This is a genomic window from Pseudomonas paraeruginosa PA7 (assembly GCF_000017205.1).
Lineage (GTDB): Bacteria > Pseudomonadota > Gammaproteobacteria > Pseudomonadales > Pseudomonadaceae > Pseudomonas > Pseudomonas paraeruginosa.
Window position 1 is genome coordinate 2,533,073 of record NC_009656.1, and the last position, 113,976, is coordinate 2,647,048.

Annotated in this window: 98 protein-coding genes, 2 tRNA genes and 1 pseudogene (2 of these 101 only partly in view); 41 read left to right on the forward strand and 60 right to left on the reverse strand. The window is 66.0% G+C overall.

The window, feature by feature from the left end; genetic code table 11:
* Both PSPA7_RS12060 and PSPA7_RS12065 read right to left on the reverse strand, forming a co-directional pair.
* On the reverse strand, window positions 1-1,642 hold the 5' portion of the coding sequence (locus PSPA7_RS12060) for a DEAD/DEAH box helicase family protein (RefSeq protein WP_012075407.1). 506 nt of this gene lie to the left of the window's left edge; 1,642 of the gene's 2,148 nt are visible here — the first part of the coding sequence; its start codon is at window positions 1,640-1,642; its stop codon lies beyond the left edge, outside the window.
* Window positions 1,643-1,662: 20 nt separating this feature from the next.
* On the reverse strand, window positions 1,663-3,048 hold the full coding sequence (locus PSPA7_RS12065) for a DNA cytosine methyltransferase (protein WP_041025332.1): 1,386 nt from the start codon (window positions 3,046-3,048) through the stop codon (window positions 1,663-1,665).
* A 416-nt stretch (window positions 3,049-3,464) separates the two neighbouring features.
* Between PSPA7_RS12065 and PSPA7_RS32415 the strand changes: the two genes are divergently transcribed.
* The 3 genes from PSPA7_RS32415 (at window position 3,465) to PSPA7_RS12080 (ending at window position 5,016) form a co-directional block, all read left to right on the forward strand.
* A complete protein-coding gene (locus PSPA7_RS32415) occupies window positions 3,465-3,797 on the forward strand; it encodes a hypothetical protein (RefSeq protein WP_171941862.1) in 333 nt (110 codons plus the stop codon).
* Complete coding sequence (locus tag PSPA7_RS12075; protein ID WP_041025333.1) at window positions 3,794-4,540, forward strand: hypothetical protein; 747 nt, start codon at window positions 3,794-3,796, stop codon at window positions 4,538-4,540. The genes PSPA7_RS32415 and PSPA7_RS12075 overlap by 4 nt, the downstream gene beginning before the upstream one ends.
* A 206-nt stretch (window positions 4,541-4,746) precedes the next feature.
* The gene (locus PSPA7_RS12080) at window positions 4,747-5,016 is read left to right on the forward strand and encodes a hypothetical protein (RefSeq protein ID WP_012075411.1); all 270 of its coding nucleotides are present in this window, start codon (window positions 4,747-4,749) and stop codon (window positions 5,014-5,016) included.
* Between the two features lie 299 nt (window positions 5,017-5,315).
* On the opposite strand, the gene PSPA7_RS12085 is transcribed toward PSPA7_RS12080, so the two are convergent.
* From PSPA7_RS12085 to PSPA7_RS12110, 5 genes and pseudogenes are all read right to left on the reverse strand, one after another.
* Window positions 5,316-6,478 (reverse strand): IS3-like element IS222 family transposase gene (locus PSPA7_RS12085; protein ID WP_086008389.1). Its coding sequence is split into 2 segments (ribosomal slippage): window positions 5,316-6,223 and window positions 6,223-6,478, totalling 1,164 coding nucleotides; the frame shifts between segments, so codons are not numbered across the junction.
* A gap of 104 nt (window positions 6,479-6,582) precedes the next feature.
* Window positions 6,583-7,932 carry a coiled-coil domain-containing protein gene (locus tag PSPA7_RS12095; RefSeq protein ID WP_012075412.1) on the reverse strand — a complete coding sequence of 450 codons (1,350 nt, stop codon included), beginning with the start codon at window positions 7,930-7,932 and terminating at the stop codon, window positions 6,583-6,585.
* Entirely contained in the window at window positions 7,929-14,225 is a 6,297-nt protein-coding gene (locus PSPA7_RS12100; protein WP_012075413.1) for an AAA domain-containing protein, read from the reverse strand. Before PSPA7_RS12100 ends, PSPA7_RS12095 begins: the two co-directional genes overlap by 4 nt.
* A gap of 14 nt (window positions 14,226-14,239) precedes the next feature.
* Window positions 14,240-14,878, reverse strand: a complete 639-nt coding sequence (locus PSPA7_RS12105; RefSeq protein WP_012075414.1) for a 4Fe-4S single cluster domain-containing protein — start codon at window positions 14,876-14,878, stop codon at window positions 14,240-14,242.
* 1 nt (window position 14,879) lies between these two features.
* A pseudogene (locus tag PSPA7_RS12110) lies at window positions 14,880-16,749 on the reverse strand (AAA family ATPase).
* A gap of 271 nt (window positions 16,750-17,020) precedes the next feature.
* On the opposite strand from PSPA7_RS12110, the gene PSPA7_RS12115 reads away from it, so the two are divergent.
* On the forward strand, window positions 17,021-17,317 hold the full coding sequence (locus PSPA7_RS12115; protein ID WP_033996709.1) for a VF_A0006 family four-cysteine protein: 297 nt from the start codon (window positions 17,021-17,023) through the stop codon (window positions 17,315-17,317).
* A gap of 70 nt (window positions 17,318-17,387) precedes the next feature.
* Here the strand turns inward: PSPA7_RS12115 and mvaU are convergent, their stop codons facing one another.
* The 3 genes from mvaU to norR form a co-directional block, all read right to left on the reverse strand.
* Entirely contained in the window at window positions 17,388-17,741 is a 354-nt protein-coding gene (mvaU, locus tag PSPA7_RS12120) for a histone-like nucleoid-structuring protein MvaU (protein ID WP_012075416.1), read from the reverse strand.
* Window positions 17,742-18,049: 308 nt separating this feature from the next.
* Window positions 18,050-18,406 (reverse strand): 6-carboxytetrahydropterin synthase QueD, encoded by a 357-nt coding sequence (gene queD, locus PSPA7_RS12125; RefSeq protein ID WP_003090505.1) that lies wholly within the window; start codon window positions 18,404-18,406, stop codon window positions 18,050-18,052.
* Window positions 18,407-18,506: 100 nt separating this feature from the next.
* Entirely contained in the window at window positions 18,507-20,060 is a 1,554-nt protein-coding gene (gene norR, locus PSPA7_RS12130; protein ID WP_012075417.1) for a nitric oxide reductase transcriptional regulator NorR, read from the reverse strand.
* 153 nt (window positions 20,061-20,213) lie between these two features.
* Between norR and hmpA the strand changes: the two genes are divergently transcribed.
* Genes hmpA through PSPA7_RS12145 form a run of 3 tightly spaced genes read left to right on the forward strand, consistent with a single transcriptional unit; the run spans window position 20,214 to window position 22,886 of the window.
* Window positions 20,214-21,395 (forward strand): NO-inducible flavohemoprotein, encoded by a 1,182-nt coding sequence (hmpA, locus tag PSPA7_RS12135; protein ID WP_012075418.1) that lies wholly within the window; start codon window positions 20,214-20,216, stop codon window positions 21,393-21,395.
* A gap of 53 nt (window positions 21,396-21,448) precedes the next feature.
* Window positions 21,449-21,706: a psl/pyoverdine operon transcriptional regulator PpyR gene (ppyR, locus tag PSPA7_RS12140; RefSeq protein ID WP_003157851.1), complete on the forward strand. Its 258-nt coding sequence runs from the start codon at window positions 21,449-21,451 to the stop codon at window positions 21,704-21,706.
* Window positions 21,693-22,886 carry an NnrS family protein gene (locus tag PSPA7_RS12145; RefSeq protein ID WP_033996698.1) on the forward strand — a complete coding sequence of 398 codons (1,194 nt, stop codon included), beginning with the start codon at window positions 21,693-21,695 and terminating at the stop codon, window positions 22,884-22,886. Before ppyR ends, PSPA7_RS12145 begins: the two co-directional genes overlap by 14 nt.
* Here PSPA7_RS12145 and PSPA7_RS12150 read toward each other — a convergent pair whose 3' ends face one another.
* From PSPA7_RS12150 to PSPA7_RS12160, 3 genes are read right to left on the reverse strand one after another with little or no spacing between them, the layout of a single operon-like run.
* Window positions 22,887-23,153, reverse strand: coding sequence for a DUF5329 family protein (locus PSPA7_RS12150; protein WP_012075420.1), 267 nt, complete (start codon window positions 23,151-23,153; stop codon window positions 22,887-22,889).
* The gene (locus PSPA7_RS12155; RefSeq protein ID WP_012075421.1) at window positions 23,137-24,030 is read right to left on the reverse strand and encodes a hypothetical protein; all 894 of its coding nucleotides are present in this window, start codon (window positions 24,028-24,030) and stop codon (window positions 23,137-23,139) included. The genes PSPA7_RS12150 and PSPA7_RS12155 overlap by 17 nt, the downstream gene beginning before the upstream one ends.
* A 26-nt stretch (window positions 24,031-24,056) precedes the next feature.
* Window positions 24,057-25,139, reverse strand: coding sequence for a patatin-like phospholipase domain-containing protein (locus PSPA7_RS12160; protein ID WP_012075422.1), 1,083 nt, complete (start codon window positions 25,137-25,139; stop codon window positions 24,057-24,059).
* A 198-nt stretch (window positions 25,140-25,337) separates the two neighbouring features.
* Between PSPA7_RS12160 and PSPA7_RS12165 the strand changes: the two genes are divergently transcribed.
* The 5 genes from PSPA7_RS12165 to PSPA7_RS12185 all read left to right on the forward strand — a co-directional run bounded on the left by PSPA7_RS12165 (window position 25,338) and on the right by PSPA7_RS12185 (window position 28,362).
* Entirely contained in the window at window positions 25,338-25,646 is a 309-nt protein-coding gene (locus tag PSPA7_RS12165) for a PepSY domain-containing protein (RefSeq protein WP_003090497.1), read from the forward strand.
* A complete protein-coding gene (locus PSPA7_RS12170) occupies window positions 25,646-25,960 on the forward strand; it encodes a PepSY domain-containing protein (protein WP_033996695.1) in 315 nt (104 codons plus the stop codon). The genes PSPA7_RS12165 and PSPA7_RS12170 overlap by 1 nt, the downstream gene beginning before the upstream one ends.
* Window positions 25,960-26,631 (forward strand): two-component system response regulator CarR, encoded by a 672-nt coding sequence (gene carR, locus PSPA7_RS12175; RefSeq protein ID WP_012075424.1) that lies wholly within the window; start codon window positions 25,960-25,962, stop codon window positions 26,629-26,631. Before PSPA7_RS12170 ends, carR begins: the two co-directional genes overlap by 1 nt.
* Entirely contained in the window at window positions 26,628-27,962 is a 1,335-nt protein-coding gene (gene carS, locus PSPA7_RS12180; RefSeq protein WP_012075425.1) for a two-component system sensor histidine kinase CarS, read from the forward strand. Before carR ends, carS begins: the two co-directional genes overlap by 4 nt.
* 91 nt (window positions 27,963-28,053) lie before the next feature.
* Window positions 28,054-28,362, forward strand: coding sequence for a hypothetical protein (locus PSPA7_RS12185; protein WP_012075426.1), 309 nt, complete (start codon window positions 28,054-28,056; stop codon window positions 28,360-28,362).
* Window positions 28,363-28,366: 4 nt separating this feature from the next.
* On the opposite strand, the gene tlpQ is transcribed toward PSPA7_RS12185, so the two are convergent.
* Window positions 28,367-30,511 (reverse strand): methyl-accepting chemotaxis protein TlpQ, encoded by a 2,145-nt coding sequence (gene tlpQ / locus PSPA7_RS33115; RefSeq protein WP_012075427.1) that lies wholly within the window; start codon window positions 30,509-30,511, stop codon window positions 28,367-28,369.
* Between the two features lie 258 nt (window positions 30,512-30,769).
* Between tlpQ and PSPA7_RS12195 the strand changes: the two genes are divergently transcribed.
* From PSPA7_RS12195 to PSPA7_RS12235, 9 genes are all read left to right on the forward strand, one after another.
* Window positions 30,770-32,095 (forward strand): Na+/H+ antiporter family protein, encoded by a 1,326-nt coding sequence (locus PSPA7_RS12195; protein ID WP_012075428.1) that lies wholly within the window; start codon window positions 30,770-30,772, stop codon window positions 32,093-32,095.
* A 113-nt stretch (window positions 32,096-32,208) separates the two neighbouring features.
* Entirely contained in the window at window positions 32,209-33,894 is a 1,686-nt protein-coding gene (ctpM, locus tag PSPA7_RS12200) for a methyl-accepting chemotaxis protein CtpM (protein ID WP_012075429.1), read from the forward strand.
* Window positions 33,895-34,051: 157 nt separating this feature from the next.
* On the forward strand, window positions 34,052-35,110 hold the full coding sequence (locus PSPA7_RS12205) for an AI-2E family transporter (RefSeq protein WP_012075430.1): 1,059 nt from the start codon (window positions 34,052-34,054) through the stop codon (window positions 35,108-35,110).
* 337 nt (window positions 35,111-35,447) lie between these two features.
* Window positions 35,448-36,032: a DUF4956 domain-containing protein gene (locus tag PSPA7_RS12210; protein WP_003154306.1), complete on the forward strand. Its 585-nt coding sequence runs from the start codon at window positions 35,448-35,450 to the stop codon at window positions 36,030-36,032.
* 11 nt (window positions 36,033-36,043) lie between these two features.
* On the forward strand, window positions 36,044-36,892 hold the full coding sequence (locus PSPA7_RS12215) for a polyphosphate polymerase domain-containing protein (RefSeq protein WP_012075431.1): 849 nt from the start codon (window positions 36,044-36,046) through the stop codon (window positions 36,890-36,892).
* 55 nt (window positions 36,893-36,947) lie between these two features.
* Window positions 36,948-37,904 carry an esterase-like activity of phytase family protein gene (locus PSPA7_RS12220; protein ID WP_012075432.1) on the forward strand — a complete coding sequence of 319 codons (957 nt, stop codon included), beginning with the start codon at window positions 36,948-36,950 and terminating at the stop codon, window positions 37,902-37,904.
* A 32-nt stretch (window positions 37,905-37,936) separates the two neighbouring features.
* A complete protein-coding gene (locus PSPA7_RS12225; protein ID WP_041025334.1) occupies window positions 37,937-39,070 on the forward strand; it encodes an OprO/OprP family phosphate-selective porin in 1,134 nt (377 codons plus the stop codon).
* A 28-nt stretch (window positions 39,071-39,098) separates the two neighbouring features.
* Complete coding sequence (locus tag PSPA7_RS12230; protein ID WP_012075434.1) at window positions 39,099-40,457, forward strand: sigma-54-dependent transcriptional regulator; 1,359 nt, start codon at window positions 39,099-39,101, stop codon at window positions 40,455-40,457.
* A 64-nt stretch (window positions 40,458-40,521) separates the two neighbouring features.
* Complete coding sequence (locus PSPA7_RS12235) at window positions 40,522-42,429, forward strand: sensor histidine kinase (protein ID WP_012075435.1); 1,908 nt, start codon at window positions 40,522-40,524, stop codon at window positions 42,427-42,429.
* 12 nt (window positions 42,430-42,441) lie between these two features.
* Here PSPA7_RS12235 and PSPA7_RS12240 read toward each other — a convergent pair whose 3' ends face one another.
* The 27 genes from PSPA7_RS12240 to PSPA7_RS12375 all read right to left on the reverse strand — a co-directional run bounded on the left by PSPA7_RS12240 (window position 42,442) and on the right by PSPA7_RS12375 (window position 73,920).
* Window positions 42,442-43,251: a class I SAM-dependent methyltransferase gene (locus PSPA7_RS12240; protein ID WP_012075436.1), complete on the reverse strand. Its 810-nt coding sequence runs from the start codon at window positions 43,249-43,251 to the stop codon at window positions 42,442-42,444.
* 115 nt (window positions 43,252-43,366) lie between these two features.
* Window positions 43,367-44,827, reverse strand: coding sequence for an NADH-quinone oxidoreductase subunit NuoN (gene nuoN, locus PSPA7_RS12245; protein ID WP_012075437.1), 1,461 nt, complete (start codon window positions 44,825-44,827; stop codon window positions 43,367-43,369).
* 7 nt (window positions 44,828-44,834) lie between these two features.
* A complete protein-coding gene (nuoM, locus tag PSPA7_RS12250; RefSeq protein WP_003152490.1) occupies window positions 44,835-46,364 on the reverse strand; it encodes an NADH-quinone oxidoreductase subunit M in 1,530 nt (509 codons plus the stop codon).
* A gap of 27 nt (window positions 46,365-46,391) precedes the next feature.
* A complete protein-coding gene (gene nuoL, locus PSPA7_RS12255) occupies window positions 46,392-48,239 on the reverse strand; it encodes an NADH-quinone oxidoreductase subunit L (protein WP_012075438.1) in 1,848 nt (615 codons plus the stop codon).
* Window positions 48,236-48,544 (reverse strand): NADH-quinone oxidoreductase subunit NuoK, encoded by a 309-nt coding sequence (gene nuoK, locus PSPA7_RS12260; protein WP_003090475.1) that lies wholly within the window; start codon window positions 48,542-48,544, stop codon window positions 48,236-48,238. The genes nuoL and nuoK overlap by 4 nt, the downstream gene beginning before the upstream one ends.
* Window positions 48,545-48,589: 45 nt before the next feature.
* A complete protein-coding gene (gene nuoJ / locus PSPA7_RS12265) occupies window positions 48,590-49,090 on the reverse strand; it encodes an NADH-quinone oxidoreductase subunit J (RefSeq protein WP_003090473.1) in 501 nt (166 codons plus the stop codon).
* Window positions 49,091-49,101: 11 nt separating this feature from the next.
* Window positions 49,102-49,650: an NADH-quinone oxidoreductase subunit NuoI gene (gene nuoI, locus PSPA7_RS12270; protein WP_003090467.1), complete on the reverse strand. Its 549-nt coding sequence runs from the start codon at window positions 49,648-49,650 to the stop codon at window positions 49,102-49,104.
* A gap of 11 nt (window positions 49,651-49,661) precedes the next feature.
* A complete protein-coding gene (gene nuoH, locus PSPA7_RS12275) occupies window positions 49,662-50,657 on the reverse strand; it encodes an NADH-quinone oxidoreductase subunit NuoH (RefSeq protein WP_003152492.1) in 996 nt (331 codons plus the stop codon).
* Window positions 50,654-53,371 (reverse strand): NADH-quinone oxidoreductase subunit NuoG, encoded by a 2,718-nt coding sequence (nuoG, locus tag PSPA7_RS12280; protein ID WP_012075439.1) that lies wholly within the window; start codon window positions 53,369-53,371, stop codon window positions 50,654-50,656. Before nuoG ends, nuoH begins: the two co-directional genes overlap by 4 nt.
* Before the next feature lie 131 nt (window positions 53,372-53,502).
* Window positions 53,503-54,849 (reverse strand): NADH-quinone oxidoreductase subunit NuoF, encoded by a 1,347-nt coding sequence (gene nuoF / locus PSPA7_RS12285; protein WP_003097674.1) that lies wholly within the window; start codon window positions 54,847-54,849, stop codon window positions 53,503-53,505.
* The gene (gene nuoE, locus PSPA7_RS12290; RefSeq protein ID WP_012075441.1) at window positions 54,846-55,346 is read right to left on the reverse strand and encodes an NADH-quinone oxidoreductase subunit NuoE; all 501 of its coding nucleotides are present in this window, start codon (window positions 55,344-55,346) and stop codon (window positions 54,846-54,848) included. Before nuoE ends, nuoF begins: the two co-directional genes overlap by 4 nt.
* 1 nt (window position 55,347) lies before the next feature.
* Window positions 55,348-57,129: an NADH-quinone oxidoreductase subunit C/D gene (nuoC, locus tag PSPA7_RS12295; protein WP_012075442.1), complete on the reverse strand. Its 1,782-nt coding sequence runs from the start codon at window positions 57,127-57,129 to the stop codon at window positions 55,348-55,350.
* A gap of 80 nt (window positions 57,130-57,209) precedes the next feature.
* Entirely contained in the window at window positions 57,210-57,887 is a 678-nt protein-coding gene (locus tag PSPA7_RS12300; RefSeq protein ID WP_012075443.1) for a NuoB/complex I 20 kDa subunit family protein, read from the reverse strand.
* Between the two features lie 10 nt (window positions 57,888-57,897).
* Window positions 57,898-58,311, reverse strand: a complete 414-nt coding sequence (locus tag PSPA7_RS12305; RefSeq protein WP_012075444.1) for an NADH-quinone oxidoreductase subunit A — start codon at window positions 58,309-58,311, stop codon at window positions 57,898-57,900.
* Between the two features lie 590 nt (window positions 58,312-58,901).
* Window positions 58,902-59,456: a DUF4442 domain-containing protein gene (locus PSPA7_RS12310; protein ID WP_074197412.1), complete on the reverse strand. Its 555-nt coding sequence runs from the start codon at window positions 59,454-59,456 to the stop codon at window positions 58,902-58,904.
* A gap of 78 nt (window positions 59,457-59,534) precedes the next feature.
* The gene (locus PSPA7_RS12315; RefSeq protein ID WP_012075446.1) at window positions 59,535-61,553 is read right to left on the reverse strand and encodes a PhoX family protein; all 2,019 of its coding nucleotides are present in this window, start codon (window positions 61,551-61,553) and stop codon (window positions 59,535-59,537) included.
* Between the two features lie 178 nt (window positions 61,554-61,731).
* A complete protein-coding gene (locus tag PSPA7_RS12320) occupies window positions 61,732-63,327 on the reverse strand; it encodes an isocitrate lyase (protein ID WP_003153232.1) in 1,596 nt (531 codons plus the stop codon).
* A gap of 591 nt (window positions 63,328-63,918) precedes the next feature.
* Window positions 63,919-64,740, reverse strand: a complete 822-nt coding sequence (locus PSPA7_RS12330) for a secretin N-terminal domain-containing protein (RefSeq protein WP_012075447.1) — start codon at window positions 64,738-64,740, stop codon at window positions 63,919-63,921.
* Window positions 64,737-65,360: a DUF7931 domain-containing protein gene (locus tag PSPA7_RS12335; protein ID WP_012075448.1), complete on the reverse strand. Its 624-nt coding sequence runs from the start codon at window positions 65,358-65,360 to the stop codon at window positions 64,737-64,739. The genes PSPA7_RS12330 and PSPA7_RS12335 overlap by 4 nt, the downstream gene beginning before the upstream one ends.
* A gap of 6 nt (window positions 65,361-65,366) precedes the next feature.
* Window positions 65,367-65,792, reverse strand: coding sequence for a GNAT family N-acetyltransferase (locus tag PSPA7_RS12340; RefSeq protein ID WP_003153225.1), 426 nt, complete (start codon window positions 65,790-65,792; stop codon window positions 65,367-65,369).
* Window positions 65,785-66,954 (reverse strand): ribosomal protein uL16 3-hydroxylase, encoded by a 1,170-nt coding sequence (locus PSPA7_RS12345; protein ID WP_012075449.1) that lies wholly within the window; start codon window positions 66,952-66,954, stop codon window positions 65,785-65,787. Before PSPA7_RS12345 ends, PSPA7_RS12340 begins: the two co-directional genes overlap by 8 nt.
* 59 nt (window positions 66,955-67,013) lie before the next feature.
* Window positions 67,014-68,384 carry an adenylosuccinate lyase gene (gene purB / locus PSPA7_RS12350; RefSeq protein WP_003153221.1) on the reverse strand — a complete coding sequence of 457 codons (1,371 nt, stop codon included), beginning with the start codon at window positions 68,382-68,384 and terminating at the stop codon, window positions 67,014-67,016.
* Window positions 68,385-68,459: 75 nt separating this feature from the next.
* Entirely contained in the window at window positions 68,460-69,344 is an 885-nt protein-coding gene (locus tag PSPA7_RS12355; RefSeq protein ID WP_012075450.1) for a DMT family transporter, read from the reverse strand.
* Between the two features lie 2 nt (window positions 69,345-69,346).
* The gene (gene hflD, locus PSPA7_RS12360; protein WP_012075451.1) at window positions 69,347-69,967 is read right to left on the reverse strand and encodes a high frequency lysogenization protein HflD; all 621 of its coding nucleotides are present in this window, start codon (window positions 69,965-69,967) and stop codon (window positions 69,347-69,349) included.
* Complete coding sequence (mnmA, locus tag PSPA7_RS12365) at window positions 69,964-71,091, reverse strand: tRNA 2-thiouridine(34) synthase MnmA (protein WP_012075452.1); 1,128 nt, start codon at window positions 71,089-71,091, stop codon at window positions 69,964-69,966. The genes hflD and mnmA overlap by 4 nt, the downstream gene beginning before the upstream one ends.
* A gap of 43 nt (window positions 71,092-71,134) precedes the next feature.
* Complete coding sequence (locus tag PSPA7_RS12370) at window positions 71,135-71,605, reverse strand: NUDIX hydrolase (RefSeq protein WP_003153215.1); 471 nt, start codon at window positions 71,603-71,605, stop codon at window positions 71,135-71,137.
* Between the two features lie 89 nt (window positions 71,606-71,694).
* Complete coding sequence (locus tag PSPA7_RS12375; protein ID WP_012075453.1) at window positions 71,695-73,920, reverse strand: NADP-dependent isocitrate dehydrogenase; 2,226 nt, start codon at window positions 73,918-73,920, stop codon at window positions 71,695-71,697.
* A 358-nt stretch (window positions 73,921-74,278) separates the two neighbouring features.
* On the opposite strand from PSPA7_RS12375, the gene icd reads away from it, so the two are divergent.
* Window positions 74,279-75,535, forward strand: a complete 1,257-nt coding sequence (icd, locus tag PSPA7_RS12380; RefSeq protein WP_012075454.1) for an NADP-dependent isocitrate dehydrogenase — start codon at window positions 74,279-74,281, stop codon at window positions 75,533-75,535.
* Between the two features lie 73 nt (window positions 75,536-75,608).
* Here the strand turns inward: icd and cspD are convergent, their stop codons facing one another.
* The gene (cspD, locus tag PSPA7_RS12385; protein WP_003153206.1) at window positions 75,609-75,881 is read right to left on the reverse strand and encodes a cold shock domain-containing protein CspD; all 273 of its coding nucleotides are present in this window, start codon (window positions 75,879-75,881) and stop codon (window positions 75,609-75,611) included.
* A gap of 225 nt (window positions 75,882-76,106) precedes the next feature.
* On the opposite strand from cspD, the gene clpS reads away from it, so the two are divergent.
* The gene (clpS, locus tag PSPA7_RS12390; protein WP_003097649.1) at window positions 76,107-76,475 is read left to right on the forward strand and encodes an ATP-dependent Clp protease adapter ClpS; all 369 of its coding nucleotides are present in this window, start codon (window positions 76,107-76,109) and stop codon (window positions 76,473-76,475) included.
* A 27-nt stretch (window positions 76,476-76,502) separates the two neighbouring features.
* A complete protein-coding gene (gene clpA, locus PSPA7_RS12395) occupies window positions 76,503-78,779 on the forward strand; it encodes an ATP-dependent Clp protease ATP-binding subunit ClpA (RefSeq protein ID WP_003090432.1) in 2,277 nt (758 codons plus the stop codon).
* 82 nt (window positions 78,780-78,861) lie between these two features.
* Here the strand turns inward: clpA and infA are convergent, their stop codons facing one another.
* From infA to trxB, 4 genes are all read right to left on the reverse strand, one after another.
* Window positions 78,862-79,080, reverse strand: coding sequence for a translation initiation factor IF-1 (gene infA, locus PSPA7_RS12400; protein WP_002553999.1), 219 nt, complete (start codon window positions 79,078-79,080; stop codon window positions 78,862-78,864).
* Window positions 79,081-79,184: 104 nt separating this feature from the next.
* Window positions 79,185-79,892, reverse strand: a complete 708-nt coding sequence (locus PSPA7_RS12405) for an arginyltransferase (protein WP_003097644.1) — start codon at window positions 79,890-79,892, stop codon at window positions 79,185-79,187.
* A 54-nt stretch (window positions 79,893-79,946) separates the two neighbouring features.
* Window positions 79,947-80,627, reverse strand: coding sequence for a leucyl/phenylalanyl-tRNA--protein transferase (aat, locus tag PSPA7_RS12410; RefSeq protein ID WP_012075455.1), 681 nt, complete (start codon window positions 80,625-80,627; stop codon window positions 79,947-79,949).
* Window positions 80,628-80,664: 37 nt separating this feature from the next.
* A complete protein-coding gene (trxB, locus tag PSPA7_RS12415; RefSeq protein ID WP_012075456.1) occupies window positions 80,665-81,615 on the reverse strand; it encodes a thioredoxin-disulfide reductase in 951 nt (316 codons plus the stop codon).
* Between the two features lie 226 nt (window positions 81,616-81,841).
* Between trxB and ftsK the strand changes: the two genes are divergently transcribed.
* The 5 genes from ftsK to cysG all read left to right on the forward strand — a co-directional run bounded on the left by ftsK (window position 81,842) and on the right by cysG (window position 89,056).
* Window positions 81,842-84,277, forward strand: coding sequence for a DNA translocase FtsK (gene ftsK, locus PSPA7_RS12420; RefSeq protein ID WP_079262172.1), 2,436 nt, complete (start codon window positions 81,842-81,844; stop codon window positions 84,275-84,277).
* A 24-nt stretch (window positions 84,278-84,301) separates the two neighbouring features.
* A complete protein-coding gene (gene lolA, locus PSPA7_RS12425) occupies window positions 84,302-84,928 on the forward strand; it encodes an outer membrane lipoprotein periplasmic chaperone LolA (protein ID WP_012075459.1) in 627 nt (208 codons plus the stop codon).
* Between the two features lie 9 nt (window positions 84,929-84,937).
* Window positions 84,938-86,263 (forward strand): replication-associated recombination protein A, encoded by a 1,326-nt coding sequence (locus PSPA7_RS12430; protein ID WP_012075460.1) that lies wholly within the window; start codon window positions 84,938-84,940, stop codon window positions 86,261-86,263.
* A gap of 113 nt (window positions 86,264-86,376) precedes the next feature.
* A complete protein-coding gene (gene serS, locus PSPA7_RS12435) occupies window positions 86,377-87,657 on the forward strand; it encodes a serine--tRNA ligase (RefSeq protein WP_012075461.1) in 1,281 nt (426 codons plus the stop codon).
* Between the two features lies 1 nt (window position 87,658).
* Window positions 87,659-89,056, forward strand: coding sequence for a siroheme synthase CysG (gene cysG / locus PSPA7_RS12440; RefSeq protein WP_012075462.1), 1,398 nt, complete (start codon window positions 87,659-87,661; stop codon window positions 89,054-89,056).
* 4 nt (window positions 89,057-89,060) lie between these two features.
* On the opposite strand, the gene PSPA7_RS12445 is transcribed toward cysG, so the two are convergent.
* The 7 genes from PSPA7_RS12445 to PSPA7_RS12475 all read right to left on the reverse strand — a co-directional run bounded on the left by PSPA7_RS12445 (window position 89,061) and on the right by PSPA7_RS12475 (window position 93,268).
* Window positions 89,061-90,035: a glutathione S-transferase family protein gene (locus tag PSPA7_RS12445; protein WP_012075463.1), complete on the reverse strand. Its 975-nt coding sequence runs from the start codon at window positions 90,033-90,035 to the stop codon at window positions 89,061-89,063.
* A gap of 85 nt (window positions 90,036-90,120) precedes the next feature.
* Window positions 90,121-91,104 carry a glycosyl transferase family protein gene (locus PSPA7_RS12450; protein ID WP_012075464.1) on the reverse strand — a complete coding sequence of 328 codons (984 nt, stop codon included), beginning with the start codon at window positions 91,102-91,104 and terminating at the stop codon, window positions 90,121-90,123.
* Window positions 91,101-91,436, reverse strand: coding sequence for a TusE/DsrC/DsvC family sulfur relay protein (locus PSPA7_RS12455; protein WP_003153616.1), 336 nt, complete (start codon window positions 91,434-91,436; stop codon window positions 91,101-91,103). Before PSPA7_RS12455 ends, PSPA7_RS12450 begins: the two co-directional genes overlap by 4 nt.
* The gene (tusB, locus tag PSPA7_RS12460) at window positions 91,433-91,738 is read right to left on the reverse strand and encodes a sulfurtransferase complex subunit TusB (protein WP_003153615.1); all 306 of its coding nucleotides are present in this window, start codon (window positions 91,736-91,738) and stop codon (window positions 91,433-91,435) included. Before tusB ends, PSPA7_RS12455 begins: the two co-directional genes overlap by 4 nt.
* Window positions 91,738-92,097, reverse strand: coding sequence for a sulfurtransferase complex subunit TusC (gene tusC, locus PSPA7_RS12465; RefSeq protein WP_012075465.1), 360 nt, complete (start codon window positions 92,095-92,097; stop codon window positions 91,738-91,740). The genes tusB and tusC overlap by 1 nt, the downstream gene beginning before the upstream one ends.
* Window positions 92,094-92,489, reverse strand: a complete 396-nt coding sequence (gene tusD, locus PSPA7_RS12470; protein WP_012075466.1) for a sulfurtransferase complex subunit TusD — start codon at window positions 92,487-92,489, stop codon at window positions 92,094-92,096. The genes tusC and tusD overlap by 4 nt, the downstream gene beginning before the upstream one ends.
* A gap of 110 nt (window positions 92,490-92,599) precedes the next feature.
* Window positions 92,600-93,268: a Bax inhibitor-1/YccA family protein gene (locus PSPA7_RS12475; RefSeq protein ID WP_003153609.1), complete on the reverse strand. Its 669-nt coding sequence runs from the start codon at window positions 93,266-93,268 to the stop codon at window positions 92,600-92,602.
* Between the two features lie 129 nt (window positions 93,269-93,397).
* Here PSPA7_RS12475 and PSPA7_RS12480 point away from each other — a divergent pair.
* A tRNA-Ser gene (locus tag PSPA7_RS12480) sits at window positions 93,398-93,487 on the forward strand.
* Window positions 93,488-93,657: 170 nt separating this feature from the next.
* On the opposite strand, the gene qteE is transcribed toward PSPA7_RS12480, so the two are convergent.
* Window positions 93,658-94,230 carry a quorum threshold expression protein QteE gene (qteE, locus tag PSPA7_RS12485; protein WP_012075467.1) on the reverse strand — a complete coding sequence of 191 codons (573 nt, stop codon included), beginning with the start codon at window positions 94,228-94,230 and terminating at the stop codon, window positions 93,658-93,660.
* 189 nt (window positions 94,231-94,419) lie between these two features.
* Entirely contained in the window at window positions 94,420-95,523 is a 1,104-nt protein-coding gene (locus tag PSPA7_RS12490; protein ID WP_012075468.1) for a polyamine ABC transporter substrate-binding protein, read from the reverse strand.
* A 153-nt stretch (window positions 95,524-95,676) separates the two neighbouring features.
* Between PSPA7_RS12490 and PSPA7_RS12495 the strand changes: the two genes are divergently transcribed.
* Window positions 95,677-96,486 carry a helix-turn-helix transcriptional regulator gene (locus PSPA7_RS12495; protein ID WP_012075469.1) on the forward strand — a complete coding sequence of 270 codons (810 nt, stop codon included), beginning with the start codon at window positions 95,677-95,679 and terminating at the stop codon, window positions 96,484-96,486.
* 30 nt (window positions 96,487-96,516) lie between these two features.
* Here PSPA7_RS12495 and PSPA7_RS12500 read toward each other — a convergent pair whose 3' ends face one another.
* Window positions 96,517-97,545 (reverse strand): AraC family transcriptional regulator, encoded by a 1,029-nt coding sequence (locus tag PSPA7_RS12500; RefSeq protein ID WP_012075470.1) that lies wholly within the window; start codon window positions 97,543-97,545, stop codon window positions 96,517-96,519.
* 631 nt (window positions 97,546-98,176) lie between these two features.
* Between PSPA7_RS12500 and PSPA7_RS12505 the strand changes: the two genes are divergently transcribed.
* From PSPA7_RS12505 to PSPA7_RS12525, 5 genes are all read left to right on the forward strand, one after another.
* Window positions 98,177-99,325: an FAD-dependent monooxygenase gene (locus tag PSPA7_RS12505; RefSeq protein WP_003153602.1), complete on the forward strand. Its 1,149-nt coding sequence runs from the start codon at window positions 98,177-98,179 to the stop codon at window positions 99,323-99,325.
* Between the two features lie 367 nt (window positions 99,326-99,692).
* Entirely contained in the window at window positions 99,693-100,337 is a 645-nt protein-coding gene (gacA, locus tag PSPA7_RS12510; RefSeq protein ID WP_003090351.1) for a response regulator transcription factor GacA, read from the forward strand.
* The gene (gene uvrC, locus PSPA7_RS12515; protein ID WP_012075473.1) at window positions 100,338-102,164 is read left to right on the forward strand and encodes an excinuclease ABC subunit UvrC; all 1,827 of its coding nucleotides are present in this window, start codon (window positions 100,338-100,340) and stop codon (window positions 102,162-102,164) included.
* A 33-nt stretch (window positions 102,165-102,197) separates the two neighbouring features.
* Window positions 102,198-102,758 carry a CDP-diacylglycerol--glycerol-3-phosphate 3-phosphatidyltransferase gene (gene pgsA, locus PSPA7_RS12520; RefSeq protein WP_003090349.1) on the forward strand — a complete coding sequence of 187 codons (561 nt, stop codon included), beginning with the start codon at window positions 102,198-102,200 and terminating at the stop codon, window positions 102,756-102,758.
* 68 nt (window positions 102,759-102,826) lie between these two features.
* Window positions 102,827-102,902, forward strand: a tRNA-Gly gene (locus tag PSPA7_RS12525).
* Window positions 102,903-103,408: 506 nt separating this feature from the next.
* On the opposite strand, the gene PSPA7_RS12530 is transcribed toward PSPA7_RS12525, so the two are convergent.
* Together PSPA7_RS12530 and PSPA7_RS12535 are read right to left on the reverse strand one after the other, a co-directional pair.
* On the reverse strand, window positions 103,409-104,809 hold the full coding sequence (locus PSPA7_RS12530) for an EAL domain-containing protein (protein ID WP_161440571.1): 1,401 nt from the start codon (window positions 104,807-104,809) through the stop codon (window positions 103,409-103,411).
* Between the two features lie 550 nt (window positions 104,810-105,359).
* Complete coding sequence (locus PSPA7_RS12535; RefSeq protein ID WP_012075475.1) at window positions 105,360-106,304, reverse strand: LysR family transcriptional regulator; 945 nt, start codon at window positions 106,302-106,304, stop codon at window positions 105,360-105,362.
* A 105-nt stretch (window positions 106,305-106,409) separates the two neighbouring features.
* On the opposite strand from PSPA7_RS12535, the gene PSPA7_RS12540 reads away from it, so the two are divergent.
* The 3 genes from PSPA7_RS12540 to PSPA7_RS12550 all read left to right on the forward strand — a co-directional run bounded on the left by PSPA7_RS12540 (window position 106,410) and on the right by PSPA7_RS12550 (window position 108,302).
* Window positions 106,410-106,856 carry a YybH family protein gene (locus PSPA7_RS12540; protein ID WP_012075476.1) on the forward strand — a complete coding sequence of 149 codons (447 nt, stop codon included), beginning with the start codon at window positions 106,410-106,412 and terminating at the stop codon, window positions 106,854-106,856.
* Between the two features lie 56 nt (window positions 106,857-106,912).
* Window positions 106,913-107,632 (forward strand): DsbA family protein, encoded by a 720-nt coding sequence (locus PSPA7_RS12545; protein ID WP_041025336.1) that lies wholly within the window; start codon window positions 106,913-106,915, stop codon window positions 107,630-107,632.
* Between the two features lie 127 nt (window positions 107,633-107,759).
* Complete coding sequence (locus PSPA7_RS12550; RefSeq protein ID WP_012075478.1) at window positions 107,760-108,302, forward strand: ProQ/FINO family protein; 543 nt, start codon at window positions 107,760-107,762, stop codon at window positions 108,300-108,302.
* Window positions 108,303-108,403: 101 nt separating this feature from the next.
* Here the strand turns inward: PSPA7_RS12550 and PSPA7_RS12555 are convergent, their stop codons facing one another.
* Complete coding sequence (locus PSPA7_RS12555) at window positions 108,404-109,825, reverse strand: MFS transporter (protein ID WP_023442616.1); 1,422 nt, start codon at window positions 109,823-109,825, stop codon at window positions 108,404-108,406.
* Window positions 109,826-110,166: 341 nt separating this feature from the next.
* Here PSPA7_RS12555 and PSPA7_RS12560 point away from each other — a divergent pair, with 341 nt between their 5' ends.
* Window positions 110,167-111,120, forward strand: a complete 954-nt coding sequence (locus PSPA7_RS12560; protein ID WP_012075480.1) for a formylglycine-generating enzyme family protein — start codon at window positions 110,167-110,169, stop codon at window positions 111,118-111,120.
* 66 nt (window positions 111,121-111,186) lie between these two features.
* Here PSPA7_RS12560 and PSPA7_RS12565 read toward each other — a convergent pair whose 3' ends face one another.
* Entirely contained in the window at window positions 111,187-112,812 is a 1,626-nt protein-coding gene (locus PSPA7_RS12565; protein ID WP_012075481.1) for an arylsulfatase, read from the reverse strand.
* Between the two features lie 413 nt (window positions 112,813-113,225).
* On the opposite strand from PSPA7_RS12565, the gene PSPA7_RS12570 reads away from it, so the two are divergent.
* Window positions 113,226-113,976 carry the 5' portion of a sulfatase-like hydrolase/transferase gene (locus tag PSPA7_RS12570; RefSeq protein ID WP_003149454.1) on the forward strand. Its footprint extends 1,166 nt past the window's final position, so the window shows 751 of its 1,917 coding nt (coding positions 1-751); its start codon is at window positions 113,226-113,228; the stop codon falls past the right edge of the window.

Here is a 113,976-nt window from a genome sequence, read left to right on the forward strand (position 1 = left end):
GGATCGAAAAGTCCGCCACGGCAGCTGTCCGGGTGCAAATGCTCCTGCGAACCAAGCGGCACGCAAAGTCGCGAAGGATATGTTGGACCCGGCTAGCAGCCGCGGGCTTCTTGCGCCGGACGATCGGCAGGGAAAGCATGGAATCTGCAACGGAAAGACGCTTGAGTATTTCCAGTTCGTTTGGTGAGAGCATCTGGTACTTGCGGATGAACTCGATACCGCCGGCAAGGGAGCGACTGAAGCGCATATCTAGGTCACCGAGCATGATCATGCTCCGGCCGCTCACAGCGACCTCGCTGTCCGGACTTGCGAAAGCGGGATCCAGCATGTTTACCAAACCTTCCAGCAAGGGGGCGATGGTCGCAGGAAGATAGTGGCCTTTGCGTTCCGCCAGGAAATGGGCAAGACCCATCAAGGTCCGAACTTCCTCCGTACCTAGCTCTTTCTCGAGTCCTAGCTCCTTGAGATCGGTGCGGAGGGAGCCAGCCGTGCTTCTGTCCCATCGGTGGAAGAGGGCGTGCTGGTAGCTCGATGTGGCCAGGTGGAAGATTGCGGTAAGCGACTGCTTGGTATGCCTTGAGGCCGAGTGGGCCTTTTGGTCCAGTTCGACAAGGTTTGCAGCCCATTGGCACGGGGTGGACTGGTGGGGATTCCCGGTGGGTGCATGGACTGCCGGATGGTGGCCAGCCAGCAAGTACGATGTCAGGGAGAAGAGGTCCCGGAAGCTCCATCTCTTGCCACTGGCTAGCTCATACCAGCGCAGTATCTGCAGAAGAGCTGTCCTGTGTTCGTCTCGTGAGAGTATTGCCTGGCTGGCGCAGAACGGGCATTTGTCGCCCGCAGGGCATGTTCCCTTTGCTGGCCACATATCCGATGCAGTGGCTTGTCCGATAAGTATCTCCGCGGGCGCCTTCGAGTCGTCGTCAGGCTCGACCAGAAGTGACTCTGCATCCATTGGCCACACTGCAACCGATGGAAAACCTTCGAGAGGCCAGCATGAAGGGGCATCGTGTGCCAGGCTAACGGCCCGGGTAATAGCCTCGAGCAGGGTGCACGCCTCGTCCAGATCGTTGTCTATTGCATGAATCAGGGCGTCATCAAGGACGCCGCGATTGACGCAGCAGAGATAAGCCTGGGAAGACGACTCGCTCAGAAGCTTGCTAAGTTCTTCTATTAGGAGGACTGGGGCGCTGCTTCCATCGTGTCCAGCCGTTGCGGAGGCATCCTGAACGATGTCCAGGCTCAGGTTGCTGGCAATACTGGCTAATTTCCCGGCGTCGGCTCTTGCTCTACGCGGTACTGCTAATCCAGCAGGGGGATGGAAGGACTGCGTGAGCTCGTCGATCAATCGGCCATCACAACCGAGGCTTTCATCTAGCCAGCGGATAGTGGACTCGATGGCCTCAGTCTTCCCGTTTCCAGGTCCCCCCACCAGTAGGATGATTTTTGGAGTGCTGGGATTACCGGTGGGGAGCTCGTTGGTCCAGGCTTGGAGTCGCGAGAGGAGGTTTGTACGTAGCAGTTGTTTGTTCGGCTGGCCGCTGTTCTTGTCGAGTAGTCGCTTCACTCCACCTGAGTGATGGCCGGCCCAGTCAACCAGTGCGGCAGGGTAGCGTGCGCCTTCGTGTTGGGAGCTCTCCATTCCCGTAGACTCCTATGTGTTCAAGCGATGGCTATCATTTCTTCTTCTTGCTCGAGTTCCGCCTGCTCTTTTGCTAGCGCCACGGTCTCTTTCAGCATTGCCTGGATCGCCATGCCAATGGCCCTGGCAAGATAGGGAGGCACAGCGTTGCCAACCTGGGTATAACGTGGACATTCCTTTGTACGCTGGCTGCCCCCAGTCGTGAACTTGCCGCGGAACCTGAACCAATCAGGGAACGACTGCAGTCGCGCAGACTCCCTGACGGTCAATATCCTAGGCTCGCTGTAATGTAGGACGTCATCCGGCAGGGTGGTGATCGTAGGGGCGGGCGTGTTTGCCTGCATTGGGTAGATGCGATGTTTCTTGAGCCCATATTTCTCACGAAGCTTGGCGCTCATGCGTACGCCCTTGGCGCATTCCTTGTCACTGATAATTGCTTGGAACCTATCCCTGACTTCGGCCCGGTGTCTCGCCAGTCGCAAACTGTCAACGTCGCCGACACAGTCCCGGTGCATCAATCGCTGGAAATGAGTTCGGGGGCCGGTATAGCGGATTTCCTCAAACCCTTTGGGGGAGTCGTCGTCACTGCAAGGTCTTGTACCGCGCCCCCTCATCTCTAGGTCCGAAATGGCATCTACGGCACGGACCTGATCGGGAAGGTCGAGGTCTTGCAACTGTTTGCGACGAGCTTCCTCGAGCAGGTCAAACGCTCTGTCCATGCCTCCGACGAGATGATTGGCCAGATCTTGGCGGAGGCCGATCACGATTAGGCGTGGGCGCTTTTGCGGAACCCCGAATAGAGAAGAATCGACAATCTTGCCAAGGACCTGATAACCGATCCTAGTCAGGCTTTCGACCAGCTTGTCATAGTAGGACTGTGGTTTGATCTGTAGTCCTCGCTCCTTCGAAATCTCCTTCACCAGCTCTCGTCCCTTAGTGGCGTGGGCCACCTTCATTCCTGGAACATTTTCCAGAACGAGCGCTGCTGGCTGGATGGCTCTAACCATCTCCACATACTTCTCGAACAGCTTGTTGCGAGGATCGGCCTCCTGTCGTCTCCCTGCGAAGCTGAATCCTTGGCAGGGGGGGCCGCCTGCAAGTACCTGTATTTTTCCTCGCAGGGATGCGAGCTCAGCACCGTGCTGGTCGAGGATGTCATCGATGCCCCAGGCTTGCTTCTCTAGCCAGGAAGGCCAGGCGAATGGAGTGATGGGAACATCCTTCCTCTCAATCAGGTTCGTAGACAACGTCGAGAACGCCATCTTGTCGCGTTCTACGGCGAACACTCCATTCAGCCCTGCGAGCGAAAGGCCCAAGGATAGCCCGCCGCAACCTGCAAATAGGTCGGCAAACTTTAGGGGCTGGTCCAGGGGGGGTAAGGGGGGGAAATTCTCGTTCTGCTTCATGGGCTCCTGCCCAGATGGATCTATGTGGGGGGGAAGGAGCGTCAGCTGTAGTCCAGGACCATTGCTTGTATAGCCTTCAAGGTGTGGGACCTTCGTCTCCATCGAGGCATACTCCGCGCCAATTTGGGCTACATCAGTCTGTTTCCCTTGGGACCGTCGCCTCGCCGGCATTCTCGACGGTTCCCGTCAGTGCGGATAATGGATGCCCAGACAGGCAAACGCAATGCTTTCATGCTTCAGGGACGAGGTGCAGGGCCGAATCTGACATGATTCTATGTTTTTGAATTTCGTCGTGATTCTTGAGATGCGCTGAAAAAACAGGGGCGCTAGCCTCCGCGCTGGGATTAGCCCGCGCTACTTGATTTGCGATCGTCTTGATCGCCCTGAATCTTTATTTAAAAAGGGTGTTTTTGAACATGAATGATGTAAACGCATGGGCTCCTTATCTGAACAATCCACTCACATTGGCGGCATTTGTCGTGCTGGTTGCGGGGCTCGTGCTTCTTGGTATGCCGAAGGCGCAGGCAAGAAATCGGATGCTGAACGCCGTCGCCTTAACCTTTATCGCTGCGGCGATTTCGTCACTGTTGCTGGCTGCTTTCAGTGAATACAAGCGCCACGAGGAACCCACGAAGGTCAATGCGAGCAAGTCGACGCCGCAGGCTCCAGCACCAACGAGCTCGACCAATATCCAGATGGTGCAAGGCTCGAACAATGTGTTGATCAACAAGTTGGAGAGCAGCAATTGACCTGGCCCATCCTGTCCCTGGCATTTGTCCTTGGTTCGGCGGCTGCGTTTGCGAACGAGCAGCCCCCTTTACAGAACTACCAGCTTGTCAGCGGCGACTGCAATGTATTGATCAACAACCCTCAGGGCGGGCCGGTTGAGATGCCCAATGCAACCATCTGCTCAAGCCCCTCTTCATCGAAGAGCTCCGCTGAATCGCTTAGAAAGCTGGAAAGGTTTTTCGAGGCCTCGAACCCGACCGAAGTACATGTTTCGCACGTCAGCATGATGCAGTGGCTTGGGGACTCGGAGAACCACCTGACCTTATCCTTGGACAACACGAGCAACCTGCCGGCCGAAAAGGTCAAAGTGAGAATCCTTGATGCCGTCAAAGCCAACGAGAAAGTATCAAGGACACTGCCCCTTTCACCGAGTCGAGCGATTCCCCAAAAGCTGCTTGATACCCTGACCGTCCCGAGACATGGCTCAATTCAGATCCCAATTGGGCCTGAGTCCGAGCTCGTCATATTGACCAAAAGGCGCGTGACCACTGGCTATGATTTCTTGGGCGTGAGCCTGTCCCCAAACGTACCGGACAGCATCAGGGCTGCATACTTGAGCCGTAAAGGCATAACGCACAACTACCAGCTGGCGATCGAGAGCGCGGGCCTCGGCGTCGAGCTGAAATATGACAACATCTTTGGTGGGAGCAGTACGGTCCTCACGGGACTTTACTTGTTCTACGGCCGCGTCATTGCACACTGACGCGGATCGAGGCGAACCCGGACCGAAGTTACCGACAGGCCAACCAGCATGATTGATAAGCCGGGCAGGTCGATCTTGCGGTTGAAGAATGCAATCTGCCGTTGGAACGGAGATGAGCCGTAGGAAGCGGCCACTATCAGATCCTCGCTTCAGTTCCAGCGCGGATTGCCGATATAGAGTGCTCGAACAACTCGGAGCACGACAGTATGGGCTGGCCGCACATTCGATATCTCATCGGTCTTTATCTCAAGCAGTTTCTTGGAGCGCTGGCGGCGCTGTTGAGCTTGATCTCGGGGATGTTCTGGCATATTTCCGCCAAGCAGCAGCTGGACGCGCTGACGGCTGCTCCAGAAATGGTGGAAAAACTCACCAGACTCTCCATTCAGTTCAACCTCTGGGCCGCTTACTGTGCAGTGTTTGTTGGACTATGCCTTGCTTGCGCCTTGTTCTTTGATGGGATGTCAGACCCTTCGTAAGACATCAAGCTGCCCCCGCCAACTAGGCTACTGCCGGCATGTCCGACATTGCGTCGGCTAATTAGTCGGTTGTCATCCCCGGGTAGGCTTCGATTAGCCGGTCGCGGAATTCCTTCAGGCTTAGTACCGAGACCAGCAGCTCGCGGATGCGGAGCGACGATCGCCAATCGGGGCATTGTTGGAGGCTTTCTGGACTCAGGGACTTTTGCGGGAAATTGTTGAAAGCCGTTAGGTATCGTAGGACATCGGTTGCAGCGAGCGCCCTAGATTGTTTTAGAAAAATCAGTGAGTTGTAGTGGTCAACCCATCCCGGACAGTGGGTTGAGTTTTTCTTCGGCCACCGCAGGCGGTAGCCCGTCGTTGAATTGATGCGGCCTGATCCAGTTGTAGCGGTGCATCAGGTAATGACTGATGTCCCGTTGGGCCTCCTGCGCCGTCAGGTAACCCGTTGACGGGACCCACTCCGACTTCAGACTGCGGAACAGGCGCTCCATCGGCGAGTTATCCCAGCAATTCCCCCGACGGCTCATGCTCTGCTGCATCCGATAGCGCCAGAGCCGTTGCCGAAACAGGCGGCTGGCGTACTGGCTGCCCTGGTCTGAATGAAACAGCACCTGCTGTGGCCTGCCGCGCTGTTCGTAGGCCATGTCCAGGGCCTTGATCACCAACTCGGCATCCGGCTTGGCCGAGAACGCCCAACCGATCACCCGCCGGGTATGCAGATCCAGCACCGCGGCCAGGTAGTGCCAACGGCCTTGCGCCCAGACGTAGGTGATGTCGCCACACCACACCTGATTGGGATGCTCGGTCGCGAATTCGCGGTTCAGCCGATTCGGGATATCCGGCCGCTCAACCGTGGCCTGTTTGTAGGCGTGCGAGCCCGGTTGCTTGCTAACCAGGCCCAGCTCACGCATCAACCGACGCACTCGGAAACGGCCGATGGTCACGCCCTCTTCGCGCAGCATGCCCAGAATGCTGCGGCTGCCGGCCGAGCCCCGACTCTGGCTGAACAACTGGTTGACCTGGCTGCGTAGCGCCACGCGGCGAGCATCGACACGCCGCCGTCGAAGACGGTGGACGTAGTAGCAAGACCGCGCCACATTGAAAGCTGAACAGACCACTTCCACCGACTCCTGCTCACTCAACTGGTCTATCAGCGCGTACGATCGAGTTCGTCCGACATCAAGAGAGCGGTAGCCTTTTTTAATATCGCTTTCTCCCGCTCCAGCCGGTTGATCCGGGCTTCCAGCTCCTGGATCTTTTGCTGCTCAGGCGTCAACGCCTTGCTCTTCGGGGTCACACCCTGGCGCTCCGCCTCGAGCTGCTTCACCCAACGGCGCAAGGCCGAGTCCACCACCCCCAGCGAACGGCAGGCGTCGATATGGCTGTAGCCTTGGTCCAGCACCAAGGCGGCAGCCTCTCGTTTGAACTCGGCGGAAAACGTACGTCGTTGCTTGCTCATCAGACACCTCTCTCACGGCGAGGATTCTCGCCTAAATCGGTGTCCGGGGTCAGTAGACCACTACAGGATGGCTACAAGCCGTAGGACATGCGCCTTGGCAATCCTCACAACCCCCTCTGCCGCACCACCCCCATCTCCTGCTGCTCCTCCTCGCCAATCTCCTTCAACGCCACTTCCCCCACGCCCAGCGCGCGTTCCACGCTGAGTTCGCCGCCCTGGGCGGCGAGCAGGGCCTGGAGGCGTTGGAATTCGCCGCACCAGAGGGTTTCGATGTCGCGGTCGCGCTGGCTGTCGCGGTTGGCGTTGAGGGCGACGGCGCGCAGTTGCAGGCGGCCGTTGTCGGCCTTGCCGCCGACTTCCAGGCCGTAGCCGGGGGTGGCGGGTTTGCGCAGGACGACCCTGCCGGTCTGCGCCCAGGCGGTGGCCATGCCTTCGCGGACTTCGTAGCCGAGGCTGGCGAGGCCCTGGAGCACGGCCTGGCGGCGGGCGAGGGCGGCCTGTTGCTGGAGGTGGGCGGTGAGGATGGCGTTGCATCGCTCGGTGAGTTCGGCGAGGTGCTGCGGATCGCTGTCGGGCTGGCAGGCGGCGGCGCGCCGGAGCAGTTCTTCGTGTTCGGCGGCGCCCAGGGCGGCGACTTCGCTGGCGAGGTCTTGCAGGTGTTCCAGGCGTTGGCGTTGCTGCCGGTGTTCGCGGGCGGCCTGGGCGAGGTCGAGGACCAGGCTGTCGAGCAGCAGGTTGCGGCGCTCCGGGTGCTGTTCGGCTTCGGCGCGTGCCAGTCGCTCGAGGAACGCTTGGGCGCTGGCCTCGCCTTGCAGCAGTTGCAGCTCGGCGATGTGCCGGTCGATGCCCGCCAGGCGCTGTTCGCGCGGGGCGTCCGGTTGCTGGCGGGCGCGCCACTGTTCCAGGGTGATGGGTGTTTCGTCGGTCTTCAGGCGCTGGGCGAGTTCGTGCTGGGCTTCGCTGAGGCGTTCTTCGGCGGGGGCGCTGGCGAGGGCGGCGAAGCCCTGGGCGAGCAGGGCTTCCGCGTCGTCGCGGAGGGCGCCGTCGGCCAGCGCTTGCAGCGTTTGCCGGAATGCCGCGCTGGCGGCATCGGGCCTGGCGTCGAGGGCCTGGAGCAGGGCGCTGGCGTTTTCCTGGAGGCGGCGGCGTTGCTGGCGGGTTTCCGCGGCCTGGCGGATGGCGCGCTCTTCGCGTTCGGCGAGGTCGCGCTTGAGGAATTCGCTTTCGATCTTCACCTGCAATTGCACGTCCAGCCAGCGCTCCTGTTCGAGCAGGGCATGCAGGCTGGCGCGGCGGGCGTGGGCGGCGGCGCGCTCGGCGTCGCTGAGCTGGGCGAGCCGGCGGGCCTGGTTTTCCCAGCGCGCGAGGGCCTTGTCCAGGCGTTGCAGGTCGCGCTCGCAGGTGGCGATGGCTTCTTCCCGGGTGACGATTCGTACGACTTTCGGTCCGCTCATTGGGAGGCCTCCGCTGCTGCCGTGGGATGGGTTTCCGCGCTGGGCGCCAGGGCTTTCTCGATGGCGGCGCGCAGCCGTGCGCGTTCGTTGTCGCCGTCGTGGTACCAGCCCTGGGAGGAAACCCGGTGGAGGTGCGGGATCGCCCGTCGCAGCACCGAGGGTCGCCAGATTTCCCGGGCGCGGGCGCGTTCCAGCAGCGGGTGGCAGGGGGCGTCGCATTCGATGCCGATGGCATAGAGGCCGGTGGCCGGGTTCTCGATGGCGAAGTCGAGGCCGAAGGCGTCGCCTTCGCTGGCGGGCGCGGCGGACCAGCCCAGCGAGCGGATGTACTCGCCGACGATCTCGCTGAAGCCGTCGTGCCGCTGGTAGTGCTGGCGGCGCTGGTCGCTGCGGTCGGTGTGCAGGCGCTCGAGCAGTTGGCCGGTGCCGGCGAATTCGCCGGCGGACAGTGCGCGGGCGTATTCCAGGTAGCCTTGCAGGTAGTCGCGCGGGCTGCTCGGCGAGCGCTGGGTGCCGAGCATGTCGGAGATGTCGCCGATCGGCATCGAGGTGATCATCACCACCTTGCGCCGCGCGCGGGTCACCGCCACGTTGAGACGGCGCTCGCCGCCGGTCTGCCCGAGCACGCCGAAGTTGCGCCGGAAGCTGCCCTGGCCGTTGCGACCGAAGGTGGAGGAGAAGACGATCACGTCGCGCTCGTCGCCCTGCACGTTCTCCACGTTCTTCACGAACACGCCCATGTCCTCGCCGTCTTCGCTGCGCTCGCGCTCCTCGCTGTAGGCGGCGCGGAACGTCTCGTCCTGCTCGGCGCGCAGTTCCAGGCGCTCCTCGATGAGGTCGGCCTGCTTGCGGTTGAAGGTGACCACGCCCACCGACGGCCGCGCCGCGTAGGGCTGGCGCCAGAGTTCGGCGAGGTAGTCGACGACTCGCTCGGCCTCGCGCTCGTTGCTCTGGTTCTGGTACAGGCCGTTCACCTGGATCAGTTCCAGCGGCTTGATGCGCAGGATGTTGGCCTGCGGATGGCGTACCGGCACGCTCAGGCGGTTGCCGTAGAACGAGGCGTTGGAGAAGCCGATCAGCTCGCGGTAGGCCGAGCGGTAGTGGATCTGCAGGGTGGTGCTGGGCAGGGCGTTGCGCGCCAGTTGCAGGAGGTCCGGGCAGTCCTTGATCTCGCGGCGGTTCCAGGTGTCCTCGTAGGCTTCGCGCTGCTCCTCGTCGGCGTCCTCGTCGGGTGCTTCGCCGTCGAACAGTTCGGCCTCGTCGCTTTCCACGCGGCTGGAGAAGAACGCGGTCGGCGGCATCTGCTTCTCGTCGCCGCTGACCACCGTGACCCGCCCGCGATAGAGGGTCGGCAGGGCGAACTCCACCGGCATCTGCGAGGCTTCGTCGTAGATCACCATGTCGAACAGCCCGGCCTTGAGCGGCAGCACGCGGCTGGCCAGGTCGGGGTTCATCAGCCAGACCGGGCGCAGGCTCATCAGACCGAGTTCGGCGCCCAGCTCGATGAACTCGCGCAGGCGCCGCGAGCGCTTGCCGGTCAGGCGGGTGACGTCTTCCCACTGCTTGCGGCTGCCCAGGCGCGCGACGTCGATGCCCTTGCCGAGCAGTTCGCGGTTCAGCGCGCGCATCTGCACGTCGGCTTCGGCGAGGCTGGCGACCCTGGCCCTGGCTTCGTCCTGGCTGAACAGCAGTTCCGGGTTGGCTTGTTCCAGGCGCTGCTTCCAGCCCAGCCGTGCTTCGCGGTTGAGCATGCGGCGCACCGTGGCTTCGAGTGCTTCGGCGGGAATCGCGTCGAGTCGTTCCTGGCGCTGGCGCAGCAGGGCCAGGAATTCCAGGTCGGTGACTTCGAGCTGGCCGGCGCGGCCACGGAAGCGCTGGTAGGCGACCAGTTGCGGCAGCGCCTCGCGCAGGCGGCCGAGGGCCGGCAGGTTGCTCTGGTTGCCGGCGATGGCGCGGTGCAGCTGTTCCTGCAGTTCGTCGCCGAGCCAGTCGGCGAGCACCTTCAGTTTGTCCAGGCTGAGCTGGCGTGCGGCCTGGCGGATCAGCGCGGCGTCGAGGTCGCCGAGCAGCGCTTCGAAGCGCTGTTTCTCGCCGGTGAGGATCACCGCGTCGAGCTGCTCGGCGCGCGGCGCCTGGGCCAGGCCGCGAGCCAGGGCCTGGATTTCGCGCAGCTGCTGGCTGGCGTGGCCGGCCAGGCTGGCCAGTTCCGGGCCGGCATCGGTGGCGACTGTCGCCAGCCCCAGGCTCTGGTGCAGCGCCCCCAGTTGCCGGCGCAGCGGCCGCCACTGGCGCTCCAGACCGCAGGCGCCGAGGAGGGCGGCCAGGCGGCTGTCGTCGTCGGCCTCGCCGTGCTCGCGCAGGAAGCGCCGCAGGCGGCCGCGCCGCAGCAGGCGCAGCGGGTTGAGCCGGGCCAGCCAGGTGCGTGCCTCGAGCACCTGGCGGGCGTGGACCTGGAAGCGTTCGAGGTTGTTCTCTTCGAGCATGGCGAGGGCCGGCGACAGCAGCGGCGCATGCCGTTCGAGGTCGAGCTGGCGCAGTTGCCGTTCGATCTGCTCGGCCTCCGCCAACAGGCCGTCGCCACGGCTCGGCTGTCCTGGCGCGGCGTCGCGGAACAGCGGCAGCCAGTGGGCCAGGCGCTGGCGTTGCTCCTCGCGCAAGTTCAGCAGGGTACCGACCTGGCTTGCCAGCCAGGCGCGGTAGGGCGTCGGGTCGTCGACCTCGAAGCTCGCCGGGTGTTCGTCGAGGGCTTTCTGCCGGGCGTTCTCCGCTTCGCCGAAGGCGCGCAGGCTGTCGGCGAAGGCTTGCAGGGTGGCCTGGTCGGTGGCGAAGGCGCGCAGTTGCGCCAGCGGGCTGCCTTCGTAGCGGGCCGGCAGCCAGAGGCGGACCAGCGGCGCGCAGTTTTCCTCCAGGCGCGCCAGGCTACCGATGTCCAGCGTCGCCAGGCGCTGGCGCAGGGCCGGGAAGTCCAGCGGCGGCGAACCTTTCTCCAGCTCGATCAGTTCGCCGAGCAGGCGCCGGTAGCTCAGCCCGGTGGCCTCGTCCACGCGGTGCAGGCTCTGGTGGTAGCGGTCCAGTTCGCCTTCCAGCGCCTCGATACGCGCCGCCAGGCGCTCGCGCTGGCGCTCCCAGCCCTGGGCGCCGCCGGCGTCGGCGAACAGCGCTTCGAGCTGCTCGCGGATGTTGCGGATCACCGGTTCGCGGTCGCGGTTGACGTCGTTGAGCATGACGATGCGCTGGCCCAGGCCCTCGGCCACCAGGCGCTTGTGCACCACTTCCAGGGCGGCGTGCTTCTGGCAGACGATCAGCAGGCTGCGCTGGCGGCCGATGGCGTCGGCGACCATGTTGACGATGGTCTGGCTCTTGCCGGTGCCGGGCGGGCCCTCCACCAGCAGCCCCGGGCTCTGCCGGGCCTGCAACACGGCGGCCTCCTGGGACGGGTCGCTGGCCACGGTGAAGTAGCGCTGCAACTCCGGCGGGCTCTCGCGGGCTTCCGGCTCGCCGTTCTCGCGCAGGCGCAGCGCGGTCTCCAGGCCGGTGCCGGAGGGCGGCAGGCTCTTCAGCTGGCGCAGGTCTTCGCCGATCGCCTGGCCCATGAAGGTGACGTGGAACAGCACCGCGGCGCAGGCCAGTTGGTCCTGGTAGGGCGTGACCTCGGTCGAACTCGGCGGCAATCCTTCCAGCACCCGCGCGCGCGGCGTGGCGAGCAGGCCGAAGGCATCCATCACGTCGGCGGCGCGCAGCGCGGAGCGGCCGAGCAGTTCGTCGGCGACCTTGCGCCAGCGCTTGCACGGCTCGGGGCCGAGCAGGCTTTCCAGGGCCGGGTTGAGGCGCACTTCCTCGCGCTCGCCGTCGAAGGCCAGCGCCACCTGGCCGCGGCTGCCGACTTCCAGTTGCAGCTTCAGCGGCCACAGCAGCAGCGGCACGATGCGCGTGCGGGTGGTGCCGCGCGGGTCGCGGTTGAGCAGGAAGGGGAAGCCCAGGTAGAGGCCGTCGATGCCGGTGTCGCGCTTGTACAGCGAGCTTTGCCGGGACAGCGCGTTGAGCCGCACTTCCAGTTGCGGGTTGGCGAGGAAGCTGTCCGGGTCGAGGCTCACCGCGCGGGCGTTGCGTTGCAGCAGGTGGTCGAGCAGGGCGGCGGCGGGGCGGCGCGCGCTGTGCAGTTCGTTGAGGTCGATGCGTGGAGTGCTCTTGCCGATGCTCATGCGCACCAGCGGCCCGCGCATCACCGCGGCGACCACTTTCTTCTCGAAGAAATCGAGGATCTGCGACACGTACTGCTGCTTCTGCGGTTCCAGCCACTGTTCCGGCGGGATCGCCAGCAGCACCAGAACCCTCGCCAACGGCATGCGCCGCTCCAGGCGGAACTGCTCGGCCCATTCGTCGACCCTGGGCACGCCGCTGCGGGCGAAGCCGCTGATGCGTTCGTCGACGCGGCGGTACAGCTCCTGCCGCGAGTGCTGCAACAGGCCGCGCGCGGTCTCCGCGTCGAACAGGTGCACATCGGTGTCCCGGGCCAGGCCGGCGGCTTCCTCGACGATCGCCTCGGCGGCACGGAACTGGCCGATGTTGGCGCCGAGCAGGACGATCAGGTCTTCCTCGGCGATCACCCGGCGCTCGGCCAGGGCCAGCAGGCCGGGGTGCTCGGTGTCCGGCAGGAGGCGCTGGCGCTCCTGCCACTGCGCGGCGAGGCGCGCCCGCGAGGTCGACAGCAGGTAGATGCGCAACTGTTCTTCGGCGAGTTCGATGTGCTGGTGCAGGGCGCGCTGGCGGACGTTCTCGGCGCGGGTCTTGAGCCTCGACAGCCAGCTTTCGGTGTGTAACTGTTCGAGCAGGTCGGGCACCGAGCCGCTGATCAGCCGGTAGCCCTCCAGCGGATGCTCCAGCAGCCAGCCGGGGGTGACGATCTCGCCGCGCTGGATCAGCGGGATTTCCGGGTTCAGCAGCTTGAGCGCCAGCATCAGCCGGAAGTCGTCCTCCAGCCCCTCGTGCTGGGCCACCTGGCGCAGGCCGGCGAGCAGCCTGGGCGACAGGCCGATGTGCTCGGCCCAGGTGACGATCGCCCCGCGCAGCAGGTGGTCGAGGGCCTCCGCCCAGTGCTCGGCTTGGGCCGCGGCCAGGGCGAAGACCGTCGGCTTACGGAAGCGCCGGGCGCCGAGGGCGATGCTGGCGCCTTCGGCGTCGTCCTTTTCGCTGTCCGCCGAGGCCGGCGCGTCCACCGCCTCGCCGTTCAGCCAGGCCTGTACCTGCGGCCACTGCCAGCGCTGGTGGCGGTCGCGCGCGAGCAGGCCGCGCAGCAGCAGGTGCAACTGCGGGTCGAGGTCGTCGGGCAGCGCCACGCCGTTGGCCAGCACGTGGATCAGGAAGGCGTTGGCGTTGACGCCTTCGAAGCAGGCGCCGCGGGTCAACTGCTCCAGCAGGATCATGCCCAGGCTCCACCAGTCGGAAGCCGCCGCCACGCCGCCGGCGATCGCCTCGGGGGCCATGTAGCGGCTGGTCTCCAGCGGCGAGACGATATCCAGGTCGAACTCCGACAGGCGCGCCGAGCCGAAGCCGCTGATCACCAGGTCCAGCGGCTCGTGGCTGCGCACCAGCAGGCTGGCCGGGCGCAGGTCGCGGTGGCGCAGGCCGGCCTCGTTGAACACGTGCAGGGCGTGGCCCAGCTCGCGGACCACGTGGCGCACCGCCTCGCGGTCCTCCAGCACGGTGCCGAGGTCGGCGAGGCTGCCGCCGGTGAGTTCCTCGACCACTTCGTAGGCGCGCTCGTCCCAGCGGCCGGTGGCGAGGATTTCCGGCACGTGTTCGCGCGGCAGGCGGCGGATCACGTCGTAGATCGCCGGGTCCGGCTCGGCACCCGGGCGATACAGGGTGAGCACCGCCTGGCGGGCGCTTTCCGCATGTTCGGCCAGGTAGCGCTCGCGCACGCCGTCGCTGCTGGCGATCTGCCGCAGCAGACGCCAGCCGTCGATCAGGGTTTCCGTGACGGCGGGCTGCGGCGTGGCCTCGGCCTGCATCGGCAGCGGGCCTTCGGCCGGCGCGGCGCCGCACTCCAGGCACATCAGGTCGCCGGGTTGCAGCGGGTGGCCGTTGGCGCAGAGCGGGGCGGACGCCGCTGGCGGCTCGCTGGCGGGCGGCGCGATGGCTTCCTGGGTCAGCACCGGCTGTGGTCGCCAGCCGGCGGGATGGATGGCTTCGGCGGAAAGGTCCCAGCCGCAGGGCTGGCCCTGGATCGAGCCTTCGCAGAAGATTTCCGAAAGCGAGCGTTCGCTCTGGCAGTTGGGGCAGAAACGTATCATCGGTATCGATCCATTCAGCGCGGCCGATGGGCGCTGACGCTAAGTTGGTGGCCCTGTTCGCGCAGCAGGTCCTGTAGCCGCAGCAGGTCGTCGCGGCGCGGGATGCCGGCCATCCACACGCTGCCGTCGTGGTCGAACATCAGGTCGAGGGCCTTGTCGTCTTCGCGCAGTGGCCGCTGGTAGCCGCCGAGGCGCGCGCGGCCGAGTTCGGTGAGCAGGCTCAGGCGCTGGTTGTCGCTGCCGCGCAGGGCCAGGCTCTGTCCGGCGTGCTGTTGGTAGGGGTCGCTGATCAGCGCGTCGATCAGCCCGGCGGCCTGTTCCAGTTGCGCGTGCAGATGCTCCAGCGGGTAGCCGCTGTAGACCAGGATGTCGGCGCGGCTGCGCTGGCGCAGTTCGCCGAGCAGGGCGAGGAGGGCGTCGAACTGCTCGAAGGGTTCGCCGCCGGAGACGGTGATGCCCTCGGCCTGCTCCAGCCATGGCTGGATGTCGGCGAGCAGGCGTGCCAGGGCGATGCGTCGCCTGCCCGGCCCCCAGGTATCGGCGGAGATGCAGCCGGGGCAGCGGATGCTACAGCCCTGGAACCAGATGCCCAGGCGCCGTCCCGGGCCCAGGGTGGTCACCGGGAAATGCACCCGCGACAGGCTCAGTTCCATCTCAGCGGCGTTCCAGGGTCAGGCCGTCGGCGTCCAGGGCGCTGATCAGGAAGCGCTCGCCCGGCTGCGCGTCCTGGTCGAACAGCGCCCGCGACAACGGGTTGAGCAGGCGTGCTTCGAGCTGGTTGCGGATGCCGCGGCCGCCGTTGGACAGGTCGCCCAGGCAGAGATCGTGCAGCGCTTGGCGCGGCGCCTCGGCCAGTTCGATGACGAGGCGCTGTTCGCGGAGGTCGGTGAAGGTGCCGTCGACCATCTGGGTGAAGATCTGCTCGGCGACGTCGGCGCGGATGAAGTCGAAGACGATGATGTTCTCGCCGATCCGGTTGAGGATTTCCGGGCGGTTGAGAACCAGCTTGAAGTAGCGCTCGATCTCGCCGTGGACCTTGCCCTGCACCGCCTCGAAGGGCTCGCCGGGGAGCACGTTGGCGACCCGTTCGCCGTTTTCACCCTGGCGGTAGATGCCCAGGTTCGAGGTGAACACGATCAGCGCCTCGGAGAAGTACACGCGATCGCCGCGCCCGGAAGTGAGCACGCCGTCGTCGAGGATCTGCAGGAACTTGTCGAGGATCCGCGGGTGGGCTTTCTCGATCTCGTCGAAGAGCACCACGCTGAACGGTTTTTCGCGGATCGCGTTGGTCAGTTCGCCGCCGACGTCGTAGCCGACGTAGCCGGGCGGCGCGCCGATCAGGCGCTGGTCGGCGTGCTCGGCGCTGAACTCGGACATGTCGAAGCGGATGTAGGCGCTCTCGTCGCCGAACAGCAGGCTGGTGACGGTCTTCGCCAGTTCGGTCTTGCCGACCCCGGTGGGCCCGGCGAGGAAGGCCACGCCGCGCGGGCGGTTGCCCTTGCGGCTGGCGCCGACCCCGGTCATCGCGCGCTTGACGATGTCCAGCAGGTGGGTCACCGCGTGCTGCTGGCCCTTGACCCGGCGGCGGACGAATTCATCGGCCTGGCGGATGCGCTGGCGGTCGATCTTCAGCCAAGGGTCTTCGGTGACGCCGACCTTGTAGCGCCGCACGGCGTCGGCGATGCGTTCCATGGCCAGGCCTTCCACGCGCGCCAGCTGGACGATGGCGTTGAGATCGAGGAGCAGCAGGCCTTCGGTGTTCTCGACGAAGGTTGCGGCGGCCTGTTGCAGGGCCTCCTCGGCGACGCCCGCGCCGCCGAGCCCGCGGAGCAGCGCCGGGGCCAGGGCCCGGCGCGCCGCCTGGTCGGGCTTCGACACCGGGATATGGCGCAGGCGCGGGTTGTCCACCAGCAGCCAGTCGGGCAGGTCGCCTTCCTTTTCCACCACCCACAGCACGCTGTTGAAGAACGGTTTGCGCTGTTCCCCGGCGGGACGGCTGCGGGCCTGGTGGGAGAGCACCAGGGCCTGGGTGAACAACTGATGCTCGGCGGCGCTCAGGGCGTCGTTGCGCACCGCCAGGCGCGAGGCGAAGTCGACGATCAGGGCGATCGGCTCGCCGCTACGGTTGACCAGGCGTTGCAGGGTCGCGCCGAGCAGGTCGATGCCGGCTGGCGCGGCGCCGTCCACCGGGGTCAGGCCGAGGTCGAGGAGAACCTGCGCAGTGGCGTCCGCCTCGCTGCCCGGCCGGCCGAGCACGCGGAACCCGGCCAGCGGGTCCCAGGCCAGCACCTGGGCGTAGCCGGCGTCCAGCAGGGCGTCGCAGAGGGTCTGGTTGAAGCTCTGCGCGGTGACCGTACCCGGCAGCACTTCGCAGGCTTGCAGGTCGCGGATGTTCCCGGAGAGGACGAATTGGCTCTTGAGGGGCAGGAAGCGCAGGAGGTCGCGCAACCAGCGTGGCTTTTCGAACAGTGCAGTCCCTGGCATCGGTAGTCGCTCACAGCGTGTGTCGTGGCGCACAGCATATTGCCCTGGAGGGGGTGTCTCCAAGCCTGTCGTCAGCGGCGGCGACGGAACCGGCCGGCCTGCCTTGCCCCGGGGCGAACGACGCGGCAAGCGTTGTCCGCCGATATACCGCGGTATCGGCGGATAACCGCGTGGCGGTTACTCACCTGTGTCCCGGCGCGACATCGGCAAGCCCACGGCGCTGGGCGCTGAAACAATTGCACGCGCAAATTCATCCTGGCACCGGCTTGGCACTCCGGGTGGCGTCGTTCATGCTGGAACGCAACTTTCCCATGGATACCGAACCCATGAAGTTCCTGCCGCCCCTGCTGTTGTTATTCCCGCTTTGCGCGCTCGCCGACGACAAGGACTACGACCAGTGCATTCTCGACAACCAGCGCATGGCGAAGAGTGGGGTGGCGGTGCACTTCATCACCCAGGCCTGTGACAAGTTGTATAACGACGGTTCCTTCCTGCTGTCGCGGGAGAAGGTTTATTACGAGTGTCTGCTGGAGAACCTGCCGGGGGTGGAGAACAATCTGGCGGCACAGAAGATCAGGAGCGCCTGCGAATCGAAGTCGCAGGATTGATGTAGCGGAGAAGAGAAGTGCTGCGTGGGGTTTCCGACGGCATCGGCGGGATGCCGTCGGGAAAACCGGCTTAGCGTTGCAGCCAGGATTCGACGGTATCGGAACCGTACTGTTCTTTCCAGGCTTTCAGGACCTTGTGGTTGCCGCCCTTGGTCTCGACGACTTCGCCGTTGTTCGGGTTCTTGTAGACCTTCAGGGCGCGGGCGCGGCGCTGCGGGGCGGCGCTGACGGCGACCGGGGTCTTGGGGTCGAGGATGGCGATGATGTTGTGCAGGGTCATGCCGTACTTGTCCATCAAAGCCTGCAACTTGTCCTTGAATTCCAGTTCCTGCTTCAGGCTGCTGTCGCTTTTCAGCTTTTCCAGCAGGGCCAGTTGCTCCTGAAGTTTGCGCTCTGCCTCGCGGAACTCGGCAAGTTTGGACATTCGTTTCACTCCCGTTCTAAAAATATGGTGCTGGGTTTTGGTGCGTTTATAGTGGTTTTACGGACTTTCCGTGTCCGCGGCAAAGGATAAGTCTTTAGCCACCGGAAGAACAATATAGGCAGGCGTTTTTATTGACTAACGGAGTATTCGACCGCGTTTCCGGATGTTTTCCGGGAACAATGTGAAACCTTTATGTCCGTGGGGATACTGCACGAAAAAAAGTGGCGCTGTGCGGCGAAGGTGGCCCCGGCTTGCGCGGGGCCTGTCATAGGGCGGGTGGCGGAAGAGCGGCGAAAGTGCCGGGCGAATCAGTCGCCGCGATATTCGCAACCGCTGGTACAAGTTTCGTGTACGCGGACCTTGGACAATTCCGGCAACAGCGGCTTGAGTTGTTGCCAGATCCAGCGGCAGAGGTTTTCGCTGGTGGGATTCTCCAGGCCGGGAATATCGTTCAGATAGTTGTGGTCGAGTTGCTCGTAGATCGGCTTGAAGATCGCCTTGATTTCCGCGAAGTCGCGGATCCAGCCGGTATGTGGGTCGACCTCGCCCTCGATATGGATGGCGACACGGAACGAGTGGCCGTGCAGGCGCCCGCACTTGTGGCCTTCGGGGACGTGCGGCAGGCGATGGGCGGATTCGAAGGTGAATTCTTTGAAGAGTTCCACTGTATTGCGCTCTGGATCGGGGTTGCCGGGCAACCGGAATGGGGTCGCCATGGTAACAGGTTTGCACGCCGGGCCCGGTCCGCTCCGACCGGGCGGTCGTTCACCTGAGTTGTAGGCGCCTGGCCAGGCGCGCCAGGTTGGCGCGGTCCAGGCCCAGTTCGCGCGCGGCCGAGGCCCAGTTGCCCTGGTGGTGGGCCAGGCAGTCCTGGATCAGGCGGCGCTGGTAGGCATCCGTGGCTTCGCGCAGGGTCTGCCCGGCGGGCGCCGGCGCGGTCTGCGGCGTGGCGGTTGGCGGCGCGCTCGCGGTAGCCTGCTCGGGCAGGTCGAGGTCGCGGCGCTGCAGGGTAATGATCCGCGCCCGCTCGGGGTTGTGGCCGAGGGCCTTGAGCGCGGCGCGGCCGACCAGGTGCTCCAGCTCGCGCACGTTGCCCGGCCAGCGGTAGTCGAGGAGGGCGGCCTGGGCCTCGTGGTCCAGACGCAGGCTGCGCAGGCCGAGGCGCGGTCGGTTTTCCTCGAGGAAGTAGCCGGCCAGCAGGAGGATGTCGCGGCCGCGCTCGCGCAGCGGCGGCACGCGCAATGGATAGACACTGAGGCGGTGGTAGAGGTCGGCGCGGAAGCGCCCGGCGCGCACTTCCTCGGCCAGGTCGCGGTTGGTGGCGGCGATCAGGCGCACGTCGACGCGGTGCTCGCGGTCGGAGCCGACCCGCTGCAACTGCCCGCTCTGCAATACCCGCAGCAGCTTGGCCTGGACCGCCAGCGGCAGTTCGCCGACCTCGTCGAGGAACAGGCTGCCGCCGTCGGCCAGTTCGAACTTGCCGCGCCGCTCGTTGACCGCGCCGGAGAAGGCGCCGCGCACGTGGCCGAACAGCTCGCTCTCCACCAGCGTCTCGGGCAGGGCGGCGCAGTTCAGGCTGATCATCGGCTTGCCGCTGCGCGGGGAATGGCGATGGATGGACTGCGCCACCAGTTCCTTGCCGACTCCGGTCTCGCCGGTGATCAGCACGCTGAGCTCGCTGTTGCCGACCAGGCGGATCTCTTCCAGCAACGCTTTGTGCGCCGCGCTCTGGCCGATCATTTCCCGCGGCCGTTCGCCGGCGGCCTCGAGGTAGGCCTCGGCGCGCTGGTGCTCGTCCTCGGCGCGGCGGGTCAGGTCGCGCATCCGCTCGCTGGCCTTGACCGTGGCGGCGGCGAGGCTGGCGAAGGCTTCCAGGGTGTCCAGGTCGGCGCTGGCGAAGCGCGACGGGTCGAGGGTGTCCAGGGTCAGCAGGCCCCAGGGCTGATCGTCGAGGTACAGTGGGCAGCCGAGGCAGTCGTGGATCTCCAGATGGCCGTGGAGGCCTTCCACCAGTCCGTCGTAGGGGTCGGGAAGGCCGCAGTCGGCGGGGAAGCGGGTCGGTCCGCGTCGTTCGAGCAGGGCCGCCAGGCGTGGGTGTTCACCGACCCGGAAGCGTCGCCCGAGGGTGTCCGGGCTGAGGCCGTCCACCGCCAGCGGGATCAGCTGTTCGCCATCCAGGCGCAGCAGCGCGGTGGCGTCGCAGGGCAGCAGGTCGCGCAGGGCGTGGAGCAGGCGGCGGTAGCGTTCGTCTTCCGGGAGGTCGCGGGACAGGTCGGCGACCAGCGGAATCAGCGTGGCAAGCAAGGGGTTGGTGGTCATTTCGACCTCGTGTAGTCCTAATGACTCTGAATGGTTGCGGTCATTATGACCCACGAGAGCCCGCCAGGCCCATGAAATCTGATAATCAGTGTTGGCACGCTTCCTGAAATGCTTCGAGGTGAAACAAAACCTTGCCTGCGTCAGGAGTCACCCATGCTGTCCAATGCCCAACGTGCAATCATCAAGGCCACCGTACCGCTGCTCGAGACTGGCGGCGAAGCGCTGATCACCCATTTCTACCGGACCATGCTCGGCGAGTATCCCGAGGTGCGCCCGCTGTTCAACCAGGCCCACCAGGCCAGCGGCGACCAGCCGCGGGCGCTGGCCAACGGCGTGCTGATGTACGCCAGGCACATCGACCAGTTGCAGGAGCTCGGGCCGCTGGTGGCCAAGGTGGTCAACAAGCATGTCTCGCTGCAGGTCCTGCCCGAGCACTATCCGATCGTCGGCAACTGCCTGTTGCGGGCGATCCGCGAGGTGCTCGGCGAGGAAGTCGCCACCGACGAGGTGATCGAAGCCTGGGGCGCGGCCTACCAGCAACTGGCCGACCTGCTGATCGAGGCAGAGGAGTCGGTCTACGCCGCCAGCGCCCAGGCCGAGGGCGGCTGGCGCGGCGTGCGGCGCTTCCGGGTGGCGCGCAAGCAGGCGGAAAGCGAGGAAATCACCTCGTTCTACCTGCAGCCGGTGGATGGCCAGCCGCTGCTGGCGTTCCAGCCGGGGCAGTACATCGGCCTGCGCCTGGACATCGACGGCGAGGAAGTGCGCCGCAACTACTCGCTGTCCGCCGCCAGCAACGGCCGCGAGTACCGCATCAGCGTCAAGCGCGAGCAGGGCGGGCGGGTGTCCAACTACCTGCATGACCGGGTCGCCGAGGGCGACGAGCTGGACCTGTTCCCGCCGGCCGGCGATTTCGTCCTGCGCGACAGCGACAAGCCGCTGGTGCTGATCACCGCCGGCGTCGGCATCACCCCGGCGCTGGCGATGCTCCAGGAGGCGCTGCCGAAGGCGCGGCCGATCCGCTTCATCCACTGCGCCCGGCATGGCGGCGTGCATGCCTTCCGCGACTGGGTCGAGGACGTGTCGGCGCGGCACGCGCAGGTCGAGCACTTCTTCTGCTACAGCGAGCCGCGCGCCGGCGACCGCGCCGACGCAGAAGGCCTGTTGAGCCGCGAGAAGCTGGCCGACTGGCTGCCGCAGGAGCGCGACCTGGATGCCTACTTCCTCGGGCCCAAGCCGTTCATGGCCCAGGTCAAGCGGCACCTGGCCGACCTCGGGGTACCCTCGCAGCAATGCCACTACGAGTTCTTCGGCCCGGCCGCCGCGCTGGATGCCTGAAGCGACAGGCCGGCGCAGCGGGCGCCGGCCCCTTTCGGAAAAAGGAGATCGAGATGAACGCTCTGTTCGATTGTCCGCGGCAGGTGCTGCGGATCGGTCACGGTCTGCTGGCGGCCGGCCTGGCGCTGCTCGTCGCCGGCGTGACCGCCGCCTATTTCCTCGACCATTACCTGAACCTGCCGGCGCTGGTGTTCTCCCATGCGCTGGTGATCCTCGGCCCGACCCTGCTGAAGATCGGCTACGTGATGCGCCTGACCGCCTTGTTCCGCATGCGGCGTCCCGGTTGGGAGGTTTGCTGTGCAAGTGCTTGAGCGTTCCCGGTTGATGGCCATCGCGCCGCTCTGGCGCCTGGGCTTCCGTCCGTTCTTCCTCGGCGGCGCGCTGTTCGCGGTGCTCGCCATCGCGCTCTGGCTGGCAGCGCTGGCCGGGCTCTGGAGCGGCTGGCAACCGGTCGGCGGCTGGCTGGCCTGGCACCGCCACGAAATGCTCTTCGGCTTCGGCGTGGCGATCATCGCCGGCTTTCTCCTGACCGCCGTGCAGACCTGGACCGGCGTGCCCGGCCTGCAAGGCAAACCCCTGGCCCTGCTCGCCGGGCTCTGGCTGGCGGCGCGCCTGGCCTGGCTATTCGATGCGCCGCTGGCGCTGCTGCTGGTGCTGCAACTGAGCTTCCTGCCGCTGCTGGCCTGGGCCATCGGCCGCAGCCTGTGGCGGGTGCGGCAGAAGCGCAATTACCCGGTGGTGGGCCTGTTGCTGCTGCTGACCCTGGCCGACGCGCTGGTCCTGTTCGGCCTGTTCGAGGGCAACGACGACTGGCAAAGGCGCGCCTCCATCGCCGCGCTGTGGCTGATCGCCGGGATGATGAACCTGATCGGCGGGCGGGTGATCCCGTTCTTCACCCAGCGCGGCCTTGGCCGCCCGCGGCAGGTGCCGGCGCTCGCCTGGCTGGACAACGGGATCCTGCTCGGCTGCGTGCTGGTCGCGCTGCTCACCGCCGCCGGCGCCACGGTCCGGCCGACGCCCTGGCTGGCGGCGCTGTTCGCCGCGCTCGGTGGCGCGCAGCTGTGGCGCCTGTGGCGCTGGCGCGACCGGGGCATCTGGCGGGTGCCGCTGCTCTGGTCGCTGCACCTGGCGTACTTCTGGATCGCCGTGGCGCCGCTCGGCCTCGCGCTCTGGAGCCTGGGCCTGGCACTGTCGCCGAGCCAGGCGCTGCACGCGCTGGCGGTAGGCGGCATGGGCGGGTTGATCCTGGCGATGCTGGCACGGGTCACTCTCGGCCATACCGGTCGCGCGCTGCAACCGCCGGCAGCGATGCCCTGGGCTTTCGCCCTGCTCAATCTCGGCTGCGCGGCGCGGGTGATCCTGCCCAGCCTGCTGCCGGCGAACTGGGCGCTGCCCTTGGCGGGCGGGCTGTGGGCGCTGGCGTTCCTGCTGTTCGCCTGGTTCTATGCGCCGATGCTGTGGCGGCCGCGGGTCGATGGCCATCCGGGTTGATCAGGGCGCCTGGCGCAGACGCCGTAGCTCCTGGTTCAGCCAGCCGGCGGAGTCGCGCGTTCGCCCGGCGCAGCGCACCTGGTAGGACTTGCCGCTGAGGCTGCTGCGGGTCGCGGCGCGTTCGATGAAGTCCTCGCTGCTGGCGACCAGGTCCTTGCGCTCCAGGTAGTCGAGTTTCTTCTGCAGGTGGGCGCGGGCTTCGCCGGCGGGGTATTCGCTGCCGTTGCGGATGAAGGTGCAGCCGCTGCCTTCAACAAAGCTCAGCAAGCGGCCGATCTCCCGGCTCGCCTGCGGGGAGGGCGTGGCCAGCGCCGGCAGGCTCGCGGCCAGCAAGCAGCAGGCGGCGCAGGTAGTCCGCCAGGCAATCGTGAAAGCGCGCATCGTTCCAGTACTCCATGTGGCTCAACGGGGTGTGCCGCTTGTACCAGGGGCCGACCGGCAGGGCGAGGTCCTGGTCGACCACCGTGGCGTAGTTCTGCAGCGGCCGCAGTGGATAGCCGAGTGGATCGGCCGGGGCATAGACGTTCAGCCAGCGCGCCTGCTGGCGCATGGCCGGGGTCAGGCAATGGCCGGGAAAGCGGATCGGACAGACTTTTTCGTAGGCGAAGGTGAACAGCGGGATGTTGCAGCCGAAGGTCACCAGCCCGGCCAGGGTCTCCAGACCGAGGAAGGGATCGATCGAACAGCTCGGCGTGCGGTTGAGCTTCTGCTGGTCCCAGATGAAGTTGGAGACGATGTGCCCGCCCAGCGAGTGGGCGAGGATCACCAGCGGCGTCTGCGGTCCGACCTTCGCGCGCAGGGCCATGATCCCGCTGCGCACGTGCTGGTGGACCTGCTGGTAGGTGGTGTCGTAGGCGGCGCTGACCTTGCGGTAGCCGCTGGCGTCGCCGAGGAACAGCGTCACCGCCCGGCGCAGCCAGCGCCAGCCCAGCGGTTCACGCTCTATGCGCTTGAGGTAGTCCAGTTCGCGGGCGTCCAGCACGCTGGCCCAGTACAGGCTCTGGAAGGCCACCTCGCCGGCCTCCGCGCCGAGACGTCGGCGCAGCGCCGCTACCAGTTCGCGGGCGTAGCTGTGCAGGCCGTCCTCGTCGCGGCTGTCGGGTTGGTCGCCGATGCCGTGGATCAGCGCTACGGCCAGTTTCATGCGGGATCCTTCTCGTCGGTGGCGGCTCAGACCAGCGCTTGCAGGCGTTCGCCGAGCCGGCCGCCGTCGACCAGTTCGAGGAATTCGTCGCCGAGCCTGCGGCTTTCCGCCATCGCCTGGCGCCAGTAGCGCTCGCGGCCGTCATCGTCGCCGAGGTAGCGGGTGAAATCCTTGCGGTCCGGCAGCTTGGCGTGCGGCAGGCGCGCCAGGTACTCGCGCGACGGCGCCAGCAGCAACACGTCCTGCAGGCGCCCGGCGTCGCCGCGGCGCCAGGGCAGGCCCTTGTCGAACCAGCCGGGGATCACCTTGTCGGTGAAGTGCGGGTAGAGCACCACGCCGCGGTCCTCGTAGGGCAGGTCGAGATGGTAGTCGAGCAGGCCGCCGTCGCGGTAGGTGCCGGGGCCGGCGCCGGGAAGGTCGCGGACGCCTTCCATGACCATCGGGATCGAGCCGGAGGCGAGCAGCGCCTGGCGCAGGTTGCCGCCGTCCAGGTGCAGGTAGCGCGAGGGGAAGTCGCTCAGTGCGGCCAGCGGCGGCGCCTGGCGGGCGTCGTGCAGGATGACCCGTTCGAAGTGCCGGTGCAGGTGGCGGCGGCCGATCAGGTTGTCGCGGATCACCGAGGACAGCCCCAGGCCGAGGCTGGCCTTGTGGTCGTGGGCGAGGCGTCCGTGGCTCTTCACCACCACCACGTTGAGGCGGTACAGCGGGTTGTCGAGGATCCGCGCGTCCTGGCCGGCGAGCAGGTCGTCGAGCATCGTCGCGCACTTGCGCGAGACCTCGGCGATGCTCACACCCTTCGGGAAGCGCTGCCGGGTGTACAGCTCGCCGAGGCGGGTGAGGCCGGCCACGGCGTCGGGCAGGCAGGCGCTGGCGAAGCGCCAGGAACCGATGGAGGCGCCGATCAGCGAGCGTTCGCGCGGCGCGCGCGGCAGCCACTCGCCGAAGATCGCCAGGTCCAGTCCCTGGATGCCCAGCGCCTTCGGCCCGCCGGCGGCGCCGGGGACGATGCCGACGTCGGCCGGCTGCAGGCCGCGCTCGCGGATGCGGGCGAGGGCGCGGCGTCCGGCCTTGAGGGTGAGGGCGGGGGACTTGATCTGGATGGCTGGCATGCTGGTCTTCTCCCGTGTGGACCGGCGATTATAGGACGAGTTGTCGCACGGCCAAGCGCTTTCGAGCCCCATCGCAGAGGCTTTCCGTTACCCTATGGCGCGCCTGGCCAGGTCCGCGCGGCAAATTCAGCTTCAATTAAGAGCGCCCGGTTAATCTGCAACCGTCGAAAGCAACACCTATCCCACGGAGAGATTCCCATGAAGAAACTGACTGCCCTGTTCGCCGCCACCGCCATCGCCCTGACTGCCGGCCTGGCCCAGGCCCGCGACCTCGGCCCGGACGAGGCGCTGAAGCTGCGTGACGCGGGGACCATCAAGTCCTTCGAAGAGCTGAACAAGAACGCCATCGCCAAGCACCCGGGCTCGAGCGTGCACGACACCGAGCTGGAAGAGGAATACGGCCGCTACATCTACCAGGTCGAGCTGCGCGATCCGCAGGGCGTGAAGTGGGACCTGGAGCTGGATGCCGCCACCGGCGCCGTGCTCAAGGACCACCAGGACGACTGATGAAGTGGCTCATGCGCTACGCCGGGATCGTCGCACTGGTCCTGGCGGTCGTCAGCCTCGAGGCGATGGCGCGCGACCTGGACCAGGACGAGGTCCTGCGCCTGCGCCAGGACGGTGTGATACAGCCGCTCGAATCGCTCATGCAGGAAGCCCTGGGGCGCTACCCCGGGGCGCGCCTGCTGGAGGTCGAGCTGGAAGAGGAAGACGACGTCTACGTCTACGAGGTGGAGCTGCTCACCCGCGACGGCGTCGTCCGTGAACTGGAACTGGATGCCCGCAACGGTCGCATCCTGAAGGACGAGGAAGACGACTGATGCGGTTGCTGCTGGTTGAGGATCACGTTCCGCTGGCCGACGAACTGCTGGCCAGCCTGGGCCGCCAGGGTTACGCGGTGGACTGGCTGGCCGACGGCCGCGACGCGGCGCTGCAGGGCGCCAGCGAACCCTACGACCTGATCATCCTCGACCTCGGCCTGCCTGGCCGCCCCGGCCTGGAGATCCTCCGGGAATGGCGCGGCCTGGGCCTCGCCACCCCGGTGCTGATCCTCACCGCGCGCGGTTCCTGGGCCGAGCGCATCGACGGGCTCAAGGCCGGCGCCGACGACTACCTGACCAAGCCGTTCCATCCGGAAGAACTGGCCCTGCGCATCCAGGCCCTGTTGCGCCGCGCCCACGGCCTGGCCAACCAGAGCCAGCTGGAGGCCGCCGGGCTCAGCCTCGACGAGCAGCGCCAGTGCGTGTGCCTGAACGGTGCCGACGTCGACCTGACCGCCGCCGAATTCCGCCTGCTGCGCTATTTCATGCTGCACCCCGGCCAGGTCCTGTCCAAGGGACACCTGGCCGAGCATCTGTACGATGGCGAGACCGAACGCGATTCCAACGTCATCGAGGTCCACGTCAACCACCTGCGGCGCAAGCTCGGTCGCGAGGTGATCGAGACCCGCCGTGGGCAGGGCTACCGCTACGCCGGGGTGGCCGGCGGATGAGGTCGATCCAGCGGCGCCTGAGCGTCGGCCTGTTCGCGGTGCTGCTGGTGGTCGGCCTGGCCCTCGCGCAGACCGGCCTGTGGCTGTTCGACCAGGGCCTGCGGCGTTACTTCGCCGGCAACCTGCGCGAAGAGGCGGAGAACCTGCTGGTGGCCATGGTGCGCGGACCGAACGGCATGCAACTGGACGAACGACGCCTCAACCCGGCGTTCCAGCGCCCGTATTCCGGGCGCTATTTCATCATCGAACTGGAAAAGGACACCTGGCGCTCACGCTCCCTGTGGGACAGCGAGCTGGAGGTGCCGCACAAGAAAGGGCTGGTGAAGGGCCTGGTCGATGGGCCCGAGTCGCAGCGACTGCTGGTGTTCCGCGGCCACTACAAGCGCATGGGGCAGAAACTGCGGATCGTCGTGGCGCAGGACTACACGCCGATCCTGCAAAGCTTCGCCCGCGTGCAGTGGCTGGGCTTGGGCGCCGGCGCGGTGGCGCTGCTGCTGGTATTGCTGTTGCAGCGCCTGACCGTGCGTCGTTCGCTGCGTCCGCTGGAGCAGGTGCGCCTGCAGATCGCCCAGCTGCAGCAGGGCCAGCGCAGCCAGCTGGACAGCCAGGTGCCCGAGGAGCTGGAGCCGCTGGTGGAGCAGATCAACCACCTGCTGAGCCACACCGAGGACACCCTGAAGCGCTCGCGCAACGCCCTGGGCAACCTCGGCCATGCCCTGAAGACGCCGCTGGCGGTGCTGGTCAGCCTCGCCGAGCGCGAGGAGATGGCGCGCCAGCCGGAGTTGCGGCAGGTCCTGCGCGAACAATTGGAGCAGATCCAGCAGCGCCTGGGGCGCGAGTTGGGCAAGGCGCGCCTGGTCGGCGAAGCGCTGCCCGGCGCTCACTTCGATTGCGCCGAGGAGTTGCCGTCGCTGTGCGACACCCTGCGCCTGATCCACGGCCCGCACCTGCGGGTGGCCTGGAGCGCGCCGCCGGGGTTGCGCCTGCCGTGGGACCGCGAGGATCTGCTGGAGATGCTCGGCAACCTGCTGGACAACGCCTGCAAATGGGCCGACAGCGAGGTGCGCCTGGCCATCGAGCAGGGCGATGGGATCGCCCGCTTGCGGGTCGACGACGACGGCCCCGGCATTCTTCCGGATCAGCGCCAGGCGGTGCTGGAGCGCGGCACCCGGCTCGACGAGCAGGTCAGCGGCCATGGCCTCGGCCTGGGCATCGCCCGCGATATCGCCGAGGCCTGCGGCGGCCGCCTGGGCCTCGAGGACAGCCCGCTGGGCGGTCTGCGGGTGAGCGTCGAGTTGCCGTTGCAGAAGGGCTCGCGTGCGCGGGCTTAACAGTTCTTCACCATTTGCCGACAGTCCCGGCAAGATTTCCCCACAGCGGCTTCACTAGCATCCCGGGCTTCCTGCAAGGAGGTGCTGGGCGATGAAAGGGTGTATGGGTAGGGGGCGCTGGCGCTGGGCGCTGATGCTGCCGGTGCTGGTGTTCCTGCTGGGCGAGTCTGGCGGGCCGCGGGACCAGCGGCGCGCCCCGGCGGGGCCCGCGCAGGCGCGCTACGAGCAGGCCCTGGAAGGCGCGCTGCGCGGCGAGCGTGGCGCCGCGCGGCAGGCCGAGGCGCCAGCGGCCGACGTCACCGAGGCGGGGCCCCCGGCACGCCTGCGCAACGGCCTGCGTTCGCTGGCGCGCCTGGCGTTCTGGGGCACCTACGGCCCCCCGGCGCTGTTCAGGCCGTGAGCGGTCAGGCCTTGAACTGCTCCATCAGGCCCTGCTGGTGGTTGGCCAGGCGGTTCAGCGATTGACTGACCTGGGCCGATTCCTCGGCCTGGCTCGACAGCGACTCGGTGACGTCGCGGATCGCCGCGACGTTGCGGTTGATCTCCTCGGCCACCGAGCTCTGTTCCTCGGCGGCGCTGGCGATCTGCAGGTTCATGTCGTTGATCACCGTCACCGCCTCGCCGATCCGCTGTAGCGCGGCCACCGCTTCTTCCACTTGCTCGACACTGCCCTGGGCCTGGCGATGGCTGCCGTGCATGGCGTCGACCACGTCGCGGGTGCCTTGCTGCAGGCCTTCGATGACCCCGCGGATCTGTTCCACCGAGTCCTGGGTGCGCCGGGCCAGGTTGCGCACCTCGTCGGCGACCACCGCGAAGCCGCGCCCGGCGTCGCCGGCGCGGGCCGCCTCGATGGCCGCGTTGAGCGCCAGCAGGTTGGTCTGCTCGGCGATGGCGCGGATCACTTCCAGCACCGAGCCGATTTCCTCGCTGCTGCTGGCCAGCTGCTCGACCTGGCCCATGGCGCCGGTCAGGTTGGCGGCCAGGCTGTCGATGCCCTGGGTGGTACGGTCGATCAGCGCCAGCCCGTCGCGGGTCGCCTGGTCGGCGCCGCGCGCGGCGTCGGCGGCCTGGGCGGCACTACGGGCGACGTCCTGGGCGGTGGCGGTCATTTCGTGGGAGGCGGTGGCGACCTGGTCGATCTCGCGGAACTGCTGCTGCATGCCGGCGCTGGTCTGGCTGGAGATCGCCGCCGACTGGTCGGCGGTGCTGCGCGCGTCGCGCACCGAGACCTTCACGTCACGGATGATCGGTTGCAGCTTGTCGAGGAAGCGGTTGAACCAGCCGGCCAGCTCGCCCAGCTCGTCGCGGCCGGTGTGCGGCAGGCGTTGGGTCAGGTCGCCTTCGCCGCTGGCGATGTCGCGCAGCATGTGGGCGACGCCGAGGATCGGCCGGGTCACGCCACGGGCGGTCAGCCACAGGACCAGCAGGCCGAGCACCGCCGCGCCGAGGCCGAGGCCCAGTTCGACCCAGGTGCCTTCGCGGCGCATGTCGTCCAGCTGTCGCTCCAGCGCCAGTGCCGGGCCGAGCAGGGCGCTCTTGGGTACTTCGAGGAGAACGCCCCAGGGTTTGGCGCCGGGAATCGGCTGCAACGGTTGCAGCACCTTGAGGTCGTCGCTCTCGTTGAACAGCTGGCTCTTGCCGGCGGCCAGCAGTTGCAGCAGCTCGCCGGCGTGCTGCGGATCGGCCTTGGCCAGGTTCTGCCCGAGCAGGCCGGCATCGTGGCTGTTGCCGGCGAACAGCCCGGCGGGACTGAGGATGCCGACCCGGCCAACGCCGTCGTAGAGTTCGCGATTGCCCTGTTCGCTGAGCGCCTGCAGGCTGCTCAGGTTGATGTCCAGGCCCATCACGCCGATCACCTTGCCATCCAGTTCGAGGGGGAAGGCGATGCTGGTCATCAGCAGTTGGCGCTCGCCCACCTTGTCGAAATAGGGATCGAGCACGCAGGGCTGCCCGCTTTCCTTCGGGCAGGTGTACCAGGCGTTGTAGGGGGCGCCGCTGGGCCCGGTGCTGGTGTCGGCGAGTTCGGACTCGACCATCGACTCGGATTCCAGCTGTCCCGGCGTGGCCTGCGCCCAGTACAGCGAGAAGCGACCCTTGTCGTTGCTGCCGAGGGCGGGCTGGTCGACGAACAGTTCGTCCTTGCCGTCCAGTGCGTTGGGCTCGAACACCACGTACAGGCCGAGCACCTCGGGATTGGCGGCCAGTGCGGTGCGCACCTGGCGGGTCAGGTCCTCGCGCAGGTCGTAGGCGTCGAGGAAACGCTTCTGCGCCTGGTCGCGGAGGAACAGGATCTGCCGCGAGAAGCCCTTGCCGTACTGGAAGGCGTCCATGAAGTAGCGCTGGATGCGCAGCGCCTGCAATTCCCCGCGGGCTGCCAGGCGCAGGCGCGCCGATTCGTCGAGCATCTGCGTGCTGGCGCTTTTCACCAGCACGGAGCTGTGCTGCATGCGGTAGACCGAAAGGCCGACCAGCAAGGCGACCACGCCGAGCAGGCAGAGCCCTGCCAGCAGGGTGATCTTCCATTGGATGGACAGGCGGCGAAGGAGCATGGGAGGGGTCCTTGTACGAAGAAACTGCGGGGGCCCAGGAGATATCGGCAGGGCGCTTCCATTCTTGACAGTGGCCTGTTGACTGGCGCCGGAATGCCGTCGTTCGGCGAATGGCAGGCAAGAAGCGTGCACAACGGATCACAGCCAGGCGACATTCGCCTATGCGCGGCTTTGACAGGGGCGGGCGGCTGTAGCAGAGTACGCCCCTTTTTTCGGCCGCAAACGGCCGGCTTCGTTTCATTCGCAAGGAGTTCAACGATGAACGCAGTGGTGCTGGCGGTAGGGCTGATGCTCGTCCTCAGCCTTTGCCGTGTGCATGTCGTGCTGGCGCTGATCATCGGCGCGGTGGTCGGCGGGCTGTTCGGCGGCCTCGGCCTGGAGGGCACCCTGAAGGCCTTCAACGGCGGCCTCGGCGGGGGCGCCACGGTGGCCCTGTCGTACGCCATGCTCGGCGCCTTCGCCGTGGCCATCGCCCGCTCCGGCGTGGCCCATGCGCTGGCCGACAGGGTCCTGGCGCTGCTCGGCCGGCACGACGCACAGGGCAAGGGCACCGGCGCGTTCAAGTGGATCCTGGTGGTCCTGCTGCTCTGCGTGGCGGTGTCCTCGCAGAACATCCTGCCGATCCACATCGCCTTCATCCCGCTGCTGGTGCCGCCGCTGCTCTATGTCTTGAGCAAGCTGCAGATCGATCGCCGGCTGATCGCCTGCGTCATCACCTTCGGCCTGATCACCCCGTACATGTTCCTGCCGGTAGGGTTCGGCAACATCTTCCTCAATGAAATCCTGCTGGCCAACGTGGCGCGCAATGGCGTCGACATCAGCGGGATCGACGTCACCCACGCCATGTTCATCCCGGCCCTGGGCATGCTCGCCGGACTGCTCGTCGCGGTGCTGTTCAGCTACCGGCGCAAGCGCGCCTACGACCTGCAGAAGATCGAGCGGGCCGAACGCGTCGATGTCGCCTACAACCCGAAGAGCCTGGCGGTGGCCGGGGTCTCCATCGTCGCCGCGTTCGTCGTGCAGCTGTGGCTGGACTCGATGATCATCGGCGCGCTGGTCGGTTTCGTGGTCTTCTCGCTGTCCGGCGTGGTGCGCTGGAAGGAGGCCGACGACCTGTTCACCGAAGGCATGAAGATGATGGCCACCATCGGCTTCATCATGATCGCCGCGGCCGGTTTCGCCGAGGTGATGAAGGCCACCGGCGAGGTGCAGAGCCTGGTCGACGCCTCGGTGGCCTGGATCGGCAACAGCAAGGCGGTCGGCGCCATGCTGATGCTGCTGGTCGGCCTGCTGGTGACCATGGGCATCGGCTCGTCGTTCTCCACCGTGCCGATCATCGCCGCGATCTTCGTCCCGCTGGCCGTGCAGCTGGGCTTCAGCCCGCTGGCCATCGTCAGCATCGTCGGTACCGCCGGCGCCCTGGGCGACGCCGGCTCGCCGGCCTCGGACTCCACCCTCGGGCCGACCTCCGGGCTCAACGTCGACGGCCAGCACAACCACATCTGGGACACCGTGGTGCCGACCTTCCTGCACTACAACCTGCCCTTGCTGGTGTTCGGCTGGGCCGCCGCGATGCTGCTCTGAGTTCCGTTCCAGGCGGTCGCCTGACGGAATGTCGGGCCGGCCGCTTAAGCTTCCGACGGGATTGCCGATGAATCGGGAATCCCGTTTTTTATTGGGCGTCATGCTAGGAGTTGATGATGCGTCTGACCCTGAAATCCAAAGTCCTCCTGCTGGCCATGGTGCCGGTGCTGCTCTTCGCCCTGGTGCTCAGCGGCGGCGCGGTGCTGATCCTGCACAACCAGGCCGATGCCGAAATAAAGGAAACCCGCGAGCGCCTGCTCGGCGACCGCCGCGCCGAACTCGAACACTACGTGCAGATCGCCATGGGCAGCATCCAGGCCGAGTACGACCGTTCGGCCAATGGCGACCTTGACGCCCGCGCCGAGGCCATCGCCCGCCTGTCGAAGATCAGGTACGGCAAGGACGGCTACATCTTCGGCTACGACTCCCAGGTGGTGCGCCTGTTTCGCGGCGACAGCCCGGTCGATGTCGGCAAGAGCTTCCGCGACCGCCGCGACCCCAGCGGCGTGTACCTCAACCGCGAGCTGGTGGAGGCGGGTCGCAACGGCAGCCACTACGTGACCTACACCTCGCCGCTGCCGGGCAACGAGAGCGTGATGGTGCCGAAGCTGTCGTACACCCTGTACCTGCCGAAGTGGGACATGGTGATCGGCTCGGCGATCAACCTCGACGGCGTCGAGGCGCAGCTGGGGGAGATCAAGCAGGCCATCGACGAGCGCATCGGCACCCTGATCGCCAGCATCGTCGGCATCGCCGGCGTGCTCCTGGTGGTGTTGCTGGTGGTCGGCCTGGCGCTGGCCAACGCGATGCTGCGGCCGCTGCACCAGATCCGCCAGAACCTCGACGACATCGCCGCCGGCGAGGGCGACCTGACCCGTCGCCTGCCGGTGACCAGCCACGACGAGCTGGGCGAACTGGCCGGATCCTTCAACCGCTTCGTCGAGAAGATCCACGGCCTGGTGCGGCAGATCGCCGGGATGACCGGCGACCTCAAGCAACTGGTCGAGCAGATGTCGGCCCAGGCCGAGCGCTCCGAGCAGGCCATGGAGCGCCAGCGCCACGAGACCGACCAGGTCGCCACCGCGATCAACGAGATGTCCGCCGCCGCCCATGAAGTGGCGCAGAGCGCCCAGCGCGCCGCCGAGGCCGCGCAGCAGACCGACCACGAAGGCCAGGCGGCGAAGCGCGTGGTGGACGGCAGCATCGAGCGCATCCATGCGCTGGTTGGCGAGATCCGCGACAGCGGCACTTCGCTGGACAGCCTGCAGCAGGACGTGCAGTCCATCGTCAGTGTGCTCGGGGTGATCCGCTCCATCGCCGAGCAGACCAACCTGCTGGCGCTCAACGCGGCCATCGAGGCGGCCCGCGCCGGCGAGGCCGGGCGCGGTTTCGCGGTGGTCGCCGACGAGGTGCGCGCGCTGGCCAGCCGCACCCAGCAGAGCACCCAGGAGATCCAGGGCATGATCGATCGCCTGCAGCAGGGCACCAACGCCGCGGTCGACGCCATGCGCCGCTCGGGCGAGGCCGGCGAGGGCACCAGCAGCCAGGCCAACCAGGCCGGCGACTCGCTGGACGCCATCGCCCAGCTGATCGCCACCATCAACGCGATGAACGCGCAGATCGCCAGCGCCGCCGAGGAACAGACCGCGGTGGCCGAGGAGATCAACCGCAGCGTGCACCAGATCGCCGGCGCCGTGGACAGCGTCGCCGACGAGGCCCAGCAGGGCGCGCAGACCGCCCGCAACCTGGCGCAGCTGGGCCAGGGCCTGGGCCGGCTGGTCGGGCAGTTCCGCATCTGAGCCTTCCCGCGTGACCGCTGCCGGCAAAAGAGCCAGCCGGCAGTGGTGCGCCACAGAGCCTTCCTGTCATTATTCGGCGAAGCCGACCGGCGCGCGTGAACGATCCGTGCCCGCCGGCTGACTAATGCTTTGCTTCCCACTGCCAGACGGATTGGACATGCTCGACACGAAACTGGAATCCCGGACCTTTCTCCTGTTGCTGGCGGTGGTCACGCTCGCCTTCGGCTGGCTGTTGCTGCCGTTCTACGGCGCGGTGTTCTGGGGCACCATCCTGGCGATCATCTTCGCCCCGGTGCAGCGCCGCCTGCAGGTGCGCCTGAAGGACCGGAAGAACCTCGCGGCGCTGATCACCCTGTCGATCTGCGTACTGATCGTGATCATCCCGGTGATCTTCATCGCCGGCTCGCTGGTGCAGGAAGGCGCGAGCGTCTACCAGCGGGTCAAGTCCGGCGAGCTGAACTTCGCCGCCTACCTGCAGCAGGCGGTGGCCGCCTTGCCGCCCTCGGTGCACCAGTGGCTGGAGCGCTTCGACCTGACCAACCTCGCCAGCCTTCAGGAGAAGCTTTCCTCGGTGGCCATGCAGGCCAGCCAGGTGGTGGCGACCAAGGCGTTCAGCATCGGCCAGAACACCTTCGACTTCGTCATCAGCTTCGGCATCATGCTCTACCTGCTGTTCTTCCTCCTGCGCGACGGTCGTGTGCTCGGCCGGCGGATCAAGCAGGCGGTGCCGCTGAGCCAGGAACACAAGCACCATCTGTTCGCCAAGTTCACCACGGTGATCCGCGCCACGGTGAAGGGCAACATCGCCGTGGCCGCCACCCAGGGCGCCCTCGGCGGCCTGATCTTCTGGCTGCTGGGCATCGAGGGCGCATTGCTCTGGGGCACCCTGATGGCCTTCCTGTCGCTGCTGCCGGCGATCGGCGCGGCGCTGATCTGGGCGCCGGTGGCGGCCTACTTCCTGCTCACCGGGGCGATCTGGCAGGGCGTGGTGCTGATCCTGTTCTGCGTGGTGGTGATCGGCCTGGTGGACAACATCCTGCGTCCGATCCTGGTCGGCAAGGACACCAAGATGCCGGACTACGTGGTGCTGATCTCCACCCTCGGCGGCATGGCCCTGTTCGGCCTCAACGGTTTCGTCATCGGTCCGCTGATCGCCGCGCTGTTCATGGCCAGTTGGGACCTGTTCACCGGGCGCGAGGAGGAACCGCTGGCCTGATCGCGGGCGCGCCGCGCGCCGAAGCAGAAGAAGCCGTGGCTCCAGCCACGGCTTTTTTCGTGGTGCGCTCCCCGCCGGAGGACGTTGCGCAGGCGCTGTCGGCACGGAGGAAGCGCCCGGTTTTATGAAATCCAGAATCCGGTCCGGATCCTGGAATCCCTCCCTCTCGGATGGCCGCAACGAGCGCTGCGAGGCGTGCCGAAGACCTCGGGTTTAATTTTTATCTTATTGATAATAAAAGACTTTTAATGAAGGCGTGAGGGCGCTTGCCTGGTTTGGCACGCGGCCTGCTATCTGGCTCCGAAACACGGCATTTCGCCCATATCGGAGTAGAACCTTGCTATCAGCTTTCCTTCACACCCCCCTGTTCGAACTACTGGCCCGCTTCTGTATCGACATCGTCGCGGCACTCGTGTTGATCTTCGGCATGTATTACCGGCGCCACCAGGACAAGGAACTGGTCACCGCCGCGGCGCTGTTCAACATCTTCGTGTTCGCCGTGCTGACCATCCTCTCCAGCGTCGAGTTCAGCGTCGCCGCCGGCTTCGGCCTGTTCGCCATCCTCGCGCTGTTCACCCTGCGCTCCGAGCCGATCAGCAAGATCGAGATCACCTATTTCTTCGGCAGCGTCGCCATCGCGGTCATCTGCTCGGTGCAGGGCACCACGCTGCCGCTGATCGCGGCGACGGTGCTGCTGGTGCTGCTGGGCGCCTACGTATTCGACCATCCACGGATCCTGCGCTCGGTGGAGAACATCAAGATCACCTTCGACCAGATCAACGTGCATGCGCTCTCCGACCCCGCGGCGATGAACGCCGACATCGCCGAGCGGCTCGGCGTGGAAGTGGTGTCCTACGAGGTCCGCTCCATCGATTACCTCAATGACACGGCCAGCATGCGGGTCTTCTACCGCAAACGTTGAGGACGACCGCCATGAACCTGCATACCGAGCCGCTCGCCTTCGCCCCGCGCCGCGCGGTGTCACGAGCCGACGAGGCTTGCCCGGCCCGTCCGGACCAGCTGTTCCGCGCCATCGGCCTCGAACGGCTCAATGCCACCGCCTCGATGCTGGTGCGCCGCGACAACAAGTACGTGGTTCGCGAGGAATGCCTGGCGCCGGCCTGGACGGAACTGGCCGAACGCTTCGACATGCTCGAGATCGACGGGACGCGCGACTTCACCTACGACACCTGCTATTTCGACGATCCCGCCCACACCAGCTACTTCGACCACCACCGTGGCCGCCGCCAGCGCTGCAAGATTCGCATGCGTCGCTACGTCGACGCCCGCCTGTGCTTCGCCGAGATCAAGCTCAAGGGCAAGCGCGGGCAGACCGAGAAACGCCGCGTGGCCTGCCCGCTGGAGCAATACGGGAGGCTGGACGAAGGCAGCGAGGCGCAGATCCGCGCGGCCTACCGCGAACTCTACGGTCGCGCGTTCGAGCAGGTGCTGGAGCCCGTCGTGTGGATGCGCTACCGCAGGACGACGCTGGTCGCCAGGGAGGGCGGCGAGCGCATGACCATCGACCGTGGCCTGGTGTTCATGGATGCCTCCGGCACCTGCCGGATAGACGACGACCTGGTCATCGTCGAGACCAAGTCGGGCAACGCCAACGGCATCGCCGACAAGATCCTCCGCGCCCTGCACCAGCATCCCACCAATGGCGCGTCCAAGTACTGCGTCAGCCTGGCCGCGCTGGGGAGGGTCGGCAAGTACAACAAGCTGCTGCCCGCGCTGCGCAAGCTCGACGCGCTTCCCGTCCGCGCCGCGTGGCCGGCGTGAGCCACGAACCGCATCCTGCCTCCTGCCAGGCTGTCCACCCACGCAAGGAAAACCCATGCATCGCAAACTACTGCCGACCGCCATCCTGGCCAGTCTCGCGCTATTGACGGCCTGCGACCGGGACGCCGATGTCGCCAGGACATCATCCGCACCGGCGCCATCCAGCGTGCGCTCCGATCCGACGCGCTTCGCCTTCCCCTCCACCGCGAGGGTGGACGGCGTCCTCCTGAGCGAGCTTTCCGGCCTGGCCTGGGACGCGGAGAAGAAACGCCTGTACGCCGTATCCGACACCGGCCACCTGTTCCACTTCCGCCTGCGCCTCGACGGTGACACGCTCGCCGAGCTCGAGCCGATCGCCGCCAGCGCCCTGCTGGATGCGCAAGGCGCTGGCGGCAACGCCGGGGAATTCAATGCGGAAGGCCTGGCGCTGCTCGATGCGGCGAACGGCCGGGCGGCTGGCGAACTCGTCGTCGCGCTGGAAGGCAAACCGTCCAGGCTCGCCCGCTTCAGCGTTGATGGCCGTCTGCTGGGCGAGTTGGAAGTACCGTCGCCAGCCGCCGACCTGAACCTCTATCGCAAGAAGGGCCGCGGCCTGGAGGCGGTGGCGATGCATCCCGCGCACGGCCTCCTGACCGCCCCCGAGTCGCCGCTGCTGGGACAGCCGGACGAGCGCCATGTGGTGTACGCCAGGGGGCGGCACTGGTCCTTCGCGCGGCAGTCGCCCGGCAGCCGGCTCAAGGCGATCGACGTGCTGCCGGATGGCAGCCTGATCGTCCTCGAGCGCAACAAGGCGGGCTCGAAGGACGCGCTGTCGGCCAGCGTGCGCCGCATCGATCTCGCCGCCTGTGGCGTGGACGGCCTGTGCGCCGCCGAGGTCCTGGCCATCCTTCCCGTCGGGCCGGACAACTTCGAGGGCATGACCCTGCTCGACTCCCGCCACATCCTGCTGGTCAGCGACAACGCCGGCCTGGTCAACCGGGACACGCTCTTCGTGCTGGTGGCCCGGCCATGAGCAGCCAACCACGGATTCCGGCGGAGCGCGGCATGAAGAAGACCCTGTTGCTCGCTTTGCCCATGGCATGCCTGGCGGCGGTGACGGACGCGGGCGCGTTCGAGATCAAGCTCGGCGGCCGCCTGCATCTCGACTACGCGGCGCACCGGGCCGACGTCAAGCCGCTGGACAATGGCTTCCTCGTGCGCCGTGCGAAGCTGGGTGTCGACGGCAGGCTCGTTGACGACTGGTCGTTCGAGCTTTCCTACGATTTTGCCGATCCCTATCAGGTCACCGATGACGGTTCCACCAAGGTGGGCAGGTTCAAGGATGGCTTCGACGACGTCGCGCTTCGCTACGAGGGTTGGAAGCCTGCCGATATAGACATCGGCCAGTTCAAGGTGCCGTTCGGGCTGGAGGAACTGACCAGCTCGAACAACATCGGCTTCATCGAACGGGCATTGCCGACCGCCGCCTTCGCTCCGGCGCGGCGGCTTGGCGCGGGGCTCGGCAGGAACCGCGAGCGCTACACCCTGTCGGCCATGGGCTTCGGCTCCTCCATCGATGGCGGCGACCAGGGCCGCGGTGCCGCGGCGCGGGCGACCTTCACCCCGGTCGACGGTGGCGCGGGCGGAACCCTGCTGCACCTGGGCCTCGCCGCGGTGGTCGAGCGCCCGAAGGGCGACGTCAAGTTCAATGCGCGGCCGGAATCCAGGGTCGCGGACGTGAAGCTGCTGAACACCGGCACGCTGCGCGATGTCGAGCGTATCGAGCGCGGCGGGCTCGAGGCCGCCTGGCGCTCCGGCCCGCTCTCGCTGCAGGCGGAATGGATGCGCGCCGCGCTGGAGCGCAGCCACGGCAGCCCCGATGCGCACCTGCGGGGCTGGTACGTGATGGGCAGCTGGTTGCTCACCGGTGAGTCTCGCCAGTACAGGAACGGTCGGTTCAGGGGCGTTCCGCTGCAGCGGCCGGGTGGCGCCTGGGAGCTGGTCGCGCGCTACAGCCATCTCGACCTCGACGATGGCAGGCTGCGGGGGGGCGAGGAGAGCAACCTGGCGCTGGGCGTCAACTACTACGCCACCAAGCACCTGCGTATCATGCTCGACTACATCGACGTGCGCAGTGAGCGCCGGGGCAGGAGGGACGACCCGGAGATCCTCGCGCTGCGCACGCAGCTGGCGTTTTAGGGGGCGCTGGCCCTCGTGGAGACCAATCTTGGCGAGAACCCGAATACTGATCGTCGACGACGAGGACAGCATCCGTTTCGGCATGCGCGAGTTCCTCGAGTCGCGAGGCTACGGCGTGGTCGATGCCGACAGCTGCCAGCGGGCCCGCGAGCTGTTCCAGGCGTCGCCGCCGGATGTCGCGGTCATCGACTATCGCCTGCATGACGGCAGCGCGCTGGACCTGTTGCGCGACTTCCGGCGAGTCGAGCCGGAGGTGCCGGTGATCGTTCTGACAGCCTACGGCTCGATCGACCTCGCCGTGCAGGCGATCAAGGAGGGCGCGGAGCAGTTCCTCACCAAGCCGATCGAGATGCCGGCGCTGCACGCCATCCTCACGCGCCTGCTGGACAACCGCCGGCTGCAGCGCCAGCAGCGGGTCGCCGCGACCCGCGAGAAGCGCGAGCGGATCGACCCGCTGTTCGGCGAGAGTCCCGCCATCCGCAAGCTGGCCGAGCAGGTCGAGAAGCTGATGGGCAGCGACAGCCCGATCCTCATCCTCGGAGAGACCGGCACCGGCAAGAGCCTGTTGGCCAAGTGGCTGCATCGGCACGGTCCGCGCGCCGACGAGCCTTTCGTCGACCTGAATTGCGCGGGCCTGTCGCCGGACTTCCTGGAAACCGAGCTGTTCGGCCACGAGAAGGGCGCCTTCACCGGAGCGAGCGCCAGCAAGCAGGGCATCCTCGAGATCGCCGATGGCGGCACGGTCTTCCTCGACGAGATCGGTGATGTCGATCCGCGCGTGCAGCCCAAGCTGCTCAAGGTGCTGGAGGAAAAGCGCTTTCGCCGCCTGGGCGCGGTACGCGAGCGTGAAGTCGACATCCGGCTGATCGCCGCCACCCACCAGGACCTCGCCGACAAGGTCAAGGCACGGACCTTCCGCAGCGACCTGTACTTCCGGATCAGCAGCATCCCGCTGACCATGCCCGCGCTGCGCGAGCGCCAGGAGGATATCCCCATGCTCGCGCGGATGCTGCTCGAGCGCCTGGCCGGCGATGCCGGCCGCAGCGCGCGGCTCAGCGAGGACGCCGAACAGGCGCTGCGTGGCTACGCCTGGCCGGGCAATATCCGCGAGCTGCGCAATGTGCTCGAACGCGCGGCGTTGCTGTGCGCTGGCGATACCATCAGCCGCCGCGACCTGCGCTTCGAGCCGGTCGCCCTCCAGGATGCGCCGGCCAGCGATACCAGCCTGACGCTGCAACAGGTCGAGCGGCAGCACATCAAGCGGGTGCTGCGCGAAGTGGGCGGCAAGGTCGAGCAGGCCTCGCTGCGCCTCGGCATTCCGCGCAGCACGCTCTACCAGAAGATCAAGATGCACGGGATCGTCGCAGCGCAGAACGAACCCGGCTGAGCCCGCATGCCGGCGCCTGGGCGCCGGCATGCGGAATTCACGGCGCGGCAGGGAGGAGCGCGACATGGTCAAGGCGAGGATCTACGCGGGCATCGCGATCATCGTGGTGTTCGGCGTGGTATCGATGCTCTACGTCTACCGCGGCCTGGAGGAGGTCGTCGGGCACCTGACCAGGCTCGAGCGCATCGGCGCGCCGTTCAGCATCGCCGCCCTCGAGATGGAGAAGAACGTCGGCGAGTACGCGTTCGGGGTATTGCAGTATCTGGCCCGGCCCGATCCGGAGATCCGCGCGGAGACCGTGAACGACAGCGACGACTTTGCCCGCTATCACGCCAGCTACATGCGGTTGAGCAGGAGCGGACGGGAAATCGAACTGGGGCGCCACCTCGCCAGCGACTTCGGCAAGCTCACCAGGATCGGCGCCACGCTGATGGATAGGAGGGACCGCCTCGACCGCGTCTTCGCGCGCGTGGCCGGCCAGTTGCAGCGGATCGAGGCGGTCGCCGGCCAGCCCCAGGCCTCGACGCAGCCGGGGCGGGAGCCGGACCGGAGGCGGGCGCTGGCCGCGCTGGCGAACCTGGAGGCGCAGGCGGCGAGCACGGCGTCCCGGCTTTCCGCCTTCGCGCACGGGCCGACGCCGCTGGCGACGCGCCAGGTGCTGGAGAGCCTCGACGCGCTCGAGCGGGCCGTCTCGGGTTATCGCCGCTTGCCGTTGGGGATAGCGGCGCGGCGGCGCGGGGACGAGGTCGAGGCGCTGCGCGTTCTGGTCAGGAATGGCGTCGAGGAATGGCTCGCCGGCGAGGACGCCCTGCATACCCTTGCCAGGGAATTCGCCAGGCTGCAGGAACACATCGACGATGTCTGCGACGAGGAGGTCGAGCCGCTGGCGGCGAAGGGGTTGACGGCTCCGCAGGAAGAGGCGGACCGAATCGCGCTGCGGGTGCTGGACATGCTGCGCTACGCGATTCCCCTCTACCTGCTGGTCGCGCTGGCCGTCGGCGCCTCGCTGGTGCTGGCGATCGTCCGGCCGTTGCGAACGCTGGCGTCGGGAACCCGGGCGATCGGTGCGGGCGACCTCGACTACCGCATCGCCGAGCGGGGCAGGGATGAGTTCGATGACCTCGCCCGGCAGTTCAACCGGATGGTGGCGCGGCTGCAGGAAAGCACGGTGTCCAGGGGACTGCTGGAGGACAGCGAGCGGAGGTTGCGGCTGACGGTCGCCGAGCTGCGCGAGGAGATCGCGGAACGCGAACGCTCCGAGCGCGAACGGGAAAAGCTGCAGGCGGAGCTACGCCGAAGCGAGGCGATGGCGGCCATGGGCAGCCTGGTGGCGGGCGTCGCCCACGAGGTGCGCAATCCGCTGTTCGGCATCTCCTCTACCCTGGATGCGCTGGAGGCGAGCGCCAACGGCGGCAGGGGCGGCGAGCGCCACCGGGAAGTGCTGCGCCGCGAGGTGGGACGGCTGAACAAGTTGATGACGGACCTGCTCGAATACGGCCGTCCACCGGGCGAGGCGTTCGCCAGCGGCCGCCTCGGCCAGGTCATCGCCGAGGCGGCGCGCATATGCGGCCCGGCCGCCGAAGCGGCGGGCGTGGACATCGTCCAGCGGGTGGACGGTTGCGACGGCGCACTGCTGATGAATCATGGCCGTTTGCTGCAAGTCTTCGTCAACCTGATCGAGAATGCGGTGCAGCACGCGCCGGCCGGCAGCCAGGTGACGGTGGCCGCCAGGATGCTCGCGGACAACGGCCAGCGCTTGGCCGAGTGCCGGGTGGAGGATTCCGGCGCCGGCTTTGCGCCGCAAGACCTGCCGTTCATCTTCGATCCTTTCTTCACCCGGCGACGCAAAGGCACCGGGCTTGGCCTGGCCATCGTCCAGCGCATCGTCGAAGAGCACAAGGGCTCGATCGAGGCTGGCAACGCCGCGCAAGGTGGCGCGGTCATGCGCCTGCGCCTGCCCATCCCGGACTGAGTGCCGGCGCGTTCATGCCGCGCTGGGGTACGGCTTGAGCGCGCAGGTGGCAAGGAAGGTCGGCATGAAGCGGTCGATGACGAAGCGCGGGTGCGGCTGCCAGTCTTCGTAGAAATCCTGCAGCAGCAGGCCGGCGGCGAGCTGGCCGGCGATCTGCTGGGTCAGGCTATGGCCGAACACCAGCGCTTCGCCTTTCTCGCGCTTCGCCGCGAGGGCTTCGGCGGAGAGGCTTTCCAGGTCGGAGTAGGGCAGGCGATGTCGCGGCCGGATCAGGCCCTGCTCTGCCAGTTCCGGCGAGCGGTCCTCGATGAACAGCGCCGGGTTGTAGAAGCTCGCCAGCAGCTTGCCGCCCGGCCGCAGCACCCGCGCGCATTCGCGCCAGACCGGCAGGACATCGTCGACGTAGAGATTGGAGATGGGATTGAAGACCAGGTCGAAGGAGGCATCGGCGAAGGTCGAGAGGTCGCGCATGTCGCCCTGCACGCAGGCCAGTTCGAGGCGATCGCGGGCGGCGACCTGGCGGTCCTTGTCCAACTGTCCCGCCGAGGCGTCGAACAGTGTGACCCGTGCGCCGGCGGCGGCGAGGATCGGCGCCTGCTGGCCGCCGGCCGAGGCCAGGCAGAGGATCTCGCGGCCGCGTATGTCGCCCAGCCAGTGAGCGGGTAACGCGCCCGGGGTCAGCTTCACCGCCCAGTCGCCGCGGCGTGCGGCGGCGACCTCCTCGGCGCCGACCGGGCGCGACCATTCGCAGTCACGGGCGGCCTGGGCGTCCCAACTGGCGCTGTTGTGTCGCAGGATGTCGATATCGTGGAAGGTGGGCATGAGGCCTCCGGGTTCATCCATGGAGCGCGGAGCATGCCATGGCAGCGGGGGAGGGGGCGTGGGACGGGCCAAAGAAAAACCCCGCCGAGGCGGGGTTTTTCGTGGAGCGGGCGACTCAGCCGGCGAGGGCCAGGCCGGAATGCTGGAGGATCTCCAGCAGCGGCTGCGGGTAGACGCCGAGGAAGAATGCCAGCAGGGCGATGGCCACCAGCATGATGCCGCCGGCGCGCTGGCCCCAGTTGAACGGCGCGTCGTGCTGGCGGATGCCCGGCTCGACCAGGAACAGGGTGACCATGACCCGCAGGTAGTAGTACAGGCCGATGGCGCTGCCCAGCACCAGGGCGCCGATCAGCCACCACAGGTGCGACTCGACGCCCACCGCGATCACGTAGAACTTGCCGATGAAGCCGGCGGTCAGCGGGATGCCCGCCAGCGACAGCATCATCACGGTCATCACCGCGGTCAGCACCGGCCGGCGCCAGAACAGGCCGCGGTACTCGAACAGCGCATCGGCGTCGCGACCGCTGTACGGGGTGGACATCAGGGTGATCACGCCGAACGCGCCGAGAGAGGTCAGCACATAGGTCGCCAGGTAGACACCGACCGCTTCCACCGCCATGCCCTTGCTGGCGATCAGGGCGACCAGCAGGTAGCCCAGGTGGGCGATCGACGAATAGCCGAGCAGGCGCTTGATGTTGCTCTGGGTCAGCGCCAGCAGGTTGCCGAAGAGGATCGAGGCGACCGCGATGACGCTCAGGGAGATGTTCAGCAGTTGGTTGTCCAGGGCCGCCGGGGCGATCTGGAACAGCCGCAGCAGCACGGCGAACACCGCGACCTTGCTGGCGGTGGCGAGGAACGCCGAGACCGGCGCCGGGGCGCCTTCGTAGACGTCCGGGGTCCACAGGTGGAAGGGCACCAGCGACAGCTTGAAGCCCAGGCCGACCAGCATCATGCCCACGCCTACGCCGACCAGCGGACCGCTCAGCACGTGCTCGGCGACCTTGGCGCCGAGACCGGCGAAGCCCAGGGTACCGGACTCGGCGTAGAGCAGGGCCATGCCGAACAGCAGGAACGCCGAACCGGCGGCCGACAGCACGGTGTACTTGATGCCGGCTTCCAGCGAGCGCTTGTTGAAGAAGGCGTAGGCGACCATCCCGTAGACCGGGACCGAGAGCAGCTCCAGGCCGATGAACAGGCTGGCCAGGTGCTGCGCGCTGACCAGCACCAGGCCGCCGGCGGTGGCCAGCAGCAGGAGCAGGTACAGCTCTTCGCGGTTACCCGGATAGCTTTCCATGTAGGCATGGGCGAGGGTCACGCAGGCCAGGGCGGAGACCAGCACCAGGGCCATGTAGAAGCAGGCGTAGTTGTCCACCAGCACCAGCGGGGTCACCTCGATCGGGGTGACGCCGAGGACCGGCAGGATCGACAGCAGGGCCAGGTTGAGGCCGATCACCGACAGGGTGGCGGTGAACGAGTGATTGCGTTTCCAGGCTACCGCGAGCATCACCACCACCAGGGTGGCGCTGGTGATCAGCAGTGGCAGGAGCGCGATGAAGTGTTGGATCGTAAAGGTCATTTCGCGACTACCGTCCTGCAAGGGTGGAAAGGGCTGCGCCCAGCCATTGCTGCACGCCGTGCATGCTGGCCGCGGAGATGTCCAGCACCGGCTGCGGGTAGACCCCGAGCAGGACCAGCAGCACCGCCAGGCCGAGCACCATGCTCAGTTCGCGGGCGTCGAGGCCGAGGATCGGCTCGTCGGACTGGCTGGGGCCGAAGTAGGCGCGATGGATCATGATCAGCGAATAGACCGAGGCGAAGACCAGGCCGAAGGTGGCGATCACGATGATCACCGGGACCACCTTGAAGGCGCCGATCAGGATCAGGAACTCGCCGACGAAGTTGCCGGTGCCGGGCAGGCCCAGCGACGCCGAGGCGAAGAACAGGCTGATCGCCGGCAGGTACGGCATGCGCGACCACAGGCCACCCATCTTGCGCATGTCGCGGGTGTGCAGGCGCTCGTAGAGCTGGCCGCAGAGGATGAACAGCGCCGCGGCGGAGAGGCCGTGGGCGATCATCTGCACTACCACGCCTTGCAGCGCGACCTGGCTGCCGGAGTAGATGCCGATCATCACGAAGCCCATGTGCGAAACGCTGGAGTAGGCAACCAGGCGCTTGATGTCGGTCTGCGCGAAGGACAGCAGGGCACCGTAGAAGATGCCGATGATGCCGAGCCACATGGCGATTGGCGCGAATTCCGCCGAGGCGTTGGGGAACAGCGGCAGGGCGAAGCGGATCAGGCCGTAGGCGGCGGTCTTCAGGAGGATGCCGGCGAGGTCCACGGAGCCGGCGGTGGGCGCTTGGGCGTGGGCGTCCGGCAGCCAGGAATGCACCGGCACCACCGGCATCTTCACCGCGAAGGCGACGAAGAAGCCGAGCATCAGCAGCCATTCCACGTGCGGGCTCAACTGGGTCTTCAGCAGGGTGGCGTAGTCGAAGGTGATCACGCCGGTGGCATTGAAGTTGACGAACACCAGGCCGAGGATCGCCACCAGCATCACCAGGCCGCTGGCCTGGGTGAAGATGAAGAACTTGGTGGCGGCGTAGATGCGGGTCTTCTTGCCGTCATCGGAGCTGTGTCCCCACAGCGCGATGAGGAAGTACATCGGCACCAGCATCATTTCCCAGAAGAAGAAGAACAGGAACAGGTCGATGGCGAGGAACACGCCGATCACCCCGCCCAGGATCCACAGCAGGTTCAGGTGGAAGAAGCCGATGCGGCGCTGGATCTCGTTCCAGGAACAGAGGACCGAGAGCACGCCGAGCAGACCGGTGAGGGCGACCATCAGCAGCGACAGACCGTCCATCGCCAGGTGCAGGCTGATGCCGAGACGCTCGATCCACAGCACCTTGAACTGCAGGGTCCATTCCGGCTCGCCGCCGGGCGCGGGCGCCAGCTGGAAGTCGCCGGTGGCCCAGATCCACAGGCTCAGGATCAGGACCAGGGTCATCGAAAGCAGCGCGATCCAGCGGGGCAGGGTCTTGCTGCTGTGTTCGGCGATCCAGCAGAGGAAACCGCCGATGAAGGGGATCAGGATTAGCCAGGGCAGAATCATGACAGGCTCGTTCTCTCCGTGAATTCGTTAGGCCAGCAGCAGCGCGCCGAGCAGGATGGCGGCGCCACCCACCAGGGAAGCGGCGTACCAGCGCAGGCGGCCGTTCTCGGTGAGGCTGAGGAGGTTGTGTCCGCCGCGCACGCTGAACGGAACGACGCCCAGGGTACGGTCGATGGGGTCGCGCCCCAGCAGTTGGCAGAGCAGCAGGTAGGGTTTCACGAACAGCTTGTCGTACAGCCAGTCGAAGCCCCAGGCGTGGTACCACCAGGTACCGAAGAAGCGACCCGGGGCGCTCTTCGCCAGGGCGCTGACGAAGCGGCGCTGGCCGAGGAACAGCAGGGCGGCCAGCAGGATACCGGCGATGGCGATGGCACCCGAGGCCAGTTCCAGGCTGTGCTTGGCTTCGCCACCGGCGTGGCCGACGCTTTCCGGCAGGACGCCGGCCAGCGGCGGGGTGATCAGGGCGCCGACGAAGGTCGACAGGACGATCAGCACGCTGAGCGGCAACCAGTGGGAAATCCCGTGGCCGGCGTGGGCTTCGGTCTTCGGCTCGCCGTGGAAGGCGACGAAGATCAGGCGGAAGGTGTAGATCGAGGTCAGGAACGCACCCACCAGGCCGGCGATCAGCAACTCGCGATGGCCGCTGGCGAAGGCCTCCCAGAGGATCTCGTCCTTGGAGTAGAAGCCCGCGGTGAGGAAGGGGAGGGCGGCCAGCGCCGCGCCGCCGACCACGAAGCTGGCGTAGGCCAGCGGCAGCTTCTTCCACAGCCCGCCCATCTTGAAGATGTTCTGCTCGTGGTGGCAGGCGACGATCACCGCGCCAGAGGCGAGGAACAGCAGGGCCTTGAAGAAGGCGTGGGTCATCAGGTGGAAGATCGCCGCGTCCCAGGCGCCGACGCCGAGGGCGAGGAACATGTAGCCGATCTGGCTCATGGTCGAGTAGGCGAGGATGCGCTTGATATCGGTCTGCACCAGGGCGGCGAAGCCGGCCAGGACCAGGGTCACCGCGCCGACGATGCCGACCAGTTCGAGGATGTCCGGGGCCAGGGTGAACAGGCCGTGGCAACGGGCGATCAGGTAGACGCCCGCGGTGACCATGGTGGCGGCGTGGATCAGCGCGGAGACCGGGGTCGGACCGGCCATCGCGTCGGCCAGCCAGGTCTGCAGCGGCAGCTGGGCGGACTTGCCGACCGCGCCGCCGAGCAGGGCCAGGGTCGCCAGGGTCAGCCAGAGGTTGCCTTCCGGGAACTTCTGCGGCGCCAGCACCAGCAGTTCCTGGATGTTCAGGGTGCCGAACTGCTGGAACAGGATGAACAGGCCGAAGGCCATGAACACGTCGCCGACACGGGTGACGATGAACGCCTTCAGCGCCGCGTTACCGTTGTTGCGATTGCTGTAGTAGAAGCCGATCAGCAGGTAGCTGCACAGGCCCACGCCTTCCCAACCGAAGTAGAGGAACAGCAGGTTGTCGCCCAGTACAAGGAACAGCATGCTGGCGATGAACAGGTTGGTGTAGGCGAAGAAGCGCGAATAGCCGGCTTCGCCACGCATGTACCAGGAGGCGAACAGGTGGATCAGGAAGCCGACGCCGGTAACTACGCCGAGCATGGTTACCGAGAGGCCGTCCAGGTACAGGGTGAAGCTGGTGCTGAAATCGCCGGCGGCCATCCACTGCCATAGCACCAGGCTGTAGGCGCCGCCTTCCGGCGGACTGCTGTGGAAGCTGAAGATGGCCCAGGCCGCGCTCAGCGCGGAGAGGCCGACCGAGCCGACGCCGACCAGCGCGGAAAGGTTTTCCGACCACCTGCCGCGGGAGAACGACAGCAGCAGGAAGCCGACCAGGGGGAACAGGAAGGTAAGAGGTAGAAGGTTCATCCGCGCATCTCGCTGGCAGCGTCGATATCGAGGGTGTGGAAGCGGCGATACAGTTGCAGCAGGATCGCCAGGCCGATGCTCGCTTCGGCGGCCGCGAGGCTCAGCACCAGGATGAACATCACCTGGCCGTCGGGTTGGCCCCAGCGGCTGCCGGCGACCACGAAGGCGAGGGCGGCGGCGTTCATCATCACTTCCAGGCTCATCAGTACGAACAGGATGTTGCGTCGCACCATCAAGCCGACCAGTCCGAGGGCGAACAGGACGCTGGCGAGGGCCAGGCCGTGTTCCAGTGGTATTGCGTTCATAGCGTTACGTTCCCTTGGGGCGGGCGCAGGGCGCCCGCCGAACCTTTATTGTTTGGCGTCTTGACGACCCAGGTGATAGGCAGCGACCAGGGCCGCGAGCAGCAGCATGGAGGCCAGTTCGACCACCAGCAGGTAGGGGCCGTAGAGGCTGATGCCGACCGCCTTGGCGTCTACCGTGGTATGGCCGATACCGGCACCGCTCGGGGTGCGGGCCAGGACCACCAGCAGCTCCACCAGCAGGACCAGGGCCAGGGCCGAAGGCCCGACCCAGATGCCGGGCGTGAGCCACTTGCGCTCCTGCTCGACCACGGCCGGGCCGAGGTTGAGCATCATCACCACGAAGACGAACAGAACCATGATGGCGCCGGCGTAGACGATGATCTCCAGGGCGCCGGCGAAGGGTGCGCCGAGGCTGAAGAAGGTCATCGAGATGGCCAGCAGGGAAATGATCAGGTAGAGCAGGGCATGCACCGGGTTGCTGTTGGTGATGACCCGCAGCGTGGCCAGTACGGCGACGCCGGCAGCGAAATAGAAAGCGAATTCCACGCGACGTCTCCTTATGGCAGCAGGCTTTTCACGTTGATCGGTTCGGCTTCGTTCTGCGCGGCGCCTTTCGGCTTGCCGGCGATCGCCATCCCCGCAACGCGGTAGTAGTTGTAGTCCGGGTTCTTGCCCGGACCGGAGATCAGCAGGTCGTGCTTCTCGTATACCAGGTCCTGGCGCTTGAACTCGCCCATCTCGAAGTCCGGGGTGAGCTGGATCGCGGTGGTCGGGCAGGCTTCCTCGCACAGGCCGCAGAAGATGCAGCGCGAGAAGTTGATGCGGAAGAACTCCGGATACCAGCGACCGTCCTCGGTCTCGGCCTTCTGCAGCGAGATGCAGCCGACCGGACAGGCCACGGCGCACAGGTTGCAGGCCACGCAGCGTTCCTCGCCGTCGGGGTCGCGGGTCAGGACGATCCGGCCACGGTAGCGCGGCGGCAGGTAGACCGGCTCCTCCGGGTATTGCAGGGTGTCGCGCTTGCGGAAGGCATGGCCGAAGATCATCACCAGGCTGCGAAGCTGGGTGAAGGTGCCATGCACGACGTTGATGATTTCTTTGATCACGGTGGTTCTCCTTACTGGGCCGCGGCCAGCACGAGCGCGCCGGTCACCAGCAGGTTGATCAGGGTCAGCGGCAGGCACACCTTCCAGCTGAACGCCATCACCTGGTCATAGCGCGGACGCGGTAGCGAGGCGCGGATCAGGATGAAGAGCATGATGAAGAAGCCGGTCTTGGCGGCGAAGTAGAAGAACGACAGCCACGGCAGGGTGTCCAGGAACGGACCGTGCCAGCCGCCGAAGAACAGGGTCGCCAGCAGCGCCGAAACCAGCACGATGCCGATGTACTCGCCGACGAAGAACATGCCCCATTTCATCCCGGCGTACTCGATGTGGTAGCCGTCCGCCAGTTCCTGTTCCGCTTCCGGCTGGTCGAACGGGTGACGGTGGGTCACGGCGACGCCGGCGATGATGAAGGTACAGAAACCGAAGAACTGCGGGATGATGAACCAGACGTTGTCGATCTGGTACTGGACGATGTCGCGCATGTTGAACGAGCCGACCTGGGCGACGATGCCCATCAGCGACAGGGCCAGGAACACCTCGTAGGAGATGGTCTGGGCCGAGGCGCGCAGGCTGCCGAGCAGGGCGAACTTGTTGTTGCTCGACCAGCCGGCGAACAGCACCGCGTACACCGTCAGGCCGGCCATGGCGAAGAAGAACAGGATGCCGATGTTCAGGTCCGCCACGCCCCAGGTGGGGGTGATCGGCACGATGGCGAAGGCGACGAGCAGGGCGCCCATCGCGATCACCGGGGCCAGGGTGAAGATCATCTTGTCGGCGAACGGCGGGGTCCAGTCCTCCTTGAAGAACATCTTGATCATGTCCGCGCCGAGCTGGAACGCGCCGAACGGACCGACCCGGTTGGGGCCGTAGCGGTCCTGCCAGAGGCCGAGCAGGCGGCGCTCGACCCAGCTGAGCAGGGCGCCGCAGATGACCACGGCGAGCAGCACCACGATGGCCTTGACCACGGTGAGGATGATGGTGACCAGAGCGGGAGTCAGCCAACTCATTGTGCAGCCTCCTGCAGATCTTCCACGGAGCAGCCGGCGATCGCCGCCGGAATGCCGGCGAAGCCGACCGGCAGGCCGATCAGGCCGGCGCCGAGTTGTTCATCGATGCGCAGCGGCAGGCGCAGGGCCTGGCCCTTGAGCTGGAAGCCGAGGGTCGCGCCGTCGTTGACGCCGAGGCGGTCCGCGTCTTCCTTGGACAGGGCGACGTAGGTTTCCGGGATGCGCTGCTGGATCGGCGTGGCCCGCGAGCTGTTTTCCTCGCTGCCGAACAGGTGGTACAGCGGCACTACCTTCCAGCTGTCGGCCTTGGCGCTGAACGGCACCGGCACGGCCTGGAACCAGTCGAGGCCTTCGCCCTTCGGTTCGATCAGGCGCACGCCGGGGTCGCCGGCGCGCAGGTGGCCGCCGACCTCGTCCTGGAACTTGTTCCAGGCCTGCGGCGAGTTCCAGCCCGGCGACCAGGCGAACGGGATCTGCTGACGGTCTTCCTGGCTGCCGGAGTAGCCTTCCATGGAGAAGGCGAACGCCGAGTCGATGTCCTGCGGGGTGCGCGGCTCGTGCACGCTGATATTGGCGCGCATGGCGGTGCGCCCGCTGTAGCGGTGCGGTTCGCGGGCCAGCTTGAGACCCTTGATGCGGAACGAGGCGGCCGGCGCGGCGTCGCGGATGCCGGCCAGGACCGGCTTGGCCTCGGCGACGGCTTCGGTGACGTGGTCCAGCTGGGTCCAGTCGACGCGCCTGCCCTGCAGGGTGCTGTGGATCGCATGCAGCCAGCGCCAGCCCTCGCGGACCAAGTTCCTGGCGTCGTAGTAGGTCGGGTCGAACACCTGGAAGAAGCGCTGGGCGCGGCCTTCCTGGCTGACCAGGGTGCCGTCGCCTTCGGCGAAGCTGGCCGCCGGCAGCACCAGGTGCGCCTTGGCGGTGGTGGCGGTCTGCTGGTGATCGGCGACGATCACCACCTTGGCCGCCGCCAGGGCTGCGTCGACACGGGCGGCGTCGGTGCGGCGGTAGAGATCGTTCTCCAGCACCACCACGGCGTCGGCCTGTCCGGAGGTCAGTCGCTCGAGCGCGGCTTCCACGGAGTCGCCGCCGAAGAGCGCCAGGCCGAGGCTGTTGGCTTCGCCGACCACCAGGCTGATGGAACCGTTCTTCTCGCGCTGCTTGAGAGCCTTGGCGATGTTCGCCGCGGCTTCGATCAGTGCCTTGTTGCCCAGCGAGTTGCCGGACACCACCAACGGACGCTTGGCCGCCAGCAGGGCATCGGCGATGCGCTGGGCGAAGGCCTGGGCCTGCGGGTCGAGGTCGGCCACGGGCGGGGCGCTCGGATCGATGGCATGGGCCACGGCGAAGCCGAGGCGAGCGAGGTCGTCCGGCGCGGCGTGCACGGTTTCCTCGGCGACGTCGTCGAGGCGGGTCGCGCTGACGCTGGCGATGAACAGCGGGTTCTGCGCGTGCTGGGCGATATTCTTCACCGCGGCGTCGAGCCACGGCTGGACCTTCATGTCGGCGGCCATCTCGACGGCCTTGCCCTTCACCGACTGGCGCAGGGCCAGGGCGATGCGGGCGGCGGTCTGGGTCAGGTCCTCGCCGAGGACGAAGACCGCGTCGTGGTCCTCGATGTCGCGGATGCTCGGCACCGGTAGCGGGCCTTCCTGCATGACCTGCAGGATCAGGCGCAGGCGGTCGAGCTCGCCTTCGTTGATGCCGCTGTAGAAGTTGCCTTCGCCAACCAGTTCGCGCAGGGCGAAGTTGCTTTCCAGGCTGGCGCGCGGCGAACCGATGCCGATCACCTTGCGCTCCTTCAGCAGGGCAGCGGCCTGGTCGATGGCGCCGTCCAGGCCCAGCTTCTGCTTGCTCAGCACCAGCAGCGGCTGGCGCGGACGGTCTTCGCGGTTGACGTAGCCGTAGCCGAAGCGACCGCGGTCGCAGAGGAAGTAGTGGTTGACCGAGCCGTTGTAGCGGTTCTCGATCCGGCGGATCTCGCCGTAGCGCTCGCCGGGGCTGATGTTGCAGCCGCTGGAGCAGCCGTGGCAGATGCTCGGGGCGAACTGCATGTCCCACTTGCGGTTATAGCGCTCGGAGTGGGTCTTGTCGGTGAACACGCCGGTGGGGCAGACCTCGGTGAGGTTGCCGGAGAACTCGCTTTCCAGCACGCCGTCCTCGACCCGTCCGAAGTAGACGTTGTCGTGGGCGCCGTAGACGCCGAGGTCGGTGCCGCCGGCGTAGTCCTTGTAGTAGCGCACGCAGCGGTAGCAGGCGATGCAGCGGTTCATCTCGTGGGCGATGAACGGGCCGAGTTCCTGGTTCTGGTGGGTGCGCTTGGTGAAGCGGTACCGGCGCTCGTTGTGGCCGGTCATCACCGTCATGTCCTGCAGGTGGCAGTGACCGCCTTCTTCGCACACCGGGCAGTCGTGCGGGTGGTTGGTCATCAGCCATTCGACGACGCTGGCGCGGAACTGCTTGGCCTCTTCGTCTTCGATGGAGATCCAGGTGTTGTCGGTGGCGGGGGTCATGCAGGACATGACGAGGCGACCACGCTTGTCGTTCTCGTCGGTGTACTGCTTCACCGCGCACTGGCGGCAGGCGCCGACGCTACCGAGCGCCGGGTGCCAGCAGAAGTAGGGAATGTCGAGACCGAGGGACAGACAGGCCTGCAGGAGGTTGTCTGCACCATCGACTTCGAGCGTCTTGCCGTCTACGTGGATAGTGGCCATGGTTCAAGTCTTCGTTGGCCCGTTGTCAGCGGGCGTGGCTAATAGAAACTCACGGTTCCGTCGGGCCTGCGGCGGGGCCGCGGCACGACGACGAAACATCGCCGGACGGCTTGCCGTCCGGCTGCAAAGCATCAGGCGCCGACCGTTGCCGGGCGCGGCGCGGCCGAAGGCTGGCGGGAGATGCCCGCCTCGAATTCGGCACGGAAATACTTGAGGGCGCTGCCCAGCGGCTCGACGGCTCCCGGCGCGTGGGCGCAGAAGGTCTTGCCTGGGCCGAGGAAGTTGACCAGCTGCTCGAGGGTCTCGAGGTCGCCGGGCTGGCCTTCGCCCCGCTCCAGGGCGCGCAGCAGCTTCACGCTCCACGGCAGGCCATCGCGGCAGGGGGTGCACCAGCCGCAGGACTCGCGGGCGAAGAACTCTTCCATGTTGCGCAGCAGGGAAACCATGTTGATGCTGTCGTCCACCGCCATGGCCAGGCCGGTGCCCATCCGGGTGCCGACCTTGGCGATGCCGCCGGCGAACATCTGCGCATCCAGGTGCTCCGGGAGCAGGAAGCCGGTACCGGCGCCGCCGGGCTGCCAGGCCTTGAGCTGGAAGCCGTCGCGCATGCCGCCGGCGTAGTCCTCGAACAGCTCGCGGGCGCTGACGCCGAACGGCAGTTCCCACAGGCCGGGGTTCTTCACCTTGCCGGAGAAGCCCATCAGCTTGGTGCCCATGTCTTCGCTGCCGGGGCGGGCCAGGGTCTTGTACCAGTCCACGCCGTTGCCGACGATGGCCGGCACGTTGCACAGCGTCTCCACGTTGTTCACGCAGGTCGGCTTGCCCCAGACGCCGACGGCGGCGGGGAAGGGCGGCTTGGAACGCGGGTTGGCGCGACGACCTTCCAGCGAGTTGATCAGCGCGGTCTCTTCGCCGCAGATGTAGCGGCCGGCGCCGGTGTGGACGAACAGTTCGAAGTCGAAGCCGCTGCCGAGGATGTTCTTGCCGAGCAGGCCGGCGGCCTTGGCTTCGTCGATGGCGCGGTTGAGGTTGCGCGCCGCGTCGACGTATTCGCCGCGCAGGAAGATGTAGCCGCGGTAGGCCTTCAGCGCGCGCGCGGAAATCAGCATGCCTTCCACCAGCAGGTGCGGCAGCTGCTCCATGAGCATGCGGTCCTTCCAGGTGTTCGGCTCCATCTCGTCCGCGTTGCACAGCAGGTAGCGGATGTTCAGCGACTCGTCCTTGGGCATCAGGCCCCACTTCACGCCAGTGGGGAAGCCCGCGCCGCCACGGCCCTTGAGGCCGGAATCCTTGACGGTCTGGACGATGTCGTCCTGGGCCATCTGGGTCAGCGCCTTGCGTGCCGCGGCATAGCCGTCCTTGCTCTGGTATTCCTCGAGCCAGACGGGCTGGGCGTCTTCGCGCAGGCGCCAGGTCAGCGGATGGGTTTCCGCCGAACGCGCCATGCGGTTGGCCGGACCAATGGAGGTAAGGGTCATACGTAGGCCTCCAGCAGTTTGGCGACCCCGTCGGGACGCACGTCGCCATGGGTGTCGTCGTCGATCATCAGCGCCGGTGCCTTGTCGCAGTTGCCCAGGCAGCAGACCGGGAGCAGGGTGAAGCGACCGTCGGCGGTGGTCTGGCCGAGACCGATGCCGAGTTGCTTCTGGATCTCGCCGACCACGGATTCGTGGCCGCCGATGTAGCAGACCATGCTGTCGCAGACGCGGATGATGTGGCGGCCCACCGGCTGGCGGAATATCTGACTATAGAAGGTGGCGACGCCTTCGACGTCGCTGGCCGGGATCCCCAGCACCTCGCCGATCGCCGGGATGGCGCCGTCCGGCACCCAGCCGCGTTCCTTCTGGACGATCTTCAGGGCTTCGATGGACGCCGCGCGCGGGTCCTCGTAGTGATGCATTTCATGCTCGATGGACGAGCGCTCGGTTTCGCTGAGGACGAAACGGTCGGTCTGAATCAGGTTGCTCTGGCTCATGTCAGCGGTCCACGTCAGCCATAACGAAATCGATGCTACCCAGGTAGGCGATCAGGTCCGCGATCATGCTGCCGTTGATCACCGAGGGGATCTGTTGCAGGTGCGCGAAGCTGGGCGTCCGGATGCGCGTGCGGTAGCTCATGGTGCTGCCGTCGCTGGTCAGGTAGTAGCTGTTGATGCCCTTGGTCGCCTCGATCATCTGGAAGGCTTCGTTGGCCGGCATGACCGGGCCCCAGGAAACCTGCAGGAAGTGGGTGATCAGGGTTTCGATGTGCTGCAGCGTGCGTTCTTTCGGCGGCGGCGTGGTCAGCGGGTGGTCGGCCTTGTACGGGCCTTCCGGCATGTTCTTCAGGCACTGTTCGATGATCCGCAGGCTCTGGCGCATCTCGCCCATCTTGACCATGCAGCGGTCGTAGGCGTCGCCGTTGTGGGCCAGCGGTACCTCGAACTCGAAGTTCTCGTAGCCGGAGTAGGGGCGGGCCTTGCGCAGGTCGAAGTCGCAACCGGTGGCGCGCAGGCCGGCGCCGGTGGTGCCCCACTCGAGGGCTTCCTTGGTGTTGTACTGGGCGACGCCGATGGTCCGGCCGCGCAGGATGCTGTTCTTCAGGGCCGCGGTCTCGTACTCGTCGAGGCGCTTGGGCATCCAGTCGAGGAACTCGCGGACCAGCTTGTCCCAGCCGCGCGGCAGGTCGTGGGCGACGCCGCCGATGCGGTACCAGGCCGGGTGCAGGCGGAAGCCGGTGATGGCCTCGACCACCTTGTAGGCGCGCTGGCGGTCGGTGAAGGTGAAGAACACCGGGGTCATGGCGCCGACGTCCTGGATGTAGGTGCCCAGGTACAGCAGGTGGTTCAGGATGCGGAAGAACTCCGCCATCATGATCCGGATCACGTCGACCCGCTGCGGCACCTTGATCCCGGCGAGCTTCTCCACCGAGAGCACGTAGGGCAGGTTGTTCATCACCCCGCCGAGGTAGTCGATGCGGTCGGTGTAGGGGATGAAGCTGTGCCAGGACTGGCGCTCGGCCATCTTCTCGGCGCCGCGGTGGTGGTAGCCGATCTCCGGCACGCAGTCGATGATCTCCTCGCCGTCCAACTGCAGGATGATGCGGAACGCGCCGTGGGCGGACGGGTGGTTCGGGCCGAGGTTGAGGAACATGTAGTCCTCGTTCTCGCCGTGGCGCTTCATGCCCCAGTCTTCCGGCTTGAAGCGCAGGGCTTCCTGCTCCAGGTCCTGCTTGGCGGCGGACAGGGAGTAGGGATCGAACTCGGTGGCGCGTGCCGGGTAGTCCTTGCGCAGCGGATGGCCCTGCCAGGTCGGCGGCATCAGCATGCGGGTCAGGTGCGGGTGGCCGGTGAAGGTGATGCCGTACATGTCCCACACTTCGCGCTCGTACCAGTTGGCGTTGGGCCAGATACGGGTGGCGGTGGGCAGGTTGAGGTCGCGCTCGGACAAGGCGACCTTGATCATCACGTCACTATTACGCTCCAGCGACATCAGGTGGTAGAACACGCTGAAGTCGGCGTTCGGCAGGCCGCGGCGATGGGTGCGCAGGCGCTCGTCGACGCCGTGCAGGTCGTAGAGCATCACGTAGGGCTTGGGTACCTGACGGAGGAAGGTCAGGACTTCGATCAGTCTTTCGCGCGGGACCCAGAGCACCGGCATGCCGGTACGGGTGGGCTGGACGGTGAAGGTCTCGGCGCCAAAGCGGGAATTCAGTTCGACGACGATATCCTGGTCGTCTGCCTTGTAAGGCGGGATGTACAGAGCGGAGTCTGCAGTCATGGTCTCGGTCGCTTTCGGTCAACGGTGGGGTGAACGCGGTTGGTCTCGGCCGGCCAGCGGGGCTGGCCGGGAGTTCCGGATCACACTTCGTCGGGGCTGCGCAGGTTGGTCACCTGGATGCGCTGCTCGCGTTTCAGGTCTTTCTGGGCCGGCATGTCGGCGCGGTAGACCCCCTGGTCGCCAACGACCCAGGACAGCGGACGGCGCTCCTGGCCGATGGATTCCTGCAGCAGCATCAGGCCTTGCAGGAACGCCTCCGGACGAGGTGGGCAACCGGGGATGTAGACGTCCACGGGGAGGAACTTGTCGACCCCCTGGACCACCGAGTAGATGTCGTACATGCCGCCGGAGTTGGCGCACGAGCCCATGGAAATGACCCACTTGGGTTCGAGCATCTGCTCGTAGAGGCGCTGGATGACCGGAGCCATCTTGATGAAGCAGGTGCCGGCGATGACCATGAAGTCGGCCTGGCGCGGCGAGGCCCGGATCACTTCGGCGCCGAAGCGGGCGATGTCGTGCGGCGCGGTGAAGGCGGTGGTCATCTCCACGTAGCAGCAGGACAGCCCGAAGTTGTAGGGCCAGAGCGAGTTCTTGCGACCCCAGTTGACGGTGGAGTTCAGCACATCCTCGAGCTTGCCCATGAAGATGTTCTTGTGAACCTGGCCCTCGACCAGCGGGTCGGCCACGGTTTCCCGTTCGCCTATCGGGTACTGGTCGTTGGCCGCATCGGGGTCGATCCGGGTAAGTTTGTATTGCATCGCCAAAGCCTCATTGTTTTAGCTTCGCCTGCCGCTTGCGACGGCTTTCGGGTGCCCAGTCGAGCGCACCGATCCGCCAAAGGTAGACAAGACCCGCCAACAGAATTGCTATGAAAATGGTTGCCTCGATCAGGCCGGCCCAGCCGCTTTCGCGAACCGACACCGACCAGGCGAAGAGGAAGAGGGCTTCGACGTCGAAGATCACGAAGAGCATCGCGACCAGATAGAATTTTGCCGACAGGCGCAGGCGGGCGCCGCCGGTGGGGACGATCCCGGATTCGAAGGGTTCGTTCTTGCTGCGACCAAATGCCTTGCTGCCAAGCAGGGCGGAAACCCCTAGCATGAAGGCGAGAAGGCCAACGACCCCTAGAAGGAAGGCAGCGAATCCCCAGTGATGAGCTGCAAGTTCAGCTGGGTTTGGCATGCTGATACTCCTTCTGTACCGGATATATAAGATCGTGGGTTCTGGGCGCAATGCCCGACTTCTTGCGCAACCCGCTGCGTAGTGAGCTAAGGGTTGTAAGTATCTTTCCGATTTTATGCCCAAAGCGCCGGACAAGTAAATTTTTCTAACACAAACAGACGCTTCTCGGATTTTTCCGGCGCTTTGGTTCAGCGCCGGAAGCCTCGTGATTGCTGCCTTTGCGAGAGGTGACGCGGCTTGGCTGGCTTTTGGTCGTATTGCCGGGGAGGTCGGGGAAGGGCTTTTTCGGGTGACTCAAACGATAATGAATATCGTTTGCAATGTCGCATCCGCATAACTTCGCTACATATATTCCATGCGACGTTACTATTGTTTACGCTTTTATTGGTAATTACTCCCGTTCAATCCTTTATTGCATTAAGCCGGGAATATTTTCCCGGTCGGCCCGTGGCGGTTTTTCTTCTTGCGCAAGCCTGGCTCCGGCTCTGCCACAGCCGCTGGCGTCGGCGAAGCTCCATGGCGCGGCGGTGGCTGCGCAAGGCTTGCCGCGGTTCGCCTCGCCGCCCTGGTGTAGTCGTTTTGTGGCTGCGCTACCTGGATGATCCGGCAGTGTCCCGGCGTTTCTTGCTGACCCAGGCCCAGATCATCTCGCAGGCGATCGGCTGGTTGCCGCTCTCGTCGCTGACCGTGACCGCCACGCGGACCTCGCCTTTTTCCTGTTGCCGGATCTGGGCGATCTGCCCGGCCTCCAGGGTGGCGACGGCGGACAGGTCGCCCTGGGCCCGCCTGAGGTAGTCGATCTTCATGGTCTTGATCAGCGGCAGCTTGTCGTCCGGTACGTTCATTCCGACCAGGAAGCCGCTGGCCGACTCGGCGAGCAGGGCCATCGCCGCGGCATGGATGCCTTTTATGTGGTTCTGTACCGGCCGGCGATTCTTCAGGCTGAGGATGGCGCGCTCCTGCCCCAGTTCATGGATGCGCACCCTGGCAGTGCCGGCGAAGCGCACCTGGGAGCCCAGCAGCAGCGACAGGCCGCGGCTGCGCAGGCGGCGGGGGAGGAGGTTGATGGCGCCGACGGCGCGGCTGAGGCGGTTGCGCTTGGACATGCTGGCATCCTTCCTTGAGAGGGGGAGCCTGCATTCCACCCGCTTTGCCCGGGCTTGCCCACGGCTGTAGCGGCGACCCGCGCCGGCACTCCGGCCAACGCGGGTCGCCATGGTTCGTCAGAGCAGGCGGCGACCGTCTTCGCGGGTGATCACCACGGTGGCCGAGCGTGGCCGCCGGCCCGGGCCGTCCGGCCAGGCGCTGAGCAGGTTGTCGGCGGTCGAGCCCTCACCCGGATGCTGGATATTGATGAACAGCGTACGGAAGTCCGGCGTCGCGGCGATGCCGGTCACCTCGCAACCCAGCGGGCCGGTGAGGAAGCGTTTCAGCTCGCCGGTGCGCGGGTCGGCCACCAGCATCTGGTTGTTGCCGAACGGGCCGCCGCTCAGTTGGCTGCCGCTCATGTCGGTCTGGATCCACAGCCGGCCTTCCGGATCGAACCAGAGCCCGTCGGGGCTGGCCAGGATATTGTCCTGGTTCAGCGGCTTGCCGTCCGGACCGCGGCTGTCCTCGGCCGGCCCGGCGAGCATGAACAGGTCCCAGGTGAAGCGCTGGCCGGCGTAGTCGCGGCTGCGCTCGCGCCAGCGGATGATGTGGCCGTAGGCATTCCTGACGCGTGGGTTGGCGGCGTCGGCGACGCTGCGCGAGGTGTTGTTGGTGAGGGTGAAGTAGACGTCGCCGTTGTCCGGGTTGACCGCGCCCCACTCCGGGCGGTCCATCCTGGTCGCGCCGAGGACGTCGGCGGCCAGGCGGGTGTTGATCAGGACTTCGCCCTGGTCGGCGAAGCTGACCCCGGCCTTGCGGCAGGCGGCGCGGAAGTTGCCGTCGGCGATGTCCAGCGGCAGCCACTGGCCGCTGCCATCGGCGTTGAAGCGGGCGACGTAGAGGGTGCCTTCGTCGAGCAGGCGGGCGTTGCTACGGCCCGGACGGAACCTGTCGCGGCTGACGTACTTGTAGATGTACTCGTTCTGCGAGTCGTCGCCGGAATAGCAGACTACCTGGCGGCCCGGCTTGACCGGGGCGAAGATCAGGCCCTCGTGGGCGAAGCGGCCGAGAGCGGTACGCTTGACCGGCACCGATTGCGGGTCGAACGGGTCGATCTCGACGATCCAGCCGAAGTTGTTCGGTTCGTTGCGGTAGTCGTCCTGGGCCTGTTTGCCCTTGCGGGTGGCGTCGAAGCGCTCGAACTCGTCGCCCGGCAGGGTTTCCCAGCCGAAACGGCTGGTGTCGCGAATGCCGTAGCGGGACAGCTCGCGCGGCAGTTCGCTGTCCTGGGTGGAAAAATAGCCAACCCAGTTCTCTTCGCAGGTGAGATAGGTGCCCCAGGGAGTGAAGCCGTTGGAGCAGTTGTTGTGGGTGCCGCGGGTGCGGGTGCCGTCCGGGCTGTAGCGGGTGCGCAGCAGTTCGTGGCCGCGCGCCGGGCCGGCGATGCGCATCGGCGTGGCGGCGGTGATCCGGCGGTTGCGCTGCGACGGTACGACATTCCATTCGCCATTCACGTTGCGGCGGATCTCCACCACCGAGACGCCGTGGGCATTGATTTCCTTGCGTACTTCGTCGGCGACGGTGCGCTTGCCGTCGACCACGGTCGGGCCGTTGGGGTGCAGCAGCGGCGCGTCGATGTACTCGTGGTTGAGCACCAGCAGGCCGTGGTTGCTGACGTGGCCGCCGCCGAAGCCGAACTGCGCGTCGATCGGGAAGAAGTGCATGCCGTCATGGTGCATGCCGATCTGGTCCGCCTGGTCCTGGGCGCTGTTGCCGGCGTTGTCGAGGAAGCCCGGGTAGCTGCCGCTGATCGGCGTGCCCCAGGGAATGAACGGCGTCGCCTTGTAGCCGGCGGGCACGCGGATGGCGTCGGCGCGACTGCTGGCGATAGCCTCGAAGGGCAGGCGGTTGCGGCGCTTGAAGGGGAACCCGCGCAGGCTTTCTGCGCCGGCGGCCTGCGGTTCGGCGGGGGCGGCGCTGGCGGGCAGCGACACGCCGAGGAAGGCCAGGGCGCCGAGTGCCGCACCACCGGCCAGGACCTGGCGGCGGCCGAGGCCGGCGATCAGGTCGTTCATGTGTGGGTTGCTCGAATGGTTGCTGGGCAACTCGTCGCCATCACCGAACAGGACGGCATTGTTTTTTTCCAGGCTCACGGACGTGCTCCTTGTGGGCTGATCGACGGAGCATTGACGCTAACCGCGGAAAGCGACGGGACGATGACAGCGGCGCGAGGCCTTTTGCCACCATCCGGAAATGAAAAGACCCCGGCCGAGGCCGGGGTCTTCGCGGGGTGGACCGGGCAGGTCGTGGCTGCCCGGCTGGCCCTGTTCCTCAGTGGAACTGGTTCATGGTGTTGTCCTTGCCGCTTGCCTTCAGAGCCGCTTCGCCAGCGAAGTACTCCTTGTGGTTGTCGCCGATGTCGGAACCCGCCATGTTCTGGTGCTTGACGCAGGCGATGCCCTGGCGCAGTTCCTGGCGCTGCACGCCCTTCACGTAGGCCAGCATGCCTTCGTCGGCGAAGTAGCCCTTGGCCAGGTTGTCGGTGGACAGCGCGGCGGTGTGGTAGGTCGGCAGGGTGATCAGGTGGTGGAAGATGCCGGCGTGGGCCGAGCCGTCACGCTGGAAGGTGCGGATCTTCTCGTCGGCGACCTTGGCCAGCTCGGTGTCGTCGTACTCGACGCTCATCAGCTTGGCGCGGTCGTAGGCGGAAACGTCCTTGCCTTCGGCGACGAACGCATCGAACACCTGCTGGCGGAAGTTCAGGGTCCAGTTGAAGGACGGGCTGTTGTTGTAGACCAGCTTGGCGTTCGGGATCACTTCGCGGATGCGGTCGACCATCGCCTTGATCTGGCCGACGTGTGGCTTCTCGGTTTCGATCCAGAGCAGGTCGGCACCGTTCTGCAACGAGGTGATGCAGTCCAGGACGCAGCGGTCTTCGCCAGTGCCCTTGCGGAACTGGAACAGGTTGGAGGCCAGGCGCTTCGGACGCAGCAGCTTGCCATCGCGCTTGATCACCACGTCGCCGTTGCCCAGCTCGGCCTCGGAGATTTCCTCGCAATCCAGGAACGAGTTGTACAGGTCGCCCAGGTCGCCCGGCTCGTTGGTCACGGCGATCTGCTTGGTCAGACCGGCGCCCAGGGAGTCGGTACGGGCGACGATCACGCCATCGTCCACGCCCAGTTCGAGGAAGGCGTAGCGAACGGCATTGATCTTGGCGAGGAAGTCGCTGTGCGGAACAGTGACCTTGCCGTCCTGGTGACCGCACTGCTTCTCGTCGGACACCTGGTTCTCGATCTGGATGCAGCAGGCGCCGGCTTCGATCATCTTCTTGGCCAGCAGGTAGGTGGCCTCGGCGTTGCCGAAACCGGCGTCGATGTCGGCGATGATCGGTACCACGTGGGTCTCGAAGTTGTCGATCTGCGCCTGCAGCTCGGCTTCCTTGGCCTTGTCGCCAGCGGCGCGGGCAGCGTCCAGGCCGGTGAACAGCAGGTCCAGTTCGCGGGCGTCAGCCTGGCGCAGGAAGGTGTACAGCTCTTCGATCAGGCCGGAAACCGCGGTCTTCTCGTGCATGGACTGGTCCGGCAGCGGGCCGAAGTCGGAGCGCAGCGCGGCGACCATCCAGCCGGACAGGTAGAGGTAGCGCTTGTTGGTGGTCTTCAGGTGCTTCTTGATCGAGATCAGCTTCTGCTGCCCGATGAAACCGTGCCAGCAGCCCAGCGACTGGGTGTAGACGGAGGAGTCCGCATCGTACTCGGCCATGTCCTTGCGCATGATGGCCGCGGTGTACTTGGCGATATCCAGGCCGGTCTTGAAGCGGTTCTGGATACGCATGCGAGCTGCGTACTCGGGGTTGATCGCGCTCCAGCTGCTGCCGTTCTTCTCTTTCAGCGCGGCAACTGCCTTGATCTCGTTCTGATATGCGGACATGGTCAATCCTTCAAGAAATGTATTGGTTGAGCACCGACTGACCCACTCAAAACCTGCTGGTGAAGGTTGTCTTGCGGGTGGCTCACCGCTGCATGGCGAGAGAATGACCGTGGCGAAGAATGACGCCGGAGGAGGGGGTGGAGACGAACAGTTCGCGGACCGTGCTCCTCGACTGGCAAGCGCCGTCCGGCTCGTGGCTGCCGGTGGGCGACTCGCTGCCGAGTCTTTCGATCTGGCTGATACGTAAACGCTTCCCCGTCCCTCAGGACAACTTCGTTCCAGTCGCAATCTCGTCAAGCCGCCTTGTGGGCGGATCGGCGCGGTGGAGGCCGAGGGCGTATCGGCGCAGACACCGGGGGCTCGTCGTTGCAGAGCCCCTGATTAGCGGGAGCGGGGCCATCATGCTCTGGAAAAAATCCTTCGTCAAACCTTTTGTAGTGTTTTTTCAAGGCTACTACACGAAGGTCTAAGAGTGACCGGATGGTCTTGTCTGGTCGAGATGATTCCGAATGGATCGAAAATGCTCGCAAAAGCCCGCGCTCCGGGGCTTTGCCGGAGCGTGGCGGAAAATCTTCCGGGGGCTGCCGTCGGTCAGTCGAGCGCTTCGACTTTCAGGCGCAGGCTGGTGTCGTCGCGTCCCTGGGTGGAGTAGCGGCGGACGAAACCGCGCTGGTCGGCCTGGTTCTGCTCGCTGACGCCGCCGAAGGTGATCCATTCGCCGAGCTTGCCGCTGACCCGGGTGTCGGTGCTCTGGGTATCGATGACGCCGGGATGGCTCTGGCTGAGGCGGTCATTGCTGGAGCTGATGGTGACGTGCACCAGGTTGCCGGTCAGGGTCGCGGTGACGTAGAAGCCGCGGTTGACGTTGCGGTATTCGGTCTGGCTGTAGATCTGTCCGTAGGGGCCGGTGGCGGTGCTGGTGATGGGCACGCTCTGGCCGACCTGGATCAGCGCCGGGTAGCCTTCGGTGGCCTGGACCTGCTGGGTGCCGCCGGCGCGGCTGTCGGTGGAGCGGCGGATGATGCGCACGCGATCCTTGCCGTCGACTTCGCCGCGGCCGCTCTGGATCTCCACGTTGCCGGCGCTGGCCGAGCCGTCCACCGAATAACCGTGGCTGTCCTGTTGCAGGTTCTGGCTGGTGTCGACGGTGATCAGCAGGCGATGCGGGCGCGAGTCGATCTGTTGCAGGACGGATTGCAGTTCGCGGATCTTCGCCGGCTCGGCGTTGACGATCAACTGGTTGCCGTAGGCGCTGACCTTGCCTTCGCTGCCGATGACCGATTGGGCCACCGCTATCACGTCGTCGGCGGTGCGGTAGTTGAGCGGGATCACTTCGGTGCGTGGAGCGGCCGAGGCGCCGAGGGCGAGCGTCGCCAGCAGGGAAGAGAACAGGATGGTGCGCAACAGGGTCACAGGAGGAGGCTCCGCAGGTCCGGGTCGGAAAGACTGGTGTTCCAGGCCCGTTCGAAGCGAGCCTGGAGCTGGCGCACCCGCCCGGCGGCCCGGTAGCAGGCGTAGCCCGCCGGTTGCGCCGGATGTGGGCGCAGCAGCAGACCCTGCTCGTCGGCCAGGAGGAAGGCGTCGTCTTCTCTAGGGTAGTCCGGGTTGAGGCGGCGGATCAGGCAGTTGCTCGACAGGCGGCGCGAAAGCGTGATCAGGCGGTGGCCGTTGCGCACGGCCTGGGTGCTGTCGCCGACAAGGATGCGCAGGCGGTTGCGCGGATTGGCCAGGAGGAAGCGGGTGCAGGCGTCCTGGACGCTGCTGTGGTGGTAGAGCCAGGGTTCCAGGTCGGGACTGTACAGGCACAACGAGCGGCGGGCCTGCTGCAGCAGTGCCAGGGCGTGGGCGCGGGCCTGTTGCGGTTGCTCGAAGCGCTCCAGCGGTTGGTGCTCGCCGAGCCGGAACGGCGCCGCTTCCGGAGATTGCGCAGGCGCCGCGTCGCTCGCCGGGTTGTGCACGGCAAAGCGCCCCGGAGAGCTGAACTCGATGGCCGGCAGGTCGGCCGGCGCGGACTCCGGGGCGTCGTCGTGCATCGGGCCTCAGTCGCTGTCGCGGACCATGTCGACGTGAGGCAGGCCGGCATCGAGGAACTCGCCGCTGTCGACCTTGAAGCCCAGTCGCTCGTAGAAGGGAATGGCATAGACCTGGGCGGTCAGCAACTGGCGCTTCAGGCCGCGTCGCTCGGCTTCCGCGATGGCCGCGCGCATCAGCGCGTCGCCGACCTTCAGGCCGCGCCAGTCCTTGAGCACCGAGACCCTGCCGATGTGGCCGTCGCCCAGCAGGCGCGCGGTGCCGATCGCGTATTCGCCTTCATAGGCGAGAAAATGCACGGCTTCGTCGTCTTCGGCGTCCCATTCCAGTTCCGGCGGAACCGACTGTTCGGCAATGAAGACCGCTTCGCGGATGCGGCGCAGCTCGGCATTGTCCTTCTGCCAGTCGGCTACGCGTACGCGGATCTTATTCATCTGCAAACTCCAAACTGCCCTGTTTGACCAACTCCGCCAACAGCTTACGCGCATCGTCATCGGCCAGCCATTGGCCGAGGTTTTCCAGATGCAACGCATCGGCCGAGCAGACCAGCTTCAGCAGTTCCTTGAGCTGGCCGGGCAGGAGTACGCTCTGGCCGCTGGCGAACAGCACCAGGCCGATGTCGATCTCGCTCCAGGCCAGGCGTGCGCTGGGGTTGCGCACCAGCAGCGCGCCATCCTCGAGGGCGCCGAACAGCTCCTCTTCGGGGATATCCTCGCCGGCAACCAGTTCAGGATAGCGCGGCTCGGTCATGAACTGGCCGAACCAGGTCAGCAGCAGGCGCTCGTCGCTCATGTGTTCCTGGATCAGGCCCTGCAGGCGCTCGAGGGCGTCGCGCTGGATCTGGTGCGGATCGTCGCCCACCGGCTGCAGGCCGGCGTCGCTGTAGCGTTCCTCGTCGGAGAGGAACTGACCGAGGAAGTCGGTGAAGTGGGTCAGCACCTCGGCGGCGCTGGGGGCGCGGAAACCGATCGAGTAGGTCATGCATTCGTCTTCGGCGATGCCGTAGTGGGCCAGGCGCGGCGGCAGGTAGAGCATGTCGCCGGGCTCCAGGACCCACTCATCGCTCTGCTCGAAGTCGGCGAGGATGCGCAGGTCGGCGTGCTCGCGCAGCGGGCTGTCGGCGCTGCACACCTGGCCGACCTTCCAGCGCCGGCGCCCGTGGCTCTGGAGCAGGAACACGTCGTAGTTGTCGAAGTGCGGACCGACGCCGCCGCCGGGCGCGGCATAGCTGATCATCACGTCGTCGATCCGCCAACTGGGAAGGAAACGGAACCGCTCCAGCAGTTCGGCGACTTCCGGAACGAACTGGTCGACCGCCTGCACCAGCAGGGTCCAGTCCTGTTCCGGCAGGTGCTTGTAGTCCTCCTCCTGGAACGGGCCGCGGCGCATTTCCCAGGGGGTTTTCCCGTGTTCGAGGACGATGCGCGATTCCACTGTTTCCTCCAGCGACAGGCCGGCCAGCTCGTCGGCGGACAGTGGGCTTTCGAAGTCCGGGATCGCCTGGCGGACCAGCAGCGGCTTGCGCTGCCAGTAGTCGCGGAGGAATTCGGCAGCGGTCAGCCCGCCCAGAAGTTGCAGGGGAGTATCAGCATTCATGGATAAGTCCTTGAAACAAAAACGCCCGGCACAGCCGGGCGTGCAAAAGGGTTGCGTGCTCAGATGCGCTTGGCCTGGGCGGCGGCATTGCCGACGTAGCCGGCCGGGGTCAGCTTCTTCAGCTCGACCTTGGCTTCGGCGGGAATCGCCAGTTCTTCGATGAAAGTCTGCAGGGCCTCGGCGCTGATGCCTTTGCCGCGGGTCAGTTCCTTCAGCTTCTCGTAGGGGTTCTCCACGCCGTAGCGGCGCATCACGGTCTGCACCGGTTCGGCGAGGACTTCCCAGCAGGCGTCCAGGTCCTCGGCGATGCGCTGGGCGTTCAGCTCCAGCTTGCCGATGCCCTTCAGGCTGGCCTCGTAGGCGATGACGCTGTGGGCGATGCCGACGCCGAGGTTGCGCAGCACGGTGGAGTCGGTCAGGTCGCGCTGCCAGCGCGAGATCGGCAGCTTGCTGGCCAGGTGCTGGAACAGTGCGTTGGCGATGCCGAGGTTGCCTTCGGAGTTCTCGAAGTCGATCGGGTTGACCTTGTGCGGCATGGTCGAGGAGCCGATCTCGCCGGCCACGGTCTTCTGCTTGAAGTAGCCGAGGGAGATGTAGCCCCAGACGTCGCGGTCGAAGTCGATGAGGATGGTGTTGAAGCGGGCGATCGCGTCGAACAGTTCGGCGATGTAGTCGTGCGGCTCGATCTGCGTGGTGTAGGGGTTGAAGGTCAGGCCGAGGTCGCCTTCGATGAACTGGCGGGCGTTGGCTTCCCAGTCGACGTCCGGGTAGGCGGACAGGTGCGCGTTGTAGTTGCCCACCGCGCCGTTGATCTTGCCCAGCAGCTCGATACCGGCGACCTGCTTGATCTGCCGCTCCAGGCGGTAGACCACGTTGGCCAGTTCCTTGCCCAGGGTGGTTGGCGAGGCGGGCTGGCCATGGGTGCGGGAGAGCATCGGCACGTCGGCGAATTTCACCGCCAGTTCGCGGATGGCCTCGGCGATCCGGCGCATCAGTGGCAGCAGCACGCTGTCGCGGCCCTCGCGGAGCATCAGGGCGTGGGACAGGTTGTTGATGTCCTCGGAGGTGCAGGCGAAGTGGATGAACTCGCTGACCGCGGCCAGCTCCGGGAGCTTGGCGGCCTGCTCCTTGAGCAGGTACTCCACGGCTTTCACGTCGTGGTTGGTGGTGCGCTCGATGTCCTTGATGCGTTCGGCGTGTTCCAGCTGGAAGTCGCTCGCCAGGCTGTCGAGCAGGGCGTTGGCCTCGGCGGAGAACGGCGCGACCTCGGGAATCCCGGCGTGGGCGGCGAGACGCTGCAGCCAGCGGACTTCCACCATGACGCGGAAACGGATCAGGCCGTATTCGCTGAAGATCGGACGCAGGCTGCTGGTTTTGCCGGCATAGCGGCCATCGACGGGGGATACCGCGGTGAGCGAGGAAAGCTGCATGAGACGTTCTCGTGGCTGGAAGTCAACGAAAAAGGGGCGCATATCATACATGAAAGGCGCGCTCCGGTGGGGCACTCAGCGGGGCCTTTCGGCGGAGCGGTTACCCAGCAGGGGGATCAGGCTGGCGGCGAAGATCAGTGCGGCGCCGAGCAGCGATGTGTGGCTGGGCAGTTCGTCCCAGCGCAGCCAGGCGATCACCCCGGCGAACACGATGGCCATGTAGGCGATCGGCCCGATCACTCCCGGAGAGGCCAGGGCATAAGCCTGCGACATGGTCAGTTGGCCAAGGCTGGCGAACAGTCCGGCAGCGAGCAGCAGGAGCAGTTCGTGGCCGTTCAGCGGCTGCCAGGCCCAGGCCAGCGGCACGGCGGAGAACAGCGCGCCGAACAGGGCGAAATAGAACACGATGCGATAGGCCGGCTCGCTGTCGCTCATTTCGCGGATCGAGACGAAGGCGCAGGCGGCCATCAGGCTGGAGGCGACACCGACCAGGGCGATCGGCGCCACTACCGCGCCGCTGGGCCTGGCCACCAGCAGCACGCCGAGGAAGCCGACCAGGGTGGCGCCCATCATCCGGCGGGTCAGCGGCTCCTTGATCCACAGGTGTGCGATCAGCGGGGTGAACACCGGCGCGGCATAGCTGAACAGCATGGCGTCGGTCAGCGGCAGGTGGGCGAGGGCGTAGAAGTAGCAATACATGCCGCCCAGGCCGTAGGTGGTGCGCAGCAGGTGCGACAGCGGGCGGCGGGTGCGCAGCGGGCCGATACCGCGGGTCAGCGCCAGGGGCAGGAAGAACAGCACGCCGACGAGGTTGCGGAAGAACACCACGGTTTCGTTGTTGACGGTGCTGGAAGCCTCGCGGATCAGGCCGCCCATCAGGGCGAAGAATAGCGCTGAAAGAGCCAGCATGGCGGCGCCCTGGGTCGGGCTGTTGCGCCGTTGTGGCTGGCTCTCGGCCATGGCTAGCCGCGCAGCAGGAGGTAGAGTTCGTTGAGCAGTCGGCGCCGGCTGAACACCATCTGCCAGCGGCTGCCGCCCAGCTGCCGCCAGAGTCGCGCCGAGCGGATACCGGCGAGCAGCAGGGCGCGGATCCGCGCGGCGTTGCTGCTGACCTGCAGGTGGCGCATGTCGCCGTGTACCTGGATGCGCTGGCGGAAGGTGCTGAGGGTGTCCTGGTAGATGCTGGCGAACGAGGCGATGACGTTTTCGTGGACCAGGCCGAAGTGCTGGACCTGCTGTTCGACCTGGTCGAGACGCTGGCCGATCAGGTCGAGCATGTCGCCGCGCTTGTCCAGTTGCCGTTCCAGGGTCAGCATCGCCAGGGCGTAGCGCAGCGGTTCGCGCTGCAGGCTGCCGGGCTTGCGTTCCAGGGCGCTGGCCAGGGCCTTGAAGCCGTCGCGCAGGTTGAGGGTGTCGCCACCGTAGACGTCCAGGGTGCTGGCCGGGTTGCGCGCCAGCAGGCTGCCGAGCATGCAGCCCAGCGGGGCTTCGCTGATCTGCCCGGTGCGTGCCAGCTTGTCGACCAGTGCTGCGGATTCGAAGACGGCGCCGAGGGCGATAAGTTGCTGGCGCGAATCGCTCACGGGCGTCCTCCGAAGTCCCAGGCTTCCGCCGTTTCGATCACGCCGCCGCCGAGGCAGACCTCGCCGTCGTAGAACACCACCGATTGCCCCGGGGTCACGGCGCGCTGCGGTTCGTCGAACACCGCGCGGTAGCCGTCGGCGGTTTTCTCCAGGACGCAGTCCTGGTCGCTCTGCCGGTAGCGCACCTTGGCCCGCAGGCGGCGTGGCCGCTCCAGTTCGACCGGGTTGACCCAGTAGATTCGCGAGGCCAGCAGGGCGCGGGAGAACAGCAGCGGGTGGTCGTTGCCCTGGCCGACCAGCAGCACGTTGCGCTGCAGGTCCTTGCCGAGCACGTACCAGGGGTCGTCGCCGGCTTCCTTGAGGCCGCCGATGCCGAGGCCCTGGCGCTGGCCGATGGTGTGGTACATCAGGCCGCTGTGGCGGCCGATGACCTTGCCTTCGGTGGTCTCGATGTCGCCGGGCTGGGCCGGCAGGTATTGCTTGAGGAAGTCGGTGAAACGCCGCTCGCCGATGAAGCAGATGCCGGTGGAATCCTTCTTCTTCGCCGTGGCCAGGCCGTGCTTCTCGGCGATGGCGCGGACTTCCGGCTTCTCCAGTTCGCCGACCGGGAACAGGCTGCGGGCGATCTGCTCGCCGCCCACCGCGTGCAGGAAGTAGCTCTGGTCCTTGTTCGGGTCCAGGCCCTTGAGCAGTTCGGTGCGCCCGTCGAGGTCGCGGCGACGCACATAATGGCCAGTGGCGATCAGGTCGGCGCCGAGCATCAGCGCGTAGTCGAGGAAGGCCTTGAACTTGATCTCGCGGTTGCAGAGGATGTCCGGGTTCGGCGTGCGGCCGGCCTTGTACTCGGCGAGGAAGTGCTCGAACACGTTGTCCCAGTATTCCGCCGCGAAGTTCGCCGTGTGCAGCTTGATGCCGATCCGGTCGCAGACGGCCTGGGCGTCGGCCAGGTCCTCGCGGGCGGTACAGTATTCGGTGCCGTCGTCCTCGTCCCAGTTCTTCATGAACAGGCCTTCGACCTGGTAGCCCTGCTGCTGCAGGAGCAGGGCGGAGACGGACGAGTCGACGCCGCCGGACATGCCGACGATCACGCGCTCGCGGCGTGGGGTGGGGGCGGATTCAGACATAGCGATCAGGCGTCACGGGCGAATTCGTAAAACGCGGATTCTATCAGGCCTGGGGCGAAGAGGGCGACACGTGGCTGTCGCGGATCAGCGCCAGGGGGTAGCGGTCGCCGGCCAGATAGTCGTCGATGCAGCGCAGCACCAGGTGGCTGCGCCAGCGTTGCGGCTGGGCGGCCAGCTCGTCGCGGGTCAGCCAGCGCGGACCGATGATGCCGTGGTCCAGGGCGCGTTCGGGATGGTGGCGCACGGGGCGGGCGGCGAAGCAGACGCGCTGGTAGGTGACGCCGTTGGACGGCGCGGTGTACAGGTAGATGCCGGTGACTGCGCTCAGCTCGACCTCCCAGCCGGTTTCCTCGAGGGTTTCGCGCAGGGCGGCCTCGAGCAGGCTTTCGGCGGGTTCCAGGTGGCCGGCGGGCTGGTTCAGCACCTCGCGGCCGTCGGCTCGTTCCTCGACCAGCAGGAAGCGGCCCTGGTCCTCGACGATGGTCGCTACGGTGACATGGGGGTGCCAGCTCATGGATGTCTCCTCGATACGGAAAAGGCCTCGATAAAAAAGAAACCCCGGGCGTAGGCCCGGGGTTTCCTGCTTCGTTCAGCGTGACGCCATCAGGCCAGGCTGTCGATCGCCGCGTTGAAGGTGGCGCTGGGGCGCATTACCTTGCTGGTCAGCTCCGGATTGGAGCGATAGTAGCCGCCGATCTCGGCCGGCTTGCCCTGGACGGCGTTGAGTTCGGCGACGATGGTCGCTTCCTGCTCGGTCAGGGCCTTGGCCAGCGGTGCGAAATGCGCTTTCAGTTCGGCGTCTTCGTCCTGGGCGGCCAGGGCCTGGGCCCAGTACATCGCCAGGTAGAAGTGGCTGCCGCGGTTGTCGATGTCACCGACCTTGCGCGACGGCGACTTGTTGTTGTCCAGCAGCTTGCCAGTGGCTTCGTCCAGTGCCTTGCCGAGCAGCTTGGCCTTGGCGTTGCCGGTCTTGATCCCGGTTTCCTCCAGGGATACGGCCAAGGCCAGGAACTCGCCCAGGGAGTCCCAGCGCAGGTAGTTCTCTTCCACCAGTTGCTGGACGTGCTTGGGTGCCGAGCCGCCGGCGCCGGTTTCGTACATGCCGCCGCCCGCCATCAGCGGAACGATGGAGAGCATCTTGGCCGAGGTGCCCAGTTCCATGATCGGGAACAGGTCGGTCAGGTAGTCGCGCAGGACGTTGCCGGTCACCGAGATGGTGTCCTTGCCGCGGATCAGGCGCTCCATGCTCACGCGGATCGCCTCGTTGTAGCCCATGATGCTGATGTCGAGGCCGGTCAGGTCGTGGTCCTTGAGGTAAAGCTCGACCTTCTTGCGCAGCTCGCGGTCGTGGGCGCGCTCCGGGTCCAGCCAGAAGATCGCCGGGGTGTCGGACTGGCGGGCGCGGGTGACGGCCAGCTTGACCCAGTCGCGGATCGGCGCGTCCTTGGTCTGGCAGGCGCGCCAGATGTCGCCGGTCTCCACTTCGTGCTGCATCAGCACGGTGCCGTCGGCCAGGACCACGCGCATGGTGCCGTCGGCGGTCATTTCGAAGGTCTTGTCGTGGGAGCCGTATTCCTCGGCCTTCTGCGCCATCAGGCCGACGTTCGGCACGCTGCCCATGGTGGTCGGGTCGAAGGCGCCGTTGGTCTTGCAGAAGTTGATCATCTCCTGGTAGATGCGGGCGTAGGTGCTTTCCGGCATTACCGCCTTGGTATCTTTCTGCTTGCCGTCCTTGCCCCACATCTGGCCGGAGTTGCGGATCATCGCCGGCATCGAGGCGTCGACGATGACGTCGCTCGGAATGTGCAGGTTGGTGATGCCCTTCACGGAGTCGACCATCGCCATTTCCGGGCGGTGGCTGTACACCTCGTGGATGTCGTGGAGGATCTCTTCCTGCTGGGAGGCGGGCAGCGACTTGATCTTGTCGTAGACGCTGGAGATGCCGTTGTTCGGGTTCACGCCGAGCTCTTCGAAGAGTTGGCCCCACTTGTCGAAGACGTCCTTGTAGTAGACGCTCACCGCATGTCCGAAGACGATCGGGTGGGAAATCTTCATCATGGTCGCCTTGACGTGCAGGGACCACATGACGCCGGTTTCCTTGCAGTCCTGCAGGGTCTTCTCGAAGAAGTCGCGCAGCTTGCCGCAGCTCATGAACATGCTGTCGAGCACTTCGCCTTCCTGCAGGCTCAGTTGCTTCTTGACCTCGACCTTGCCGTCCTTGCCGACGAATTCGATGCGCACGTCACCGGCCTTGGCCATGGTGATCGACTGTTCGCTGGAGAAGAAGTCGCCGCCGCGCATGTAGTCGGCGTGCGAGCGCGAGGCCATGCTCCACTTGCCCATGGAGTGCGGGTGCTTGCGGGCGTAGGCCTTCACCGCGGCCGGGGCACGGCGGTCGGAGTTGCCTTCGCGCAGGACCGGGTTCACGGCGCTGCCGAGGATCTTCGCGTAGCGTGCGCGAACCTCTTTCTCTTCGTCGGTCTGCGGGTCTTCCGGGAAGTCGGGAACCTTGTAGCCCAGGGCCTGCAGTTCGGCGATCGCGCCTTTGAGCTGCGGCACCGAGGCGCTGATGTTGGGCAACTTGATGATGTTGGCGTCGGGCGAGGTGGCCAGGACCGCCAGGCGGGCGAGGTCGTCTTCGATACGCTGGTCGGCTTCGAGGCGGTCGGCGAAGTTGGCCAGGATGCGTCCTGCAAGAGAGATGTCGCTGGTCTCGACGTCGATGCCGGCGGAAGCGGCAAAGGCCTTGACGATGGGGAGGAGCGAGTAGGTGGCGAGCGCGGGTGCTTCGTCGGTGAAGGTGTAGGTGATCTTCGAGCGGATGGACATCTACGGTAACTCTCTTTTTTGCTGGGCGCGCACAGAGTCTCGATACGCGTTGGTGGACGCGATGCCTTCGCTCAACATCGGGTTGAATCGAAATCGAGATATGCCGCGGGATATAGGGGCGCCAGTAGAGCGTTGTACGGCGGGATCATGGTGGCGAGCCCGCCGCTGCGAGGGGAGAGGGTCTGGTCCCAGACTGCTCGGACCTCGATGACTGCGAAGTCATGCCGCGCAGTATACCATCCTCTCGATGGGCTGATGCGCTCGCCGGTTTAGACTAAGGAAGATGTGGTTTCCAGGCGGCCAACTGGGCTACCCTAGAAGGCTGCAACAGGGTTTTAACCACAACACGGAGTTCAGCATGGGATACCAAAAGATCCAGGTGCCGGCGACCGGTGACAAAATCACTGTGAATGCCGACATGTCCTTGAGCGTACCGAAGAACCCGATCATCCCGTTCATCGAAGGCGATGGCATCGGCGTCGATATCAGCCCGGTCATGATCAAGGTTGTCGACGCTGCAGTAGAAAAAGCCTACAAGGGCGAGCGCAAGATCGCCTGGATGGAAGTCTATGCCGGCGAGAAGGCCACCCAGGTCTACGACCAGGACACCTGGCTGCCCCAGGAAACCCTGGATGCCGTGCGCGACTACGTGGTTTCCATCAAGGGGCCGCTGACCACCCCGGTCGGTGGCGGCATTCGCTCCCTGAACGTGGCCCTGCGCCAGCAACTCGATCTCTACGTCTGTCAGCGCCCGGTACGCTGGTTCGAAGGCGTGCCCAGCCCGGTGAAGAAGCCTGGCGACGTGGACATGGTGATCTTCCGCGAGAACTCCGAGGACATCTATGCCGGCGTCGAGTGGAAGGCCGGTTCGCCGGAAGCGGAGAAGGTCATCAAGTTCCTCACCGAGGAAATGGGCGTCAAGAAGATCCGCTTCACCGAGAACTGCGGCATCGGCATCAAGCCGGTGTCCCAGGAAGGCACCAAGCGCCTGGTGCGCAAGGCACTGCAGTATGCCGTCGACAACGACCGCAGCTCGGTGACCCTGGTGCACAAGGGCAACATCATGAAGTTCACCGAGGGTGCCTTCAAGGACTGGGGCTACGAAGTCGCGCGCGATGAGTTCGGCGCCGAACTGCTGGACGGCGGTCCGTGGATGCAGTTCAAGAATCCGAAGACCGGCAGGAACGTCGTGGTCAAGGACGTGATCGCCGACGCCATGTTGCAGCAGATCCTGCTGCGCCCGGCCGAGTACGACGTGATCGCCACCCTGAACCTGAACGGCGACTATCTCTCCGACGCCCTGGCGGCCGAGGTCGGCGGCATCGGTATCGCGCCCGGCGCCAACCTGTCCGACTCGGTGGCCATGTTCGAGGCGACCCACGGCACCGCGCCGAAATACGCCGGCCAGGACAAGGTCAACCCCGGCTCGCTGATCCTCTCCGCGGAGATGATGCTGCGCCACATGGGCTGGACCGAGGCCGCCGACCTGATCATCAAGGGCACCAACGGCGCGATCGCCGCCAAGACCGTGACCTACGACTTCGAGCGCCTGATGGACGGCGCCACCCTGCTGTCCTGCTCGGAGTTCGGCGACGCGATGATCGCCAAGATGTAAGAAGGGCCGCCGCCCGAACGAGAAAAAGGCCGGTTCGCACCGGCCTTTTTCATTTCCGCGTCCGCGCTGGTGCTCAGGCTTCGATCGGCGACGCCTGGGGCTCCTCGAGCGGGGTGGGGGCGGAGGATGCGGCGGTTGTCGCGGTGGCGGGACTGATGTTGATGGCGTGCAGTCCCTTCGGTCCCTGGATGATCTCGAAATTGACCGGCTGGCCCGCCTTGAGTGTCTTGTAACCGTCCATCTGAATGGCCGAGTAATGGGCGAACAGGTCCTCATCTCGGCCCTCGGCCAGGATGAACCCGTAGCCCTTGGCGTTGTTGAACCACTTGACCTTACCGCTGAGCATGCTCATATCCCTCTGCAAAGGACTCCAACGCTGGAGTATCATCCACTACGATCCCGCGTCCGACCTGGGTCATGACGGGTGCGGAACCCCTGATACCCTGTAGGGGTATTCCATTGTTTGTAACACCCTTTTGCAGTTAGTCAAGGCGCTGAACCATACGCCCGAGAAACGGATCAACATCAATATCGGTCCATAACTTTCCAGAAAGGCAAAGCTTTTTTCCTCATGCATGCACCTAGCCAGATTCGACTAACATTCAATCAGGACCACCCCGAGCCTCATGAACACGAGGACGAAGGGGCGGGGCTCGCGGTACAGGAGTCGAAGCCTGTATTACAGCCGCCACCGTTGTATAAGGTGGTACTGTTCAACGACGATTACACGCCGATGGACTTTGTTGTTGAAGTGCTGGAAGTGTTCTTCAACATGGACCGGGAAAAAGCCACCAAGATCATGTTGACGGTACATACTCAGGGTAAGGCGGTCTGCGGCTTGTTTACCCGGGACGTGGCCGAAACCAAGGCGATGCAGGTCAATCAGTATGCGCGGGAGAGCCAGCATCCATTGCTCTGCGAGATAGAGAAAGACAGTTGATCGGATGTTTGGGAGCGAGGTGAAGCCATGTTGAATCGAGAGCTCGAAGTCACCCTCAATCTCGCCTTCAAGGAGGCGAGGGCCAAACGCCATGAATTCATGACGGTTGAGCACCTGCTGCTGGCCTTGCTGGACAACGAGGCAGCGGCAACGGTACTGCGTGCGTGCGGTGCCAACCTGGACAAGCTGCGGCGCGACCTGCAGGAATTCATCGATTCCACCACGCCGCTGATCCCGCAGCACGACGACGAGCGCGAGACCCAGCCGACGCTGGGCTTCCAGCGCGTCCTGCAGCGCGCGGTGTTCCACGTGCAGAGTTCCGGCAAGCGCGAAGTGACCGGGGCCAACGTCCTGGTGGCGATCTTCAGCGAACAGGAAAGCCAGGCGGTGTTCCTGCTCAAGCAGCAGAGCATCGCGCGTATCGATGTGGTGAACTACATCGCCCACGGTATTTCCAAGGTGCCCGGGCATGCCGAACATCCGCAGGATGGGGAGCAGGATATGCAGGATGAGGAAGGTGGCGAGTCGGCCACGTCCAACCATCCGCTGGATGCCTACGCCAGCAACCTCAACGAGCTGGCCCGCCAGGGGCGGATCGACCCGCTGGTGGGGCGCGAGCATGAAGTCGAGCGGGTGGCGCAGATCCTCGCCCGGCGGCGCAAGAACAACCCGTTGCTGGTGGGCGAGGCGGGGGTCGGCAAGACGGCCATCGCCGAAGGCCTGGCCAAGCGCATCGTCGACGGCCAGGTGCCGGACCTGCTGGCCGACAGCGTGGTCTACTCCCTCGACCTGGGCGCCTTGCTCGCGGGCACCAAGTATCGCGGCGACTTCGAGAAGCGCTTCAAGGCGTTGCTCAACGAGTTGCGCAAGCGCCCGCACGCGGTGCTGTTCATCGACGAGATCCACACCATCATCGGTGCCGGTGCGGCATCCGGCGGGGTGATGGACGCCTCCAACCTGCTCAAGCCGGTCCTGTCCTCGGGCGAGATCCGCTGCATCGGCTCGACCACCTTCCAGGAGTTCCGCGGCATCTTCGAGAAGGACCGGGCCTTGGCGCGGCGCTTCCAGAAGGTCGACGTGACCGAGCCGTCGGTGGAAGACACCTATGGCATCCTCAAGGGCCTCAAGGGGCGCTTCGAGCAGCATCACCACATCGAGTACAGTGACGAGGCGCTGCGCGCCGCGGCCGAGCTGGCGGCGCGCTACATCAACGACCGGCACATGCCGGACAAGGCCATCGATGTCATCGACGAGGCTGGCGCCTACCAGCGCCTGCAGCCGGAAGAGAAGCGCGTGAAGCGCATCGAGGTGGCGCAGGTCGAGGATATCGTGGCGAAGATCGCGCGGATCCCGCCGAAGCACGTCACCACCTCCGACAAGGAGCTGCTGCGCAACCTCGAGCGCGACCTCAAGCTGACCGTGTTCGGCCAGGACGACGCCATCGAGTCGCTGTCCACCGCGATCAAGCTGTCGCGGGCCGGGCTCAAGGCGCCGGACAAACCGGTCGGCTCGTTCCTCTTCGCCGGCCCTACCGGCGTCGGCAAGACCGAGGTGGCGCGGCAGCTGGCCAAGGCGCTGGGCGTGGAGCTGGTGCGCTTCGACATGTCCGAGTACATGGAGCGGCATACCGTGTCGCGGCTGATCGGCGCGCCTCCGGGCTACGTCGGCTTCGACCAGGGCGGCCTGCTCACCGAGGCGATCACCAAGACCCCGCACTGCGTGTTGCTGCTCGACGAGATCGAGAAGGCCCACCCGGAAGTCTTCAACCTGCTGCTGCAGGTGATGGACCACGGTACCCTCACCGACAACAACGGACGCAAGGCGGACTTCCGCAACATCATCCTGATCATGACCACCAATGCCGGCGCGGAGGTGGCGGCGCGCGCGTCGATCGGCTTCAACCAGCAGGATCACACCACCGATGCGATGGAAGTGATCAAGAAGAGCTTCACTCCGGAGTTCCGCAACCGCCTGGATACCATCATCCAGTTCGGCCGCCTGAGCACCGAGACGATCAAGAGCGTGGTCGACAAGTTCCTCACCGAGCTGCAGGCGCAGCTGGAGGACAAGCGCGTCCAGCTCGAGGTCAGCGATGCGGCACGCGGCTGGCTGGCGGAGAAGGGCTACGACGTGCAGATGGGTGCGCGACCGATGGCGCGGCTGATCCAGGACAAGATCAAGCGGCCCTTGGCCGAAGAGATCCTGTTCGGCGAGCTGGCCGAGCATGGCGGCCTGGTGCATGTCGACCTGAAGGGCGACGAGCTGGCCTTCGAGTTCGAGATCACGGCGGCGGAGCCCGCCTGATCCGGATGGCTGCAACGAAAAAGCCCGGCGCATGCCGGGCTTTTTCTTTTGCAATCGGCGAGCCGTGAAGGCTCGTGACGACTCAGCGGGCGCGGTAGGTGATGCGGCCCTTGCTCAGGTCGTAGGGCGTCAGTTCCACGCGGACCTTGTCGCCGGTGAGGATGCGGATGTAGTTCTTGCGCATTTTGCCGGAGATGTGCGCGGTGACGACGTGCCCATTTTCCAACTCCACACGGAACATGGTGTTGGGCAGGGTGTCGACGACAGTACCTTCCATTTCGAAGCTGTCTTCTTTCGACATGCAGTAGAGCCCTCGGTATCTATGGGTGGCCCTTTCAATGAGAGGTGGGCCGTGAAAAGCGGCGTGCATTGTGCCAGAAAATCGACAACAGCGCCACACGGCTATCAGGTGAGGGCGACCCAGCGCTGGTTGACGAACAGTTCGATGGGGCGGTACTGGGTCTTGTAGTTCATCTTCCGGCAATTCTTGATCCAGTAGCCCAGGTAGACGGCTTGCAGGCCTAGGCGTTCGGTCTCGGCGATCTGCCAGAGAATCGCGTAGCGTCCCAGGCTGCGCTGCTCTTCATCGGGGTCGTAGAAGGTATAGACCGCCGACAACCCGTTCGGCAGTACGTCGGTCACCGCGATGGCCAGCAGGCGTCCGTGCAGGCGGAACTCGAAGAAGCAGCAGAAGGGCAGGTCGCGGACCAGGAAGGTGGCGAACTGGTCGCGACTGGGCGGATACATGTCGCCGTCGGCGTGGCGCTGCTCGATGTAGCGGCGGTAGAGGTCGTAGTACTCCTCGTTGAAGCTCGGTCGCTTGCGGATCACCTGCAGTTCGGCGTTGCGCTTGAGGATGCGTCGCTGCTGACGGTTCGGGCTGAAGCCGGCGACCGGTATGCGCGCGGCGATGCAGGCGGTGCAATGCTGGCAGTGCGGGCGGTAGAGATGGTCGCCGCTGCGACGGAAGCCGACTTCCGACAGCGAGGCGTACAACTGCGTGTCCATGGGCTGGCTGGGGTCGAGGAACAGGGTGGTGGCCTGTTCCTCGGGCAGGTAGCTGCACGGATGCGGTTGCGTCGCGTAGAACTTCAGTCGGGCGAGTTCGGTCATGGTGAACTCCAGCAGGGACCCATAAGCAAGTTTATGCCAGGCACGGAAACTCGCCTAAAAATCCAGGGTGCCGCTGGGAGATTCGTCGCGATAGCGCTGCAGGTAGTCGGCGAATGCCTCGCGGCTGATGGCACGTGCGCCCAGGCTGTGCAGGTGGCGGGTCGGCATCTGGCAGTCGATCAATACGAAACCGGCGTCGCGCAGGTGTCGGACCAGCGTGACGAAACCCACCTTGGAGGCGTTGTCGGCGCGGCTGAACATCGACTCGCCGAAGAACAGCCGGCCCATGGCCAGGCCATACAGGCCGCCGACCAGCTGCCCGGCCTGCCAGACTTCCACCGAATGGGCGACGCCGCGCAGGTGCAGCTCCTGGTAGGCCAGTTGCATCGGTGTGGTGATCCAGGTGCCGTCGGCGTAGTCGCGCGGCGCGGCGCAAGCCTGGATCACCGCCCGGAAGTCACGATTGAAAGTGACTTCGAAGCGTTGCTGGCGCAGGCACTTGGCCAGGCTGCGGGACACGTGCAGTTCCTCGGGGAGCAGCACGGTGCGCGGATCGGGCGACCACCAGAGGATTGGCTGGCCATCCTGGTACCAGGGGAAGCAGCCGTGGCGGTAGGCGGCGATCAGACGGCGCGGGTCGAGGTCGCCGCCGGCCGCGAGCAGCCCGTTGGGCTCCTGCAGGGCCTTGTCGAGGGGCGGGAAATCGTAATTGGTGCGGGAAAGCCAGGTCAGCATGGCGGGGTAGGGGAGGGCGGGCCTCCCCTGGGTCCGATCAATGGTCGTCGAGGTATTTTTCGGCATCCAGAGCGGCCATGCAGCCGGCGCCGGCGGAGGTGATGGCCTGGCGGTAGACATGGTCGGCCACGTCGCCGGCGGCGAACACGCCTTCGATGCTGGTCTGGGTGGCGTTGCCTTCGCTACCGCCGTGGATCCGCAGGTAGCCGTCGCGCATTTCCAGCTGGCCCTGGAACAGGTCGGTGTTCGGCTTGTGGCCGATGGCGATGAACACGCCGGCCAGCGGCAGTTCGCTGGTGCTGCCGTCGACGGTGCTCTTCAGGCGTACGCCGGTGACGCCGCTGGCGTCGCCCAGCACTTCGTCCAGGGTGGTGTTCCAGTGCAGGCGCACGTTGCCGTTCTCGGCCTTGTCGAACAGCTTGTCCTGGAGGATCTTCTCCGAGCGCAGCTTGTCGCGACGGTGGATCAGGTGGACTTCCTTGGCGATGTTGGCCAGGTACAGCGCTTCCTCGACGGCGGTATTGCCGCCGCCGACCACGCAGACCACCTGATTGCGGTAGAAGAAGCCATCGCAGGTGGCGCAGGCGGAAACGCCCTTGCCCATGAAGGCTTCTTCCGACGACATGCCCAGGTATTGCGCGGAGGCGCCGGTGGCAATGATCAGTGCATCGCAGGTATAAGTGCCACTATCGCCCTTCAGCGTGAACGGGCGCTGTTGCAACTCGGCGGTGTGGATGTGGTCGTAGACGATCTCGGTGTCGAAACGCTCGGCGTGCTGCTGCATGCGGGTCATCAGCGCCGGGCCGGTAAGGCCTTCGACGTCGCCCGGCCAGTTGTCGACTTCGGTGGTGGTGGTCAGCTGGCCGCCTGGCTGGATGCCGGTGATCACCACTGGCTTGAGATTGGCGCGTGCGGCGTACACGGCGGCGGTATAGCCGGCCGGACCGGAGCCCAGGATGATGAGGCGCGAATGCTTGACTTCACTCATAAAAAGACTCCATAAGCCTTTGTCACACAAGAGAATGCGTGCTCCAATGGAGCCGCCTGAAGAGATCTGCCGGCTATGCTACACCTATCCGCAAAAGGCCGGCAAAACCCCGGGCCGGGATCGGCCATCCAAGGGACGGCGCTGATTCCGGGTGTGATTTTTCAGAGTTTCCTTAAAGCCGTACAATAGGCGCGTTTTGACCAATACAGCTTCTAAAGCACCAGCCGTGCGCAGGAAAAACAGCGATTTGAAGGATTCGACCACTGCGACCCATGCCGCCGCATGGCGTCAGCAACTGCATTCCCGCCTGAAGGAAGGGGTATTGATCGCGCTCGGTGCGCTCTGCCTCTACCTCTGGATGGCATTGCTCACCTACGATCCGGCCGATCCGAGCTGGAGTCATTCGAGCCAGGTTGACCAGGTGCAGAACGCCGCCGGTCGGCTCGGTGCGGTATCCGCCGATATCCTGTTCATGACGCTCGGCTACTTCGCCTACCTCTTTCCGCTGTTGCTGGGCATCAAGACCTGGCAGGTGTTCCGCCGCCGCAACCTGCCGTGGGAATGGAACACCTGGCTGTTTTCCTGGCGCCTGGTCGGGCTGATCTTCCTGATCCTGGCCGGCTCGGCGCTGGCCTACATCCATTTCCACGCCAGCGGCCACATGCCGGCCAGCGCCTCGGCCGGCGGCGCCATCGGCCAGAGCCTGGGCAGGGTCGCGGTGGACGCGCTGAACGTGCAGGGCAGCACGCTGGTGTTCTTCGCCCTGTTCCTCTTCGGCCTGACGGTGTTCGCCGACCTCTCCTGGTTCAAGGTGATGGATGTCACCGGCAAGATCACCCTGGACTTCTTCGAGCTGATCCAGAACGCCTTCAATCGCTGGATGGGCGCGCGCGCCGAGCGCAAGCAACTGGTCGCGCAACTGCGCGAGGTCGACGAGCGTGTCGCCGAGGTGGTGGCACCGAGCGTGCCGGATCGCCGCGAGCAGTCCAAGGCCAAGGAGCGCCTGCTGGAGCGCGAAGAGGCCCTGGCCAAGCACATGAGCGAGCGGGAGAAGCGCCCGCCGCCGAAGATCGATCCGCCAGCGCCGCCGAAGGCCCCGGAGCCGAGCAAGCGCGTGCTGAAAGAGAAGCAGGCGCCGCTGTTCGTCGATACGGCGGTGGAGGGCACCCTGCCGCCGCTGTCGCTGCTCGACCCGGCGGAAGTGAAGCAGAAGAGCTACTCGCCCGAGTCGCTGGAGGCGATGTCGCGCCTGCTGGAGATCAAGCTGAAGGAGTTCGGCGTCGAGGTCAGCGTGGACTCGGTGCACCCGGGCCCGGTGATCACCCGTTTCGAGATCCAGCCCGCGGCCGGGGTCAAGGTCAGCCGCATTTCCAACCTGGCCAAGGACCTGGCGCGCTCGCTGGCGGTGATCAGCGTGCGGGTGGTGGAGGTGATTCCCGGCAAGACCACCGTCGGCATCGAGATTCCCAACGAAGACCGGCAGATGGTGCGCTTCTCCGAAGTGCTGTCGTCGCCGGAGTACGACGAGCACAAGTCCACCGTGCCGCTGGCCCTGGGCCACGACATCGGCGGCCGGCCGATCATCACCGACCTGGCGAAGATGCCGCACCTGCTGGTGGCCGGTACCACCGGTTCCGGTAAGTCGGTGGGGGTCAACGCGATGCTCCTGTCGATCCTGTTCAAGTCCACGCCGAGCGAGGCGCGGCTGATCATGATCGACCCGAAGATGCTCGAACTGTCGATCTACGAGGGTATCCCGCACCTGCTCTGCCCGGTGGTCACCGACATGAAGGAAGCCGCCAACGCCCTGCGCTGGAGCGTGGCGGAGATGGAGCGGCGCTACCGCCTGATGGCAGCCATGGGCGTGCGCAACCTGGCCGGCTTCAACCGCAAGGTGAAGGACGCCGAGGAGGCCGGCACGCCGCTGACCGACCCGCTGTTCCGTCGCGAAAGCCCGGACGACGAGCCGCCGCAACTGAGCACCCTGCCGACCATCGTGGTGGTGGTCGACGAATTCGCCGACATGATGATGATCGTCGGCAAGAAGGTCGAGGAGCTTATCGCCCGTATCGCGCAGAAGGCGCGGGCGGCCGGTATCCACCTGATCCTGGCGACCCAGCGGCCGTCGGTGGACGTGATCACCGGCCTGATCAAGGCCAACATCCCGACCCGGATCGCCTTCCAGGTGTCCAGCAAGATCGACTCGCGGACCATCCTCGACCAGGGTGGCGCCGAACAGCTGCTCGGCCACGGCGACATGCTCTACCTGCCGCCGGGCACAGGCCTGCCGATCCGCGTGCACGGCGCCTTCGTTTCCGACGACGAGGTGCACCGGGTGGTCGAGGCCTGGAAGCTGCGCGGCGCGCCCGACTACATCGAGGACATCCTCGCTGGCGTCGACGAAGGCGGCGGCGGTGGCGGTTCCTTCGATGGCGGCGACGGCTCCGGCGAAGGCAGCGAGGACGACCCGCTCTACGACGAGGCGGTACGTTTCGTCACCGAGAGTCGCCGGGCATCGATCTCCGCCGTGCAGCGCAAGCTGAAGATCGGCTACAACCGCGCCGCGCGGATGATCGAAGCGATGGAGATGGCCGGCGTGGTCACTCCGATGAATACCAATGGCTCCCGCGAAGTGATCGCGCCGGCGCCGGTTCGTGATTGAACCCGACAGGTTTAGAGGATTCCGATGCGACTGATCCGCACGTTGTTCGTTGCCGCCCTGGCCATGGGCACTTCGCTGGCCCATGCCGACGACAGCGCAGCCGTCCAGCGCCTGACCGGCCTGCTGAACAAGGCCCAGACCCTGACCGCGCGCTTCTCCCAGCTGACCCTGGACGGCAGCGGTACCCGCCTGCAGGAGACCGCCGGCCAGTTGAGCCTGAAGCGGCCGGGGCTGTTCCGCTGGCATACCGATGCGCCGAACGAGCAGTTGCTCATTTCCAACGGCGAGAAGGTCTGGCTGTACGACCCGGACCTGGAGCAGGTGACCATCCAGAAGCTCGACCAGCGCCTGACCCAGACCCCGGCGCTGCTGCTCTCCGGCGATATCTCGAAGATCAGCGAAAGCTTTGCCATCACCTACAAGGAAGGCGGCAACGTGGTCGATTTCGTGCTCAAGCCGAAGACCAAGGACACCCTCTTCGACACCTTGCGCCTGTCGTTCCGCAGCGGCAAGGTGAACGACATGCAGATGATCGATGGCGTCGGCCAGCGCACCAACATCCTGTTCTTCGACGTGAAGATGAACGAGGCGCTGGATGCGAAGCAATTCACCTTCGACGTTCCGCCGGGCGTCGACGTGATCCAGGAGTAACCGCAAGCCGTGGACCTGTTCCGCAGCGAGCCCGTCGCGCAGCCCCTGGCAGCGCGGCTACGGCCCGCCAACCTGGATGAGTACGTGGGCCAGGAGCATCTGCTGGCCCGCGGCAAGCCCTTGCGCGAGGCGCTGGAGCAGGGCGCGCTGCACTCGATGATCTTCTGGGGCCCGCCGGGGGTCGGCAAGACCACCCTGGCACGGCTGCTGGCGCAGGTGTCGGACGCCCATTTCGAGACCATTTCCGCAGTGCTGTCCGGGGTCAAGGAGATCCGCCAGGCGGTCGAGGTGGCCAAGCAGCACGCGGCGCAATACGGACGCCGGACCATCCTGTTCGTCGACGAGGTGCACCGCTTCAACAAGAGCCAGCAGGATGCCTTCCTGCCCTATGTGGAAGACGGCACGCTGATCTTCATTGGCGCGACCACCGAGAACCCGTCCTTCGAGTTGAACAACGCGCTGCTCTCGCGGGCTCGCGTGTATGTCCTCAAGAGCCTCGACGAAACCGCCCTGCGCAAGCTGGTGGGGCGCGCGCTGAACGAGGAAAAGGGCCTCGGCAAGCGCAACCTGAGTCTGCCGGAAGAGAGCTTCCAGGTTCTCCTGGCCGCCGCCGACGGAGATGGTCGGCGCCTGCTGAACCTGTTGGAGAACGCTGCCGACCTCGCCGAGGACGGCAGCGAGATCAGTCCCGAGCTGTTGCAGAATCTGCTCGGCGACACCCGTCGACGTTTCGACAAGGGCGGCGAGGCGTTCTACGACCAGATCAGCGCACTGCACAAGTCGGTGCGCGGCTCCAATCCCGACGCGGCGCTGTATTGGTTCGCACGCATGCTCGACGGCGGCTGCGACCCCCTGTACATCGCCCGACGGGTGGTGCGCATGGCCAGCGAGGAGGTCGGCAACGCCGATCCGCGCGCCCTCGGCCTGTGCCTGTCGGCCTGGGACGTGCAGGAGCGCCTGGGCAGCCCGGAAGGCGAGCTGGCGGTGGCCCAGGCCATCGTCTACCTGGCCTGCGCACCGAAGAGCAACGCGGTGTACAGCGCGTTCAACGCGGCGATGCGCGATGTCGCCGAAAGCGGCTCGCGGGAAGTGCCATTGCACTTGCGCAACGCACCGACCAAATTGATGAAGAGCCTCGGCTACGGCGAAGAATACCGCTACGCCCACGACGAGCCGGATGCCTATGCCGCCGGAGAGGATTATTTCCCCGAGGATCTGGAGCCGCGGCGTTACTATCAACCGGTGCCAAGGGGCCTGGAACTGAAGATCCGCGACAAGCTGGAACACCTGGCGGAGTTGGATCGCACCAGTCCCCGCCAACGCAGAAAATCCTGAGCGGTACGGGCTCGCCGGAGCTCGCCAGGCTCGCGCGACGACGTCGACCGGGCATGGTGAAGCGCCAGCGGGGCCCCGAACCGCCGATAACCGACACGAGACGAGAAAAGAGCATGCTCGACCCCAAACTGGTACGCACCCAGCCGCAAGAAGTGGCTGCCCGCCTGGCCACTCGTGGCTTCCAACTGGACGTCGCGCGCATCGAGGCGCTGGAAGAACAGCGCAAGTCGGTGCAGACCCGTACCGAGCAGCTGCAGGCCGAGCGCAACGCGCGCTCCAAGGCGATCGGCCAGGCCAAGCAGCGTGGCGAGGACATTGCGCCGCTGCTGGCCGATGTCGACCGCATGGGCTCCGAGCTGGAAGAGGGCAAGCGCCAGCTGGACGCCATCCAGGGCGAGCTTGATTCGATGCTGCTGGGCATTCCCAACCTGCCGCACGAGTCGGTGCCGGTCGGTGCCGACGAGGACGCCAACGTCGAAGTGCGTCGCTGGGGCATGCCGAAGACCTTCGATTTCGAGGTCAAGGACCATGTCGCCCTCGGCGAGCGGCACGGCTGGCTGGATTTCGAAACCGCCGCCAAGCTCTCCGGCGCGCGCTTCGCCCTGATGCGCGGCCCGATCGCCCGCCTGCATCGCGCCCTGGCGCAGTTCATGATCAACCTGCATACCGCCGAGCACGGCTACGAGGAGGCCTACACCCCCTATCTCGTCCAGGCTCCGGCGCTGCAGGGCACCGGCCAGTTGCCGAAGTTCGAGGAAGACCTGTTCAAGATCGGTCGCGACGGCGAAGCCGACCTCTACCTGATCCCGACCGCCGAGGTCTCGCTGACCAACATCGTCTCCGGGCAGATCCTCGACGCCAGGCAGTTGCCGCTGAAGTTCGTCGCCCATACCCCGTGCTTCCGCAGCGAGGCCGGTGCCTCCGGGCGCGATACCCGGGGCATGATCCGCCAGCACCAGTTCGACAAGGTGGAGATGGTGCAGATCGTCGATCCGGCCACCTCCTACGAGGCGCTGGAAGGCCTGACCGCCAACGCCGAGCGCGTACTGCAACTGCTCGAACTGCCGTATCGGGTGCTGGCGCTGTGCACCGGCGACATGGGCTTCGGCGCGACCAAGACCTACGACCTGGAGGTCTGGGTGCCGAGCCAGGACAAGTACCGCGAGATTTCCTCCTGCTCCAACTGCGGCGACTTCCAGGCCCGGCGCATGCAGGCCCGCTACCGCAACCCGGAAACCGGCAAGCCCGAGCTGGTGCACACCCTCAACGGCTCCGGCCTGGCCGTCGGCCGCACCCTGGTGGCGGTGCTGGAGAACTACCAGCAGGCGGACGGCTCGATCCGTGTGCCGGACGTCCTCAAGCCCTACATGGGTGGCATCGAGGTGATCGGCTGACATGGACTTCCTGCCGCTGTTCCACTCCTTGCAAGGGCGCCTGGCGCTCGTGGTCGGCGGCGGCGAAGTCGCCCTGCGCAAGGCGCGCCTGCTGGCCGACGCCGGCGCGCGCCTGCGCGTGGTCGCGCCGCAGATCCACATCGAACTTCGGCATCTGGTGGAGCAGGGCGGCGGCGAGCTGCTCGAACGCGACTACCAGGACGGCGACCAGCCCGGCTGCGCCCTGATCATCGCCGCCACCGACGACGAACCGCTGAACGCCGAGGTGTCGCGGGCGGCCAATGCGCGCGGGATACCGGTCAACGTGGTGGACGCGCCGGCCCTGTGCAGCGTGATCTTCCCGGCCATCGTCGACCGTTCGCCGCTGGTGGTGGCGGTCTCCAGCGGCGGCGACGCGCCGGTGCTGGCGCGGCTGATCCGGGCCAAGCTGGAAACCTGGATTCCTTCCAGCTACGGACAGCTGGCCGGACTGGCCAGCCGTTTCCGCAACCGGGTCAAGGAACTGCTGCCGGATCTGCAACAGCGCCGGGTGTTCTGGGAAAACCTGTTCCAGGGCGAGATCGCCGAGCGGGTCCTGGCCGGACGTCCAGCGGAAGCCGAGCGTCTCCTGGAAGAGCGCCTGGCCGGCGGCCTCGCGCACATGGCCACGGGCGAGGTATATCTGGTCGGGGCCGGGCCGGGGGATCCGGACCTGCTGACGTTCCGTGCCCTGCGCCTGATGCAGCAGGCCGACGTGGTGCTCTACGACCGCCTGGTGGCGCCTGCGATCCTCGAATTATGCCGCCGCGATGCCGAACGTCTGTACGTCGGCAAGCGCCGCGCCGAGCATGCGGTGCCGCAGGAGCGGATCAACCGCCTGCTGGTGGAGCTGGCCAGCCAGGGCAAGCGCGTGCTGCGCCTGAAGGGCGGCGATCCGTTCATCTTCGGCCGCGGCGGCGAGGAAATCGACGAGCTGGCCGCCCACGGGATTCCCTTCCAGGTCGTGCCGGGGATCACCGCGGCCAGCGGCTGCGCGGCCTACGCCGGGATTCCGCTGACTCATCGCGACCATGCGCAATCGGTTCGTTTCGTCACCGGTCATCTGAAGGATGGCACCACCGACCTGCCGTGGAAGGATCTGGTAGCGCCTGGCCAGACCCTGGTGTTCTACATGGGCCTGGTGGGATTGCCGGTGATCTGCGAACAACTGGTCGCCCACGGTCGCTCCGCGCAGACCCCGGCGGCGCTGATCCAGCAGGGGACCACCGCCCAGCAGCGGGTATTCAGCGGAACCCTGGAAAACCTGCCGCAACTGGTGGCCGAGCATGAAGTGCATGCGCCGACCCTGGTGATCGTCGGCGAGGTCGTGCAACTGCGCGACAAGCTGGCCTGGTTCGAAGGCGCCCGCGAGGGCGCCTGAGCCTTCAACCTTCTCCCCAGATGCCCTTGCCGGGAAGTCGTTCCCGGCCGGGCGCGCGCGCCAGGTCGAGACGCGGGCCCAGCGGTACTATCCCGGTCGGGTTGATGGTGCGGTGGCTGGCGTAGTAATGCCCCTTGATGTGTTCGAAGTCCACTGTCTCGCCGATGCCTGGGCGTTGGTACAGCTCGCGCAGCCAGCCTGAGAGATTCGGGTAGTCTTCGATGCGTCGCAGGTTGCACTTGAAGTGTCCGTGGTACACCGCATCGAAGCGCACCAGGGTGGTGAACAGGCGGATATCGGCCTCGGTCAGGTATTCACCGGCCAGGTAGCGGCGTTCGCCGAGCAATCCTTCCAGGTAGTCCAGCTCCTCGAACAACTGGACGAAGGCTTCCTCGTAGGCGTCCTGGCGAGTGGCGAAACCGGCACGGTACACGCCGTTGTTGAGCGCCGGATAGATGCGTCCGTTGAGGCGTTCGATCTCCTCGCGCAGCGGCTCCGGGTAGAAGTCCAGCGCGTTGGCGCCGATGGCGTCGAAGGCGCTGTTGAAGATGCGGATGATGTCGGACGATTCGTTGTTGACGATCTTCTGCGCCTGTTTGTCCCACAGCAGCGGCACCGTGACCCGGCCGCTGTAGTGCGGGTCGTCGCGGGTATAGCGCTGGTGCAGGAAGGCCAGGCCGTCGAGGCGGTCGCCGCTGGAGCCGTGGGCCGGGTCGAAGGTCCAGCCGTTCTCGCGCATCAGCCAACTGACCACGGAAACGTCGATCAGCGATTCCAGCCCCTTCAGTTTGCGCACGATCAGGGTCCGGTGGGCCCAGGGGCAGGCCAGCGAGACATACAGGTGGTAACGCCCGGCCTCGGCGGGGAACGCCGGCTCCCCCAACCAATGGCGGCGCTGGGCATTTTCGCGCTGGAAGCGGCCGTCCTTCTGTGTGTCATACCACTGGTCGTGCCAGCGGCCATCGATCAATTGTCCCATGAGCGGTTCCTCCATACGTCGTTGAGGAACAGTCTAGTGTTGGATGATCGATAAATTTATATAAATAAAGGGCTATTCGTATCGATCAGATCGATTCGTTTCGGGTCGCCCAGTAGTGCGAGGCTTCCTTGAAGGCTTCTTCGCGATTCCTGCCAAGGGCCCGTAGCGCCAGGGCCATGGTGGAGAGCACCGCCAGATGGCCATAGGCGTCGCCTTCACGGCCGTCCCAGACGGCCCGGAGGAAGCCCGGGTCGAGCTGTTCCGGCTTCATGTGCCGGTGCGTCGACAATGCCGGCCATACCTCGTCCCAGGCCTCGCCCTGGTCGCAACCATACAGGTGGGCGACGACGTCCGGGTTGACTTCGATCTCGCCGCCTTCGCCCTTGATGACGATGGCGCGGTCGCCGAGCAGGCGGCTGGCCTCGCGGTGGGTTTCCTGGTAGCCGGGATGGAAGATGCTCTGCAGGATGCAATTCGCGCCCAGCGGGTTGAGCAGGCGCACCAGCGAATGGATCGGCGAGCGCAGGCCGAGGGTATTGCGCAGGTCGATCATCCGCTGCAGCACCGGCATCCAGGCTCCGAGCGGGATGAACGCCAGGTGCGTGCGCTCCAGCGCCTGCTCGACCTGCAGCCAGTCGTGGCAGAGCGGGATTTCCAGCGCCGCCAGCAACTGTTCGCTGTACAGGCGTCCGGCGGTATGCGCGCCGCCGCCGTGCATGATGATGCGCACGCCATGGCCGGCCAGGCACTTGGCGGCCAGCAGGTACCAGGGCAGGTGGCGCTTCTTGCCGGCGTAGCTGGGCCAGTCGAGGTCGACGCGCAAGGACGGGACTTGCAGGCGCTCGCGCACCGCCTCGGTGAAACCGGCCAGCTCCTCGCTGCTTTCCTCCTTGTGCCGCAGGAGCATGAGGAAGGCGCCCAGCTGGGTGTCCTCGACCCTGCCGTCGAGGATCATGCCGAGGGCCTCGCGGGCTTCCTCCCGGCTCAGGCTGCGTGCTCCGCGCTTGCCTTTGCCGAGGATGCGGACGAACTGGGCGAACGGATGTTCGGCGGGAGTCAGGAGAGTCATAGACAGTTGCTCGGTTTCGGCAGGCCGGCCAGTTTCGCGCCAAGCTTGGCCGGGGCGCCCTTGAACAGGTGGTTGAGGTGCAGGCTGTTGCCCTTGTCCGGGCCCAGTCGCTGGGCGACGAACTTGATCAATGGGCGATTGGCCGGGGATAGCTGGAACTCGGCGTAGAACGCGCGGAGCAGGTGGAGGATCTCCCAGTGCCCGGCGGTCAGCGTCAGTTCCTCGCGGGCGGCCAGGGCTTCGGCCACCGGTTCCGACCAGTCGTCGAGGTCGACCAGGTAGCCGTCCTTGTCCAGGCGGATTTCCCGGCCTGCGAGCGAGAGGATCGTCATAGCCAGCTGTTGACCTTGTCGAAGCGGGTGGCGAGTTCGACGAAGCCGGGATAGTCCACCGCCCGCAGGCGCGCCGGGACATCCTCGATGCCGCGCGCCTGGAGGTCTTCCAGCAGGGCGAACAGTTCGATCTCCGCCGGCATCAGCTCCAGCGCCTGGCAGGCGTTGCTGCCGGCGAGCAGGGCGTGCACGGCGTCGCCGCAGAGCAGCAGGCCGTCGGCGGGATTGAGCAGGTACAGGCAACTGCCCAGGCGGCCGTCGTTGAACGGTGAGCGGGAGAGTACGTGGAGGGTCGTGGCCATCAGAGGGTGATCACCTGGTCATAGCGTTGCAACAGGTCGCGCAGGGCCTGGTCGTCGAGCACCTCGACCGCCAGGGCCAGGCGTTCTTCCGCCAGGCCGCGTTCACGCAGGCTGCGCGCCGAGACGTAGAGGTCGTTCACGCCGAACATCGGCAGGGCCTGCAGGTTGGCCTGCAGGTCCTTCTGTTGCAGCTGCGCCGGCTGCTGGCCGGGAGCCAGCTGGAAGGCGCCGTCGTCGAGGAACAGCATGCCCACCGGCAGATCGAAGGCGCCGCCGGCCAGGGCGATGTCCAGCGCCTCGCGGGCGCTCGGGCCGGACCAGGGCGACTGGCGGCTGATGATCAGCAGCGACCGGCTCATCGATCACCCCCGAAGCAGACCAGGCGGTCCGCGCTTTGCGCCACTTCGTGCAACTGGCCGAGCCCGGAGAGTTCCCAGGGCGCGCCGAGGTTGGCGCCGAGACGGCCGTAGCGCTCGGCCTCCTCGGCGTTCAGCACGCCGCGGCGCAGGGCGGCGGCAATGCAGACCACGGCGTCCAGGCCGTTGCGCTCGACCAGTTCGCGCCAGGCGGCGGGCAGGTCGAACTCGTCCTGGCCGCTGACGGTGTTGGCCGAGGCGCTGTGCACGCCGTCCTGGTAGAAGAACAGGCGGACGATCTCATGTCCGCCGGCCAGCGCGGCTTCGCTGAAGCGCAGCGCGCGGCGGGCGGCGGGCGAGTGGGGTGGGTCGAAGAGGGCGATGGCGAATTTCATGCTGCGATACGCGAGGGATTTGTTCGAATGATAAACCAATGCCTGTGTTTTGCCGGACCGCAAATGAAAAAGCCCGTCGCGGGGACGGGCTTTTGCGGAGGTGGCTTCTATCAGTCGTCGCCGCCAGCGATACCGAAGATCTGCAACAGGCTGATGAACAGGTTGTAGATCGACACGTACAGGCTGATGGTGGCCATGATGTAGTTGCGTTCGCCGCCATGGATGATCGCGCTGGTCTGGTACAGGATCATCGCCGAGGAGAACAGCACGAAGCCGGCGCTGATCGCCAGTTGCAGGCCGCTGATCTGGAAGAACAGCGAGACCAGCACGGCGCCCAGCAGGACGAAGAAGCCGGCGGTGATGAAGCCGGACAGGAAGCTCATGTCCTTGCGGGTGGTCAGCACATAGGCGGACAGGCCGAAGAACACCAGGGCGGTCATGGCGAAGGCCGAGGTGATGACGCTGCCGCCGTTGGGCAGGCCCAGGTACATGTTGAGGATCGGGCCGAGCGTGTAACCCATGAAGCCAGTCAGGGCGAAGGTGCTGACCAGGCCCCAGGCGCTGTTGCGCAGCTTCACGGTGAGGAAGAACAGGCCGTAGAAGCCGATCAGCACCACGAACACGTTCGGATAGGGCAGGCGCATCTGCTGCGAGGCGTAGGCCACCAGGCCGCTGAAGGCCAGGGTGAGGGCCAGCAGGCCGTAGGTATTGCGCAGAACCCCGCTGACTTCACGCTGTTCCGCGACGGCGGAGTTCAGCTGATATTGCTGTTCTTGCATGGTGTGGGTACTCCTTAACGGGAACGGGTCCATGACGTACTGGAAGCCATCATAGCAAAGCCTCTGCCAGGGCCAATCGATAGAGTTTGACAGTGTGTTGCTATCCGGTACTATGGCGCCCCGCGATGCGGAGGTGTGGCCGAGTGGTTTAAGGCAACGGTCTTGAAAACCGTCGAAGGGGAGACTCTTCCGTGAGTTCGAATCTCACCGCCTCCGCCATATCCGCGTACTCAGAGCCCCGCCGAACGGGGCTTTTGCGTTTCTGAGCCCTCTCGAACCGCCAGGTCGTCGGTCCGTGGCGCTTTCACGGCATCGCGCGAGAACCGCTGGTGGATCACGGCCCGCCGGATAGCGAGGATCCCGTGGACACCGTCGGGAGGACCCTGCCGTCAGGCCAGCCCGTAGCTGATCTGCTCGGCCTTCACGTGGAACGCCTGGTCCCGGCTCGGCAGGTGCTGGTTGGCATCGGCATGCTGTCGGTCGAGGCGTTCGGATCTCAGCGTCGGCAGGCGGAACACATCCTGTCGCTCGGTCTGCAGCGCATTCCCCCGTATCAGTTCCATGAGCGGCACCTGCATCGCAGGGCTGCTCTGGCCGAGGAAGTAGTTGGGCACCTCGTCGCACCACAGCAGCATGTAGTCGCTCACCGCGTCGTGCTCGGCATCGAGGACCACGTACTCGACGCGGTGGCGCAGGACCACCTCGGCGTCGATGCTCCAGCGGGTGTCAACGGTGAACAGCGGTACGTGCTTCTCCACCTCCACCAGCAGGCCGTTCACCGCCTTGCAGCCGGCCTTGCGGCAGGCCACGTGGTAGCGCTTGTCGGGAAGGGGATGGCGCGCCACCACGTCGCGTCCGCCCAGCAGGTGCAGGTCGAACTCCTTGATGCGGATGTCGATCAGCTCGCACGGCAGGTCGAACCCCACGGGCGTCAGCAGCCTGGGGCAGAAATGGATAAGCATGATTGTCTCCATCGGGCGTGCCCGAGGCTTCCGGGCCTCGGGAGAGAGGCCTGTCGATCGGTTGTGGGACCGCCGGCAAGCCCCGCTCCAGTGAGTGGCGAGACCCTCGCCGCTGCCGGCTGAGCTTGCTGGACGTTCTGCTGTCGAGGCTTCCCGCAACTCGCCCGGCGGGGCGTGGCGGGTCGGCCGTCAGCTGCCGCTCTTGACCCGGCTCCAGACCCGGGTGCGGATTCTTTCGAGCTTCAGTGGCAGGGTCTCGAGGGGGAACAGGGTGGCCATGGTTTCCTTGCTCAGGTAAACCGCCGGGTTTTCCCGCAGCTTCCGTTCCACCAGCGCCAGCGCTGCCTGGTTGCCATTCGGATAGCCCACGTAGTTGGAGGTCCTGGCGATGACCTCGGGGCGCAACAGGTAGTCGATCAGCGCATAACCCTGCTCGGGATGCGGCGCATCCTTGAGCAACACCAGGTTCTCCGCCCATACCAGCGAGCCCTCCCGCGGAATGCTGTAGGCGATCCTGCGGCCATTGCCGGCCTGTTCGTTGTTGACCTGGGCCATGTAGGCCGTGCCCTGCCAGCCGACCACCACGCAGACGTTGCCGTTGGACAGGTCGGAGTCGACCTTCGAAGAGTCGAAATAGCTGATGTAGGGACGGATCTTCAGCAGCAGCGCCTGGGCTTTCTGGTAGTCCTCGGGATTCCGGCTGTTGTGCGGCAGGCCGAGATAGTTGAGGGCGATGGAAACCAGCTCGGTGGGCGAGTCGAGCGTCGCGACGCCGCATTGGCTGAGGCGCGAGATGTTCTCCTCCTTGAAGATCAGGTCCCAGGAATCGACTGGTGCGTCCGGGCCGAGCAGCGTGCGCACCTTGTCGACATCGTAGGCGATGCCGGTGGTGCCCCAGAGGTAGGGTACGGCGTAGCGGTTGCCGGGGTCGTTGGCCTGCAGTTTCCCGAGGATCTGCGGGTCGAGGTTCGCCCAGTGCGGGAGCTTGTCGCGGTCGAGCTCCTGGAGAACGCCGGCCTTGATCAGTCCGGGCAGGATGTTGGAGGTGACCACCACCACATCGTAGCCCGAGCGGCCGACCATCAGCTTGCCCTGGGCGGTCTCGGCGCTGTCGAAGGTGTCGAGGATCACGCGGGTGCCGGTTTCCTTGCGGAAGTCCCCGGGCGTTTCCGGGGCGATGAAGTCATACCAGTTGTAGAGATGGACGCTGGTTTGTGCGGCCCATGCACTGTTCGCCGCTGTCGCACCGATCGTGGTCAGGATCGATAACGCCAGTGCACAAACTTTTTTCATTGGATTTCCTTTCCGAAACGAAACAAGTTGGTTTTTTGCACCTACCAGAACTGGTAGTTCTGACCTGTGGCTATCTCCGAATGCGTCGATATTATGCACATTCGAATTCTTCCTGACATAACGCCGAGTGACTAATCCCAGAGGAGTAGTTGTGTGGATATCGCACTGCGCGGCAGCACCTGGCACGGCTCACTGGGAGCGTTGATCGAACGGCTGGACAGGGCGGATTTCTGGCGCAGCCTGGCGGGGACGCTTGGCGAGTTCGCGCCGGTCGACAACTCGGCGGCGCTGATATTCAGCAATTCCACTCCGCTGATTCTTTCCTTCATGGAGGAGGAAAGAGAGGAAGTCGAACCCGATCCGCTGATCAGCAGATATATAACCGGGCTCTATCGTCAGGATCCTTTCTACCTGATATCCAGAACCTGCCGGCATGGTGGGCTGTACCATCTTCCGGATATCGTCTCGGAACAGTTTGAAGCGACTGAATATTACAATGCGTACTTTTCTCATTATGTCGTGACGGATGAAGTTCAATATAACGTCCCGCTCGACCACGAAAGGACCTTGTGCCTTTCGCTGGGCAGTGAGAGTCGCTTCGGCGCCGAGCAGATCGCCCTGTTCGAATTGCTTCGTCCCTGGGTGATCGCGCTGATGAAGAAGCGTGTCCATTTCGAGGGCGCTCTCCGGGAGGAGGTGGGCGTGGAGGCGAAGGTGGAGGACATGGACATGCAAGCCTGGAAAGGATTGATCTCACCGCTCACCGCGCGGGAGTCGGATGTCATCCGCCTGATGCTCGATGGTCATTCGAACAAGGAGATAGCGGATCGACTGGCTTTGTCTATCGCCACCATCAAGGTCCATCGCCGGCATATCTACGCAAAGTTGAATGTGAAGTCCCACTCCGAGGTCTTCGCCCTGTTGATCAACTCTCCGGCGCCACGGGCCGTGGCCGCGAGATAGGCCGGCTGGCATCGGCGGTTCCGGGCTGGGTCAGCGCTCGCCCTTGCGGCGCACTGCCCGGGGCTGGGTGTGATCCTGGCGATAATCGTTGGCACATTGTCCCGTCCAGCGACGGAAGGCATGGCGAAAGCTGGAGGTGTCCATGTAGCCGAGTCTCTCGGCGATATCCTCGATGCGCAGGCATTCGTTCCGGAGCAGTTGCCGGGCCCTGTCCCGGCGTACCAGGTCGAGCACCGCCCTGTAGGTCGTGCCCTCTTCGGCGAGCCGCCGGCGCAGCGTTCTTTCGGTGACCCTCAATTGTCGGGCGACCCAGGCAATGTTCGGATAGCGGTCCTGCAGCGACTCCAGCAGCGACACGATGCGCTGCCGGTAACCGCCCATTTCCCGGGCGACCCGGATGTTGAAGGTTTCGCTGCTGAGCGCCAGGGAGGCCTGGAAGACCGCGGCGTTGGCGGTGGCGATGCGGGTTTCGAGCAGATCCGCCGGAAGAGTGAAGGTGATGCCCGCGCCAGCGAAATACACCGGTACCCGAAAATATTCCTCGTATGGCGTTGCCTCGCCGGGTCGCTCCGGCAAGCGCAGACGGACCAGTTCCAGGTCGCCCAGCAGCAGGTCGCGGAACAGCGCGTAGGCCGCCGACGCCAGGACATTCGCATGATAGATGCGTGCCGGCGCCGGCCAGTCCGGTCTGGTCTGCAGATGGATGTCCACGTCGACGGTATCGCAACTGGAGCGTTTCACCTCGATGCCGCTGACGTCCCGGTTGAACAGCAGCATGTTGGTCCTGACCAGTTGCAGGGCTTCTGCCACGGTGCCGGCGCTTTGCAGGGCCAGGCCCGCGACGCCGTAGTCGGAAAGGCGGTAGTGCTCTCCCAGGCTGAGTCCTTCCAGGGGCGAACGGGCATTCAGGACTATCCATTCGTAGAGCGCCTCGCTGGGCAATCGGGGGACGGTTCCGAGGGGCTGGTGGAGGTCCGGCGGGACGATGCGTTGCACGGCGAGGTAGTTGCTGAGTGGTCGCCACTCGAAGTCGTACTGGATGTTCTCGGACTGGCTCATCGGTTACCTCTTGCTGCACGCGTTGCGAGAACGCCCCGATGACTGCGGGGCTTCTTTACTACGGATGTTTGTCTTGCGGACGATTTTCATACGCAGGGCGGCCGTTAATCACTACCTTGCGTAAGGGGTTGACAGGGTGGCCCTCTGCGTATAGCTGGTCTCCGCCAACGTCCGTCCCAGGCGTTCGCGGGCATTCCTCGCCGGGGACCGGCCAGCGGGCGAGACGGCCACCACGTCGGGACTCCAGAGCGAAGAGGGGCGGTACGAAACGGTTCGGCGCATGGCCGTACTTCCGAGCCGCAGGAGGCATCGTCTCCCCGTGGCGAGCCGGAGCTGCCTGGCTGAAGTCGATCCCGGGTACGCCGATGCCGGCGGTCGCCGGGGATTTCCGGCCAGGCATGGCGGGGTAGCGTGCGGCCGTGGGCCGGTACGGCAGCGTTTGTCGGCGTCTCGCAGGGGCCGGGATGTTGGCTTGGCGATGGAGGAGCGGCTCTGCGGGTTGGGGTCAACTCGAAATTCTGGCAGGGCCGGCGGAGCGTCCGGGGCGGCTAGGATGAGGATTTTTCCACTGTCCCGGGCAGGTGCGTCGTGATAGTGCAAGGTCCATGGGGCCACTAATAAGGAGTGTCGGATGACCGTTCTTATCCAGGGAGCCGGGATCGCCGGCCTGGCGCTGGCGCGCGAATTCACCAAGGCCGGCATCGACTGGCTGCTGGTCGAGCGGGCCAGCGAGATCCGGCCTGTGGGTACCGGCATCACCCTGGCGGGAAACGCCTTGGCCGCGTTGTCCAGCACCCTGGATATCGAGCGCCTGTTCCGCCGCGGGATGCCGCTGGCCGGCATTCACGTCTATGCCCACGACGGGGCGCGACTGATGTCCATGCCCTCGAGCCTGGGCGGCGAGGCGCGGGGCGGCCTGGCGTTGCAGCGCCACGAACTGCACGCGGCGCTGCTCGACGGTCTGGACGAGACGCGGATCCTCACCGGCGTTTCCGTCGTCGAGATCCTCGATGGCCCCGAACACGAGCGGGTGACCTTGAGCAACGGCACCCACCTCGAGTGCTCCCTGGTGGTCGGCGCGGACGGCATCCGTTCGAGCCTTCGCCGCTATGTCTGGCCGGGGGCGACACTGCGTCATTCCGGGGAAACCTGCTGGCGGCTGATGGTTCCCCATCGGCTGGAGGATGCCGGGCAGGCGGGGGAAGTCTGGGGCCACGGCAAGCGACTCGGCTTCATCCAGGTCAGTCCAGGCGAACTCTATGTCTATGCGACCCTGAAGGTGCGCCGGGAGGACCCGGAGGACGAGGAGGGCTTCGTCACGCCGCGCCGGCTCGCCCTCCATTACGAGGATTTCCGGGGCATCGGCGCGAACATCGCCGGGTTGATCCCGAGCGCCACCGCGATGGTCCACAACGATCTCGAGGAATTGCCGGGGGCGTCGTGGCATCGCGGGAGGGTGGTATTGATCGGCGACGCCGCCCACGCCATGACCCCGAACCTCGGGCAGGGCGCGGCGATGGCGGCGGAGGACGCGTTTCTCCTGGCGCGCCTGTGGCGCCTGGCGCCGCGTCCAGAGACGCTGATCCTGTTCCAGCAGCAGCGCGAGGCCCGCATCGAATTCATCCGCAAGCAGTCCTGGCTCGTCGGTCGCCTGGGCCAGTGGGAGTCACCCTGGAGCGTCTGGTTGCGCAACACCGCCGTTCGCCTGGTACCGGACGCCAGCCGCAGGCGTCTGCACCGGAGGCTGTTCAGCGGCGTCGGCGAGCTGGCCTTGTCGTAGCGGTGGATGCCAGGGCGCGGCCGCGCGAAGAGATGGAAGAGAGCTGCTTCCGCTTCCGATGGAAGTGGCCTTGGCTGGGTGGGTCTCTTTCGCTTTTTTCGAGCAGGCTCGGCCGACCTGTGCCAGTCGTGGAGGCGTTTGCGGCGGGGCCCGGCAACCGCTCGCGCTGCTCCGCCCTGCCGCTCGGCGCGGGGTGGCGGTATAATCGGCGACGCCCGTTCGATCTCGTCGAATGATGTTTCCCTGACGCTTGATTTATGACGCCTTTGCGCCAAGCTAGGTCATGGAATGGCTTTCTGTTAAGGTTGCCGAAATCTCCTGGGGGCCCCTGTGGGCAGTAGTCTGCTAATGCGCGACGAGGTGCAGCGTGATTAAGGTGCTGGTGGTCGACGACCACGATCTGGTACGCACCGGTATTACCCGCATGCTGGCCGACATCGAAGGCTTGCAAGTGGTCGGCCAGGCCGACTGCGGTGAGGACTGTCTGAAACTGGCGCGCGAGCTGAAGCCGGACGTGGTCCTGATGGACGTCAAGATGCCCGGCATCGGCGGTCTGGAAGCGACCCGCAAGCTGCTGCGCAGCCAGCCCGACATCAAGGTCGTGGTGGTCACCGTCTGCGAGGAGGATCCGTTCCCCACTCGCCTCATGCAGGCCGGCGCCGCCGGCTACATGACCAAGGGCGCGGGGCTGGAGGAGATGGTCCAGGCGATCCGCCAGGTGTTCGCCGGCCAGCGCTACATCAGCCCGCAGATCGCCCAGCAGCTGGCGCTGAAATCCTTCCAGCCGCAGCAGCACGATTCCCCCTTCGATTCGCTGTCCGAGCGCGAGATCCAGATCGCCCTGATGATCGCCAATTGCCACAAGGTGCAGAGCATCTCCGACAAGCTGTGCCTGTCGCCGAAGACGGTGAATACCTACCGCTACCGTATCTTCGAGAAGCTCTCGATCACCAGCGATGTGGAACTGGCGTTGCTCGCCGTCCGTCATGGCATGGTCGACGCCGCCAGCTAGATGACCGCCGTTTTCGACGCGAGCGCCTTCCTCGCCACCTGTAGCAACCGGCCAGGCGTGTACCGCATGTTCGATGCGGACGCCAAGCTGCTCTATGTCGGCAAGGCGAAGAGCCTGAAGAAGCGCCTGGCCAGCTATTTCCGCAAGTCCGGCCTGGCGCCGAAGACCGCCGCCCTGGTGGTGCGGATCGCCCAGGTGGAAACCACCATCACCGCCAACGAGACCGAGGCGCTGCTGCTGGAGCAGACGCTGATCAAGGAGTGGCGTCCGCCGTACAACATCCTGCTGCGGGACGACAAGTCGTATCCCTTCGTCTTTCTCTCCAGCGAGGACGAGTATCCGCGGCTGTCCCTGCATCGCGGCGCGAAGAAGCGCAAGGGACGCTACTTCGGCCCGTATCCCAGCGCCGGGGCGATTCGCGAGAGCCTCAACCTGCTACAGAAGGCCTTCCTCGTCCGCCAGTGCGAGGACAGTTATTTCCGCAACCGCACGCGGCCTTGCCTGCAGTACCAGATCAAGCGCTGCAAGGGACCCTGCGTGGGTCTGGTCGGCCCGGAGGAGTACGCCGAGGACGTGCGCCACTCGGTGATGTTCCTCGAAGGGCGGAGCAACGCCCTGGCCGATGAGCTGAACACCGGCATGGAGCAGGCGGCGATGCGCCTGGACTTCGAGAAGGCTGCCGAACTGCGCGACCAGGTGGCGATCCTGCGCAGGGTCCAGGACCAGCAGAGCATGGAGGGCGGCAACGGCGACGTCGATATCGTCGCGGCCATCGTCACCCCCGGCGGCGCCTGCGTCCACCTGATCAGCGTGCGCGGCGGACGGGTGCTGGGCAGCAAGAACTTCTTCCCGCAGGTGGCGATCGAGGAGGAGGTCGGCGAAGTGCTGCTGGCGTTCCTCGGCCAGTACTACCTCAGCCACCAGGAGCGCGACCTGCCGGCGGAACTGATCGTCAACGTGATGCACGAGGATTTCCCGGTGCTGGTCGCGGCGATCGCCGAGGCCCGCGGCCGCCAGCTGGAAATCAGCTACCGCGTGCGCGGCACCCGCGCCCGCTGGCAGCAACTGGCGGTGACCAACGCCGAGCAGGCGCTGGGCGCGCGCCTGGCCAATCGCCAGCACGTGGCCGCACGCTTCGAGGCGCTGGCCGAGGCGCTCGACCTGGCCGAGCCGCCGCAGCGCCTGGAGTGCTTCGACATCAGCCATTCCAGCGGCGAGGCCACCGTGGCTTCCTGCGTGGTGTTCGGCCCGGAGGGACCGCTGAAGTCGGACTATCGCCGCTACAACATCGAAGGCGTCACCGCCGGCGACGACTACGCGGCGATGCACCAGGCGCTGACCCGCCGTTTCAGCCGGCTGAAGGAGGGCGAGGGGAAGATGCCCGACATTCTCCTGGTGGATGGCGGCAAGGGGCAGCTGGCCATGGCCCAGGAAGTACTCCAGGAACTGGCGGTCGCCGGCCTGATCCTGCTCGGCGTGGCCAAGGGCGTGACGCGCAAGCCGGGGCTGGAAACCCTCTACCTGAACGACGCCGCCCACGAGTTCACTTTGCCGGCCGATTCGCCGGCGCTGCACCTAATCCAGCAGATCCGCGACGAAGCCCACCGTTTCGCCATTACCGGCCACCGCGCGCGGCGCGGCAAGGCGCGGCGGACCTCGACCCTGGAGGACGTGCCTGGCGTCGGTCCCAAACGTCGGCGCGACCTGCTCAAGCATTTCGGCGGGTTGCAGGAATTGTCACGGGCCAGTATCGATGAACTGGCCAAAGCACCCGGTATCAGTAAAAAGCTCGCCGAGCAGATTTATGCCGTCCTGCACAGCGAGTAGAATGCCGGCTCACCTCGCAGCCTAGATGGTCCGATGAATATCCCCAATCTGCTCACGTTACTGCGCGTCCTGCTCATCCCGATCTTCATTCTGCTGTTCTATCTGCCGACATCGTGGAGCTACCTGACCGCCAGTGCCGTGTTCGCCCTGGCCGCCGCCACCGACTGGCTGGACGGCTACCTCGCCCGTCGCCTCGGGCAGAGCACGCCGTTCGGCGCCTTCCTCGATCCGGTAGCGGACAAGCTGATGGTGGCGGTGGCGCTGGTCCTGCTGGTGGAGGAGCACGCCAACCTGTGGCTGACCCTGCCGGCGGTGATCATCATTGGCCGGGAGATCGTGGTCTCCGCGCTGCGCGAGTGGATGGCCGAGCTGGGGGCGAGGGCGCAGGTCGCCGTTTCCAACCTGGGCAAGTGGAAGACCGCCGCGCAGATGCTGGCGCTGGTCATCCTGCTGGCGAATCCGCCGCTGATGACGTTCTGGGTGATTCTCGGCTATGTCCTGCTGATCATCTCCGCGGCGTTGACTCTGTGGTCAATGGTGCACTACCTGCTGGCCGCCTGGCCGCACCTGTCGACCACCCCGAAAGAGAAATAAACTTTTTTGAATCAAGGAGTTGACACGGCGCCACGATCCTATACAATGGCGCCCGTCACCAAGACAAAGCGGGAATAGCTCAGTTGGTAGAGCACGACCTTGCCAAGGTCGGGGTCGCGAGTTCGAGTCTCGTTTCCCGCTCCAGATATCGACCTGCAGAACTCCACTGGATTCTGCAGGTCACGAAAAGGGCCGAAAGGCCCTTTTTTCGTTTCTCCGCATGCTTCGCCGGCCTGGTGCCGGAGCAGCATCCGCATCGCCCGGACTCCTTGCCGGTTCTCATCGACCCGCCTTCAGGAAGTCACCCCACTTGCGCACCAGATAGTTGTGTTCGTCGATCACTGAATTCCACGCACCGATGTGAACCACCTGCCTGGCGGGCCTGGCAACGCGCGCATGGCGGCGATCATCCGCCCGTCCCGGATTCCGATGAACGTCGGGCGCATCCTGCACGAGGCGCTCGGCACCGGCTGGTCTTCGGGTCGTTGCTCTACGGCACCGTCGAATCCGCCTCTTCGTGCCTGCGCGACCACCTGCTCCGTGCGCGCGACCGGAGCCTGCAGCGGCTCGAGGTGCTGTCGTCCTGCCCGAGCCGGAGTTGCCGCCCTATCTGGAGCGATTGGCGTAACGGCGCCGAGTCGACCGGCGGCTCACTCGCAGCGCCGTGTCCCCGGTTTCAGGCGTTCCTGCAGTTTATCGGGTGTTTCCGGATGGCCGAAATACCAGCCCTGGGCGAAGATCGTCTGTCCGACGCCCTCCAGCAGTTGCGCCTGCTCCCGCGTTTCCAGCCCTTCGAAGACCAGGCCGACCTCGAGCCGGCGGGCGATGGCGAGGATCTCCGGAATGAGCGAGGCGCGCTGCCGGGCCGAGCCGGGTAGCAGGGAGCGATCGACCTTGATGTAGTCCACCGGCAGGTGCTGCAGCTGCGCCAGGCTGGAGTAGCCGGTGCCGAAGTCGTCGATGTAGATGGGATGCCCCTGTCCGCGCAGGCGTTCGAGTTGCGGGAGGATGTCCTGCAGTTCCGCTGTGGAGCGTTCGGTCAGTTCGAAGCCGACATGGTGCCGGCCAAGGCCTTCCGGCCAGAGCCGCTGCAGGGTGGCCGCCAGACTGCCGTCCAGCAGTTCCGGGGTGCTGATGTTGATGGCCACGCGGAAGTCCGGCAGCTTCTCGAACAGGCCGCGCATGTCCTCCAGTACGGTGTCCAGGACGAATGCCGTGATGGCGCCGATCACGCCGCAGCGCTCGGCTTCGGCGATGAACACGTCCGGCGGGGCCGGGCCGTCGGGCCAGCGGATCAGCGCTTCGGCCGAGACGATCTCCGGCGGTTCGCCCAGGCGCATGATCGGTTGATAGCGCACGGTGAATCCGCCGTTCGCCAGCGCCCGCCGGATCTGGGCCGAGAGTGCGGTCCGGCGGCGGTGCAGGAGCAGGGCCAGGCCGCCCAGGGCGCTGCCCAGCAGTATGCCGGCACTGCCCAGCAGCCAGGCTGCCTGGCGGTTGGCGTGTTCTTCAGCGGGGCGAGCCTGGACCACGGTGGCGCACAGCGGGACGCGTGCGGAGCAGAACCTTTTTCCCTGTTCGAAACCCGCCACCCGCGCGGCCTCGATGTAGCCGGGCAGGCCGTGCCTGTCCAGGCCTATGACCAGCGGTGTCGGTTCGTCGCGGAGCGAGATGACATAGTTGAGGCCGGGCGAGGTTGGCACGCCGAAGGCATCGAGGTCGATCAGCAGGCTGGATCGCTTCGCCCGGACCACCACACCCAGGGTGCTGGGGTCCAGCAGCAGTCCCGCTTTCCAGAAGAGTTGCAGACCGCCATCGAAGGGTATGGATCGCTGCTTCGGGACGAAAGGTTCAGGCAGGACGCCCAGCATCGTCGTACAGGCGAGGTCGTTGCCTTCCAGGCGCCCCAGGTCCTTGGTGAACTTCGAGCGCATCAGTTCCGAACGCAGCAGCGACAGGTCCGCCGCGCTGCACGCGGCATGCCCGGAGCGGTCGATGGCGGTGAGCGTGCGTACCACCGAGGCCATGACCTGGTCGACCTGTGCGATCACCTCCGCGCCCTGGTTGCCGATCGAGCGGGTGAGAAGGCGTTCTGCAACAGGATTGCTTGCTTTCAGGGCAGATAATGTGGTTACGAGCAAAACGACGAGGAACACCAGATAGCCCGACCATCTGGAGGTCGCCCATCTCTGCGCTTTCATCATAGGAACGGCTCTTTGCGATAGAAGGGGCGTTCCCGATCGACGGGGCCCCGAATGATGTTTCCGACTATCCAGCGGCCGCTGAAACGACAGCCCGGTCATGCCTGGACCCGGCTGACGCGCCATATCCTAGATGATGGCCTGGCGGCCTCATAGTGCAAGGAAGATGAAATTTTCTGACGAGGCCGCTGATGCTTGCCAGTGGCTCGTGAGTTTTCTTACAGAATTTCGCCTGTAGTTCTGTGTTCGGTCCTGCTGTCCCGCTGGCCGGTGGGAGCAGCGGATGATCATCGGGTTCACTCCATACCCCTTCGCTACCTCGGAAGGACGGTGACGGCAGCCAGGCCTCCCGCAGCGCTTCTGCCTGACCTGGCGGCGTTCTGGGGTGGCCAGGCCGCGCTCATTCGCGTCCCGCCGTGTTTCCGGCCAATTCCTGCGGGCTCATGGACAGGCTCGGCGATTGGCGCATCAGCTCCAGGGCCCAGTCGACGAAGCAGCGTACCCGCGCGGAAAGGTGGCGGTCGCCAGGGTAGACGAGGTGGATGGGGCGTGGCGCGAAGCTCCATTGCGGCAGGACCGGCACCAGCGCGCCAGCGCGCACCCAGCTTTCCACCGCGAAGGGGGCCGCCGGACAGATGCCGCTGCCGGCGAGACAGGAGGCGATGGCGACGTCGGGATCGTCGAAGCGCAGGCCTTGGCTTGCGCCGAGATCGAAGGAGCCGTCGGTCGACTCCAGTTTCCAGGCGAAAGGGTTGCGCTGGCCGGTGAACCAGGAGAGCCGGCGATGTTCGCGCAACTCCCGGGGATGCCGTGCTCTGCCCGTGTCCTCGAGGTAGCCCGGCGCGGCATACAGGCCCAGCCGCACGTCGCAGGCGTGGCGTGCGACCAGGCTGGAGTCCGGCAGCGTACCGCCACGGATCGCGCAGTCGATACCCTCTTCGAGCAGGTGGCTGACGCGGTCGCTGGCGCACAGCGTGAGCGTCAGTTGCGGGTAGCGGTGCTGGAACTCGTGCAGACGGGGAGCGAGCACCCAGCGGGCGACCGAGGCCAGGGCCTCGATCCGCAGGCTGCCGCGGGGTTCGATCAGGCCACCCCTGAGGGTCGCTTCCAGCTCATCCACCTGCTGGAGGATGGAAGCGCACTTGCTGTAATAGGCGCGTCCGTCCTCGGTCAGGTTGAGGCTGCGTGTGGTCCGTTGCAGCAGTCGTGCGCCAAGGTGGCGTTCCAGGTCGGAAATGCGCTGCGAGACGCGCGCCTTGGGGATCGACAGTCGTTCGGCGGCGCGGGTGAAGCTGCCGGCCTCTACCACCGCGCCGAAGGTGGCCATCGCTGTGAGCTTGTCCATTGGGATTGTTAAATAAAAAAGAACGAAGAGTGATTTCCTAGCATATATATCGATAAGAATTTAACAAATAGTATTCGCCTCACCTTCACTTTCCGAGGCGACCCCATGTCCAAGGCCCTGCTCTGCGCATTGTTCCTGGTAGCTCCCATCTGCGCCTGGGCGCAGGATCCTCCGCGTTCTCCGGAAGAAGTGCCGCAAGTCCTGGAGCGCTACTTCAACGCCGGTGACCTCGATGGCCTGGCATCGCTGTACGGGGAGAACAGTGCGTTCGTGAGCGCCCCCGGTACCCGGGTCCTGGGTACCGCCCGGATCCGGAGCGCCTTGCAGCGGTTCATGGCGACGGGCGCACCGATTCGATTCAGCGTTCGCCAGGTCTACCGGGCCGGCGACATGGCGCTGATCCTGGGAGACTGGCGGATCGAGGGCGAAGGAAGGGATGGCAGTCCGGTGGACATGCGTGGCACCGCTACCGACGTGGTGATCCGGCGAGCCGACGGCAGTTGGATATACGCGATCGACAACCCGTTCGGCGTTGCCCCGGCGGCGCGGTGAGCCCCCTGATCGACGGGCGGCCGGGCCGTCCCTGCAACCTGAAGAGAGATGCGAACATGATGACCTGCGATCCCGTCACCGGCGCCTGCCTCCTGCCCGAGCCAGAGTCTGCGCAAAGCGTTGCGCAATCTGGGGTGCACGCCGCTCCAACCGTTCACTACATCGGTGATCCGATGTGCTCCTGGTGCTGGGGCATCGAGCCGGTGGTCGGCGAGCTGGCGGCTTTCTGCGCCGCCGAGGGCATCGGCTTCGCGCTCACGGTGGGTGGCCTGCGCGCCGGTGGCGGCGATCCCTGGAACGCGGATTTCATCGAGTTCCTGCGCGCCGAATGGCGACGTATCGGCGAAGTCACCGGCCAGCCGTTCGGCTTCACCCTGCTCGATGCGCCGTATTTCGACTATGACACCGAGCCCGCGTGCCGGGCGGTGGTCTGCGCACAGATACTCGGAGCGGACAGCGCGGACCCGAGTGCCCGGCGTTTCTTCTCCGCGGTACAGCGCAGGTTCTACGTCGAGGGCAGGGACCCCAAGGAAACCTCGTTCTATGCCGACCTTTGCGAGGAGGCAGGCCTGGACTTCGGGGCCTTCCGTTCGCTGTTCCTGTCCGCCGAGGCCCGGCAGGCGACGCAAGCCGCTTTCCTACGTTGCAGGCAGTGGGGCGTGCGTGCGTTCCCGACGCTCGCTGTCGAGCGCCGCGGGGAACTGCTGTTGCTCGCCGCCGGCTTCACCACCCGTGAGCAGGTGCTGTCGCGGCTGCGGCGGGGCCTGGCTGGCTGAGTCGTGTCCCGATGGATCGGTGGCGGATTCTGGGCCGAAAGAAGACAAGGCCTACCGTTTTGCGTGCCGCGCGCCGACGTATCGGGTAATCTCTCGGGCAAATGAACCAGCACTAGTGAAGCGAACGATGGGTTTTGAACAACTTGCCGAGCTGAGGGACCGTCTGCGGGCGCAGGCGGAACAGGCGAAACCGGCCAAATCGGCTCAATCCAAAGCCAAGGCTTCTCCAGGGCGTGCGGCGAAGAAGCGCGAACCCGTGGATCCCGAGGTCGAGGCCATCTGGCGGTTGCAACGGCATTTTCCGCTGGCGTTTCCGAAGAATCCTGCGCCAAAGGTGCCGCTCAAGCAGGGCATCCTCGAGGATGCTCAGCAGCATCTGGAGAGCCTCGGTATCACCGCCGAGCAACTCAAGCAGGCCATCGCCACCTGGTGCCAGGGCAACCGCTACTGGTCCTGCATGGTGGAAGATGCGCCGCGCCTGGACCTGCAGGGCCAGGTAGCGGGCAAGGTCACTGCCGAGCAGGCGGTCTACGCGAAGCGCCAGGCCTCGCGCCGCCAGCGTGACCAGATGCGCGAGAAGCGCGCCAAGCGGGCGCGTGCCGCTACCGAAAGCGCAGCGGACAAGCTCGAAAGCGATGCCGACGCGCAGCCCGACTCAAGCGCTTTCTGATGCCTCGGGCGGCCCCCGGTCTCTGGTGATCGCACGTCTGCCGGCGTTCCAGCTTCGTCAGCGGCCCTGGCTGGCTCAGGCACGCCAGGTTTCCCGATCGATCAGGAAGGTTCCACGCTCCCTTGCGCTGGACCAGGGGGCTGCTGGAAAGGAGGTTCCGGCGGCGGGTTGTTTCGCGGCGCCGACTGCCTGGCCAGGGCGTCGAGCAACTCGCGGTGCTGCTCCGGTCCGATGGGGTAGTACCAGGTGAGCAGGAACACGCCCGTGGTGCCCAGCAGCGGCACCAGCGACATCGTGGCCACGAGCAGTTGCAAGGTATCCGGCGACTGCACGCTGTTGGCCACGAAGCCGATTTCTCCCAGGACCATGCCCAGGGCGCCAGCGGCGAGGCCGAGCGCGGCTTTCTGGGCGAAGATCACCGTGCCGACGATCAGCGACTCGGTGCGGATGCCCGAGCGCCACTGACCATACTCCACGGTATCTGGGATCATCGCCCAGAAGCACACGGCGTTGGCGCTGACGCCGATGGCGATGAAAGTCAGCACGATCATGAGCCCGGCGTAGCCGGCAGCGCTGCACAGGAACCAGAGCGCGAAGCCCAGGCCATAGAACGCCGTACCGAGCAGCAAGGCGAAACGCTTGCTGCAGCGGCGCGCCAGCTGTGCCCAGAGCGGGGCGGCGAGCGCCGCGACGACAGCCATCAGGGCGAGCGCCGTGCCGCCGAAGTCGGCGTCGTTGCGCACGTACTTGAAGTAGTAGAGAAGGTTCTTCGAGAAGAAGGTGCCGGCGAACGAGTTCATCAGGGCGATGCCGAGCATTAGCAGAAGAGGCCGGTTGAGCAGCAGCGCGGCGAGTGCGTAGCGCATGCCGGGCCAGGTGTCCGCCGGGGTGTCTTCCTCGCAGGCATCGCCGGACCCTGCCGCCAGCGCGGCGATCCACAGCATGACGCAGGCGGCGCAGGCGAAGAGCGCGGTCACCAGGCCCCAGGAGTAGGCGCCGCCGCCGAAATAGCGGACGGCTGGCAGGGTCAGCGCCGACACCGCCATCGCGGCGAGAATGGCGAATACCATGCGGATGCCGGCCATGGTCGCACGTTCTTCGCTGCTGCGGGTCACCCGCGCGTAGAGCGACGCATAGGGGACCGAGACCAGGGCGAAGAGGGTCCGGAAGGCAAGGTGGGTCGCTGCCGTCAACACCAGCAATTGCGGGCCTTCTCCGCGGGGCAGCAGGAACATCAGGACGAACGCCACGGCCAGGGGCAGCGCTCCCAGCAGCAGGTAGGGGCGGAAGCGGCCCAGGCGGGTCCGCGTCCGGTCGGCCAGGGCGCCGATCAAGGGGTCGACGACGGCGTCCCAGATGAGCGCGCTCATGTAGATGAGGCCCGCCGCGTAGGCGGATAGGCCAAGGACGTCGGTATAGAAGAACAGCAGGAAGAGCGAAGCGATCTGCCAATAGATGTTCACCCCGAAGTCGCCTGCACCCAGAGCGATCTTGCGCATCATCGGAATGCGCTGCTGTGCCATCGAAGGCGCCCGGTCCATCATTTTCCAACCCTTTGTGATTGCCGTTTCTGGCTATTGTTTTTTCCGTGCCGCGAACCTGGCGTACGGGACTTCACCGGCGGGGGGACGCCATGATGATAAATTATCCATATGGATAATTACCTGTCGGCTCCTACCTTGTCAATTGCCCGGAGCGACAGGTTGGGCGACGGCGATCCAGTGCACGAGACGCGGATTGACAAGCTCTGATGGCTCGAATATCTATCCATCCGGATTTTTTCTGGGGCGGTGTCGGGCCGCCCACTGTCAGGAATCTCGAAACCCGGGCAGCGACCGAGGCTGCCGTGTCGAAGGAGCAGGAAATGTCAGGCGAGACCGTCCGGACCCCGGACATGCGGTATCTGCCGGGTGGGGTGTTCCGCATGGGCTCGGAACGCTTCTATCCCGAGGAACGCCCCGTACGCCAGGTCAGGGTCGACCCGTTCTGGATCGACGTTACGCCGGTCACCAATCGCCAGTTCGCCGCCTTCGTCGAAGCCACCGGCTACCGGACCTTCGCCGAGAAGGCTCCGGAGCCGGCGGACTATCCCGGCATGCCGGCGGAAATGGCCAGGGCGGGCTCGCTGGTCTTCACGCCGGTCAGCGCAGCGGTCGATCTCGCCGATCCCTCTCGCTGGTGGTCGTTCCGCTTCGGCGCCTGGTGGCGCGAGCCGCTGGGTCCCGGCAGTAGCATCGCCGGCCTCGAGGAGCACCCGGTGGTGCACGTCGCCTACGAGGACGCCGCCGCCTACGCCGCCTGGGTCGGCAAGGCGCTGCCGAGCGAGGCCGAGTGGGAATATGCGGCGCGGGGAGGGCGGGACGGCGAGGAGTTCGCCTGGGGCGATACGCTCGAACCGGGTGGCCAGATACTCGCCAACTACTGGCAGGGGCGCTTTCCGCTGGAAAACCTGCTGCTCGATGGCTGGGAGCGGACGTCTCCGGTGGGCGCGTTTCCCGCCAATGGCCATGGCTTGTTCGACATGATCGGCAATGTCTGGGAATGGACCGCCGACTGGTTCCGACAGCCGGCCGCAACCGATCGACAGGCTTCGAGCTGTTGCGCCAGCCGCAATCCACGCGGTGGCCGCGAAGAAGACAGCTACGACCCGGCGCTGCCGGCCCTGCGCATCGGCCGCAAGGTGCTGAAAGGGGGCTCGCACCTGTGTGCGGAGAACTATTGCCAGCGCTATCGACCGGCGGCGCGGATTCCCCAATCCATCGATACCACCACCGGCCATGTGGGATTCCGTTGCGTGCGACGGGAGCCGCCGGCATAGGGCGGCTCCCGCCACCGGCTCCGGTCCTCTCGCCCCCGCCGGCGAAAGGTCCGGAGCGAGGCTGCGTCAGGGTTGCGGAAGGACCGCCATGGGCGGCGCGACGACACCCACGTCCCTGGCATAGCTTCCCCAGGCGGCTTCCAGCTGCTTCAGCCGGTCCGGCATCTCGGCGGAGAGATCATGGGTTTCACCCGGGTCCCGGGCCACATCGAACAGGCGCCAGGCGCCATTGCCGGTATCGGTGATCTTCCAGTCGCCCTGGCGGAGGGAGCGCGAGCCGAAGACTTCGGTGCCGATCGCGTCGTCCGGTCCGTAGACGTACTCGCGCCGACCCTTCAGGTAGGGCACCCAGCTCCGCCCGCGTAGCGGCTCGATCGCGCGGCCCTGGAAACTACCGTCGGTCAGCGGAATGCCAGCGAATTCAAGGAGAGTCGGGGTGACGTCCATTATCGAGAGGAAGGCCGTCGAGACGGCGCCGGACCTGCCCAGGCCGGGGTACCGAAGAAACGCGGCATTGCGGGTACCGCCCTCGGTGGCATAGTACTTGATCAGCCAGGACGGCGCGCTGCCAGCCTGGGCCCAGCCGGGGCCGTAGCCGAAGTAGGACGTGGCGTTGCCGCGATTCTCCAGGCGGTTGTCGGCACTGGCCGGCATTTCCTTGGTGGTGGCGGTATCGCGGCCTTCGGGACCGTTGTCGGAAAGGAACAGGATGAGTGTGTCGTCCAGCTCGCCGCTGCGCTTGAGTGCGCTGACGACACGGCCGACGTTCTGGTCCAGGCGGTCCACCATCGCGGCATAGACTTCCATGTCGCGGGCGGCGAGTCGTTGCCGTTCCGGATCCAGCTCGTCCCAGCGCCGGGTCATGACCATTGGCCGGACCTGCGTGCTCGGAGCCAGCAGGCCGAGTCCCGCCTGCCGGGCGAGACGGCTCTCGCGGAGCCGGTCGTAGCCCTGGTCGTAGCGTCCCTTGTATTTCTCGATGACTTCCCTCGGCGCCTGCAATGGCCAATGGGGAGCGGAGAAAGCCAGGTAGGCGAAGAATGGCTTGGCCCCTTCGTCACGCCGGCCGAGAAATTCCAGCAGCTTGCTGGTGAAGAAGTCGGAGGAATAGAAACCCCGCGGCAGTTGCGCGAGCCGTACGCCATCCTCGGTATAGACCGCACCGCCGGTGTTCTGCTCCGGCGCCTTGTTCAGGTCCGCGGCGAAGTCCAGGCCGTAGTGGTTGTGGGAGCCCTGCAGCAGCGCGAAGCTGTGCTGGAAGCCGCGGGCGTGCGGATCCTGTTGCGGGGCGAGGCCCATGTGCCACTTGCCGGCCATCATGGTGCGGTAGCCGGCGGCGGCGAAGCGCTCCGCCAGGGTGACCACGTCCGGCCGCAGATAGCCTTCGTAGCCTGGTCTGCCTTTCTGGTTGGGCGCCACCCGTTCGGCCATGGTGCCGAAGCCGGCGCGGTGGCTGTCGGTGCCGGTCAGCAACATGGCGCGCGAGGGCGAGCAGGTGGGAGCGGTGTGGAAGCCGGTGAAGCGGACGCCCTCCCTGGCGAGGGCGTCCAGGTTCGGCGTGTCGATCTCGCCGCCGAACGCGCCAAGGTCGGAAAAGGCCAGGTCGTCGGCGACTATGACCAGTACGTTCGGCTGCCGGGCCCCCGCCTGGACGGACGCCGACATGATCGCGCCGGCGAGCAGAACCGCCATGGCGAGTGGCGTTTTCCCCATCTTCCGGCCATCCGCCGAATGGCGCCTGGCTGGTTTTTCCTGTTGTCCTGGTCGGTGCATATCGGGTTCCTCTGTGTGTTGTTGTTATTTGGCGTGCGCAGGGACCTGTACCTGGCTGGTGCGGTGTTTCGCGTCCGGGGCGGGGTGGTCGGCATGTGTTGGTCGAAATTATCCGTTCGGATAGTTGCTGTCGTCCCGGTGCTTGTCAATGCCTGCCCGGCGCCAGGAGGGTGGACTCTGGGAGTTCGGCTTGCCATAAATTATCCGTTTGGATATTTTGCCCTGAATGCGGGCTCCGTGAGTCCCCCAGGTCATCGCCGTCCGGAGGTGGCTCGACGGAGTTCGTTCCTTCATGCGGCCGCCTTGGCGGCCCCTGGACCGAGCCGAAAAACATGCCGCAGATCGACCGCCGTCGACTTCTCCAGTGGGGCTCCATGTTCCTGGCGTCTTCCCTGACCGGTGTTTCCCTGGCCTCGACGAGTCGCAGGCAATCCCGGCCCAACATCCTGTGGCTGGTCAGCGAGGACAACTGTCCTTTCATCGGCGCCTACGGCGATCCACTGGCCAGGACGCCTACCCTGGACAGGCTCGCCCACGAGGGCATCCTCTACCGCAACGTATATTCCAACGCGCCGGTCTGCGCGCCCTCGCGCTTCGGCATCCTTACCGGGGTGTACGCCGAGTCCTGCGCCCCCGCCAACCACATGCGCGCCCGGGCCAGGCTGCCGGATGTCTTGAAGACCTATCCGCAGTATCTTCGCGAGGCCGGCTACTACTGCAGCAACAACGCCAAGACGGACTACAACTGCGATGTCGATCCGTCCGCCATCTGGGACGAATGCAGCGGCAGCGCGCACTGGCGCTCGCGCCCACGGGACACGCCGTTCATGGCGGTGTTCAACCACGAGACGACGCACGAGTCGCGAATCTTCTTCGACAGGGGCGGCGCGGTGCGGCCGCAGGACATCCGGGTACCGGCCTACCTGCCGGACACTCCAGCCATCCGCCAGGACTTCGCTTCCTACTACAACCTCATGGAGCGCCTGGACGGTCAGATCGCCGAACGCCTGGCCGAGCTGGAGGAGGATGGCCTGGCCGAGGACACCATCGTTTTCTATTACTCGGACAACGGCGGCGTGCTTC

Bases quoted from the DNA above. Each gene is read 5' to 3' on its own strand.
- cysG (WP_012075462.1), top strand. From the start codon at position 87,659: ATGGACTTCCTGCCGCTGTTCCACTCCTTGCAAGGGCGCCTGGCGCTC.
- PSPA7_RS12165 (WP_003090497.1), top strand. From the start codon at position 25,338: ATGAAGAAACTGACTGCCCTGTTCGCCGCCACCGCCATCGCCCTGACT.
- carS (WP_012075425.1), top strand. From the start codon at position 26,628: ATGAGGTCGATCCAGCGGCGCCTGAGCGTCGGCCTGTTCGCGGTGCTG.
- PSPA7_RS12305 (WP_012075444.1), bottom strand. From the start codon at position 58,311: ATGCCAAACCCAGCTGAACTTGCAGCTCATCACTGGGGATTCGCTGCC.
- nuoL (WP_012075438.1), bottom strand. From the start codon at position 48,239: ATGAACCTTCTACCTCTTACCTTCCTGTTCCCCCTGGTCGGCTTCCTG.
- mvaU (WP_012075416.1), bottom strand. From the start codon at position 17,741: ATGTCCAAACTTGCCGAGTTCCGCGAGGCAGAGCGCAAACTTCAGGAG.
- clpA (WP_003090432.1), top strand. From the start codon at position 76,503: ATGTTGAATCGAGAGCTCGAAGTCACCCTCAATCTCGCCTTCAAGGAG.
- infA (WP_002553999.1), bottom strand. From the start codon at position 79,080: ATGTCGAAAGAAGACAGCTTCGAAATGGAAGGTACTGTCGTCGACACC.
- PSPA7_RS12170 (WP_033996695.1), top strand. From the start codon at position 25,646: ATGAAGTGGCTCATGCGCTACGCCGGGATCGTCGCACTGGTCCTGGCG.
- PSPA7_RS12500 (WP_012075470.1), bottom strand. From the start codon at position 97,545: ATGAGCCAGTCCGAGAACATCCAGTACGACTTCGAGTGGCGACCACTC.
- PSPA7_RS12505 (WP_003153602.1), top strand. From the start codon at position 98,177: ATGACCGTTCTTATCCAGGGAGCCGGGATCGCCGGCCTGGCGCTGGCG.
- uvrC (WP_012075473.1), top strand. From the start codon at position 100,338: ATGACCGCCGTTTTCGACGCGAGCGCCTTCCTCGCCACCTGTAGCAAC.
- PSPA7_RS12540 (WP_012075476.1), top strand. From the start codon at position 106,410: ATGTCCAAGGCCCTGCTCTGCGCATTGTTCCTGGTAGCTCCCATCTGC.
- purB (WP_003153221.1), bottom strand. From the start codon at position 68,384: ATGCAGCTTTCCTCGCTCACCGCGGTATCCCCCGTCGATGGCCGCTAT.
- PSPA7_RS12115 (WP_033996709.1), top strand. From the start codon at position 17,021: ATGGATACCGAACCCATGAAGTTCCTGCCGCCCCTGCTGTTGTTATTC.
- PSPA7_RS12320 (WP_003153232.1), bottom strand. From the start codon at position 63,327: ATGTCCGCATATCAGAACGAGATCAAGGCAGTTGCCGCGCTGAAAGAG.
- mnmA (WP_012075452.1), bottom strand. From the start codon at position 71,091: ATGTCTGAATCCGCCCCCACCCCACGCCGCGAGCGCGTGATCGTCGGC.
- pgsA (WP_003090349.1), top strand. From the start codon at position 102,198: ATGAATATCCCCAATCTGCTCACGTTACTGCGCGTCCTGCTCATCCCG.
- serS (WP_012075461.1), top strand. From the start codon at position 86,377: ATGCTCGACCCCAAACTGGTACGCACCCAGCCGCAAGAAGTGGCTGCC.
- PSPA7_RS12490 (WP_012075468.1), bottom strand. From the start codon at position 95,523: ATGAAAAAAGTTTGTGCACTGGCGTTATCGATCCTGACCACGATCGGT.
- PSPA7_RS12095 (WP_012075412.1), bottom strand. From the start codon at position 7,932: ATGAGCGGACCGAAAGTCGTACGAATCGTCACCCGGGAAGAAGCCATC.
- icd (WP_012075454.1), top strand. From the start codon at position 74,279: ATGGGATACCAAAAGATCCAGGTGCCGGCGACCGGTGACAAAATCACT.
- nuoF (WP_003097674.1), bottom strand. From the start codon at position 54,849: ATGACCCTTACCTCCATTGGTCCGGCCAACCGCATGGCGCGTTCGGCG.
- aat (WP_012075455.1), bottom strand. From the start codon at position 80,627: ATGCTGACCTGGCTTTCCCGCACCAATTACGATTTCCCGCCCCTCGAC.
- PSPA7_RS12565 (WP_012075481.1), bottom strand. From the start codon at position 112,812: ATGGCGGTTCTGCTCGCCGGCGCGATCATGTCGGCGTCCGTCCAGGCG.
- PSPA7_RS12185 (WP_012075426.1), top strand. From the start codon at position 28,054: ATGAAAGGGTGTATGGGTAGGGGGCGCTGGCGCTGGGCGCTGATGCTG.
- PSPA7_RS12065 (WP_041025332.1), bottom strand. From the start codon at position 3,048: ATGAAGCAGAACGAGAATTTCCCCCCCTTACCCCCCCTGGACCAGCCC.
- PSPA7_RS12155 (WP_012075421.1), bottom strand. From the start codon at position 24,030: ATGAAACTGGCCGTAGCGCTGATCCACGGCATCGGCGACCAACCCGAC.
- tusB (WP_003153615.1), bottom strand. From the start codon at position 91,738: ATGGCCACGACCCTCCACGTACTCTCCCGCTCACCGTTCAACGACGGC.
- PSPA7_RS12225 (WP_041025334.1), top strand. From the start codon at position 37,937: ATGAAGAAGACCCTGTTGCTCGCTTTGCCCATGGCATGCCTGGCGGCG.
- PSPA7_RS12300 (WP_012075443.1), bottom strand. From the start codon at position 57,887: ATGCAATACAAACTTACCCGGATCGACCCCGATGCGGCCAACGACCAG.
- PSPA7_RS12355 (WP_012075450.1), bottom strand. From the start codon at position 69,344: ATGGCCGAGAGCCAGCCACAACGGCGCAACAGCCCGACCCAGGGCGCC.
- norR (WP_012075417.1), bottom strand. From the start codon at position 20,060: ATGACCACCAACCCCTTGCTTGCCACGCTGATTCCGCTGGTCGCCGAC.
- PSPA7_RS12535 (WP_012075475.1), bottom strand. From the start codon at position 106,304: ATGGACAAGCTCACAGCGATGGCCACCTTCGGCGCGGTGGTAGAGGCC.
- qteE (WP_012075467.1), bottom strand. From the start codon at position 94,230: ATGCTTATCCATTTCTGCCCCAGGCTGCTGACGCCCGTGGGGTTCGAC.
- nuoM (WP_003152490.1), bottom strand. From the start codon at position 46,364: ATGATTCTGCCCTGGCTAATCCTGATCCCCTTCATCGGCGGTTTCCTC.
- carR (WP_012075424.1), top strand. From the start codon at position 25,960: ATGCGGTTGCTGCTGGTTGAGGATCACGTTCCGCTGGCCGACGAACTG.
- PSPA7_RS12475 (WP_003153609.1), bottom strand. From the start codon at position 93,268: ATGCAAGAACAGCAATATCAGCTGAACTCCGCCGTCGCGGAACAGCGT.
- PSPA7_RS12375 (WP_012075453.1), bottom strand. From the start codon at position 73,920: ATGTCCATCCGCTCGAAGATCACCTACACCTTCACCGACGAAGCACCC.
- PSPA7_RS12215 (WP_012075431.1), top strand. From the start codon at position 36,044: ATGAACCTGCATACCGAGCCGCTCGCCTTCGCCCCGCGCCGCGCGGTG.
- PSPA7_RS12445 (WP_012075463.1), bottom strand. From the start codon at position 90,035: ATGGGACAATTGATCGATGGCCGCTGGCACGACCAGTGGTATGACACA.
- PSPA7_RS12235 (WP_012075435.1), top strand. From the start codon at position 40,522: ATGGTCAAGGCGAGGATCTACGCGGGCATCGCGATCATCGTGGTGTTC.
- PSPA7_RS12370 (WP_003153215.1), bottom strand. From the start codon at position 71,605: ATGAGCTGGCACCCCCATGTCACCGTAGCGACCATCGTCGAGGACCAG.
- nuoH (WP_003152492.1), bottom strand. From the start codon at position 50,657: ATGAGTTGGCTGACTCCCGCTCTGGTCACCATCATCCTCACCGTGGTC.
- PSPA7_RS12550 (WP_012075478.1), top strand. From the start codon at position 107,760: ATGGGTTTTGAACAACTTGCCGAGCTGAGGGACCGTCTGCGGGCGCAG.
- nuoN (WP_012075437.1), bottom strand. From the start codon at position 44,827: ATGACCTTTACGATCCAACACTTCATCGCGCTCCTGCCACTGCTGATC.
- PSPA7_RS12345 (WP_012075449.1), bottom strand. From the start codon at position 66,954: ATGAATGCTGATACTCCCCTGCAACTTCTGGGCGGGCTGACCGCTGCC.
- cspD (WP_003153206.1), bottom strand. From the start codon at position 75,881: ATGCTCAGCGGTAAGGTCAAGTGGTTCAACAACGCCAAGGGCTACGGG.
- PSPA7_RS12555 (WP_023442616.1), bottom strand. From the start codon at position 109,825: ATGGCACAGCAGCGCATTCCGATGATGCGCAAGATCGCTCTGGGTGCA.
- PSPA7_RS12455 (WP_003153616.1), bottom strand. From the start codon at position 91,436: ATGACGATCCTCTCGCTCGCAGGCCGGGAAATCCGCCTGGACAAGGAC.
- nuoE (WP_012075441.1), bottom strand. From the start codon at position 55,346: ATGAGCCAGAGCAACCTGATTCAGACCGACCGTTTCGTCCTCAGCGAA.
- nuoC (WP_012075442.1), bottom strand. From the start codon at position 57,129: ATGACTGCAGACTCCGCTCTGTACATCCCGCCTTACAAGGCAGACGAC.
- trxB (WP_012075456.1), bottom strand. From the start codon at position 81,615: ATGAGTGAAGTCAAGCATTCGCGCCTCATCATCCTGGGCTCCGGTCCG.
- ppyR (WP_003157851.1), top strand. From the start codon at position 21,449: ATGAACGCTCTGTTCGATTGTCCGCGGCAGGTGCTGCGGATCGGTCAC.
- nuoG (WP_012075439.1), bottom strand. From the start codon at position 53,371: ATGGCCACTATCCACGTAGACGGCAAGACGCTCGAAGTCGATGGTGCA.
- PSPA7_RS12405 (WP_003097644.1), bottom strand. From the start codon at position 79,892: ATGACCGAACTCGCCCGACTGAAGTTCTACGCGACGCAACCGCATCCG.
- PSPA7_RS12195 (WP_012075428.1), top strand. From the start codon at position 30,770: ATGAACGCAGTGGTGCTGGCGGTAGGGCTGATGCTCGTCCTCAGCCTT.
- tlpQ (WP_012075427.1), bottom strand. From the start codon at position 30,511: ATGCTCCTTCGCCGCCTGTCCATCCAATGGAAGATCACCCTGCTGGCA.
- clpS (WP_003097649.1), top strand. From the start codon at position 76,107: ATGCATGCACCTAGCCAGATTCGACTAACATTCAATCAGGACCACCCC.
- PSPA7_RS12545 (WP_041025336.1), top strand. From the start codon at position 106,913: ATGATGACCTGCGATCCCGTCACCGGCGCCTGCCTCCTGCCCGAGCCA.
- PSPA7_RS12560 (WP_012075480.1), top strand. From the start codon at position 110,167: ATGTCAGGCGAGACCGTCCGGACCCCGGACATGCGGTATCTGCCGGGT.
- PSPA7_RS32415 (WP_171941862.1), top strand. From the start codon at position 3,465: ATGAATGATGTAAACGCATGGGCTCCTTATCTGAACAATCCACTCACA.
- ctpM (WP_012075429.1), top strand. From the start codon at position 32,209: ATGATGCGTCTGACCCTGAAATCCAAAGTCCTCCTGCTGGCCATGGTG.
- PSPA7_RS12080 (WP_012075411.1), top strand. From the start codon at position 4,747: ATGGGCTGGCCGCACATTCGATATCTCATCGGTCTTTATCTCAAGCAG.
- PSPA7_RS12105 (WP_012075414.1), bottom strand. From the start codon at position 14,878: ATGGAACTGAGCCTGTCGCGGGTGCATTTCCCGGTGACCACCCTGGGC.
- PSPA7_RS12205 (WP_012075430.1), top strand. From the start codon at position 34,052: ATGCTCGACACGAAACTGGAATCCCGGACCTTTCTCCTGTTGCTGGCG.
- lolA (WP_012075459.1), top strand. From the start codon at position 84,302: ATGCGACTGATCCGCACGTTGTTCGTTGCCGCCCTGGCCATGGGCACT.
- PSPA7_RS12340 (WP_003153225.1), bottom strand. From the start codon at position 65,792: ATGAATAAGATCCGCGTACGCGTAGCCGACTGGCAGAAGGACAATGCC.
- PSPA7_RS12335 (WP_012075448.1), bottom strand. From the start codon at position 65,360: ATGCACGACGACGCCCCGGAGTCCGCGCCGGCCGACCTGCCGGCCATC.
- hmpA (WP_012075418.1), top strand. From the start codon at position 20,214: ATGCTGTCCAATGCCCAACGTGCAATCATCAAGGCCACCGTACCGCTG.
- PSPA7_RS12240 (WP_012075436.1), bottom strand. From the start codon at position 43,251: ATGCCCACCTTCCACGATATCGACATCCTGCGACACAACAGCGCCAGT.
- tusC (WP_012075465.1), bottom strand. From the start codon at position 92,097: ATGAGCCGGTCGCTGCTGATCATCAGCCGCCAGTCGCCCTGGTCCGGC.
- PSPA7_RS12450 (WP_012075464.1), bottom strand. From the start codon at position 91,104: ATGACTCTCCTGACTCCCGCCGAACATCCGTTCGCCCAGTTCGTCCGC.
- PSPA7_RS12100 (WP_012075413.1), bottom strand. From the start codon at position 14,225: ATGATACGTTTCTGCCCCAACTGCCAGAGCGAACGCTCGCTTTCGGAA.
- PSPA7_RS12160 (WP_012075422.1), bottom strand. From the start codon at position 25,139: ATGCCAGCCATCCAGATCAAGTCCCCCGCCCTCACCCTCAAGGCCGGA.
- PSPA7_RS12220 (WP_012075432.1), top strand. From the start codon at position 36,948: ATGCATCGCAAACTACTGCCGACCGCCATCCTGGCCAGTCTCGCGCTA.
- tusD (WP_012075466.1), bottom strand. From the start codon at position 92,489: ATGAAATTCGCCATCGCCCTCTTCGACCCACCCCACTCGCCCGCCGCC.
- nuoK (WP_003090475.1), bottom strand. From the start codon at position 48,544: ATGAACGCAATACCACTGGAACACGGCCTGGCCCTCGCCAGCGTCCTG.